Source organism: Sorangium sp. So ce295, from assembly GCF_051527405.1.
GTDB lineage: Bacteria > Myxococcota_A > Polyangia > Polyangiales > Polyangiaceae > Sorangium > Sorangium cellulosum_B.
In genome coordinates this window covers 1,613,505-1,728,223 of the sequence record NZ_CP150324.1, presented here as the reverse complement: position 1 = coordinate 1,728,223, position 114,719 = coordinate 1,613,505, and the positions used below count along the sequence as shown (strand labels likewise).

90 protein-coding genes, 1 tRNA gene and 1 pseudogene (1 of these 92 only partly in view) are annotated in these 114,719 nt (G+C 72.0%); 46 read left to right on the top strand and 46 right to left on the bottom strand.

Annotated features, from left to right (window positions below; all coding sequences use genetic code 11):
• Positions 1-348: 348 nt before the first annotated feature.
• Positions 349-1,431 carry an NAD(P)-dependent alcohol dehydrogenase gene (locus WMF11_RS06495; protein WP_437976811.1) on the bottom strand — a complete coding sequence of 361 codons (1,083 nt, stop codon included), beginning with the start codon at positions 1,429-1,431 and terminating at the stop codon, positions 349-351.
• A gap of 174 nt (positions 1,432-1,605) precedes the next feature.
• Between WMF11_RS06495 and WMF11_RS06490 the strand changes: the two genes are divergently transcribed.
• Positions 1,606-2,505, top strand: coding sequence for an AraC family transcriptional regulator N-terminal domain-containing protein (locus WMF11_RS06490; protein WP_437976810.1), 900 nt, complete (start codon positions 1,606-1,608; stop codon positions 2,503-2,505).
• Between the two features lie 142 nt (positions 2,506-2,647).
• On the opposite strand, the gene WMF11_RS06485 is transcribed toward WMF11_RS06490, so the two are convergent.
• Genes WMF11_RS06485 through WMF11_RS06475 form a run of 3 tightly spaced genes read right to left on the bottom strand, consistent with a single transcriptional unit; the run spans position 2,648 to position 5,757 of the window.
• Positions 2,648-3,334 carry an ABC transporter ATP-binding protein gene (locus tag WMF11_RS06485; RefSeq protein ID WP_437976809.1) on the bottom strand — a complete coding sequence of 229 codons (687 nt, stop codon included), beginning with the start codon at positions 3,332-3,334 and terminating at the stop codon, positions 2,648-2,650.
• Positions 3,327-4,547: an ABC transporter permease gene (locus tag WMF11_RS06480; protein WP_437976808.1), complete on the bottom strand. Its 1,221-nt coding sequence runs from the start codon at positions 4,545-4,547 to the stop codon at positions 3,327-3,329. Before WMF11_RS06480 ends, WMF11_RS06485 begins: the two co-directional genes overlap by 8 nt.
• 1 nt (position 4,548) lies before the next feature.
• The gene (locus tag WMF11_RS06475; RefSeq protein WP_437976807.1) at positions 4,549-5,757 is read right to left on the bottom strand and encodes an efflux RND transporter periplasmic adaptor subunit; all 1,209 of its coding nucleotides are present in this window, start codon (positions 5,755-5,757) and stop codon (positions 4,549-4,551) included.
• A 133-nt stretch (positions 5,758-5,890) separates the two neighbouring features.
• Here WMF11_RS06475 and WMF11_RS06470 point away from each other — a divergent pair, with 133 nt between their 5' ends.
• The 7 genes from WMF11_RS06470 to WMF11_RS06440 all read left to right on the top strand — a co-directional run bounded on the left by WMF11_RS06470 (position 5,891) and on the right by WMF11_RS06440 (position 15,857).
• Positions 5,891-6,349, top strand: coding sequence for an Rrf2 family transcriptional regulator (locus WMF11_RS06470; protein WP_437907543.1), 459 nt, complete (start codon positions 5,891-5,893; stop codon positions 6,347-6,349).
• Positions 6,342-7,541, top strand: coding sequence for an FAD-dependent oxidoreductase (locus WMF11_RS06465; RefSeq protein ID WP_437976806.1), 1,200 nt, complete (start codon positions 6,342-6,344; stop codon positions 7,539-7,541). The genes WMF11_RS06470 and WMF11_RS06465 overlap by 8 nt, the downstream gene beginning before the upstream one ends.
• Positions 7,542-7,588: 47 nt before the next feature.
• On the top strand, positions 7,589-9,178 hold the full coding sequence (locus WMF11_RS06460) for an MFS transporter (protein WP_437976805.1): 1,590 nt from the start codon (positions 7,589-7,591) through the stop codon (positions 9,176-9,178).
• Positions 9,179-9,197: 19 nt separating this feature from the next.
• Positions 9,198-10,022 (top strand): class I SAM-dependent methyltransferase, encoded by an 825-nt coding sequence (locus WMF11_RS06455; RefSeq protein WP_437976804.1) that lies wholly within the window; start codon positions 9,198-9,200, stop codon positions 10,020-10,022.
• 31 nt (positions 10,023-10,053) lie between these two features.
• On the top strand, positions 10,054-11,385 hold the full coding sequence (locus WMF11_RS06450) for a methyltransferase domain-containing protein (RefSeq protein ID WP_437976803.1): 1,332 nt from the start codon (positions 10,054-10,056) through the stop codon (positions 11,383-11,385).
• 149 nt (positions 11,386-11,534) lie between these two features.
• A complete protein-coding gene (locus WMF11_RS06445) occupies positions 11,535-12,671 on the top strand; it encodes an efflux RND transporter periplasmic adaptor subunit (RefSeq protein WP_437976802.1) in 1,137 nt (378 codons plus the stop codon).
• Positions 12,672-12,683: 12 nt separating this feature from the next.
• A complete protein-coding gene (locus WMF11_RS06440; protein ID WP_437976801.1) occupies positions 12,684-15,857 on the top strand; it encodes an efflux RND transporter permease subunit in 3,174 nt (1,057 codons plus the stop codon).
• A 134-nt stretch (positions 15,858-15,991) separates the two neighbouring features.
• Here WMF11_RS06440 and WMF11_RS06435 read toward each other — a convergent pair.
• Positions 15,992-16,243, bottom strand: a pseudogene (locus tag WMF11_RS06435) (chromate transporter); the annotation flags it as partial.
• Positions 16,242-17,153: a LysR family transcriptional regulator gene (locus WMF11_RS06430; RefSeq protein WP_437976800.1), complete on the bottom strand. Its 912-nt coding sequence runs from the start codon at positions 17,151-17,153 to the stop codon at positions 16,242-16,244. The pseudogene WMF11_RS06435 and the gene WMF11_RS06430, both read right to left, overlap by 2 nt.
• Positions 17,154-17,252: 99 nt before the next feature.
• Here WMF11_RS06430 and WMF11_RS06425 point away from each other — a divergent pair, with 99 nt between their 5' ends.
• Together WMF11_RS06425 and WMF11_RS06420 are read left to right on the top strand one after the other, a co-directional pair.
• Entirely contained in the window at positions 17,253-17,582 is a 330-nt protein-coding gene (locus tag WMF11_RS06425; protein ID WP_437976799.1) for a nuclear transport factor 2 family protein, read from the top strand.
• The gene (locus WMF11_RS06420; RefSeq protein WP_437976798.1) at positions 17,579-18,367 is read left to right on the top strand and encodes an SDR family oxidoreductase; all 789 of its coding nucleotides are present in this window, start codon (positions 17,579-17,581) and stop codon (positions 18,365-18,367) included. The genes WMF11_RS06425 and WMF11_RS06420 overlap by 4 nt, the downstream gene beginning before the upstream one ends.
• A gap of 465 nt (positions 18,368-18,832) precedes the next feature.
• On the opposite strand, the gene WMF11_RS06415 is transcribed toward WMF11_RS06420, so the two are convergent.
• Positions 18,833-18,908, bottom strand: a tRNA-Asn gene (locus tag WMF11_RS06415).
• Positions 18,909-19,055: 147 nt separating this feature from the next.
• On the opposite strand from WMF11_RS06415, the gene WMF11_RS06410 reads away from it, so the two are divergent.
• The 3 genes from WMF11_RS06410 to WMF11_RS06400 all read left to right on the top strand — a co-directional run bounded on the left by WMF11_RS06410 (position 19,056) and on the right by WMF11_RS06400 (position 27,158).
• Positions 19,056-20,648: a lipopolysaccharide biosynthesis protein gene (locus WMF11_RS06410; RefSeq protein WP_437976797.1), complete on the top strand. Its 1,593-nt coding sequence runs from the start codon at positions 19,056-19,058 to the stop codon at positions 20,646-20,648.
• A 190-nt stretch (positions 20,649-20,838) separates the two neighbouring features.
• The gene (gene ettA / locus WMF11_RS06405; protein ID WP_437976796.1) at positions 20,839-22,512 is read left to right on the top strand and encodes an energy-dependent translational throttle protein EttA; all 1,674 of its coding nucleotides are present in this window, start codon (positions 20,839-20,841) and stop codon (positions 22,510-22,512) included.
• Between the two features lie 218 nt (positions 22,513-22,730).
• On the top strand, positions 22,731-27,158 hold the full coding sequence (locus WMF11_RS06400; protein WP_437979282.1) for a translocation/assembly module TamB domain-containing protein: 4,428 nt from the start codon (positions 22,731-22,733) through the stop codon (positions 27,156-27,158).
• A 57-nt stretch (positions 27,159-27,215) separates the two neighbouring features.
• Here WMF11_RS06400 and WMF11_RS06395 read toward each other — a convergent pair whose 3' ends face one another.
• Positions 27,216-28,019 (bottom strand): phosphate/phosphite/phosphonate ABC transporter substrate-binding protein, encoded by an 804-nt coding sequence (locus WMF11_RS06395; protein ID WP_437976795.1) that lies wholly within the window; start codon positions 28,017-28,019, stop codon positions 27,216-27,218.
• 182 nt (positions 28,020-28,201) lie between these two features.
• Between WMF11_RS06395 and WMF11_RS06390 the strand changes: the two genes are divergently transcribed.
• Entirely contained in the window at positions 28,202-31,630 is a 3,429-nt protein-coding gene (locus WMF11_RS06390) for a POTRA domain-containing protein (protein ID WP_437976794.1), read from the top strand.
• 57 nt (positions 31,631-31,687) lie between these two features.
• Positions 31,688-32,794, top strand: a complete 1,107-nt coding sequence (locus WMF11_RS06385; protein ID WP_437976793.1) for a hypothetical protein — start codon at positions 31,688-31,690, stop codon at positions 32,792-32,794.
• A 129-nt stretch (positions 32,795-32,923) separates the two neighbouring features.
• Here the strand turns inward: WMF11_RS06385 and trpA are convergent, their stop codons facing one another.
• From trpA to WMF11_RS06350, 7 genes are all read right to left on the bottom strand, one after another.
• Complete coding sequence (trpA, locus tag WMF11_RS06380; protein WP_437550169.1) at positions 32,924-33,748, bottom strand: tryptophan synthase subunit alpha; 825 nt, start codon at positions 33,746-33,748, stop codon at positions 32,924-32,926.
• Positions 33,745-34,938 (bottom strand): tryptophan synthase subunit beta, encoded by a 1,194-nt coding sequence (gene trpB, locus WMF11_RS06375; protein WP_044964109.1) that lies wholly within the window; start codon positions 34,936-34,938, stop codon positions 33,745-33,747. The genes trpA and trpB overlap by 4 nt, the downstream gene beginning before the upstream one ends.
• A gap of 56 nt (positions 34,939-34,994) precedes the next feature.
• Complete coding sequence (trpCF, locus tag WMF11_RS06370; RefSeq protein WP_437976792.1) at positions 34,995-36,467, bottom strand: bifunctional indole-3-glycerol-phosphate synthase TrpC/phosphoribosylanthranilate isomerase TrpF; 1,473 nt, start codon at positions 36,465-36,467, stop codon at positions 34,995-34,997.
• A complete protein-coding gene (gene trpD, locus WMF11_RS06365) occupies positions 36,460-37,503 on the bottom strand; it encodes an anthranilate phosphoribosyltransferase (protein ID WP_437555326.1) in 1,044 nt (347 codons plus the stop codon). The genes trpCF and trpD overlap by 8 nt, the downstream gene beginning before the upstream one ends.
• A gap of 167 nt (positions 37,504-37,670) precedes the next feature.
• Positions 37,671-37,826, bottom strand: coding sequence for a hypothetical protein (locus WMF11_RS06360; RefSeq protein WP_437550163.1), 156 nt, complete (start codon positions 37,824-37,826; stop codon positions 37,671-37,673).
• 251 nt (positions 37,827-38,077) lie between these two features.
• A complete protein-coding gene (locus tag WMF11_RS06355) occupies positions 38,078-39,475 on the bottom strand; it encodes a sensor histidine kinase (RefSeq protein WP_437976791.1) in 1,398 nt (465 codons plus the stop codon).
• Positions 39,472-40,155 (bottom strand): response regulator transcription factor, encoded by a 684-nt coding sequence (locus tag WMF11_RS06350; protein WP_437907525.1) that lies wholly within the window; start codon positions 40,153-40,155, stop codon positions 39,472-39,474. Before WMF11_RS06350 ends, WMF11_RS06355 begins: the two co-directional genes overlap by 4 nt.
• Positions 40,156-40,256: 101 nt before the next feature.
• Between WMF11_RS06350 and WMF11_RS06345 the strand changes: the two genes are divergently transcribed.
• A complete protein-coding gene (locus WMF11_RS06345) occupies positions 40,257-41,615 on the top strand; it encodes a monooxygenase (RefSeq protein ID WP_437976790.1) in 1,359 nt (452 codons plus the stop codon).
• Positions 41,616-41,733: 118 nt separating this feature from the next.
• On the opposite strand, the gene WMF11_RS06340 is transcribed toward WMF11_RS06345, so the two are convergent.
• Both WMF11_RS06340 and WMF11_RS06335 read right to left on the bottom strand, forming a co-directional pair.
• Positions 41,734-42,642 (bottom strand): hypothetical protein, encoded by a 909-nt coding sequence (locus tag WMF11_RS06340; protein ID WP_437976789.1) that lies wholly within the window; start codon positions 42,640-42,642, stop codon positions 41,734-41,736.
• A complete protein-coding gene (locus tag WMF11_RS06335; RefSeq protein WP_437976788.1) occupies positions 42,639-44,666 on the bottom strand; it encodes a redoxin domain-containing protein in 2,028 nt (675 codons plus the stop codon). The genes WMF11_RS06340 and WMF11_RS06335 overlap by 4 nt, the downstream gene beginning before the upstream one ends.
• Before the next feature lie 371 nt (positions 44,667-45,037).
• Here WMF11_RS06335 and WMF11_RS06330 point away from each other — a divergent pair, with 371 nt between their 5' ends.
• On the top strand, positions 45,038-45,727 hold the full coding sequence (locus WMF11_RS06330) for an FAD-dependent monooxygenase (protein WP_437976787.1): 690 nt from the start codon (positions 45,038-45,040) through the stop codon (positions 45,725-45,727).
• A 61-nt stretch (positions 45,728-45,788) separates the two neighbouring features.
• On the opposite strand, the gene WMF11_RS06325 is transcribed toward WMF11_RS06330, so the two are convergent.
• Positions 45,789-46,385 carry a Uma2 family endonuclease gene (locus WMF11_RS06325; protein ID WP_437907520.1) on the bottom strand — a complete coding sequence of 199 codons (597 nt, stop codon included), beginning with the start codon at positions 46,383-46,385 and terminating at the stop codon, positions 45,789-45,791.
• Positions 46,386-46,677: 292 nt separating this feature from the next.
• On the opposite strand from WMF11_RS06325, the gene WMF11_RS06320 reads away from it, so the two are divergent.
• From WMF11_RS06320 to WMF11_RS06305, 4 genes are all read left to right on the top strand, one after another.
• Positions 46,678-49,140 carry a sulfatase-like hydrolase/transferase gene (locus WMF11_RS06320; RefSeq protein ID WP_437976786.1) on the top strand — a complete coding sequence of 821 codons (2,463 nt, stop codon included), beginning with the start codon at positions 46,678-46,680 and terminating at the stop codon, positions 49,138-49,140.
• An 18-nt stretch (positions 49,141-49,158) separates the two neighbouring features.
• Positions 49,159-50,250 carry a formylglycine-generating enzyme family protein gene (locus tag WMF11_RS06315; RefSeq protein ID WP_437550149.1) on the top strand — a complete coding sequence of 364 codons (1,092 nt, stop codon included), beginning with the start codon at positions 49,159-49,161 and terminating at the stop codon, positions 50,248-50,250.
• Between the two features lie 100 nt (positions 50,251-50,350).
• Positions 50,351-50,959, top strand: coding sequence for an SH3 domain-containing protein (locus tag WMF11_RS06310; RefSeq protein WP_437907518.1), 609 nt, complete (start codon positions 50,351-50,353; stop codon positions 50,957-50,959).
• Positions 50,956-52,233 carry a guanine deaminase gene (locus WMF11_RS06305; RefSeq protein ID WP_437907517.1) on the top strand — a complete coding sequence of 426 codons (1,278 nt, stop codon included), beginning with the start codon at positions 50,956-50,958 and terminating at the stop codon, positions 52,231-52,233. Before WMF11_RS06310 ends, WMF11_RS06305 begins: the two co-directional genes overlap by 4 nt.
• Here the strand turns inward: WMF11_RS06305 and WMF11_RS06300 are convergent.
• The 4 genes from WMF11_RS06300 to WMF11_RS06285 all read right to left on the bottom strand — a co-directional run bounded on the left by WMF11_RS06300 (position 52,224) and on the right by WMF11_RS06285 (position 57,680).
• Positions 52,224-52,472: a hypothetical protein gene (locus WMF11_RS06300; protein ID WP_437550143.1), complete on the bottom strand. Its 249-nt coding sequence runs from the start codon at positions 52,470-52,472 to the stop codon at positions 52,224-52,226. The genes WMF11_RS06305 and WMF11_RS06300 overlap by 10 nt on opposite strands.
• 130 nt (positions 52,473-52,602) lie before the next feature.
• The gene (locus WMF11_RS06295) at positions 52,603-53,988 is read right to left on the bottom strand and encodes a hypothetical protein (protein WP_437550141.1); all 1,386 of its coding nucleotides are present in this window, start codon (positions 53,986-53,988) and stop codon (positions 52,603-52,605) included.
• Positions 53,989-54,346: 358 nt separating this feature from the next.
• Positions 54,347-55,729 carry a CCA tRNA nucleotidyltransferase gene (locus WMF11_RS06290; protein WP_437550139.1) on the bottom strand — a complete coding sequence of 461 codons (1,383 nt, stop codon included), beginning with the start codon at positions 55,727-55,729 and terminating at the stop codon, positions 54,347-54,349.
• 52 nt (positions 55,730-55,781) lie between these two features.
• Positions 55,782-57,680 (bottom strand): protein kinase domain-containing protein, encoded by a 1,899-nt coding sequence (locus WMF11_RS06285; RefSeq protein WP_437976785.1) that lies wholly within the window; start codon positions 57,678-57,680, stop codon positions 55,782-55,784.
• Between the two features lie 219 nt (positions 57,681-57,899).
• On the opposite strand from WMF11_RS06285, the gene WMF11_RS06280 reads away from it, so the two are divergent.
• Positions 57,900-59,537 (top strand): ABC transporter permease, encoded by a 1,638-nt coding sequence (locus WMF11_RS06280; protein ID WP_437550136.1) that lies wholly within the window; start codon positions 57,900-57,902, stop codon positions 59,535-59,537.
• A 55-nt stretch (positions 59,538-59,592) separates the two neighbouring features.
• On the opposite strand, the gene WMF11_RS06275 is transcribed toward WMF11_RS06280, so the two are convergent.
• The 4 genes from WMF11_RS06275 to WMF11_RS06260 form a co-directional block, all read right to left on the bottom strand.
• Entirely contained in the window at positions 59,593-60,750 is a 1,158-nt protein-coding gene (locus WMF11_RS06275) for a hypothetical protein (RefSeq protein ID WP_437976784.1), read from the bottom strand.
• Positions 60,751-60,799: 49 nt separating this feature from the next.
• Positions 60,800-62,728 carry a 4Fe-4S binding protein gene (locus tag WMF11_RS06270; protein WP_437976783.1) on the bottom strand — a complete coding sequence of 643 codons (1,929 nt, stop codon included), beginning with the start codon at positions 62,726-62,728 and terminating at the stop codon, positions 60,800-60,802.
• A gap of 5 nt (positions 62,729-62,733) precedes the next feature.
• A complete protein-coding gene (locus WMF11_RS06265; RefSeq protein WP_437976782.1) occupies positions 62,734-63,726 on the bottom strand; it encodes a DUF362 domain-containing protein in 993 nt (330 codons plus the stop codon).
• A 111-nt stretch (positions 63,727-63,837) separates the two neighbouring features.
• Positions 63,838-65,649: a protein kinase domain-containing protein gene (locus WMF11_RS06260; RefSeq protein ID WP_437976781.1), complete on the bottom strand. Its 1,812-nt coding sequence runs from the start codon at positions 65,647-65,649 to the stop codon at positions 63,838-63,840.
• Between the two features lie 932 nt (positions 65,650-66,581).
• Between WMF11_RS06260 and WMF11_RS06255 the strand changes: the two genes are divergently transcribed.
• From WMF11_RS06255 to WMF11_RS06210, 10 genes are all read left to right on the top strand, one after another.
• A complete protein-coding gene (locus WMF11_RS06255; RefSeq protein ID WP_437550124.1) occupies positions 66,582-66,938 on the top strand; it encodes a DUF4398 domain-containing protein in 357 nt (118 codons plus the stop codon).
• Positions 66,939-66,945: 7 nt separating this feature from the next.
• Positions 66,946-67,395 carry a hypothetical protein gene (locus tag WMF11_RS06250; protein WP_437907509.1) on the top strand — a complete coding sequence of 150 codons (450 nt, stop codon included), beginning with the start codon at positions 66,946-66,948 and terminating at the stop codon, positions 67,393-67,395.
• Positions 67,396-67,687: 292 nt separating this feature from the next.
• Positions 67,688-68,122 (top strand): universal stress protein, encoded by a 435-nt coding sequence (locus WMF11_RS06245; RefSeq protein WP_437907508.1) that lies wholly within the window; start codon positions 67,688-67,690, stop codon positions 68,120-68,122.
• A gap of 157 nt (positions 68,123-68,279) precedes the next feature.
• Positions 68,280-68,831, top strand: coding sequence for a CDP-alcohol phosphatidyltransferase family protein (locus WMF11_RS06240; protein ID WP_437550118.1), 552 nt, complete (start codon positions 68,280-68,282; stop codon positions 68,829-68,831).
• An 84-nt stretch (positions 68,832-68,915) separates the two neighbouring features.
• A complete protein-coding gene (locus WMF11_RS06235) occupies positions 68,916-69,824 on the top strand; it encodes a DUF4349 domain-containing protein (RefSeq protein ID WP_437976780.1) in 909 nt (302 codons plus the stop codon).
• 14 nt (positions 69,825-69,838) lie between these two features.
• Entirely contained in the window at positions 69,839-70,321 is a 483-nt protein-coding gene (locus WMF11_RS06230) for a serine/threonine protein kinase (protein WP_437907506.1), read from the top strand.
• Positions 70,322-70,412: 91 nt separating this feature from the next.
• Positions 70,413-71,246, top strand: coding sequence for a hypothetical protein (locus WMF11_RS06225; RefSeq protein ID WP_437976779.1), 834 nt, complete (start codon positions 70,413-70,415; stop codon positions 71,244-71,246).
• Positions 71,243-72,466, top strand: a complete 1,224-nt coding sequence (locus tag WMF11_RS06220; RefSeq protein ID WP_437976778.1) for a hypothetical protein — start codon at positions 71,243-71,245, stop codon at positions 72,464-72,466. Before WMF11_RS06225 ends, WMF11_RS06220 begins: the two co-directional genes overlap by 4 nt.
• A 53-nt stretch (positions 72,467-72,519) precedes the next feature.
• Positions 72,520-73,401 (top strand): hypothetical protein, encoded by an 882-nt coding sequence (locus tag WMF11_RS06215; RefSeq protein WP_437976777.1) that lies wholly within the window; start codon positions 72,520-72,522, stop codon positions 73,399-73,401.
• Between the two features lie 125 nt (positions 73,402-73,526).
• On the top strand, positions 73,527-73,790 hold the full coding sequence (locus tag WMF11_RS06210; protein ID WP_012233706.1) for a NifU family protein: 264 nt from the start codon (positions 73,527-73,529) through the stop codon (positions 73,788-73,790).
• Between the two features lie 213 nt (positions 73,791-74,003).
• Here the strand turns inward: WMF11_RS06210 and WMF11_RS06205 are convergent, their stop codons facing one another.
• Positions 74,004-74,858 carry a hypothetical protein gene (locus WMF11_RS06205; RefSeq protein ID WP_437907503.1) on the bottom strand — a complete coding sequence of 285 codons (855 nt, stop codon included), beginning with the start codon at positions 74,856-74,858 and terminating at the stop codon, positions 74,004-74,006.
• Between the two features lie 318 nt (positions 74,859-75,176).
• On the opposite strand from WMF11_RS06205, the gene WMF11_RS06200 reads away from it, so the two are divergent.
• The 3 genes from WMF11_RS06200 to WMF11_RS06190 all read left to right on the top strand — a co-directional run bounded on the left by WMF11_RS06200 (position 75,177) and on the right by WMF11_RS06190 (position 78,290).
• Entirely contained in the window at positions 75,177-75,743 is a 567-nt protein-coding gene (locus WMF11_RS06200) for a cobalamin ABC transporter substrate-binding protein (RefSeq protein WP_437976776.1), read from the top strand.
• Complete coding sequence (gene map / locus WMF11_RS06195) at positions 75,740-76,558, top strand: type I methionyl aminopeptidase (RefSeq protein ID WP_437976775.1); 819 nt, start codon at positions 75,740-75,742, stop codon at positions 76,556-76,558. The genes WMF11_RS06200 and map overlap by 4 nt, the downstream gene beginning before the upstream one ends.
• A gap of 199 nt (positions 76,559-76,757) precedes the next feature.
• Positions 76,758-78,290 carry an FAD-dependent thymidylate synthase gene (locus WMF11_RS06190; protein WP_437976774.1) on the top strand — a complete coding sequence of 511 codons (1,533 nt, stop codon included), beginning with the start codon at positions 76,758-76,760 and terminating at the stop codon, positions 78,288-78,290.
• Positions 78,291-78,361: 71 nt separating this feature from the next.
• Here WMF11_RS06190 and recN read toward each other — a convergent pair whose 3' ends face one another.
• The 3 genes from recN to WMF11_RS06175 form a co-directional block, all read right to left on the bottom strand.
• Positions 78,362-80,059, bottom strand: coding sequence for a DNA repair protein RecN (gene recN, locus WMF11_RS06185; RefSeq protein ID WP_012233701.1), 1,698 nt, complete (start codon positions 80,057-80,059; stop codon positions 78,362-78,364).
• Positions 80,060-80,093: 34 nt separating this feature from the next.
• Entirely contained in the window at positions 80,094-82,379 is a 2,286-nt protein-coding gene (locus WMF11_RS06180; RefSeq protein WP_437976773.1) for a hypothetical protein, read from the bottom strand.
• Positions 82,380-82,775: 396 nt separating this feature from the next.
• Positions 82,776-83,588: a hypothetical protein gene (locus tag WMF11_RS06175; protein WP_437976772.1), complete on the bottom strand. Its 813-nt coding sequence runs from the start codon at positions 83,586-83,588 to the stop codon at positions 82,776-82,778.
• Between the two features lie 223 nt (positions 83,589-83,811).
• Between WMF11_RS06175 and WMF11_RS06170 the strand changes: the two genes are divergently transcribed.
• On the top strand, positions 83,812-85,062 hold the full coding sequence (locus tag WMF11_RS06170; RefSeq protein ID WP_437907498.1) for a DUF3829 domain-containing protein: 1,251 nt from the start codon (positions 83,812-83,814) through the stop codon (positions 85,060-85,062).
• 84 nt (positions 85,063-85,146) lie between these two features.
• Here WMF11_RS06170 and WMF11_RS06165 read toward each other — a convergent pair whose 3' ends face one another.
• Both WMF11_RS06165 and WMF11_RS06160 read right to left on the bottom strand, forming a co-directional pair.
• Entirely contained in the window at positions 85,147-86,841 is a 1,695-nt protein-coding gene (locus WMF11_RS06165; RefSeq protein WP_437979281.1) for a glycogen synthase, read from the bottom strand.
• Positions 86,842-86,874: 33 nt separating this feature from the next.
• A complete protein-coding gene (locus tag WMF11_RS06160) occupies positions 86,875-87,774 on the bottom strand; it encodes a shikimate kinase (protein WP_437976771.1) in 900 nt (299 codons plus the stop codon).
• An 89-nt stretch (positions 87,775-87,863) separates the two neighbouring features.
• Between WMF11_RS06160 and boxC the strand changes: the two genes are divergently transcribed.
• Together boxC and boxB are read left to right on the top strand one after the other, a co-directional pair.
• Entirely contained in the window at positions 87,864-89,624 is a 1,761-nt protein-coding gene (boxC, locus tag WMF11_RS06155) for a 2,3-epoxybenzoyl-CoA dihydrolase (RefSeq protein ID WP_437907495.1), read from the top strand.
• Positions 89,621-91,063, top strand: coding sequence for a benzoyl-CoA 2,3-epoxidase subunit BoxB (gene boxB / locus WMF11_RS06150; protein ID WP_437976770.1), 1,443 nt, complete (start codon positions 89,621-89,623; stop codon positions 91,061-91,063). The genes boxC and boxB overlap by 4 nt, the downstream gene beginning before the upstream one ends.
• On the opposite strand, the gene WMF11_RS06145 is transcribed toward boxB, so the two are convergent.
• The gene (locus tag WMF11_RS06145) at positions 91,060-91,521 is read right to left on the bottom strand and encodes a hypothetical protein (RefSeq protein ID WP_437976769.1); all 462 of its coding nucleotides are present in this window, start codon (positions 91,519-91,521) and stop codon (positions 91,060-91,062) included. The genes boxB and WMF11_RS06145 overlap by 4 nt on opposite strands.
• 79 nt (positions 91,522-91,600) lie before the next feature.
• Here WMF11_RS06145 and WMF11_RS06140 point away from each other — a divergent pair, with 79 nt between their 5' ends.
• On the top strand, positions 91,601-92,677 hold the full coding sequence (locus WMF11_RS06140) for an AAA family ATPase (RefSeq protein ID WP_437550085.1): 1,077 nt from the start codon (positions 91,601-91,603) through the stop codon (positions 92,675-92,677).
• The gene (locus WMF11_RS06135) at positions 92,677-93,309 is read left to right on the top strand and encodes a hypothetical protein (protein ID WP_437907491.1); all 633 of its coding nucleotides are present in this window, start codon (positions 92,677-92,679) and stop codon (positions 93,307-93,309) included. The genes WMF11_RS06140 and WMF11_RS06135 overlap by 1 nt, the downstream gene beginning before the upstream one ends.
• A 42-nt stretch (positions 93,310-93,351) precedes the next feature.
• Here WMF11_RS06135 and WMF11_RS06130 read toward each other — a convergent pair whose 3' ends face one another.
• The 3 genes from WMF11_RS06130 to WMF11_RS06120 form a co-directional block, all read right to left on the bottom strand.
• Positions 93,352-93,741, bottom strand: coding sequence for a hypothetical protein (locus tag WMF11_RS06130; RefSeq protein ID WP_437976768.1), 390 nt, complete (start codon positions 93,739-93,741; stop codon positions 93,352-93,354).
• 85 nt (positions 93,742-93,826) lie between these two features.
• The gene (locus WMF11_RS06125) at positions 93,827-96,499 is read right to left on the bottom strand and encodes a HEAT repeat domain-containing protein (RefSeq protein ID WP_437976767.1); all 2,673 of its coding nucleotides are present in this window, start codon (positions 96,497-96,499) and stop codon (positions 93,827-93,829) included.
• A gap of 149 nt (positions 96,500-96,648) precedes the next feature.
• Positions 96,649-97,749, bottom strand: a complete 1,101-nt coding sequence (locus WMF11_RS06120) for a hypothetical protein (protein WP_437907488.1) — start codon at positions 97,747-97,749, stop codon at positions 96,649-96,651.
• 307 nt (positions 97,750-98,056) lie between these two features.
• Here WMF11_RS06120 and WMF11_RS06115 point away from each other — a divergent pair, with 307 nt between their 5' ends.
• Positions 98,057-98,971: a hypothetical protein gene (locus WMF11_RS06115; RefSeq protein WP_437907487.1), complete on the top strand. Its 915-nt coding sequence runs from the start codon at positions 98,057-98,059 to the stop codon at positions 98,969-98,971.
• A gap of 142 nt (positions 98,972-99,113) precedes the next feature.
• Positions 99,114-100,037 (top strand): hypothetical protein, encoded by a 924-nt coding sequence (locus tag WMF11_RS06110; protein WP_437907486.1) that lies wholly within the window; start codon positions 99,114-99,116, stop codon positions 100,035-100,037.
• A gap of 104 nt (positions 100,038-100,141) precedes the next feature.
• Here the strand turns inward: WMF11_RS06110 and WMF11_RS06105 are convergent, their stop codons facing one another.
• On the bottom strand, positions 100,142-101,104 hold the full coding sequence (locus WMF11_RS06105; RefSeq protein ID WP_437976766.1) for a phosphoribosylaminoimidazolesuccinocarboxamide synthase: 963 nt from the start codon (positions 101,102-101,104) through the stop codon (positions 100,142-100,144).
• Between the two features lie 128 nt (positions 101,105-101,232).
• Between WMF11_RS06105 and mdh the strand changes: the two genes are divergently transcribed.
• Positions 101,233-102,174, top strand: coding sequence for a malate dehydrogenase (mdh, locus tag WMF11_RS06100; protein WP_012233684.1), 942 nt, complete (start codon positions 101,233-101,235; stop codon positions 102,172-102,174).
• Between the two features lie 105 nt (positions 102,175-102,279).
• Here mdh and WMF11_RS06095 read toward each other — a convergent pair whose 3' ends face one another.
• On the bottom strand, positions 102,280-103,455 hold the full coding sequence (locus WMF11_RS06095; protein WP_437976765.1) for a hypothetical protein: 1,176 nt from the start codon (positions 103,453-103,455) through the stop codon (positions 102,280-102,282).
• Between the two features lie 289 nt (positions 103,456-103,744).
• On the opposite strand from WMF11_RS06095, the gene WMF11_RS06090 reads away from it, so the two are divergent.
• Complete coding sequence (locus WMF11_RS06090) at positions 103,745-104,218, top strand: N-acetyltransferase family protein (RefSeq protein WP_437976764.1); 474 nt, start codon at positions 103,745-103,747, stop codon at positions 104,216-104,218.
• Between the two features lie 52 nt (positions 104,219-104,270).
• Here WMF11_RS06090 and WMF11_RS06085 read toward each other — a convergent pair whose 3' ends face one another.
• From WMF11_RS06085 to WMF11_RS06070, 4 genes are all read right to left on the bottom strand, one after another.
• Positions 104,271-104,741 (bottom strand): NUDIX domain-containing protein, encoded by a 471-nt coding sequence (locus WMF11_RS06085; RefSeq protein ID WP_437907482.1) that lies wholly within the window; start codon positions 104,739-104,741, stop codon positions 104,271-104,273.
• Between the two features lie 59 nt (positions 104,742-104,800).
• Positions 104,801-105,763, bottom strand: a complete 963-nt coding sequence (locus WMF11_RS06080) for a hypothetical protein (protein ID WP_437976763.1) — start codon at positions 105,761-105,763, stop codon at positions 104,801-104,803.
• Positions 105,760-106,308, bottom strand: a complete 549-nt coding sequence (locus tag WMF11_RS06075; RefSeq protein WP_437976762.1) for a hypothetical protein — start codon at positions 106,306-106,308, stop codon at positions 105,760-105,762. Before WMF11_RS06075 ends, WMF11_RS06080 begins: the two co-directional genes overlap by 4 nt.
• A 751-nt stretch (positions 106,309-107,059) precedes the next feature.
• Positions 107,060-107,626 carry a Uma2 family endonuclease gene (locus tag WMF11_RS06070; RefSeq protein WP_437550064.1) on the bottom strand — a complete coding sequence of 189 codons (567 nt, stop codon included), beginning with the start codon at positions 107,624-107,626 and terminating at the stop codon, positions 107,060-107,062.
• Positions 107,627-107,728: 102 nt separating this feature from the next.
• Here WMF11_RS06070 and gpmI point away from each other — a divergent pair, with 102 nt between their 5' ends.
• On the top strand, positions 107,729-109,360 hold the full coding sequence (gene gpmI, locus WMF11_RS06065; RefSeq protein WP_437550062.1) for a 2,3-bisphosphoglycerate-independent phosphoglycerate mutase: 1,632 nt from the start codon (positions 107,729-107,731) through the stop codon (positions 109,358-109,360).
• Complete coding sequence (locus tag WMF11_RS06060; RefSeq protein ID WP_437976761.1) at positions 109,361-110,854, top strand: serine/threonine protein kinase; 1,494 nt, start codon at positions 109,361-109,363, stop codon at positions 110,852-110,854.
• An 18-nt stretch (positions 110,855-110,872) separates the two neighbouring features.
• On the opposite strand, the gene WMF11_RS06055 is transcribed toward WMF11_RS06060, so the two are convergent.
• From WMF11_RS06055 to WMF11_RS06040, 4 genes are all read right to left on the bottom strand, one after another.
• Positions 110,873-111,388: a YkgJ family cysteine cluster protein gene (locus tag WMF11_RS06055; RefSeq protein WP_437907477.1), complete on the bottom strand. Its 516-nt coding sequence runs from the start codon at positions 111,386-111,388 to the stop codon at positions 110,873-110,875.
• Positions 111,340-112,356, bottom strand: a complete 1,017-nt coding sequence (locus tag WMF11_RS06050) for a peptidylprolyl isomerase (protein WP_437550058.1) — start codon at positions 112,354-112,356, stop codon at positions 111,340-111,342. The genes WMF11_RS06055 and WMF11_RS06050 overlap by 49 nt, the downstream gene beginning before the upstream one ends.
• Positions 112,357-112,429: 73 nt before the next feature.
• The gene (locus WMF11_RS06045) at positions 112,430-113,182 is read right to left on the bottom strand and encodes a ribonuclease HI (RefSeq protein ID WP_437907476.1); all 753 of its coding nucleotides are present in this window, start codon (positions 113,180-113,182) and stop codon (positions 112,430-112,432) included.
• 167 nt (positions 113,183-113,349) lie between these two features.
• Positions 113,350-114,719: the 3' portion of a DUF4215 domain-containing protein gene (locus tag WMF11_RS06040; protein ID WP_437976760.1), read on the bottom strand. It continues 724 nt past the right edge of the window; the window shows 1,370 of its 2,094 coding nt (coding positions 725-2,094); the start codon falls outside the window, past its right edge; the stop codon is at positions 113,350-113,352.

Here is a 114,719-nt window from a genome sequence, read left to right as displayed (position 1 = left end):
GAGCCCCCGACCCGGAGCCATCGGAAGCGCACGAGCCCTTCAAGATTTTGCTCCTAAAATCAAGCAACCGCACCTTTTCGGCCCAAGCCCGGCGCCGTCTGGCAGCCCCGCCTTGAGCCCCTCCCACCGCCGCCGCTGCTCCTGCCAGTCGACCGTCCCGAGCACCGCCTCGCGCAGGCCGCGCTCGCTGACCGGCTGGACGCCCCCGTCATCACGCCTGATCCGCCTCGACGATGGTGTTCTCCGGTAGGTCGAGCGCCCCGCCATCAAAGAGCTGGATCCACACGCGCACCATCGGCATCAACGACGGTGCTCGGTAACACTTGCACAGAGGGCCTGCCAGCTCCTTCAGGATGCACGTCCTTCCTTGTCGAGCGACGCGAGGTCGATGACGAAGCGGTAGCGAACGTCGCTCTTCGCCACGCGCGCGAATGCGGTGTTGATGTCCTGGATCGCGATGATCTCGATGTCGGCCGTGACGCCGTGGCGGGCGCAGAAGTCCAGCATCTCCTGCGTCTCCTTGATGGATCCCATGTACGAGCCCGCGAGCCGGCGTCGGCCGACGATGAGCGGGAACGCGCTGACTGGCACCGGTCCGTCAGGGACCCCGACGGTGATGAAGGTGCCGTCGAGCCTGATGAGCCCGAGGTAAGCGTTCCAGTCCACGTCGCCGCTCACGGTGGAGAGCACGAGGTCGAAGGCGCTCGCGAGGTCGGCGAAGGTGGCCGGGCTCTCCGTCGCGAAGACGGCCTTGGCCCCGAGCTTCAGGGCGTCGTCGCGTTTCTTGAGCGTGCGGGAGAGGACCGTGACCTCGGCCCCCATCGCGCGAGCCATCTTCACGGCCACGTGACCGAGCCCGCCGAGCCCGACGATGGCGACCTTCGCGCCCGGACCGACCTGCCATTTGCGCAGCGGCGAGTACACCGTGACGCCCGCACAGAGGAGCGGAGCGGCGGCGTCGAGCGGCAGCGCCTCCGGCACCGACAGCACATAGCCTTCCTTGACCACGATCGAGTCGGAGTAGCCGCCGAGGGTCGGCGCCTTCGAGCCGGGCTCGAAGCCGTTGTAGGTGAGCACGAGGCCAGGCAGGTAGTGCTCGTGATCTCGGTCGCGGTGGCCCTGCGTCGTGCACGAGTCGATGAAGCAGCCGATTCCGACACGATCACCCTTCTTGAAGCGGGCGACCGCCTTGCCGACCTCGCGTACGACGCCGGTGATCTCGTGCCCCGGGACCATCGGGTAGTGGGACATGCCCCAGGCGTTGTGCGCGGCGTGGACGTCGGAGTGGCAGACGCCGCAGTACGCGATGTCGATGACGACGTCCTCGTCGTTCGGGGAGCGGCGCTCGAAGGTGAACGGGCGCAGCGGCTGGTCTGCCCCGGCGGTCGCGTAGCCGCGCGCCATGCGCGGGTTCGATGCGGTGGTCTTCATGCGGCTCAGCATGCCGGCGACGACCCCTCGTCGCTGCCTCATTCCTCCAGAGTTTTTGCCCGATCCTGCAAGGCCAACTCAGGCTCCTGCGCACAGGCGACGCCGCAGGGCTTGACCGTCCCGAGAGGGAGTGCAGCATGCGCGCAAGGCGACGCGCCCGACCAGAGGAGCTACATGCACGATTCTTCCATCCTGCTCGGCGAGATCGCGAAGGCCGTCGCGAGCCAAACGCCGAGCGACGGCGAGTTCACGACGGTGCTCCCGAACCTCCACATCAGCCGGAAGTCGCGCCCGTCAGAGCCGTACTTCACGGTTCAGTGGCCGTGCTTCGCGCTCGTGGCGCAAGGAGCGAAGAGCCTCTTGCTCGCCTCGGACACCTACCGCTACGGCGTCGGTGACTACCTCGTCGTCTCGGCCGACTTGCCCGTGCACTCCTCGGTCACGACGGCGAGCCGAGACCGTCCGAACCTCGGCATCGGGCTCGCCCTCGATCCGCGACGGATCGGCGCTCTGCTGGACCGGATCGACGTGCAGCGGGTCGTGAAGACCAGCAGCGCTGTGCGCGGCGTCGCGGTCGACCGAGCGCCCCCCGAGCTGCTCGACGCGACGCTCCGCCTCGTGCGCTTGCTCGATCGTCCAAGGGATGCTCCCGCGCTTGGACCCCTGTTCGAGGAGGAGATCGCCTACCACCTGCTTCGAGGCCCATGCGGCCAGCGCATGCTGCATCTGGTCGCCGGCAAGAGCGGCGAGGCGAAGGCGCACACAGCGGCTCGCTGGCTGCGCGAGAACTTCGCAGAGCCGCTCCGGCTCGACGAGCTCGCGCGCGTGAGCGGGATGAGCGTGTCGTCGTTGCACCACCATTTCAAGGCGCTCACCGGGATATCGCCGCTCCAGTACCAGAAGCAGCTTCGGCTCCAGGAGGCGCGGCGGGCGCTCGTGGTCGAAGGCCTCGATGTGACGACCGCAGGCATGCGCGTCGGCTACTCGAGCCTGTCGCAGTTCAGCCGGGAGTACACGCGGCAGTTCGGGACTTCACCGCGCAACGATCTCCGCAAGGCTTCACGCGCGTCGTGAGCGCGGTATCCGTTCGGCCGCCGAGCAGGGGTGCTGGCCTAATTTGAACATGAAGGCGGGAAGGCGGGAAGAAAAGAACAATAATCTTCCCGCCTTTTCGCCTTCATGTGAGTCACTCCGGGGCAAATCAGGCCACCACGCGTCACGCGCGGTCGCTGGCGATGCGCCCATCGACGATCTCGATCACCCGTTCGCACTGCTCGGCGATGCGCGGATCGTGCGTGACGACGAGGAACGTCGTGCCGAGCTCGCGGTTGAACCGGCGCATCAACGCGAAGACCTCGGCCGACGACTCGGTGTCGAGGTTCCCTGTCGGCTCGTCGGCGAGGACGAGCGGCGGCCTTCGCGACAGCGCGCGCGCGATGGCCACGCGTTGCTGCTGGCCGCCCGAGAGCGCGGTCGCCCTGAAGTTCATCCGATCGGCGAGCCCCACCGCTCCGAGCAGCTCGGCCGCGCGCGCCTTCATGGTCGACGAAGGGAATCCCTCGTCGCCCCAGGCGGGCAGCATCACGTTCTCGAGCGCGGTGAACATCGGCAAGAGGTGATGGAACTGGAACACGAAGCCGAGCGTCCGCGCGCGAAGCCGGGTGAGGCTCGCCTCGTCGAGCCCCGTCGTGTCCTTGCCGTCGACCACCACGCGCCCGCGCGTCGGCCGGTCGAGCAGGCCGATGATGTTGAGCAGCGTGCTCTTGCCGGAGCCGGACGGGCCGATCAGCGCGGCGAACTCGCCCTTCTCGAGCCGGAGATCGACGCCGTCGAGCGCGCGCGAGACGACGGCCTGGCCGTATTCCTTCACCACGCCTTCGACGACGAGCAGCGGATCAGCCATTGCGGATCGCCGACGCCGGATCGAGCCTCGAGGCGCGCCGCGCCGGCAGCACGGCGGCGAGGAGCCCCACGCCGACCGCGAGGGCGGTCGCGAGCACGAAGAGCTCGAGATCGAGCTGCACGGGGAACTTCGGGGCGCCGTCGGGCCCGCGCACGAGGCCCTCGAAGAGCTTCGACAGGAGCGCCCCGAGCGCCGATCCGACGAACGACCCGAGGAGCCCGAGGACCGCGCCCTGGATCAGGAAGACGCGCAGGACGCGGCCCCGCGACGTGCCGACCGCGCGGAGGACGCCGATCTCGCGCGACTTCTGGACGACCGACACGATGAGCACGCTCGCGATCCCCAGCGCGACCGCGAGGACGACGAAGAACTGGATCATGCTCTTCGAGCTGCTCTGCGCCGAGAGGCCGGTGAGCAGCTCGGCGTTGATCTTCATCCAGCTGTCCGCCTTCAGCCCCGTCCTCCCGCGCAGCTCGCCCGCGACGGTCTCGGCGGCGAACACGTCGGCGACCTTGAGCTCGATCGAGGTCGCGCCGCCGGGGAGCGCATAGAGCGTCTGCGCCCTGCGGAGCGACGTGATCACCCACGTCCTGTCGACCGCCTCGTTGCCGAGCGAGAAGACGCCCGTGATCGCGACGACATCGTCGATCCCTTCGGTCGTCGTGATCCGGATCTTGTCGCCGACGCCGACGCCGAGCTCGCCCGCGAGCACGGCGCCGATGACCACGTCGCCCCCGGCGACGTCGAACCGGCCCGCGCGCATGCGCCTCCGGACGTCGATGATCGCGAGGAAGCGCTCGGGATCGACGCCGCGCACGACGACGGCGTTCTTCGCCTCGGCGCGGACGGCGAAGCCGGCGCCCACGATCGCCGGCGACGCGGCGACGACGCCGGCGGTGCGCTCCGCGTCGGCCATGACGAGCGGCCACTGGTCGATGGAGCGAAGGCGCTGCGGCGCGGGCTGCACGGAGCGCGCGACGGCGAGATCGTTCGAGGGGTCGACGAGCGGGCGCGCCGCTTCGCGCTGCACCTGCAACGTGATGTGCGGCTGCGAGCCGAGCGTCTTGTCGATGAGCGACACCTGGAGGCCGTTGATCAGCGCGGAGAGGAAGACAATCACGCTCACGCCCACCGACACCGCCGCGAGGATCAGCGCGGTCTGCCCCTTCGCGTCGCGCAGGTAACGGAGCGCCACGAACCACTCGAACGGCATCTCAATCGAGCTCCGCGCGCACGCGCTGGCCCGGCGCATGGATCCGCCCGTCCGGCAGCACGACGACGCTCCCCTCGCCGAGGCCCTCGACGACCTCGACGGCGCCCTCTCCGCGAATGCCCAGCTTCACGTCCTTGCGCACGAGGCGATCGCCCTCGACGGCGAACAGCCAGGGCGCCGGCGTCGCCGCGTCGCGCACGGCGTCGCTCGGAACGACGAGCGCGCTCTCGCGCCGAGCGACCGAGAGATCGATGGAGACGGTCATGTCCGGCAAGAGGAAGGCCGGCGCGCGCGGCACCGCGAGGCGCACCTCGACACTGCCTCTCTGCGGATCGATGGAAGGCGCGATGTAGCTCACCTCGGCGTCGAACACCTGTTGCGGATAGGCGTCCGCGGACGCGCGCGCCCTCTGCCCCAGCGCGATCCACGCGAGGTTCCGCTCATCGGGCTGAAAGACGAGCTGCGGGCTCCCGTCCGCGGCGAGCACAATCAACGTCCGCGCCGGCTGCACGACGTCGCCGGGCTCCACGGAGCGCGTGAGCACGACGCCGTCCTGATGCGCCACGATCCGCGTCTGCGCGAGGCGAACGGTCGCGCCGACGTGCTGCGCCTGCGCCTGGAGGAGCGCGGTCAGCGCGACGCGGGAGTCCGCGCCCATCGGGGTCGACGCGATACGTTGCGCCTCCGCCGCGACCTTTTGCGCGCGCGCGAGCTCGACGCTGTGCTGGGCGTTGTCGAGCTCGGCTTGAGCGACCGCCCCCGACGCCGAGAGCTCTCGCACCCGCGCGAGCTCGACCTCGGCGCGCTCGAGGTTCGTCTCCGCCTGACGGAGCGCCTCCGTCGCGACGATCGCGCCGACGCGGCGGAGCTGCTCGACCCGCGCGCTCGCCTGGTCGACGGCGGCCTTCGCCTGCGACACCGCCGCGCGCGCCTCGGCGTCGTCGATCTGCACGAGGAGATCGCCCGCCTTCACGCGTTGCCCCTCGATCGCGCCGACCGCGACGACGAGGCCCGGGACCTGCGCCGCGACCTGGACGCGCGTCGGCACCCTCACCCGTCCGCTCGCGACGACGCGCTGCTCGAGGTTCCTTCGAGCGGCCACGGCGACCTTCACCTTGGGTCCACGCGCACGCACCGCCATCACGATCGTGGAGACCGCGAGCAACGCGATCAGGATCCAGAGCCCAGGGCGCCGAAGGAGCGTCCTCATCTGCCGAACCGTCTATCACCGAACCGGCGCGGCCAGCGAGGCCCGTCATGCGGACTCGAGGTCGTCGGTCGCTCGACGGGCAGCCCTGCTCCTCCCCTTGACGACGGCCCACTCATGCAACATAGTAAGTTACATGAGACGAGACAGCCGACTTTCGGGCGTGCTTCACGTCCTGCTGCACATGGCGCAGCACAAGGGCCCCCTGACGTCCGAGCACATGGCGAAGGCCATGGACACCAACCCGGTGGTGATCCGGCGCGTCATGGGCGGTCTCCGTGACCGCGGCTACGTCCAGTCGGAGAAGGGACATGGCGGGGGATGGGTCCTGTCCTGCGATCTGGCGAAGGTGACTCTGCGCGACATCTACGACGCGCTTGGCTCGCCATCGCTGCTCGCAATCGGGAACCGAACGGAGGCCCCCGGGTGCGTCGTTGAACAGGCGGTCAACGCGGCGCTTGGCAAGTCCTTTGATGCTGCGGAGGCGCTCCTTCTCGAGCGCCTCGGCGAGGTGACGCTCGCGACGCTGGGCGAGGACGTGCGGAATCGGGTCGCTCTCCGTGGCGCCTGCAGCGGCGGGAGGAAGCATGAATAGCGGCAAGGTGGACGACGAGAGCCTCGTCGAGAGCGCCGTTCCTGCGGGAGTCACAAGGAGCGGCACGGGCGAGGCCGGCAACGGGGACGTCTCACGGCGTGACTTCCTCCAGGCGGGCGCTCTTCTCGGGGCTGCGATCGTCGCTCCCGGCTGCGCGACAGCGTCAGGGGTTGCAGTCCGCCCGACGAACACATCCGAACGATCGGCACCGCCGTACGACGTCGTCATCGTCGGAGGCGGACCTGGTGGCCTCGCCGCTGCGCTGACCCTCGGGCGTTCGCGTAAGCGCGTTCTGCTCTGTGATTCTGGCTCGCGACGAAACGCAGCAGCAGAACACATCCACAACTTCGTCACGCGAGACGGGACATCCCCCGAGGAGTTCCGGCGGATCGGTCGTGAGCAGCTCGCTGCTTACCCGAGCGTGGACGTCCAGGAGGTCCGGGTCGTGTCCGTCTCGGGGGCACGTGACGCGTTCCAGATCGGTCTGACGTCGGGCGTCGCCCGATCGCGGCGCGTTCTGCTGTGCACCGGGATGCTCGACGAGCGACTTCCGATCCAAGGGTTCGACGAGCTCTGGGGGCACGCCATCTTTCAGTGCCCCTACTGCCACGGCTGGGAGGTGCAGGACCAGCGGTGGGGATACTTGGTCACCGCGTCGGACGCGCAGATGCTCCTTCCGTTTGCCCTGCAGGCGCGCGGATGGACGCGCGACGTCGTCGTGTTCACAAGCGGGACCTTCGACGTTCCGGCGGAGACCCGCGCGCGGCTCCGAGCCGCAGGAATCAGCATCGAGACCGATCCGGTGCGGCGATTCATCACCCGGGAGCGTCGCCTCGAAGCGGTGGAGTTGTCGACCGGATCCATCGTGCGCTGTGCTGTCATCTTCACGCATCCCGCGCAGCGCCAGGTGGAGCTGGTTGGCTCCTTGGGCCTGACCCTCGACGAGCACGGCTACGTTCGCGCTGACCCGATGAGAGGCGAGACGTCCATGCCGGGAGTCTACGCTGCAGGCGACCTCACCACGCGGATGCAGGGCGCGATCTGGGCAGCGGCTGCCGGCGCTCGCGCCGCGGCGATGATCAACGTCGATCTCGCGATGAGCGCGGCCTCCGGAGAATTCGGCGAGGACGCGGAGCCCGTCGGGCGCGGCGCTGGCGACACCTCGCCCAGTGTCCCTTCCTCTGACCGGTAATCGCGATACCCGATTCCCGTGCACTCCCAAGTGCCGTGAGACAAACGATGAAGACGAATCCGACCGCACAGTCTGGCACTGCCGATCCACTCATCCACACCCCCGCTCAGCGTCGCGCGATCTTGGCCGGTGTGTGTGTCGCCCTCATGGCAGTGATTGCGTCCGTCTCGGGGCTCAACGTCGCGCAACAGCAGCTCGCCGTGGCGCTCGACGCTTCACAGAGCGACGTCATTTGGATGATCAACATCTACGCGGTCACGCTGGCCGCGCTGCTGCTGCCGCTCGGCGCCATCGGCGACCGCTGGGGCCGCAAACCAGTCCTGATCGCCGGCCTCGTGGTTTTCGGCCTCGCGAACGCCGCTGCGGGGCTTGCTCCCTCTTCCGGCGTGATGCTCGTGGCGCGATTTCTCAGCGGCGTCGGCGCGGCCATGATCATGCCCGTAACGCTCGCGGTCATCACATCCACGTTTCCGGCGGAAGAGCGATCCAAGGCGATCGGCGTCTGGTCTGCTGTCGCGGGCGGAGGCGGCATCCTCGGCATGTTCCTGTCGGCGCTGCTGGTCGACGTCGCGAACTGGCGATGGCTCTTCGTCCTGCCCGTCGTGCTCGTGCTGGCCGCTGCCATCATGGTCACGCGCTCCGTTCCCAACTCGCGCGATGCCCCTCGAGGCACCTTTGATGTCCTCGGCGCCATGACTTCCGTCGTCGCGGTGGTCGGGTTCATCTTCCTCCTGCACGAGGGGCCGGAGCGCGGATGGTCGTCGCCCAGTACTCTGCTGACCCTCGTCGTCGGCTCCGCGGGCGCCCTCGGCTTCGTGGTGTGGGAGCTACGCCGAGAGGCGCCGCTGCTCGACCTCAGGCTCTTTCGGAAGCGGGGCCTGACCAGCGGCTCCTTGTCCCTGCTCGCGGTGTTCGGCGTGCAAGCTGGCATCTTCATCGCGCTTTACCCGTACTTTCAGGCGGTACTCGGGTGGTCGGGGCTTCGCTCCACCGTCGCGCTCATGCCGATGGCTGTCCTCAGCATGGCCTCCTCTGGACTTGCGCCGCGCATGGCCGCGCGGGTCGGCGCGCGCCTGACGATGGTGTCCGGGATTCTCCTTGGAGCTGCTGGCCTCGGGATGATGGCGGCGCTGGTCTCCGTGGACGGCGGCTACCTCTCGGTTCTGCCTGGCATGCTCGCGGTGGGGCTCGGCATGGGTTTGTCGATGACCCCCTCGACCGAGGCGATCACCGTGTCACTGCCACGTGAGAGGCAAGGCGTCGCGTCCGCGCTCAACGACATCACGAGGGAGTTCGGCACCGCGCTCGGCGTCGCGCTCCTCGGCGCGATCCTCACGGCAGGGTACCGGAGCGCCATCGACTCCAGGTTGCCCGCGGTCCCAACCGCAGCCGCCGAGGCCGCCCGCCGAGGCATCGCCAACGCGCTCGCCGCGGCGGAGGGAGCAGCGCCTCACTCGCCATCGCTTGTCCGCGCGGCGCAGGAAGCATTCGTCGAAGGCTGGCGGCAGGCAATGTGGGTCGGGGTCATCGTGATGGCCGTCCTGTTCATCTACGTGCTGATACGCGGTCCTGAAGCAGCAACCACCGCAGTGGAGAGTCCGCCGACAGCAGCGAGCGCGCCGATGGGCGAGGCCTGACCCCAGCGACGCCACCGAGATGAACCGCGACCACGCCGAGGACCGAAGGCGCGATGAACCCCGACACGAGCACCAAACCGAGCCGCCTGAAGAGCGCTCAGAAAGCGAGAAGCCGATGCGGCATCTGAATACAACCCTCATTGCGGCTGCCCTCGCTGCTGGGTGCAGCTCGGCGGCGAATCGAGCCCCGACGCCGACCACGGCCCAAGACGCGCGACGTCACGCAGATGCTGCGCATCCCCACGAGAGTCGCTCGACGGGAGGGCATCACCACGTCTTCGCTGACGCCGACGTTTGGACCAAGGTGCTCGACGATCCTGCACGTGACGACTGGCAGCGCCCCGGCGAGGTGCTGCGCGCCATGGAGCTCGAGTCCGCGATGACGGTCGCCGACGTCGGGGCAGGTACGGGGTACTTCTCCGTGCGGCTCTCGCGGCTGGTCCCCCGGGGCGAGGTGATCGCGACGGACATCGAACCCGACATGGTGCGGTTCCTGAGTGAGCGCGCGCGCCGCGAAGGCCTCACAAACCTGCGCGCCATCCAAGGCACGCCCGAGGCCTCGGGCCTTGCGGCCCGCAGCGTTGACCGCATCCTCGTCGTGCACGTCTGGCACCACCTCGGCGACCGCGATGCGTACGCACGCGACCTCGCGGCTGCGCTCAAGCCCGGTGGTCGGCTGTTCGTCGTGGACTTCCAGCTCTCTGCTCACCGCGGTCCGCCGGAGGAGATGCGCGTCGCGCCTGGAGCGGTCATCGCGGCGCTCGAGAGCGCGGGCCTCTCAGCCGGCGTCTCGCCGGTCGTCCTGCCCGACCAATACATCGTGGAGGCGCACCAAAGACCATGAGCGCTTCAGCACGAAGAAGGAGTGAGACATCGTGACCGAATTCTGGGAAAGTGCGTTCAACAAGAAGCAACTGATGTGGGGTCTCGCGCCGACGACGTCGGCCTCGGCGGCGCGCGACATATTCAACCACTCTGGCGCAAAGAGCGTCCTGATACCTGGCATCGGCTACGGGAGAAATGCCAGACCGTTCCTCGAACGCGGGATGTCTGTGGCGGGGATTGAAATCTCGGAGACGGCGATCGAGCTCGCTCGCTCGCGCCTCGGGCTCGAGATCCCGATTGTCCACGGCTCGGTCGCGGACATGCCCTTCGACCGCCGAAAGTACGACGGCGTCTTCTGCCATGGGCTCGTCTACCTTCTGGACGCGCGCGGCCGCCGGAAGCTCATTCGTGACTGCTACCGCCAGCTCGCGCCCGGTGGACACATGGTCTTCACGGTCATCTCGAAGAAGGCCCCGATGTACGGACAGGGGCCAAGACTCGGTGACGACTGGTACGAGCGCCTGCCTGGGCTTCCGATGTACTTCTACGACGCTGAGTCGGTGAAGCGAGAGTTCGGCCCGTACGGATTGGTTGAGCTCTCCGAGTTCGACGAGCCCGCGGGTGACGGCGCGACCCTGCCATTCATCAAGGTCGTCTGCAGGCGGGACGCCGTGACGGTGAGCGCAGCGGAGGCGGTGGACCGGCTCCACGCGGGGCAGGTCGAGGTGACGGTCGCTGGCGCACTCCAGCAGAGCGAGGTGGCGGCGATCGCTGGAGCGCTCGAGACCAGCACGACCTCCATCCTGACGATGGGCGGATGCCAGATCACAGACATGGGCGGCGTGGCGATCGCAAATGCTCTGCTCACCAACAGCGCGCTCAGAGAGCTATGGCTGTTCAACAACGAGATCAACGATGCTGGTGGGAAGGCGTTCGGCGACGCCTTGAGGTCGAACGCATCCCTGACGACGCTGTGCCTCAACGAGAACCGGGTCGGCGACGTTGGCGCTGCGGCGATCGGAGAGGCGCTTCGCTCATCCCAGTCGCTGGTCGAGCTGGGGCTGGGTCGCAACCAGATCGGTGACATCGGCGGCGCTGCGATCGGGGGAGCACTTGCGTTCAACAGCTCCGTCATCGCGCTGAGCCTCAACCACAACCACATCGGTGATGCCGGCGCGGCCAGCATCGGCGGTGCGCTTCGCAACAACGCATCACTCAGGATCCTGCGCCTGAGCCACAACGAGATCGGCGACTCCGGTGCGGAGGCGGTGCGAGCCGGCGTCGCTCATAACTCCGTCTTGAGGACTGTCAGCTTCGAAGAGAACCCCGCGTCGGCCTCCCTTCACCAGGAAATCAAAACCGCGCTGGAGCGTGACCCATGAGCATCCTCTCTGATGCAAGGCGGTGTGCAGCAAACCCGGGCTGGAAGCGGTCTCCATCCCCGCTTTCCCCGCTTTCGCGCGCCCGATCACGCAACAATCTAAGTTGCGAGTTGCGTCCGCCGACCTCGCCGGAAGGACGTTCGCCGGCGGTGTCCACGGGACACCCTTCGCAGGGCGAGGCGCTGTGGCGACGAACCAACCTCGCGAGCCTGGGGCGCTCATGGCTTGGGCGCGCCGCCCTCGCCGTCGCGATGGCGGCCTGGCTGGCCACGAGCGGCTGCCAGCAAGAGAGGACCGAGGTGCACGCGTCGGCGCCGAAGCGGCTGAAGGTCGACACGGTCGGCGCCGTCACCAAGCCGATCCCGGACACGTTGTTGGTCACTGGCGCGCTCGAGGCGACGACCGTCAACGACATCGCAGCCAATGCGACGGGCCGCGTGGTTGCCGTCCACGGAGAACGGGGCGATCCGGTCGAGAAGCACGCCGCGCTGGCCAAGCTCGATGTGCGCCTCGTCGCCTTGCAAGCAGGCGTCGCGAACGCCCAAGCCAAGGTGGCCAGCGACCAGGCGGAGCTCCAGGCGCAAGAGTGCGCCCGCACGGAGACGCTCGCGGCGTCGGGCGCAGTTCCGATGGCAGAGTGGGAGAGGCAAAGCTGGCAGTGCAAGATCGCCAAGGGCACCATGGTCGCCTCCCAGGTCCAGGCTACCATGGCGGCGCAGTACGTGTCAGACGGCACCATCCGCGCGCCGATGGATGGTCACCTCGTCGAGCGCTTCGTCGAGGTGGGGCAGTTCGTCACGCCGACGACGAGGATCGCGACGCTCGTCTCGCTCGACGAGCTCCGGCTCCGCATCTCCGTCCCTGAGATCCATCTGGGCGGTCTGAAGAGAGGCGCGGCGCTTACGTTTCGTGTCGCCACCTACGGGACTCGGACCTTCTCCGGAACGCTTGCCCGAGTATCGCCCGTAGTTCGGTCAGAGACTCGGGACGTGATCGCCGAGGCGACCGTGCTCAACGACGGCCACCTGTTGCGCCCCGGAATGTTCGCGACGGTAGAGTTCCAGTTGGGAACAAAATCGGCGTCCGTCGTGCCTTCGTCGGCGGTGGTTGTTCGCGAGGGCGCCAGTCGCGTCTTCGTCGTGCGCGATGGCCGGATCGAGGAGCGGGCCGTGCAGCTCGGGCCGAAGGTCGGTGACGAAGTCGCTGTGCTGAAGGGGGTCTCCCGCGACGAGCGAATCGTGCGTGAGCCTGGTGAAGAAGTGAAGAACGGGCTGTTCGCCGAGTGAGGAACAACGACGATGCAATGGCTTGCGCTGATCTCCGTTCGTCGGCCTGTATTCGCGGCCGTGCTCATGCTCCTCGTCGTCGTTCTCGGTGCCTCGGGCTATCGCGGGCTCGGAGTTGATGAGTTCCCGTCGGTCGATATCCCAATCGTGATCGTCACCGCGCGACTGCCGGGCGCGGCGCCCCAGGAGGTCGAGACTGAGGTGAGCGACAAGCTCGAGGCGGCTCTGAACACGATCGCGGGCGTGGATGAGCTTCGCTCTACATCGGCCGAGGGCGTCAGCATGGTCGTCGTCACCTTCGACCTCAGCAAGAGCGCGGACGGTGCGGCACAGGAGGTACGTGACAAGGTCCAGGGAGTCCTGGGAGACCTCCCGAAGGGCATCGAGCCGCCGGTCGTGGCAAAGGTTGACCCGACGGCGGCGCCAGTCGCGCTCCTCGCGGTACGATCGAATCGACCGATTCGCGAGACCACCGAGCTCGCGGACAAGGTCGTCCGCCGACGCCTGGAGACCATCGCGGGCGTCGGGCAAGTCAACATGATCGGCGGCCGGAAGCGCCAACTTCGTGTGTGGCTCGATCCAGTTGCCTTGCGCGCACGCGGCGTCACCGCAACGGAGGTGTTCAACGCGATCGGCCTTCAAAGCCAAGCAGCGCCGGGAGGTAATCTCGTCGCTGGACCGTTCTCGGCGACGCTCCGCGTCGACGGCCGGGTCGCCTCACCGAGGGAGCTTGCTCGAATCGTCGTTCGGCAGGTGAACGACGGCACGGTTCGCGTCGAGGATGTCGCTCGCGTCGAGGATGCAGAGGAGGACGCGCGCTCCTTCGCGCAGCTCGACTCGGAGCGAACGGTGGTCTTCTCGGTCGTGAAGCAGGCGGGGCAGAACACCGTCGCGGTGACCGATGCCGTGAAGGCCCAGCTGGACGACATTCGAGGTTCCCTCCCATCCGACGTAGCTGTCGAGCTGATTCGTGACAACTCGACGATCATCCGCAATGGCACGCGCGCGCTCCTGGAGCACCTGATCGTCGGTGGCCTCCTCGCGGCCCTCGTCGTGTTGGTGTTCCTGGGCGACGCGCGGAGCACGCTGATCGCGGCGATCTCCATCCCAATCTCGGTGATCGGCACGTTCGCTGTCATGGAGGCCTTGGGCCTGACGCTCAACTTCTTGACGCTGCTCGCGCTCGCGCTGGCGGTCGGCATCGTGATCGATGACGCGATCGTCGTCCTGGAGAACATCGTTGGCTGGATCAAGGAGAAGAATCGCAAGCCCTTCATGGCGGCGGTCCTGGCCACCAGGGAGATCGGTCTCGCCGTCCTCGCGACGACGTTCTCGCTCCTGGCCGTGTTCGTTCCGGTCGCGATGATGAGCGGAATCATCGGGCGTTTCCTTAGCAGCTTTGGCATCACGATGGCGATCAGCATCGCGGTCTCGATGCTCGTCAGCTTCACGCTCACGCCCGCGATGGCTTCGCGCATGCTCACGAGCGATCGCGGAACGCCGCTGCTCGCACGGGTCGTCGACACGGTCTACGTGCCGATGGAACGCGTGTACCTGCGGGCTCTCAGGTGGGTGATGACGCATCGATGGGTGATGGTGCTGACCATGGTCGCCACCCTTGGGTCGTGTGGCCCGATGATGCGCGGCCTCCCTGCCGGCTTCATGCCGCCTCAGGACCGAGGGGAGTTCGAAGTTTCGATTCGCGCCCCCGAGGGGAGCTCTCTGGAGGAAACGCAGCTGATCGCGGAGCGGATCGCGCTCGACGTTCGTAGCCTTCCGGGCGTGGAGCACACGCTCACAACGGTCGCCGAGGATCCGCAGCAGACGGCGAACCTCGCGAAGGTCAGGGCGTTCCTCTCGGACCCGTCGCGGCGCGAGCACAGCCAGATGGCGCTGATGGATACGGTGCGCACGAGGCTCCTCCCGAGCTACCCGAAGGAGCTGCGCCTGGGCGTGGCTGAGGTCCAAGCGTTCAGCACGGGTTCGTCCACAGCGCGCGTCAGCTATGCGATCACCGGCTCCAATCTCGAGGAGCTCACGGCCAAGAGCGAGCGAATCGTCGCAGAGCTGCGGAGGTCCCCAACGGCGGTCGACGTCGACAGCTCGCTCGTTCTCGGGAAGCCTGAGGTCCGGGCGCGAGTCGATCGAGACCGTGCGGGAGATCTCGGGGTTCGCGTCGCGGACATCTCGGAGACGCTCCGTCTGTTCGTCGCGGGGCTCAAGGCTTCCACGTACGCGGAATCTGGTGAGCAGTACGACGTGCAGGTGCGCGGCGAAGCCGCGTGGAGAGCGAGCCCAGAGGCGCTCGCCGCCGTGGATGTTCCGTCGTCGAAGCGCGGCTCGGTACCACTGTCGAGCGTGGTCGCGCTGAGCGAGGCCGAGGGTCCTGCCGTCATCGACCGCCTTTCGCGCCAGCGTCAAGTGACGATCACCGCGAACCCGGCCGCGGGCTATAGCGACAGCGACACGATGGCAACGATCACCAGGCTCGTCGCCGCCGAGGGGCTCCCGGAGGGCGGCCGGCTGATGCCGCTCGGGCAGACCAAAGAGCAGCTACGCAGCGGCCCGGCGTTCCTGCTTGTCTTCGTCCTCGGCTTCATCTTCATGTACCTCGTCCTCGCGGCTCAGTTCGACTCGTGGGTGCTCCCCATTTCGATCCTCGTGACGTTGCCGCTGACGGTGCCGTTCGCGCTGCTCTCCCTGCTGATATTCCAGCAGTCGCTCAATCTCTTCTCTGGGCTGGGGCTGCTCGTCCTCTTCGGCGTCGTGAAGAAGAACGCGATCCTGCAAGTCTCACAGACGAACGTACTCCGCGCTCGAGGCATGACGCGGCTCGACGCCATCATGGAGGCGAACCGCGAGAGGCTGCGCCCGATCCTCATGACGACCCTCGCGTTCGTAGCGGGGATGATCCCGCTGATGCTCGCGAAGGGCATCGGCTCGGAGGTCAATCATGCTACCGCGGGCATCGTCCTCGGCGGTCAGACGCTCTCGTTGGTCCTGACGCTCCTCGCTGCTCCCGTCACATACTCCATCCTCGACGACGTGTCGGCGTGGTTCGCACGCCGAAGACGCGAGCCGCATGAAGATCGCGGAGAGCAGGAGCTGACGGAGTTCCTCCGCGAAGGGACAGGCAGGGGCGAGGTGGCCGCCGACGTCGCGAACGCGGTGGAGGTCGTCCGATGAGAGCGTGGTGGGCGTGGCCGTTTGGAATCCTGGTCTCGTCTTCACCGTGGGCGCAGCCGATCACGCTGAAGGACCTCCTTGAGGCGGCCGGCACGAGCTACCCGCCGACGCGCTTCTTCTGGTTCTCGGGCCCCCTGCGCGACGACCGCGACGGCCGCGAGCTTCAGCCCGTGCAGCCAGCCGGCGTCGTGCAGGGCGGAGGCGCGAGCGACGCCCTGGGCGAAGCCGATCATGAGCAGCGCCGACGGGAGCGTGAAGCACGTCGAGGCGACGACCGCGCCGAGCAGGCCGGCACGCTGTATCCCGAGCGCGAACACGACCTGACTGCTCGCGGGGCCGGGGAGGAACTGGCAGAGCGCGCCCAGGTCGCCGTAGTGCGCGTCGTCATCCGCGCGCGCCTCGCCGGCCCAGGACGCCTTTCTTCAGAAAGTCGATCAGCACCTCGAGCTTGGGGGCGAGGTTCGCCCGGCTCGGATAGTAGAGAAAGTAGCCCGGGATCTTCGGGCAATACCTGTCGAGCACCCGCACGAGTCGCTTCTCGGACACCAGCGCGCTCACCATGTCTTCGAAGACGTACGCGAGCCCGACGCCCTCGACGGCAGCGTCCACCAACACCGATCCGTCGTTGGTCACCACGCGACCGTCGATGGCCAGCTCCAGCTCCTTGTCGCCCTCGACGAACTTCCACCGGGCGACCGCGCCCGTCGACATGCGCAGGCCGATGCACTCGTGCTCGTGGAGCTCGCGCGGGTGAGTGGGCTTGCCCCGGCGCGCGAAGTAGTCCCGCGAGCCGACGACCACGAGGCGCTGGTCCGGGCTCACGCGAACGGCGATCATCTCGCGATCGAGGCTCTGGCCGAGGCGTATCCCCGCGTCGAAACCTTCGGCGACGATGTTCGACAGCGCCTCCTCGAGGCAGATGTAGATGCGGATGTCGGGGTACGCGGCGAGAAAGGCCGCGAGCTTGGGCTTGATGACGTCGTTGTACCCGGTCCGGAGCATCGTGAGGCGGAGCAGTCCCGACGGCCTCCCGTTCCTGGCCATGAGCGACTCGAACGCGACGTCGATCCCGTCGAAGGCGGGCTTGAGCTGCGCGATGAAGTGCTCGCCGGCCTCGGTCAGCCCGACGTTGCGCGTGGTTCGCTGGAGCAGCCGCACGCCGACGCGCTCTTCGAGGGCGCGCACGATCTGACTCACCGCCGAGGGCGTCACCCCCAGCTCGGCAGCTGCCGCCCGAAAACTGCGCTTTTCGGCGACGCAGAGGAACGCTCGAAGCCCGGATAGTTCGTCACGCATTGTTTAGCTTCGCTACCCATAGCATGCACGATTCCTCGTATTTTTATTTCGTTCGGCGAGGCTAATCTCTTCGAAGAAAGCAACGCAGAGGAGACCGCCATGACGCCATCGCTACCCATGCCCATCGCTGCCTACGTCGAAGCCAACGCGCGCCTCGACGTCGACGGAATGCTCGCCCCCTTCGCCGCCGACGCCGTCCTCATCGACAACGGGAGGCGTCACCAGGGCCACGCCGAGCTGCGGAGCTTGCTCGAGGAAGCCGTGATCCCCGCCAAGGCGATCTTCACGCCGGATACGGCTCGCCACGAGAACGGTCAGGTCGTGGTCGAAGGCCCCGCCCACGGCGACTTCAAGGGCAGCCCGATCCGCTTCACCTATCGGTTCACGCTCGAAAAGGGCGCCATCAAAGCCCTGGAGATCACGGCGTGAACATCAAAGCCGATCCCACCGAGTTCGCGGGAAAGCGCGTCCTCGTCAGCGGCGGCACCAAGGGTGCGGGCCGCGCCACCGTCGACCGCTTCCGGGCCGGCGGCGCGCGAGTGATCACCGCCGCGCGCGGGACCCCGGAGCCCATCGCCGGCGTCGAGTTCGTCCAAGCGGACCTGGCGACGCCCGAGGGCGGGCAAACGCTGGCCAAGGCGGCGCTCGAGCGCATGGGCGGCGTCGACATCCTCGCCCACGTGATCGGCGGCTCGGCGTCGCCGGGCGGCGGCTTCGTCGCCCTGACCGACGAACACTGGCTCGCCGAGCTGAACCTGAACCTCCTCGCCACGGTCCGTCTTGATCGCCTCCTCGTTCCGCAGATGATCGAGCGAGGCGCCGGCGCGGTGGTGCACGTCACCTCCATCCAGTCGGTCCTGCCTCTGCCCGAGTCGACCACGGCCTACGCCGCCGCCAAGGCCGCGCTCAGGACCTACAGCAAGTCGCTCTCCAAGGAGCTCGGACCGAAGGGCGTGCGGGTCAACGTCGTCTCCCCCGGCTGGATCATGACCGAGTCGTCCGCCGAACTGCTGAAGCGTCTGCAGGCCGCGCATGGCGGAACGATCGAAGATGCGAGGCAGCTCGTGCTCGACAGCCTGGGCGGGATCCCGATCGGGCGCCCCGCCGAGCCGGCCGAGGTCGCCGACCTCATCGCCTACCTCGCCTCCGACCGCGCTGCCGCGATCCACGGCGCCGAGTTCGTCATCGACGGCGGCACCGTTCGGACCGTCTGAGTGCAGGAGATGCCTCCCGGAGCCGCGCGACTCCTAGCGTTCGCTGTCGAGGCTCGCCATCTGCGCCTCGGGGTGCCGGCTCCCGCGGAACGCGCCTTTCGGCAGGAGCGCTTCGAGCGCCGACTTCTCGCTGACGTGCCCAGTCTGTGGACGAGTGGCGTGACGGCAAAGCTCTCGTCCCCAGGGCGTGGATGCCCGACGGCACGGCGTGAACCCTTTCGCGCCGTCAAGGGTTCGAGCCCCGTGCGGGACCACGCCCCGGCGTTCAACTGTCCCGCGCGCGCTCGACGCGGCCGTCTTTGCGCTCGCGGCGCTCTCAGCGCGTCCGCGAACCCGGCGCACACGACGCTCGCCGACGCGCAAACCCTCGGGGAATCAGGGGGAGAAAAGGCAACGGCCCCGGAGATCGCTCTCAGGGGCCGCTGTCTACTGACGCCTCTCGCGATGTTCGCGAGGAGGAAGAAATGGCTCCAGCTGCTGGACTCGAACCAGCGACCCGGCGGTTAACAGCCGCCTGCTCTACCAACTGAGCTAAGCTGGAATGCGTTGGAGACGGGCGCGAGGATAGTCAGCGAGGCCTTCCCGTCAAGCGAATCCGCACCGCCGCTGAAGTTTGCGTGACGCCCCGGTGTGCTCGCCCGCTCCGCGCGAGATTGCCCGCCCGGCGTGCTTCTGCGACAACGCCGCCGTGCAGCACGCCGCCGTGCCTTTCCCGCCGCAGCCGCCGGACGCCCCGGCGCCCTCTCCGGCCCCCTCCCCCTCCGCCGCCCGCTCCGCCGGCCGCGGCGGCCTCGCCATCGCCGGCGCCAAGGTCTCCTTCATCCTCTTCGGCTTCGTCCAGCAGCTCATCCTCCCCCGCCTGCTCGGCACCGACGGCTACGGCGCTGTCTCCGTCGTCCTCGCGGGCGTGGGCGTCGTCAACAACGTCATCGTCGCGACCGGCATCCAGGGCGTCTCGCGCGCCGTCTCCAGCGTCGCGGAAGAGGACGTCGCGGCCGCCTTCCGCCGCACGCTCGCCCTCCACGCCCTCCTCGCCGTGGTCGTCTCCGCCGGCTTCGCGCTCCTCGCCGGCGCCATCGCCGACTTCTCCGAGGCCCCGCACGTCGCGGGCCCGCTGCGGCTCGCCGCCGCCGTCGTGCTCCTCTACGGCCTCTACGCCCCGCTGGTCGGCGCGCTCAACGGCCAGCGGCGCTTCGTCACGCAGGCCGCCTTCGACGTCGGCTACGGCGCGCTCCGCACCGCGAGCATCGCCGCCTTCGCCTTGCTCTTCCTCCGCGCCGGCCAGAGCGGCGTCCTCGGCGCGATCGCCGGCTTCGTCGCCGCGGCCGCCGTCATCGTCCCGCTCGCGCTCACCAGGACCGGCCTTGGCCGCCCCGGCAGCGCCGGCCCCTCGATCCGCGAGCACGCCGCCTTCCTCCTGCCGCTCGCCGTCTCGCAGACGTTCCTGAACCTCCTGCTCCAGACCGACTTCTTCCTCCTCCGCCGCTTCCTCGGGCAAGCCACGAGCGGGCTCGCGCTCGGCGCGAAGGCTGCGGACGACCTCATCGGCGTCTACCGCGGCGCGCAGCTCTTCGCGTTCCTGCCGTACCAGCTGCTGCTCTCGGTCACGTTCATCCTCTTCCCGATGCTCGCCCGCGCGCACGCCGAGAACGACCGCGCCGCGGTCCGCCGCTACGCCATGACGGGCGTCCGCCTCTCGTTCCTGCTCACCGGGCTCCTCTGCGCCCCGATCTCGGGCCTCGCCCCGCACGTCCTGCGCTTCGCCTTCCCTGTCGAGATCTGGAGCCGCGGCGGCGACACGCTCCGCGTCCTCTCCCTCGGCATGGGCGCGTTCGCCGTCCTCGGCGTCGCCTCGGCCGCGCTCACCAGCCTGCACCGGGAGCGCGCGGCCGCCGCCCTCACCGCCACCACCGTCCTGCTCGTCGCCACCGGCTGCTCGATCGCCGTCCCGCGCGCCGCGTTCGGCCCCGACATGCTCGTGCGCTCCGCCGTCGCCACCTCGCTCGCGCTGGCCACCGCCGCGGTCGCCGGCGGCGTCCTGCTCCACCGCGCCGCCGGCGGCTTCGTCCCCGCCCGGACGGCGCTCCGCGTCGGCGCCGCGCTGCTCGCCGGGATCGCCGTGGGCGCGCAGCTCCCGTGGCTCGGCAAGATCGCCGTGCTCGGCGAGGCGATCCTGGTCGCCCTCGTGTACCTCGCCGTGCTCATCGCCACGCGCGAGGTCGGCCGCGAGGACCTCGCCGCCCTCAAGCAGGCGTTCGGGCGCGGCGCGCGCCGCGCCTAGCTCCGCGCGCACGCCCGCGTCCGTCCCGGCGCGCGCCCTGAGCGCCCGCCTACAGCCGCCTCCGCGCCCTCTTGACCGTCAGCCGGCGATCTCGCATACGGCCTCTCCCCCCAGCCCGGCCAGCGCCGCGCCCGCTCGAAGGCCGAGCGGGGCCCCACGGCGCGCCGGGCACGCACAGACAGGCGAAGACGTGGCCCCTCAATTCATCTTCACGATGCAGGATGTCCGGAAGGTGCACCCCCCGAACAAGGAGGTGCTGAAGGGCCTGTGGCTCTCCTTCTACCCGGGCGCGAAGATCGGCGTCCTCGGCTCGAACGGCGCCGGCAAGAGCACCCTGCTGCGCATCATGGCGGGCGTCGACAAGGAGTACCTCGGCGAGGCGAAGCCCGCCGACGGCATCCGCATCGGCTACCTCGCCCAGGAGCCGCAGCTCGAGGCCGGCAAGACCGTGCAGGAGCACGTCGAGATGGCGGTCCACGACGTCCGCTCCCTCGTCCAGCGCTTCGAGGAGATCGGCGCGAAGCTCGGCGAGTCGCCCCCCGACATGGAGGCGCTCCTCGAGGAGTACGCCGCGCTCCAGGACAAGATCGAGGCCGCGAACGGCTGGGAGATCGACCGCGTCGTCGAGCGCGCCATGGACGCCCTCCGGCTGCCGCCGCCCGACGCCGACGTCACCAAGCTCTCCGGCGGCGAGCGCCGCCGCGTCGCCCTCTGCAGGCTCCTCCTCGAGAAGCCGGACATCCTGCTGCTCGACGAGCCGACCAACCACCTCGACGCCGAGAGCGTCGCCTGGCTCGAGCGCTTCCTCCACGACTACCCCGGCACCGTCGTCGCGGTCACCCACGACCGGTACTTCCTCGACAACGTCGCCGGCTGGATCCTCGAGCTCGACCGCGGCGCCGGCATCCCGTACGAGGGCAACTACACAGGCTGGCTCGAGCAGAAGAAGAAGCGCCTCGAGCTCGAGCAGAAGCAGGAGAGCGCGCGCAAGCGCACCCTGGAGCGCGAGCTCGAGTGGGTGCGCCTGGCCCCGCGCGCCCGCCAGGCCAAGAGCAAGGCCCGCCTCGCCGCCTACGAGACGCTGCTCGCCGAGGACAAGTCGAAGAAGGTCGAGGAGAACGAGATCCACATCCCCGCCGGCCAGCGGCTCGGGAACGTGGTCGTCGAGGCCGAACACCTCCGCAAGGGCTTCGGCGACCGCGTCCTCATCGACGACCTCAGCTTCTCGCTCCCGCGCGGCGGCATCGTCGGCATCATCGGGCCGAACGGCGCCGGCAAGACCACGCTCTTCCGCATGATCATGGGCCTCGAGAAGCCCGACGGCGGCGCGCTCAAGCTCGGCGAGACCGTGGAGCTCGCGTACGTCGACCAGTCGCGCGACGCGCTCAACCCGACCAACAACGTCTGGCAGGAGATCTCCGGCGGCGAGGATCGCCTCCTCGTCGGCAAGCGCGAGGTCAACTCGCGCGCGTACGTCGCGAGCTTCAACTTCGCCGGCAGCGACCAGCAGAAGAAGGTCCGCGATCTCTCCGGCGGCGAGCGCAACCGCCTCCACCTCGCCAAGCTGCTCCGCCGCGGCGGCAACGTCCTCCTGCTCGACGAGCCCACCAACGACCTCGACGTCGACACGCTCCGCTCGCTCGAGGAGGCGCTGCTCAACTTCGCCGGCTGCGCCGTGGTCATCAGCCACGATCGCTGGTTCCTCGACCGGATCGCGACCCACATCCTCGCCTTCGAGGGCGACAGCAAGGTCGTCTGGTTCGAGGGCAACTACGCCGACTACGAGGCCGACCTGAAGCGCCGCCTCGGCGCCGACGCGGCCGAGCCCCGCAAGCTCCGCTACCGCAAGCTCACCGCGGGCTGACCCGGGGCCCGGCGCGCCTCGCACGGCGCCCCCGCGGCATTCCACCCCGGAGCACGTTTCCGGTCGGGTGCGACGCGCACGCACCGGTATTTTCTGGTCACAGGATCACCCCGCCCACGTAAGCGTCCGACCGCTCTTCAGCTAAGCTGCGCCCGATGCACGGCACGAGGAGAAAGGGCTCCCCGCCGAGCGCCCGCAGGGACTGGGGGCGCCTCGCCGTGCGCGTTTTGTGCGTCTTATTCGCGCTGATCGGCGCGATCCCGCTCGCGCTCGGCTTCCTCGTGCGCACCGAGACGGTGCGGGCCTGGGCGGCGCGCGAGACGGCGGCGCTGCTCCAGCGCGAGCTCGGCATCACGGCCCGCTACGACGTGCGCGTCCAGGCCTGGCCCCTCATGGTCGGCCTGAACCGGCTCGTCGTCGACTCCTCGGACGGCGGCGCGCCGTTCCTCGAGCTCGAGCGCGTGGCCATCCGCCCGCGCCTGTTCTCGCTGCTCGCGGGGCACATCGACGCCGGGGACGTCGAGATCATCGGCCCCCGCGTCCGCGCGGTGCTGAAGGACGGGGAGCTCCGCAACCTCACCCTCCCGAGCACCGGCGAGGGCGGCGGGGGCGGCCTCGACCGCGCGCCGCTCTCCTCGGTGGCCATCACCGACGCGCGGGTCGACCTGACGATCGACAATATCCGCGTCCAGGCCACCGAGGTCGACGTCGACGTCTCCGCCGAGCCGTCGGACGCGTTCGAGATCGCGATGCGCTCCGGCCTCGTCTCGGTCGTCCACACGCACCCCGCGCCCGGCCACGAGGCCGAGGAGGACAGCGTCGACGAGGACGTCGTCTGCCGCTTCGACACGCGCGTCCGCGTCGAGCCGGGCCGCGCGCTCGTCCGCCGGCTGATCCTCGAGGGCGCCGCCGACTTCGACCCGGATCCCGGCACCGCGCCGCCCTGCGCGCTCCAGGACGGCGACTGGCGCCGGGTGGAGCTCGAGCTCGGCGCCCTCCGCGCCGTCGGCCTCGGCGGCGGCATGCCCCACCGGATCGAGGGCCGCGTGCGGGCGCGCCTCCCCGTGCCGATCGTGCACCGCTTCCTGGCCCTGCCGCCCGCGTCCGGCTCGGTCTCGCTCGACGTCGACGCGGAGTACGACGCGGCGTCCGCGCCGCTCGGCCTGGCGCTCCCCCGCCTCAAGGGCACGCTCCTGCTCGACCGGCCGGGCCTCGACGGCAGGGTCTTCGCCACGCGCCTCGCGGGCAAGGTCTCGACGACGCCGGACGCCGTGCAGCTCTCCGACACCGACGTCGCCTGGGCCGACGGCACGCTGAAGATCTCGAGCGCGGAGATCAAGCCGTTCGAGAAGGGCGTGCCGCTCCAGGCCGGGCCGATCGACCTCGCCAACGTCGAGCTGCCCGGCCTGCTCCGCGACCTCGCGGTCCACCCGCAGGCGCACGTCGCGTGGACGCTGCGCGAGGGGAGGTTCGATCGCTTCGGCGGCACGCTGTCCCCGCTCTCCCTCGAGGGCCCCCTCGCCGTGCAGACGCACGGCTTCGACATCTTCGATCACCCGACGAAGGACCCTGCCCGCAAGCGCCTGATGGGCGTCAAGGAGGCCACGGTCCGAGGCTCGTTCCAGGTGCGGCCGAACGCCGTCGTGCTCTCGGGCTTCTCGGTCGACACGCCGAGCTCGCACCTCAGGACCACCGTCTCGCTCGGCTTCAACGACCAGCTCGGGGTCGAGGTCCACCCGGGCTCGCGCGTGGACCTCGCGGAGGTCTCGCCGCTCGCGGCGCTCGAGCTCGCCGGCGTCGCCACGCTGAAGGCCGCGATGCACGGCTCGTACGAGCACCCGAAGCTCACAGGCGAGGTCGGCATCGAGAAGTTCGTGTTCGGCGGCTTCCCCATCGGCGACCTCGAGCCCTCGCCGGTCGCGTTCGAGCCGCTCGCCCTGACGCTCGAGAACGCGCGGGTCCGGCACGGGGCGAGCCGCGTCCGGGTCCCGTCGATCAAGGTCGATTTCGACCCGGCCGGCAACCTGCCCAAGGGCCGCCCGCTCGACAGCTCGGCGGGGATCGTCGTCGTGGACGCGACCGTCGACACGCGCGAGGCGCCGCACCTCGCCGCGCGCGACCTGCTCGAGGTGCTCCGCCTCGACAAGGATCCGCGGTTCGCCGACTACAAGGCGACCGCGAGCGGGACGGCCCGCGCCCACTTCGCGCTCGGCGGCCCCGAGGACCGCTGCGGCGGCGGCTACCTCGCCGTGAACGCGGGCATGCGGCTCACCGGCGTCGAGCTGCTCGACGAGCGCTTCGACGAGGGCGAGGTCGACCTCGACATGATCTGGGACGATCAGGCCGCCGGCGCCGACGGCATGCGGCTCGACGTCCGCTCGGCGTCGCTGCGCAAGGGCACGGGCTCCGTGCTGGCGAGCGCCTCCGTCGCGCACGGCGGCGCGCTGAAGGGGAGCGTCATCGCGAGCGGCCTCCCGCTCTCGCGGATCGACGGGCTCGGGGCGGCGGCCTCGCAGTTCGACGGCTCGGTGTCGGTCGTCGCCAGCCTGGGCGGCACCGTGAGCAGGCTCGCCGGCTTCGCGGACGTGCACGTCTCGCGCGTCGGCATCCGCCGCGCGCACGCGAGCCTGCCGCCCTCGCGGGTCGAGCTCACGATCCTGCCGAACGACAAGCCGCCGAAGATCATCGGCAGGACGCCGATCTGCGGCAACCCCCAGGGCGCGCCGTTCGATCCGGCGGAGTACGAGCGCGACCTCCCCGACGGTTCCCTCGTCGCGAACGGCTCGCTGTTCGGCGGGCAGGTCGCGCTGAAGGGGCTCCGCGTCACGCGCCAGCGGCGCAAGATCGTGGACGGGGACGTGCGCATGGACGCGCTCGACCTGGGCACGCTCGCGAACCTGATCCCGGGCGCCGCGCTCGCGGCGGCGCCGAAGGGCACGATGACCGGGTCGCTCGACATCGAGCGGCTCCCCCTCACGGATTTCCGGCAGTCGGCGCTCACGCTCACGGTCGACGCGCTCAAGCTCGATCGGGAGGGCCAGGGGGTCCACCTCACGCGCCCGAGCGGCCCGATCCGCCTCGCGGGCAACACGCTGAAGGTGCCGGAGCTCCACCTCGAGGCGCACACCGCCTCGCGCCTGTCCGCCGCGTTCACGGCGTCCGGCGAGGTCAAGCGGGTGTTCACGGCGCCGGACCTCGACGTGGCGATCCGGGTGAGCCCGACGAGCCTCTCGCGGCTCAGCGCCGACATCCCGCAGATCCGGCACGCGCGGGGCACGGTGCAGGCCGAGGTCCAGGTGGCCGGGCCGCTCCAGGGGCTGCGCTACACGGGCTCGGCGACGCTCAAGGAGGGCGAGCTCGACGTGGTCGGCCTGCCGGTCTCGCTCGACGACATCGACGTGGAGTTCGCGATCGGCGGCGACCAGGTGCGCCTCACGAAGGCGAGCGCGCGGGTCGGCACGGGCACGGTGACCGCGGTGGGGCACATGCCGGTGCGCGGCCTGACCCTCGGCACGGCGCAGGCATCCATCGTGGCGAACGGCGTGAAGCTGCCGGTCGCCGACGGGGTGAACCTCACCGCGAACGCCAACCTGACGGCGAGCTTCCGGCCCGGCGTCGAGGACGACGCGTCGGGGGAGAAGAACCTGCCGCGCGTCGAGGGGAAGATCACGCTCACGTCGTTCAGCTACACGCGCCCCATCCTGATGAGCATGGACCTCGGCGATCTCACGGGGCGCCAGCGGACGACGGTGCAGACCTACGACCCCGCCGCCGACGTGGTCCGGTTCGACGTCACCGTCGCCTCGCCGAACCCGCTCCGCTTCTCGAACGATCTGGCCGACATGCGGCTCGAGGTCTCGCAGCCCGGGCTCGCGCTCTCGGGCACGAACCAGCGCTTCGGCGCGCGCGGCACGCTGCGCATCCTGCCCGACTCGAAGCTCATGCTGCGCAGCACCGAGTTCGAGGTCCGGGACGGCTACGTCCGCTTCGACGATCCGTTCCGCATCGCGCCCAAGGTCGACGTGCGCGCCGAGAGCGAGTACCGCCGCTACACGTCGACGAGCACCGCCGCCGCGGCGGACGCGACGTCGGGCGCGGAGCCCACGGCGCCGACGGCCGCGGCCGCGGGCAGCAGCGCGAACTCCAGCGGGCTCTGGCGCATCAAGCTGCACGCCCAGGGCGACGCCGACAACCTCCAGCTCAACCTGACGAGCGATCCGCCGCTCAGCCAGGAGGACATCGTCCTGCTGCTGACGCTCGGCATGACGCGCGCCGAGCTCAACCAGGGCGTCGTGTCGTCGCTCGGCGAGACCATGGGCCTCGAGGCGCTCTCGTCGCTGACGGGCGCCGACAAGGCGGTGAAGACGATGGTCCCCCTCATCGACGAGTTCCGCTTCGGCACCGGCTACTCGTCCAAGAACGGCGCCCCGGAGCCGACGGTGACGATCGGCAAGCGCATCACGGACGCGGTGCGCGCCAACGTGACGACGGGGCTCTCGCAAGGCAGCCAGGTGCGCGCGGGCGTCGAGGTGAAGCTCAGCGACCGGATGAGCCTCCAGGGGTCGTACGACAACTCGAGCGACGCCTCGAGCTCGCCGCTCGGCAACGTGGGCGCCGACCTGAGGTGGCGGCTCGAGTTCGAGTGACGTTCGAGCCGCGGATGGCTCTCGAAGGACGCTCGCGTGGCGCTCGAGCCGCGGCCGTCAGGTGGCCGCGGCGAGCGCCGCGTCGAGGGCGCCATACCGGTCGTCGCGGCCCGAGACCCACTGCCTGTGGCCCATGAGCTCGAAGATGCGCCGGTGCTTCGGGTTCTTCCAGGTCATGCCGAGCAGCGCGCGCTGGAACGCCTCGGCCTTCGCCTCGGGCAGCGCCGGCAGCGCGTCGAACATCGCGAAATCGTAGGCCGGCGTGGTCCAGAGGACGTCGACCCGGCGGAGGTCGATGTGGCCGCTCGCCTGCTCGGCGAGCCACACCGCGTCCCCGACCGCCGCCGCCTGCGCCTTGCCCTCGTGCAGCGCCGCGAGCGCCTGGACCTCGCTCGTCGCGGTGTCCCCGTGCTTGCCGACGTCCACCTCGAACGGCATGAGCTGGATCTTCTCCACGGCCACGCCCGCCTGCCGGAGGAAGTGGAGCGGCAGGATGCGCGCGTGCGCCGAGTCGACGCTCCCGACGGCGAGCGCCTTGCCCTCCAGATCGCTGAGCGCCCCGACGGCGGCGTCGCGGCGGACGAGCAGCTTGCTGTGGAAGTCGCGATCGATCTCGCGCATCGCGAGCGAGCGGGACCGTCCCTCGGTCTGCCGCTTCACCCGCACGTGCGCGACGGCGCTGTTCCAGGCGACGTCGATGTGCCCGCGGATCAGCGACTCGACCTGGCGCTCGTACGTAGAGAACAGCGCGAAATCAATCAGGATTCCATGTTCGCGGAAGTGCTCGCGCAGGCTCTCCCACAACGTCACCACCTTGGCGTCATGCGCCACGGCGCCGACGAGCATCGCCAGGTCCTTCATCCGGTGCCTCGCACGGGCGCCGACGCTAGCACGAGCTCTGCCCGCCGAGAGCCCCGCGTCTCGCACATCGGGGCCACGCGGGCGGCCTCTTGCCCATCCAGCGCCCAACCGGGCTACGCTGCGTCCGTCGTGCACGCCGGCGCCGGTTCATTTCCGTTTCGTCCCCCGGCGCTCCGCGCCTGATGGCTCGCTTCCGTTCCACCCTCATTCCCTTTCTGCTCGGCTTTTTGCCGCTCGGCGCGATCGCCTTCCCGGCGCACGCCGACCCGACCCCGGCACGTCCGGCTCAAGCCAGCCCCAACCCCGGTCAGGCCAACCTCAACCCCGGTCAGGCCAGCCCCAACCCCGGTCAGGCCAGCCTCGACCCTGTCGACCCTCCGGCACGGGCCGTGCCTGCGGGCGAGGCCGGCACCCAGGCCACCGACGTGCCTTCGCTCGGCCAGCCGCTGGCCCTCGGGGAGCTCGTCGGCAAGCCGATCGTCCGCATCGACGTCACCGCGCAGGGCGACCGATGGCAGATCGTGTCGCCAGTCACGAGCGTCGACCTCGGCGAGCCGCTCAGCCCCGACGCCGCGCGCCGCGCCATGCGCGAGCTGCTCGCCTCGGGCAACTTCGCCCGCGCGTCGGCCGAGGCGTACCTCGTGCCGGACGGCGCCGCGCTCCGGATCTTCGTCGTCCCCCGCCGGAGCATCGCCACCGTCCAGATCAGCGGCGGCGCGCTCGACCGGCAGGACACCCTCGAGGCCGCCGGCATCGCCGAGGGCGGCGAGATCACCGCGGCCACGCTGGCCGAGATCAGCCCCCGCATCCGCGCGTTCTACGCGCTTCACGGCTACCCCGCGTCCGCCGTCACGGTCCGCGCCGTCGACACCGACGAGCCCTCCCAGGTCGTCCTCGCCCTCGACATCGAGGCCGGCGCTCCACGTGTTGTCTCCGAGCGCGTCTTCGTCGTGGCGCCGCGCGCGGACCGGGAGCTCGGCTCGCTCAAGCAGAGCTACGGCCTCGGCGTCGGCGCCCGCGTCGACGAGCCCGCCCTCGCCGAGGCCGACCGCGAGATGGCCGAGCTGCTCCGCCGCAGCGGCTTTCACGAGGCCGAGGTCTCCCACCGCGTGCTCGCGGTCGGCCCGCACAACTACCTCTACGTCTACCTCGAGCCCGGCGCGCGCATCGTCCCCGTCTTCGACGGCAACCGCGCCTTCGACGACGACGCCCTCGAGGCCGCGCTCGACCTCGGCGAGACGACCGAGACCAGGACGAACGATCTCACCGATCGGCTCCGCGCGTTCTACGTCGAGCGCGGCTTCCTCGACGCCGAGATCACCCCCTCGCTGGGCGGCAAGCCCGACGACGCGGTCCGTTACCTGACCTTCACCGTCCGCGAGCACGACCAGGTGCGCGTCACGAAGCGCGTCTTCCCCTGCCTCACGGGCGACCTCAGCCCCGACGACCTCGGCCGCGAGATCGAGAGCTTCCTCGAGGAGGACCTGCCCGGCGCCGACCCCTTCACGATGCCCGACCCGCGAGGCATCTCGGACCTCTTCGGCCCGACCCGCGGCGCCGGCGGCCGGGCCAGGCCGGTCGAGCTCATCCCCTCGATGACGTACGCGCAGGAGACCTACGATCGCGCCCTCAAGCACCTTCGCGATCTCTACTTCAGCAAGGGCTACCTGAACGCCGTCGTCGGCCCGGTCTCCGTGCTCCGCGCCACCTGCTCGCGCCGCTCCCCGCCGGGCGCCTGCGTCCCCGAGCCGGTCGCCGAGCGCGTCACGGCCCAGTGCCTCACCGACGCGCAAGGCATCCCCCTCCCCGAGCCGCCCGTCCCCGCCGCCCTCACGTGCCGCCCCGACGCCGCCCGGCACATCGCGTGCTCCCCCGAGGTGACGCTCCGCATTCCGGTCCATCCCGGCCCGCAGACCCAGCTCTATGATCTCGCCTTCGAGGGCAACAAGGGCTTCTGCCGCCAGGCCGGCCTGAGCGAGCGCGACCGCGCCCTCTGCGCCGACGAGCGGCCGTTCAGCGAGCGCTGGCTGAGCGACCTCGCCGATCTGAAGGTCGGACAGCCCCTCTCGACGCTCGCGCTCGACGCCGCGCGGCTGCGCATCATGGATGCTTATCGCGACCTGGGCTACGCGTTCGCCGAGGTCCGCACGGCCATCGAGCCCTCGCCCGACCGCACGCGCGCCCGCGCGCGGTTCATCGTCTCGGAGCGAGATCGGGTGTTCGTCACCGGCATCGTCGTCAAGGGCGCCGTCCGGACCGACGAGCAGCTGATCCTCCGCCGCGTGCTGCTCCGCGAGGGCGCGCCGTTCCGCCAGTCGCAGGCCCGCCTGAGCGAGGAGCGCATCGCCACGCTCGGCCCCTTCTCCAGCGTGTCGATCTCGCTCGAGGATCCCGACGTCCCGCAGAAGAACAAGCGGGTCGTCATCCACGTGGTCGAGCAGCTGCCGCAGTACCTCAACCCGCAGATCGGGTTCTCGACCGGCGAGGGCGCGCGCCTCGCCTTCGAGTACGGACACCGCAACATCGCCGGCCTCGCCATCGGCCTCACGATGGGCGTCCAGCTCAGCTACCTGTTCGAGTTCATGATCGTGGACAAGGCGGCGAGCCGCCACTACGAGGAGCTCCAGGTCGATGACCAGCTGGAGCGCCGCATCGCGGTCTCGGTCGCGCTCCCGGACATCGGCCTCGGCCCGCTCGTCAGCATGTCGCTCGCGGGCATCCACGTGCGCGACAACCAGCTGGATTTCGGCGTCACGAAGACGGCGATCATCCCCGCGCTCACCTACCGCCCGCGGCGCGCCGTGACGACGCAGCTCGCCCTGTCGACCGAGCTGAACAAAGTCGGATTCTTCCCGGGCGCCGTCGGCACCGACAAGCGGGATATCCTCGACCAGCTGCGCATGCCCGAGGGCGAGACGATCGCCCTGGCGCAGCGGATCGACGCGTCCTGGGACACGCGGGACACCCCCTTCGCCGCGACCCGGGGCTTCCTCCTCTCCGGCGGCGTCGAGCACGTCGACGCCTTCGACGCCTTCGCCTCGGTCCGGGCCCAATCGAGCTTTCCGGAGAGCCACTTCCTGCGATTCACGGGCCGCGTGTCGGGCTATATCCCCCTCGCGCCGCGGTCGCGGCTCACCCTCGCCCTGAGCCTGTCCGGAGGGTATATTCAGCCGCTCGTGGCCGAGAGCGGGACGTACCCGGATCGCCTGTTCTTCCTCGGCGGCGTCGACTCGCTCCGTTCCCATCTGGCCGAGTCGCTGTATCCTGAGGACGGGCTCGAGGAGGCGAGAAAGGCGCTGGGCGGGGACGCCGAGGTGTCGACCGACGATATCCCGCGCGGCGGGACGGTGATGGTGAACCCCCGCGCCGAGCTGCGCATTCCGCTGACGGATCTGCTCCAGCTCGGGCTCTTCCTCGACGCGGGCAACCTCTGGATCAGGGCGAGGAACGTCAACCTCGATCCGCGGCTCTTGCGTTACGGGCTCGGCGCCGGCCTGCGGGTGAACACGCCCATCGGCCCCCTCGCCTTCGACTACGGCTTCAACCTGGATCCGCGCGACGAGCTGGATGAGATCGACGGTGCACTCCACTTCTCCGTGGGGCTCTTTTGACAGGCGGCCTCGCGCGCGAGGCCGCTCCCAACGCATGATGATAACGAGGCTCCCCTGATGAACCGTTCACTCCGCATGTGTGCTTTGCTCGCCCTGACATCGACCCTCACGATCGCCGGCTGCGGCGACGACGAGAGCGCCGCGCCGAGCAGCGCGGCGAGCACGTCCGGCGCCGGCGGGTCCGGCGGGCAAGGCGGGCACGGTGGGGCCGGCGGAGCGGCGGGCAGCGGCGGAGAGGGCGGGCAAGGCGGCTCGACGAGTAGCGCCTCGGCGGGCGGCGGTGGCGAGGGCGGGCAAGGCGGCTCGGCGAGCAGCGCCTCGGCGGGCGGCGGTGGCGAGGGCGGGCAAGGCGGCTCGGCGAGCAGCGCCTCGGCGGGCGGCGGTGGCGAGGGCGGGCAAGGCGGCTCGACGAGCAGCGCCTCGGCGGGCGGCGGCGACGCCGCGAGCAGCTCTTCGGCGAGCAGCTCTTCGGCGAGCAGTTCCTCGGCGAGCAGCTCTTCGGCAAGCAGCTCCTCGGCGGGCGGCGGCGACGCCGCGAGCAGCTCTTCGGCGGGCGGCGGCGACGCCGCGGGCGGCGGCGACGCCACGGGCGGCGGCGGAGGGGGCGGGACGCCGGTGTGCGGCGATTTTCAGTGTGACGCCGGCGAGACGTGCGAGAGCTGCCCCGGCGACTGCGCGGGCTGCGCGCCCGTCTGCGGAGACACGCGCTGCGAAGCGCCGGAGACGTGCGGCTCGTGCGCCGCCGACTGCGGCGGGTGCCCGCCGGTCTGCGGTGACGGCACCTGCGAGCCCGAGAGGGAGAACTGCCAGGCGTGCGCCACCGACTGCGGCGTGTGCCCGCCGGCCGAGTGCAGCCACGACCTCTGCGAGGAAGGAGCGCCCCTCCTCATGGGCTGCGACCCGTGCGTGACCGCGCTGTGCGCGGACGACCCTGCGTGCTGCATGAGCAACTGGGACACCCACTGCGTCGCTGGCCTCACCGCCGCCTGCGGGCGGGCCTGCGGGTGCGCCCACAACCTCTGCGAGGAAGGCGCGCCCCTCGACCCGACCTGCAACAGCTGCGTCGAGACCGTGTGCGACGAAGACAGCTTGTGCTGCTGGCTCGGGTGGGACGAGAGCTGCGTCGCGCTCTCGCAGATACTGTGCGACGCCACGTGCCCGTGAGCCCGGCTCACCGCACGCCACGCAAACGGCCTCCGGCGGCCGACCACCGTTGTCCCCTCGGACGGCGGTCGGCCGACATCACCTCGGGCCGGCCGATGTCGCCCCCTCGAACCGGGCTCGCCGCCGCGCTCAGCGCGCCGTCGCCGCCTTCATCTCGCGCACGAAGCTCGCGACGGCGCGCGCGGCCGCCTCGGGATCACCGACGTTCGCCGCGACCCGCTGCACGACCGCGGACCCGCTGACCACGCCGAACGCCCCGGCGGCGAGGGCGTCGCGCACGTGCTCGGGCTTCGAGATGCCGAACCCGAGGATCGCGGGCGGCGCGCCGAACCGGCGCAGCGTCTCGAAGAGCGCCCCGTGGCCGAGGCGCAGCTGCTCGTCCGCCCCCGTCACGCCCTTGCGCGTCACGCAGTACGTGTACGCGCTGCACCGCTCCGCGAGCTGCTGCAGCGTGGCCTCCGAGGCGTTCAGCGGCGCGATCAGCACCGGCGCCACCCCCACGGCGCGCGCCGCCGCCACGTACGGATCCGACTCCCTCACCGGCACGTCGGCGACGAGCACGCTGTCGACCCCGGCCGCGGCCACCGACGCGTAGAAGCCCGCCAGATCGCGGTGCTTCACGAGGTTCGCGTACGTCAGGATGCCGATCGGCACCTCCGGCGCCTCCGCCCGGAACCGCGCCAGGAGCTCGATGCAGTCGCCCGGCCTCACGCCGGCCTCGAGCGCCCGCACGGCGGCGGCCTGGATCGTCGGGCCGTCCGCGATCGGATCCGAGAACGGGATCCCGACCTCGATCGCGTCCGCGCCGCCCTCCACGGCCGCGCGCAGCAGCCGCGCGCTCGTGGCGAGGTCGGGATCCCCCAGCATCAGGAAGGGGATGAACGCCCCCTCGCCGCGCTGCCGCAGCCGCTCGAATGCGCGATCGTAGCGCGTCGTCACCGTCTCCCGACTCATGTCGACCTCCCGGGATCGAGCAGCCTCTGCGCCTGCTCCATGTCCTTGTCTCCGCGGCCCGACAGGTTCACGACGAGCACCGTCTCGCGCCCTGCCTGCGCCGCCTCCGCCACCATCTTCAGCGCGTGCGCGATCGCGTGCGCCGACTCGAACGCCGGGATGATGCCCTCGCTGCGCGCGAGCCGCTGGAACGCGTCGAGCGCCTCGTCGTCCGTCGCCGCGACGTACGTCGCCCGGCCCGACGTCATGAGGTGCGCGTGCTCCGGCCCGACGCCGGGGTAGTCGAGCCCCGCCGAGACCGAGTGCGTCTCGGCGACCTGCCCGTGCTCGTCCTGGAGGATGTAGGTCTCCGACCCGTGCAGCACCCCCGGGCGGCCCTTGAGCAGCGTCGCCCCGTGCATGGCGGTCGACAGGCCGTGGCCGGCGGGCTCCACGCCGACGAGCGCCACGTCCTTGTCCGGGATGAACTCGGAGAAGATCCCCATGGCGTTGCTGCCGCCGCCCACGCACGCGACCACCGCGTCGGGCAAGCGCCCCTCGGCCTCCAGGATCTGGGCGCGCGCCTCGCGGCCGATCACCCACTGGAAATCGCGCACGATCGTGGGGAACGGGTGAGGCCCGGCGACCGTCCCGATCAGGTAATGCGTGTCCTCGTAGCTCTCGGTCCAGTAGCGCAGCGCCTCGTTGAGGGCGTCCTTCAGCGTCTGCGAGCCCGAGGTCACGGGCACCACCTCGGCCCCCATGAGGCGCATCCGGAAGACGTTGAGCCGCTGCCGCTCGACGTCCTTCGCGCCCATGTAGATGCGCGTGGGCATGCCGAGCAGGGCCCCGATCATGGCGGTCGCGACGCCGTGCTGGCCGGCCCCGGTCTCGGCGATGAGCCGCCGCTTGCCCATGCGCCGCGCGAGCAGCCCCTGGCCGAGCGCCTGGTTCGTCTTGTGCGCGCCGCCGTGGAGCAGGTCCTCGCGCTTGAGGTACAGCTTCACGCGCGGATCGCCGGTCAGGTTGCGGCACAGGGTGAGCGGCGTCGGTCGCCCCGCGTAGGTCGTCAGCAAGGCGTCGAACTCCGCCGCGAACGACGGATCGCCGCGCGCCTCCAGGTACGCGCGCTCGAGCTGCTCGAGCGCGGGCACGAGGATCTCCGGGACATAGGCGCCGCCAAAGGCGCCGAAGCGGCCGCTTTGCTGCATGTGATTGCCTCGATCGTCGGTGGTGCGTTGTGCGTTGTGCGTCGTGAGAGCTGCCGTCAGGGGGAGGCGCGGTCCGCCGGAGCCGCGGCGTCAGGGTCGTGGCGCGACGGGCCGCGCGCGCTGTCGAACAGGCGCACGAGCAGGTCGGCGCACTTCTCGCCGGGCGCGCGCTCGACGCCCGACGCCACGTCGAGCCCCCACGTCCCCACCCGGCGCGCCGCGGCGATGTTGTCCGGGTTCAGCCCGCCCGCGAGCAGGCTCCGGGCGCGCGCCGGGTGGCCGTCGATCGCGCTCCAGGCGAACGTCCGCCCCGTGCCTCCCCGCGCCTCCGCCGTGCGCGTGTCGAAGACCAGCCGATCGGCGCTGCGCTCGACCTCCGCGCCCGCGCCGTCGTCGCCCGCCTCGCCGGCCGCGCCCGCCGCGCCGGACGGCGCCATCGGGACCGCCTTCCAGACCTCGCACCCCTCGGGGAGCGCGCGCCGCAGCACCTCGATGAACGCGGCGTCCTCGTCGCCGTGGAGCTGCACGGCGCGCAGCCCGATCGCCCGCGCCGTATCCGCGACGAAGTCCACGGATTGATTGAGGAAAACGCCGACGAAGGGCAGCCCCGCGGCCGTGGCGGCCACGATCTCGGCCTGCTCGCGCGTCACCCGCCGCGGCGAGGCCTCGGCGAAGACGAGGCCGCCGAAGCGGGCCCCGAGCCGCTCCGCCTCGCGCGCGTCCCCGGGCCGGGTCAGGCCGCAGATCTTCACCCGGCCGGTCACCAGCGCGCGCGCGGCGTCCGCGATGTCGGGGCTGCGCATGAGCGACGTGCCGACGAGGAACCCGTCCACCGAGGGCGCGAGCCGCTCCACGTGGGCGCGCGACTCGACGCCCGACTCCGCGATGACGATCCGATCGCGCGGCACGCGCGGGGCGAGCCGCTCCGAGACGGCGAGATCGACCTTGAGCGTCTTGAGATCGCGGTTGTTGATGCCGATCACGGGCGCTGGCAGCGCGAGCGCCCGCTCGAGCTCCGCCTCGTCGTGGACCTCGACGAGGCAGTCCATGCCGAGCGCCTGGGCGGCGCCCAGGCACAGGAGCGCGGTCGCGTCGTCCAGCACCGACAGCATGAGCAGGATCGCGTCCGCGCCGTTCGCCCGCGCCTCGATCACCTGGTAGGGCGAAACGACGAAGTCCTTGCAGAGGATCGGGACGTCCACGACCGCGCGCACGGCCTGGAGGATCTCGAAGCTGCCCTGGAAGAAGGGCTCGTCGGTCAGCACGCTCACCGCGTCGGCGACGCCGTAGTACGCGGCGGCGACGGCGTGCGGGTCGAAATCCGGGCGGATGAGGCCCTCGGACGGAGAGGCCTTCTTGCACTCCAGGACGAACCGCGCGCCCGGCGCGGAGAGCGCGCGCCGGAGGCTCCGCGAGGTGGGCGGCGCGCTCGCCCGAAGGCTGGCGAGCGGGGTCCGCCGCTCGCGCTCCGCCACGTCCGCCCGCTTCCGCTCCACGATGCGCGCGAGCACATTGCCCTGCTCAGCCATGTTTCGCCTCCTTCCGCGCTTCCTGGGCCCCATCCCGGCTCAGCGCCACGAAGCGCGTGAGGCGCTCCGCCGCGCGCCCGGAGCCCAGCGCGTCGAGCGCCAGGGCCGTCCCCTCCCGCAGCCCCTCGGCGCGCCCGGCGACCCAGAGCAGCGCCCCGGCGTTGATCGCGACGGCGTCGCGGTGCGCGGGCGCGCCGCGCCCGGCGAGCAGATCGCGGAGCCACGCCGCGTTCGCCGCCGGGCCGGCGCCCCGGAGCGCCTCGATCGGCGCCGGCGAGACCCCCGCGTCCGCGGGGTCGATCAAGAGCTCCTCGACGATCCCATCGCGGAGCCGGGCCGCGCGCGTCGGGGCGTGCAGGGCGACCTCGTCGAGCCCCCCGCCGTGGACGACGAGCGCGGCCTGGCACCCGAGCATGCCGAGCGTGCGCGCGGCGTGGGTGACGAGCTCCGGATCGTAGATGCCCATCACCTGGATCGGCGGCGCGCTCGGGTTCACGAGGGGGCCGAGCAGGTTCATGATCGTGCGCACCTTGAGGGCGCGGCGCACGGGCATCGCGTGGCGGAGCCCGGCGTGGTACTGCGGCGCGAAGAGGAAGCAGAAGCCGACCTCATCGAGGGCGCGGCGCGAGACCTCGGCCGGCGGGTCGAGCCGGGCGCCGAGCGCCTCGAGCGCATCGGCGGAGCCGCACTGGGAGGAGACCGAGCGGTTGCCGTGCTTGGCGACCGGCAGGCCTGCTTCGGCCGCGACGAAGGCGACGGCCGTCGACACGTTCACGGTGGACTGCCCGTCTCCGCCGGTGCCGCAGCAGTCGGCATAGACATAAGCCGGCCGCGCGAACGGCGCCGACGCCCCCCTGAGCGCGCGCGCCGCGCCCGCGATCTCGGCGGGGGTCTCGCCCTTCGCCTTGAGCGCGACGAGCAGCGCGGAGAGCTCGATCTCGGTCAGCGCCCCTGCGACCACATCGCGGAACAGCGCCTCGGTCTGCTCCGCGGAGAGGTCGACGCCGGCGCAGAGCGCATCGATGACTGCATGCATCATGGTTCTCTCCTCATGTTCACGGCTGTTCCGGCAGACACGGATCCTCGGGACTCTGGCGTCGCGCCGCGGCGCCCTGCATAGCGGACAAAAGCGAAAAGGCCCACCGTTGTTCGGCGGGCCCTCTTCTTCTTTCCTTCAGGTCGTCCTCCCCGCAGGGAGGCGCGTTACCCGTGGTAAGGGCCCGCCTTGGTAGAGCACCAGCGCCACCAGCGCAGCCCTGCCACGCACGAACCCACCTCGGCGGCCGAGCACGACGCGCCGCCGAGGACGAAGGCCTCGGAGCGGCGGCGAGCGCAGGACGCGGGGAGCGCGCGGGGCATGCGGGGAACATAGCTTGCGGGCGCGACGAGCGTCAAGCGGGTTCGCGGCGGTTCGCGCTTCGCTCGTCCTGCCGGTCTTGTTGATTCTTCGACTACCGGCTCTTCGACCACCGGCTCTTCACTCGGGAGAGCGGAGGGCAACAGCGCCGGGATTCTCATCGTCCTCGCAGAGATATCCAGATCACCCGGATCGAGCGCCGCCTCGACACGTGAGGAGGCGATCGCTGAGCTTCCGCCGGCGAGATCTCCCGTTATGCGCCGCGCGCGCGGGACGCCTCTTTCCGGGCGCCCCTCATCCTCACCCGGAGCCCCCGCGGCGCCTCCGCGGCAAAGGAGAGCTCGAACCCGCAGCGCCGGCAGACCTCGCCCGTGATCGCGAGCCCGAGCCCCGAGCCGCGCGGATCGCGCCGACGCGCCTCGTCGGAGCGAAACGTGCGCTCCCCGAGCCGCGGTATCTCGGCGGGAAGCACGCCGGGGCCATCGTCGGCGACCGTCAGGCAAAAGCCGCCCTCCGGCTCGAGCTTCAGCACGACCGCCACGTGCCCGCCGCGATCGCCGTACGACACCGCGTTCTCCACGACATTGCCGACGGCCTGCTCGCACGCCACCGGGTGGCAGCGGATGAGCACCGCCTCGTCCGGCACCGCGTGCGCGAGCGCGATCCCCCGCCGGCGCGCGAGCGCCGCGAGCCGCGCGACGACGCGCTCGACAGCGTCGCTCAGATCCGTCCCGCCCTCGTTCGCGGCCGGGTCCAGGCCCTCCTCGAGCTCGGCCGCGAGCCGCAGGTTGCTCACCAGCCCGGCCAGGTACACGCAATCGCGCAACGCGCCCGCGAACAGCTCCACCTGCGCGGGATCCCGCGCGACGTCGGCTGCCTGCTCGATCGCGAGCTGCAGCGAGGCGAGGGGCGTCCGGAGATCGTGCGCGACGTCCGACAGGTGCAGCTCGAGATCGCGCCGCCGCCGCTCCAGCCGCGCCGCGTCCTCGCGGATGCGCGCGTGCGCCCGGTCGAGCGCCGCGCCCACCCGGTCGAGCTCGTCGTCGTCCGCGCGCCGCGCGGGCGTGTATCCGCGTGGATCGCCCACGCGCGCCGCCGCGCCGTGGAGCCGCCGCACGCGGTCCGACAGGGGCCGCACGACCAGGAAGACCCCGAGCGCGGCCGCCGCCAGGGCCGCCCCGAGGACCCCGGCCAATCCGACGAGCAGGACGCCGCTCTCCGGAGAGCGCGCCGGCCAGACCGCCTGCAGCACCGCGCACGGGCCGCTCTCCGCCGCGCGGATCTGCGCGAGCCCCCCGCCCCCGAGCAGCAGCGCCCGGAAATCTGCGACCGCGGGCCCGTCCACCGCGCCCAGGCGCGCGTGGAGCGCGCGGTCGAGCGGCGGCGCCGCGCCGTTGGCCGAGGCGAGCGTCCCTGCGTCGTAGGCGAAGATCTGCGGCCCATCGAGCAGGCCCGCCGACCACTGCTCGGGCTGCGCCTCGCAGCGCTCCCGGTGCCGCGCCGACGAGCGCCGGAGCCAGCTGCCCATCACCTTCGTGGCCATGCGCTCCGACGCGTACCGCGCCGAGAGCGCCGCGCTCGTCAGGCCGACCCCGCCGCTCAGCACCGACACGAGGAGCACCCGGATCGACAGGCTCCGGAGGAGCTTCATGCGCTCTCCTCCGGAGGCTCGAAGCGATACCCGATCCCCCACACGGTCACGATCGCGGCGGCCGCGCCCGCTCCGAGCTTCTTGCGGATGCGCGCCACGTGCGAGTCGATCGTGCGCGCGTCGCGCGGCTCGAGCGCGGAGAGGGCCCGCTCGGCGAGCTGCTCGCGGGAGATCGCGCGGCTCGGCCGCTCGATCAGGTACGCGAGGAGATCGAGCTCAGCCCGCGTGAGCGGCAGGACCGCCTCGCCTCGCCGCGCGGCGCGCGCGTCGAGGTCCACCGTCACCCCGGCCCAGCCGATCACCCGCCGCGGCGCGCCCGCGCGCACGCCGAGGTGAGCGCGGACGCGCGCGACGAGCTCCTCCATGAAGAAGGGCTTGGGCACGTAATCGACCGCCCCGAGCTCGAACGATCGAAGCCGATCCGGCAGATCCGTGCGCGCGGTCAGCACGATCACAGGGACACGCCGCCGGCCGCTCAGATCGCGCAGGATCTCGAGGCCGGAGCGCTCGGGCAGCATGAGATCGAGCACCACGACGTCGAAGGCGCCGCGGAGGGCGCATTCGAGCCCGGCGCGGCCGTTCGTGGCGAGCTCCACCTCGAACCCGGCGGCCGTGAGCCCGCGCACGAGCCCGGCGGCGACACCGGGGTCGTCCTCGACCACGAGCGCGCGTGTCGTCATGAGGCACCGATACCAGCTGGCGCGGGGGCGCGAAAGCGGCCGATCCGGCGATCTGGCGCGGCTCCACAGCCCTTCAACATCTCGCGGGCAGGATGGATCGCATGAATCGATATCACGGCACCTGCTCGGCGCTGCTCGCCCTGATGGGCGCGGGGGCGATCGGCTGCTCGAGCACGGCCAGCAGCGACAACGATGGATCTCCTCCCAGCGCCACGCCCACCTATCACCGGGACGTCAGGCCCATCCTCGAGGCGAAATGCACCGGCTGCCACGCGCCGGGTGGGATCGCGCCGTTCGCGTTCACGACAGCCGATGTCGCGATCCAGCTCAAGGACGCGATCGCGGACGCGGTGACCAGCCGGCGCATGCCTCCCTGGCCTCCCGCGCCGGGCTGCGCGGAGCTGCTCGACGATCGCTCGCTCACGGACGACCAGATCGACGCCATCGCGCGCTGGGCCGAGGCGGGCGCGCCCCCCGGCGATCCGGCCGAGTTCGTCGCGTCGCCGGACATGCCTGGCGGCCTGTCGCGCGTCGACCTCGATCTGTCGATGCCCGAGCCCTACACGCCGGCGACAGCGCCCGACGAATACCGGTGCTTCTTGATCGACTGGCCGTACGAGGCGACCCGCTTCGTCACGGGCCTCGGCGTCACGCCGGGCGCGCCGTCGATCGTGCACCACGTCGTCGTCTTCTTCGCGAAGCCGGGCGCCGTGGAGACCTACGAGGCGTGGGACGCGGCGGATCCGGGCCCGGGCTACTCCTGCTTCGGCGGCCCGACCGGCGACGACGCCGCGATCCAGGGCCCTTCGGCGTACGGCATCCTCGGCGGATGGGCGCCCGGGTCGTTCGGGCGCGACGCCCCTCGGGGCACGGGGATCGAGGTCCCGCCGGGGGTGAAGATCGTGATGCAGGTCCATTACAACATCGCGCACGGCATGCCGGCCCCGGACCAGACCCGCGTCGCGCTCCGGATCGACGACGCGGTGGAGCGGCCGGCGTACACGATGCCGTGGCTCGACCCCGCGTGGGTGAAGGGCGGGATGCGGATCCCGGCCGGCGATCCCGACGTGATGTACGACTTCGAGGAGGACGCGGCGACCGCTGTATCGCTCTTCACGAAGGGCGCCCTCCCGGCGGATCAGCCATTCACGCTGTACACGGTCGGCCTGCACCAGCACCTGCGCGGCAAGAGCATCTCCCTGTCCACGCGCCGGGGGGACGGCGAGCGAGAGTGCCTGGTCGACATCCCGCGCTGGGACTTCCACTGGCAATCTCCCTACGGCCTCGCCGAGCCGAGGCGGCTCGCGCCGGGCGACCGGCTTCGCGTCGAGTGCCACTGGGACAACAGCGCCGAGAACCAGCCGTTCATGAGCGGGGTCAGGATGCCGCCGGAGGACCTCGCCTGGGGTGAAGGCACGAACGACGAGATGTGCCTCGCGTGGCTCTATGTGACGCCGTGAGCGGCGCTCCAGCGGGCGGACTGCGGTCGTCGACCGACGCCGCCGCGGCGTCGCCAGAGCGGGAATCCGGCGCCTCTTCGCCTTGCGGAGGGTCGGGCCGACGGCGGTGCGATGATCGCTACCTGGAGATCACGATCCAGGTGAGCTCGTCGATCCCGGAGAGCGGCGCCGTCTTGACGACCGCGCCGTCGGCCTCCCCTGCGGCCGGCGCCGAGAGCTTGCCGTCGTACTCGCTCATCGTCCGGAACCTCACGGGCGTCCCTGGCGCCAGGTCCGAGGGGGCCTGGACCCCGATGGGCGAGTCGCTGGTCGTCGCGAACGGGTAGAGCGCGTAGACCGCCACGATCTCCTCCCCGCCGAGATCGGGGAGCGGTGGCACGCGCTCGGGCGGGATCCTCCGGGCCGCGATGTCGTGGAGGGCCTCGCCGAGCGGCGTCGCGAGCGCGGCGCGGCTCACGGTGAGCTGGAGGCCATCGCCGACCTCCAGGACCTGCGGATCATCGCTGTTCGGACCAAGGACGGCGCCCGCGGGCAGGTGCGGCACGAAGAGCGATCCCGCATCGACGGTGACCGCGTCGGTGAAGCGCAGCGGGAACAGGGTCGTTCCCCGGCGCGGCGTCGTCCCCGCGTCCTCCATCGACTTCACAACGAAGTCGACAGGCGGCTCCGCGTCGCAGAGGAAGGTGAAGCGACCATCCGCCCTCGATCGGTCCGAGTAGCAGACCGCGGTGTTGCAAAACAGCACGGTGGCTCCGCCGATGGGCTGTCCCGCCTCGTCCGCGAGCACGCCGGTCACGCCTGGACCCGCCGGCGCGCCGCCTGCGCCGGAGCCGCCCGTCGCGCCGCCGCCTCCCGCCGCGCCGCCAGCGTCGCCACCACCGCTGACCGCTGCGCTGCCGCCGCCTCCGGCGCCGCCGCCCGTCGCTGCGCCGCCGCCGGCGTCCCCCGCCCCGCTGGTCGAGCCGCCGCCTCCGTCGCAACCGGACGCGATCAGCACGACCATCAGGAGCAGGGCGCGCCTCATCATTCGGCCAGCGCCTGCTCGATGACCGCCGTCATCGCATCCGGATCGTACTCATGCGTGACATACCGGACGATGCCGTCCTTCCCGACGATCACGTCGACCGGAAACGGATTGGGGCCGGGGAAATTGGACGTCACGGCGGCGTAGGTGCTCGCGGTCTCCTCGAGCCCGACCGGAAAGCTGACCTTGATGTTGTCGCAATACGTCTGTACCTGGCCGATCTGATCGACCGGCTCCCTCGGGTTGAGGGCGACGATCTGCAGGCCTTGGTCCTTGTACTTCAGCCAGAACCGCTCCTCGGTGTCCGGCAGGTGGTTGGCGCAGACCGGACAGAAGGTGGCAAAGTAGGTGAGCAGAAGCACGCCCCCCGCCGACTCCTCCGAGGTCCATGTCGTGCCGTCCAGCATCGTGCCCGTGGTCGCGGGCAGGGGCGCCCCGACGCTCACGCCGGGCGCGTTGCCGACGAGATAGCTCTTCCGCACCGGGGCCGCGGGGTCGTCCGAGGTGATGTGGAGATAGCCGATCTCCTGGTCCGTCGCCGAGGCCAGGTAGGTCACGTCGAGCTCGATCGTCTCGCCGGGCGCGATCCGGGCCTGGCGCGGCTCGACGCTGAACGCGGAGCCGCTGACCCAGTTGTCCACCAGCGTGAGCGGCGCCGTCCCCTGGTTCGTGACCTCGAGCGGGAGCGTCTTCCTGTCCCCGGCCGCGACCGGGCCGAAATCGATCCGCGCGGCGGATTCCGGGAGACGGATGTTGGGGGCGAGGCGGTCCGGCTCGAGGCGGTAGGAATACGGGTTCTCCCAGGTGCCGATGAACACGTCCTGACCCCGGGCGGCGACGCCGAAGGTGCGCATCGTGGGGAGCTCGCGATCCGGATCGTCGTACTCGAACGCCCTCGGGATGCGCACGGCCGCGATGAAGGTCGGGGCGGCGGGCGTGGACACGTCGTACACGCGCACGTCGTTCCACGCGGCGACGAAGAGGCGGCGCTCGGAGGTTGCCAGGCGGAGCGGGGTCCCGGGCATCTCGGCGCGCCCGACGACGACCGGGCGCGCGAGGTCGGAGATGTCGACGACGGCGACGCCCGCAGAGCCCGCCGCCACATACGCGAAGTCGCCGTCCACGACGACGCCCTTCGCCTGGCCGCCAGTCGCCACGCGCCCGAGCTCCACCGGCGCCGTCGGGTCCGTCGCGTCGACCGTGACGAGCCCGTCCACGCCGTCGGCGACGAAGACATGGTTGTCGCGCGCCGCGACCCCCCACGCATTGGTGAATCCACCCAGGCTGCCGACCCGCGTGAACCCGACCGCGCTGTCGTAGCGGTAGACGCCGAGGCCATCTCCGTGCAGCCCCACGAAGATGTTGTGGTTCGCGACGTCGACTCCCTCGTAGCTGATCCCCTCCTCCTGCAGGACAGGGAGCTGCACCGGGGCCTCGGGATCGCTGATGTCCCAGCCGCTCAGGAAGGCCGGGTTCCGGATGTTGCCGAGGTGCGTGGTGAAGACGAGATCATCGTCCCACGCGAGGTGCTTGCAGCCGGGCGTGCGGGTATCGCCGGGGATTGTGTGCTTGAGCCCCCCCGCGAGCACCTCCATGTCGGCGGGGTCCTCCGCATCGATGACGTTGAATGTGTAGCTGCAATTGAGGAGCAAGTCATCGTCGCGGACGCGGACCTCATCCGTGTGGCTCCCGACTTCGTGCAAGCTCTGGAGCTGCACAAGCGGGCTCAGGAAATGCCCGGGCTGGAGCGCGGTCGGGACGCATTCCCCGCCGACGTCCTCGGTGCCCTCGCCGCAGACGACACCGGGGCTCGTCGCCGAAGGCACGCACGCGCCGTCGACGTCCTCGGTGCCCTCGCCGCAGACGACGCCGGGGCTCGTCGCCGAAGGCACACACACGCCGCCTTCGGCCTTCGTGCCTGGACCGCACGACAGCCCGGTCTCGCTCACCGCATCGTCGTCTCCGCAGGCGGACAAGGCGAGCAAGATCAGCGCGGAGGCGGAAGCGCGACGTCGCAGCAGCGTCATGAAGAGCTCCTTGGAGGGGATGAAGGACAGGGCGGCTGATGAAGCAAGGGCAGCGTCTTTGCGACGATACAAGTCGCCAGGGGGGCCTGGGCAAGGAGAACCGGGGTCGCGGCGGCGCCGGCGCACATCTCCGACGGTGTCCCCCGTTGCGCCGTCCGGACCAGGTGGGGTCCAGGTCGGAGGCGGAGATTCGGAGGGGGGGCGGCCTCCGCGGCTCGATGGCCTGGGGGGCCGAACATGACGCGTCACCGAGGACGCAGGCCTCGGAGCGGTCCCGCGTGCAGCGCGCGGGGCATGTGGTAGGGACCCCCCGGCAGCGTCGTTAGAAGGGTCGTGGTCGCAGGAGACCACGAGAGAACACGGGAAGGTTCATGTTGAGGAGTGGCTTCGTCAACTGGCTTGGCACGTTCGAGAGCGATCGCGCGGTGTTCTCGGAATCGCAGATCGAGGTGATGGACTGCTGGGGTGTCGGCGTGCGCTTCGGCGTCGTGCCCGTATCTCGATCGAAGGCGTACTGGGCCGGCGCCGCGGCCTGCCCTGAAGCTCGGGGCAAGGAGCCGGCAGATCATCGGGCCGAGCTCCGCGCCCTCTTCCGCGGGTGGCCGAGCCCGATACCGCGATTGATAGAGGAGACGCCCATCGAGCGCATGAACAAGATCTACGTCCACGATCACGATCCCATCGACACGTGGCATCGAGGCAACGTCTTGCTGATCGGCGACGCCGCGCACGCGGCGCTGCCCACGTCGGGCCAAGGCGCCAGTCAGGCCCTCGAAGACGCGTGGCACCTGGCCGACTGCCTGGGCAGCGCGGCCTCCCTCGAGGAGGCGTTCACCGCCTTCACGAAGCGCCGCCACGCCAAGAACGCCGCGATCAACGCGGGCGCCCGCGACCTCGCGCGCTCGCTGTTCGCGACCGATCGTGCGCTCTGCGAGGCGAGGGATCGCAGGAGCAAGGCGACCGACTACGAGGCCATGGTGCAGGGCATGGCGAGGGGCTGGTCCAGCGGACTGCCGATGAGCGGGCGTCCGGGCGCCCCGGCGGCTCGGCCTCAGGCGTGACGAGCCCGGGAGGGGCGCTCCTGCGCGACCGCGCGCAGCCCCGTCTCGGCGAGTCGCTGCTCTACTCCTCGTCCGGATCGTCTCCGAAGAGCGCCCCGACGGACCACGTGATCGCGTCGAACGGCTCTGCCCTGACGCGCTCGCCCCGCTCTGCCGTGAGCACGTTCAGATACCCGTCATCCATCCAGCGATGCACGGTGAGCACCTCGTTCATTGGATCCACGATCCAGTAATGGGGCACCTTGCACCGGTGGTAGGTGCGCATCTTCTTCACGAGATCGTTGCGCGTGTTGCGCGTGTTCGAGACGCTCAGCACCTCGCAAACCCAGTCGGGCCGCACGAGGATCGGCGTCTTTTCGGGCAGCTCCGGTAGGCGCTCACGCCGCCAGCCCGCCACGTCGGGGCGGTAGATCTCGTGCTCCTCGAGCTGCACCTCGACCTCGGTGGCGAACCACCACCCTCCTGGCCAGCGACCGCCAGGCCGCCGGTTGTAGGGGCGGAACACGATCCCGGCGAGCGATGCCTGGGCGCCGCCGTGCTTCGGCGAAGGCATCGCCTTCGGGACGAGCTCGCCGTCGATGATCTCGTGGAAGCGCTGCGCCTCGGGGACGGCCAGCAGATCCGCGATCGTGGCGAGCTTGCGCGCGGGGAGCGACACGGCTCCACCATCGTGCCGTACCCGCGCGGAGCCCGCCAGCGGGCACGTGCCAGGCGCCGCTCGGGCCCGCACCCGTGCAGCCGTCTTGCCGGCTTCGCGTGGCGCAGCCTCGACTCCGAGCGCGGCGCTTCCGGATTGCCCGCCGCCGGCGCCCCCGGCTCGTCCGCTCCCGCAGGATACTTTGCGGCCCGGTAGACCGATGGTAGGCCCCGTTCTCCAGGGCGCACGACCTCGCGGCCAGGCGCGACAGGCCCTCGCGAGGCGCCCACGCGGCCCTCCCCCCTGTGTGCCCATGATCACCGCCGAACCAGGTCCCCCGCCGCCGCCGAGCGCCGCCGGCTCTCATGACAGCGTCCCGCCGCGATCGCCGAGCGGCCCGCCCGCCCGGCAGAGCGCGCCGCCGGGGCGGTCCGTCCCCCCGCCGGGGCGGTCGGCCGCCCCTCCCCCGCCGCGCCGCAGCGCCTGGACGACCCGCCTCGGCGAGGCCTGCGTGCTCGGCCTCGGCGTCGCCTCGCTCTCCGCCGTGCCGACAGCGCTCCGCACCGCCCGCGCCGGCGCGTCTTTCCTCGACGGGCTCCTCGTCGGGACCGCCGTCCTGCTCCCGCTCGTCACGCTCGCGCTCATCCTCTCGCGCGCGGCCGGCCGCGGCTTCCGCGGCATCGTCGGCGCGGGCGGCGAGCGGCTCGCCGTCCTCCGCGTCGCGCTCTGGATCGGCGTCGCCTTCCCGGTGCTCGCCGCGCTCGCCGCCCTCCTCAAGGCGACGACGCACCACCGAGGCCTCGCCGGCGCGACCTTCGGCGTCCTCGGCCTCGCCGGCGTCGTGGCAGCGGCGCTCGTCACCCAGCGCCTCGTCGCGCTCGGCGATCGCCTCGCCGCCCGCGGCGTGAAGCCGTGGCTCCTCGCCGTCGCCGGCACGGCGATCGGCGTCGTGCCCCTCGTCGCCGCCTTCGCTCCGCTCGCCGCCCACGCGGCCAGCACGACCGGCGACGCCGGGGCCGCCGTGCGCGCCGCCATCGTCGACGGCGCCATCGCGCTCGTGGCGACCGCGCTCGTCTCGAGCGTCGACCTCAGCGCGGCCGTCGGCCGCATCGCCGGCGTCGCGGGCGTCCCCCTCGCCGCCCTGGTCCTCATGACCGCGACCGCCCGGATCGAGTCGTTCCCCCCGCTCGGCCAGGCCGTGCGCGCCGGCGGCGGGCTCGCGGCCACGCTCTTCAGCGCGCTCGAGCAGTGGACCGACCGCGACGGCGACGGGATGGGCTCGCACTTCGGCGGCCTCGACTGCGACGAGGGCGATCCCACCCGGTATCACGGCGCACCGGAAACGCCGGGCGACGGCATCGATCAGGACTGCAGCGACGGGGCCCACGAGGGCGCCGCCTCCCTGCCCGCCAGGGCCGTCGCGGGCTCGCCTGCCGGCGCGCTGACGACCGCGGCCGCCGGCGCCCCGCCTGCCGCCGCTTCCGGCGCCCCGCCGGCCGCTCCTGCCGGCGCCACGACGGCCGCTCCTGCCGGCGCCACGACGGCCGCGCCCGTGCGCGCCGCCTCCGCGCCCGCCGCGCGCGACGAGGGCGGCGCGGTCATCCCGGCCGTCCTGACGAAGACCATCTCCCCCGCCGGGACCACGCCCGCGCCCGCCGCGCCCGCCGCCGCGCCGATGCGCCCCGACGTCCTCCTCGTCACGCTCGACACGGTCCGCGCCGACCACACGTCGGCCTACGGCTATGGCCGCGACACCAGCCCGCGGCTCGCCGAGCTCGCGGCCCGCGGCGTGCTGTTCGAGCGCGCCTACGCCGCCTCGAGCGAGACGCAGCGGGCCATCTCGCCGCTCGTCACCGGCCGCCGCCTCAACCGAGCGGCGCGCGACCGCCGCGAGTGGCCCACGCTGCTACCCGAGAACGACACCCTCGCGGAGCGCATGAAGCGCGCCGGCTACCTCACCGCCGCGGTCAGCTCGTTCACGTGGATCAGCCAGGAGCGCGGCTTCGATCAAGGGTTCGACCGCTTCGAGACCGTCTACGGCGACGCCCACCCGGAGCGCGAGGCGACAGGCCACCTCGCGGTCGAGAAGGCCATCGCGCTCCTCGAGGGGGTTGCCCAGCGCACCCAGCCGATCTTCCTCTGGCTCCACCTCTTCGACGCCCACGAGCGCTACGTCGCCCACCCCGGCATCCGCTTCGGCGCCGGCAGGACCGCCGCCTACGACGGCGAGATCGCCTACGTCGACCGGCAGCTCGGCGCCCTGCTCGACGCCGTGGCGAGGGGCCCCCGCGCCGGCCGCACGGCGGTCATCGTCCACGGCTCGCAGGGCGAGGGGCTCGGCGAGCACGGCCCCGTGGGGCACGGCGTCGAGCTCTACGAGGAGGCGATCCGCGTCCCCCTCGTCATCGCCCTCCCCGGCGCCGCGCCGGGCCGTTACCCGCATCCCGTGAGCACGGTCGACATCGCGCCCACCGTCCTCGACGTCGGCGGCGCGGAGGCGACGGCCGTCGAAGGCGCCTCCCTGGCCGCGATCGCCACCGGCGCCGAGCGCGCTCCCCGAGGGCCGGTGTTCGCCCGCACCGCCCGCCGCGCCGCGGTCGTCGACGGGCAGCTCAAGCTCCTCGTGATCGAGCGGAAGAAGCGTGACCGGCTGCTCCTGTTCGATCTCGGGAGCGATCCGCGGGAGACCCGCGACCTGTCCGGCGAGCGGCGCTTCGAGGCCGACCTCGGGCGGCTCCGCGAAAAGTTGTCTGCCTTCGAGTCTCCCTCGCAGTAGAGTTTACTGCGAGGGATCATGCACCGACTCGCCCCTTCGACGCGGAAGCCCGCGCCCCCCCGCGCGAGGGCGCTGCGCGCCGCCGTCGCCGTCGGCTTCGCGCTGGGCCTCGCCTCGCTCGCGCTGCTCGTCGTGCGGCTCGCGCAGGCGCCGTCCGTGCCGCTCACGCTCGGCGCGGGCGCCATCACCGGCTCGCTGCCGCGGCGCCTCCGGTTCGAGTGGCGCCTCGTGCGCGATCGTCACTGGCAGATCGCCTCGTCGCCCGCCGAGTCGCGCGAGGCCACCGACCAGATCGAGGGCACCCGCGGCACCTGCCCGACGGGCATGGTCGAGGTCTCCGGCCTCATGAAGCTCGACCCCGCCCCGAAGGCCCAGGGCGACCTGCGCTCCATCGACGAGATGCAGCGGACCACCTGCAAGCACTGGATCAGCAGGGACTACCCCGAGCGGTGCGCGGAGTTCGATCGCGAGAAGTGGCTCTCGATGTCGAAGGATCTCGACACGAAGCCGATGCACTTCTGCATGGATCGCTACGAGTACCCCAACCAGAAGGGCGTCTATCCGTTCATCCTCGTCTCGTTCTACGAGGCGAACGAGCTCTGCGCCGAGGAGGGCAAGCGCCTCTGCGACGAGGCCGAGTGGACCTTCGCCTGCGAGGGCGAGGAGGCGCGCCCCTACCCCTACGGTTACGTCCGCGAGCCTGAAGCGTGCGTCGTCGATCAGGGTTGGCGCCCGTACATCGAGACCGCGCTGCGCCCCCGTGGCGGCCCCGCGGCCATGGCCGAGATGGACCGGCTCTGGCAGGGCATGGCGTCGGGCGTCCAGCCCCGCTGCCGGAGCCCCTTCGGCGTCTACGACATGACCGGCAACATCGATGAGTGGACCCGTTCCGTCCGTGAGGGCGAGCGCCCCTCCATCCTGAAGGGCGGCTACTGGGGTCCTGTCCGCACGCGCTGCCGCCCCTCGACCCGCTCGCACGACGAGAACCACATGTTCTACCAGCAGGGCTTCCGCTGCTGCGCGGACCACGGCGCCACGATCGGCGTCCCCGCGGAGCGCGCCGTCTCCGGCGATCCTGCCGCCGCCCCGCTGCCGCGCGAGCTCCGCTGACGCGCTCGCTGGCGTGCAGACAAGCGCGCGGCGCGCGTCATCGGAGCTCACGCCGCCGCGCAGTCGACCGCGCTCGCCGCAGCGCGTATCCTCTGCGCTGATGGACCACCCCCCCGCCGGACAGGGCGCCTCGCCTGGCCCCCGCGACGTGCGCGCCGAGCACGCCGGCACGCGCCTCGCTGCGCGGGCGGAGCCGCCGGGCGCCGCGCCAGCCCCGCCGCGCGCGCGCCAGCTCGATCGGCTGACCGGGCTCGTGCTCCTCGCCGCCGCCGCCGCCGTGCTGCTCCCGACGGCGCCCGTCGTGTTCCGGGCGGTCGCCGGCGATCGCTCGCCGGCGCAGAGCGCTGGCCGCTTCGCGCACCTCCTCGACGGGCGTTCCCCGGCGGACCGGCGCGCGCAGGTCCACCCTCGTTTCCCGTTCGACGACGATCCAGGCTCCGACGAGGGGCCATCCCCTCACGACGACGGCCCTGCCTTCGACGACGAGGAGGACCCGGGCGGGCCTGCGCGCCTCCAGGCGGGCATCGCCTCGCGCGGCATCACGCTGCTCGACGAGCCGCGGGCGGACGGCACCCGGGTCGGCGCCATCGCCGCGGGCGAGATCGTGATGATCGTGCGCGAGTCGGGCGCGTGGGCCCTCGTCATGAAGAACGGCGGGGGCGAGCTGCTCATGGGCTGGGCCCGCCGGAGCGAGATCGCCATCCGATGAGCGCGCGCTCGCCGGAGTCGCCGCGCGCCTACCGCGCTCGCCTGCTCACCCCGATCCCCGCGTCGCCGGACGGCGCTCAGGTCCGATTCATCGACGACGCGCTGCTCGTGGTCGGCGGCGACGGTCGAATCGCCCAGGCAGCGCCGTTCGCCCCGGGCGCGTTCCGCGGGCCGGTGCTGGACCTGCGGCCTGCGGTGTTGATGCCGGGCTTCATCGACGCGCACGTCCATTTCCCGCAGACGCGCATCATCGGCAGCGCCAGCGGCCCGCTGCTCGACTGGCTCGATCGGTCGGTCTTCCCCGAGGAGGCCCGCTTCCGCGACGAGGCCTATGCCACGCTCGTCGCGGGCGAGTTCACAAACCGGCTGCTCGCGTCGGGCACGACCACCTGCGTCGTCTTCTCCAGCTCGTGCGCCGGCGCGACCGACCGGCTGTTCCGCGCCCTGCTGGCCGCCGGCTTGCGCGGCATCGCCGGCCTCACGCTCATGGACCAGAGCTGCCCGGAGGCGCTCCGCGTCCCTCGCGACGAGGCCATCCCCGCCGCCCGCGATCTCGTGCAGCGCTGGCACGGCGAGGGCGGCGGCCTCCTCGAGTTCGCGATCACCCCCCGCTTTGCCCCGAGCTGCTCCCGTCCCTTGATGGAGGCGGCCGCGCGGCTCGCCCGCGATCACGGCCTCCTCGTGCAAACGCACGTCGCCGAGAACCCGGCCGAGGGCGAGGCCACCTTGCGCGCGCACCCCTGGGCGCGCGACTACGTCGACGTCTACGACCGCGTCGGCCTGCTCACCGGGCGCGCCCTGCTCGCGCATGCGATTCACCTCTCGCCGCGCGAGTGGGACCGCCTCGCGGAGACGGGCTCCTCGGTCGTCCACTGCCCCGACTCGAACTTCTTCCTGGGCAGCGGCCGCATGCGCCTCTCCGACCCGCGCGCGCGCGGGGTCCTGGTCGGGCTGGGCAGCGACGTCGGCGCTGGCCGCAGCTTCGACATGCGTCGCAGCATGTCGAGCGCCTTCGACAACGCCCTCTGCCTCGGCGACCGCCTGACCCCGGCGGATCTCTTCGTCATGGCCACGCAGGGCACCGCCGACGCCATCGGCCTGGGCCGCGTCGTCGGCAGCCTCGACGTCGGCAAGGAGGCGGACTTCATCGCCGTGCGTTTCCCCGAGCACGTGCTCGGCGAGGCCGAGACGCTGAACCACCTCGTCTTCGCGTCCGACGCGACCGTCGCGACCGTCCAACGCGCGTTCGTGCGCGGCCGGCCAGTCTACCCCTGACCGCTCCCCCTCTCGTCCTCGGCGGCCTCATAGACCTCGAGCTCCCAGACGAGGATCTCGAAGTCTCGCCGCAGGATGTACCGTGCGCCGTCGTCCCCGCGCACCTTGAAGTAGTGGTGATCGCCCCCGGGCCACCGGTCGAGGATCTCCGTCACCCGCACGCGGCGCTCCCCCAGGGTGACCGTCTCGGGCTCTTCGCTCCCGCCGTGGCCGGCACGGCACGCCACATCGACCCGCATCTGCCTCTCGCGCAGGGTAGCAGGCGCGGGCGCCTGGCTCCCGCGATCCCTCCAGGGAGAGGGCTCGTTCGGCCGGACGCCCCGCAATGGCGGCGCTCCCGGGGTGTCGCGCCCGGGAGCGCCTCCTCGCTCAGTTCGGGTTGACCGAACAGCCGTAGAGCAGCTCCATGCCCGCGGTGTTGTCCTGCGCCGCCATGGCGCACGTGTCCTCGCACAGCTTGATCTGCCCCTCCTCGATGTAGAAGGACGAGGTCGCCCCGGCGCACTCCTCGAGGCTCTTCACCTGGGAGAAGGTCTTCTTCTGCCCGCCGTCGCTCGGCGTGAACTCGATCTGCACCGTCTTCAGGTCGATCGAGTGTCCATCCGGCGCCTTGGGCACCTCGATCTCGCACGACAGCTTGGCGCCCGAGATCACGCTGTCTGCGATGGCCTGGAACACCGCATCGTAGGTGGCGTGCTGCTGGATCGGGTACCTCAGCCCGCCGGTCATGACGCTGAGGACCTGATAGGTCGTCCCGGGATCGACCGAGTCTGGCCGGCACTGCTCCCAGGTGGCTGGCGCCTCCGGCGGCCAGGGGGCGGTGATTGGGTCGTTCTCCTTGATGCCCACGAAGCTGAAGAACTTGTAGTTGCGCGCGTCCTTCGAGCCGAAGAACTCCGGCGCGACCGCCATGAGGGCGGCGTCGAAGGTCTCTGCCGAGAGGGTGCCGCCGGCGACGTTCTCGTTCTCGGGCAGATCGTCGTCGAGGTCGTAAAGTTTGATGTCAGCCCCCTCGTCGACGGCCGTCTTGCTCGCGCCGAGCGACTTCGTCGTGCAGTCGACGCCGTCATCGGTGATCTCGACGAACACCTTGAGCGAGTCCTCCCGCAGCCACTGCGACCACCCGGGTGACGCGGTCTCTCCCCTGGGCTGGATCGCGCCCTTCAGCGTGTCGATCGCCATGCAGAGCGAGTCGAGGCTGCTGATATCCAGGTTGTACTGGTAGAAGTGCGGTGGATTGGTGTTCGGGATCGACGGGACCGGCGAACAGCTCCCGCTGCCGAGCGGCGCCTCGATGCAGACCGATTGCTCCAGGTCCGAGCTGCCGTGCCTCGATAGCATGATGACGCGGAAATCGATCTTGCTCGCCGCGATGATCGAGGCGAAGTTCTGGTTGATGTTCCGCTGGACGCTGTTGATCTCGTCCTTCATGCTCTCCGAGTTGTCGATGATGAAGATGATGTCGGCCGGGCGCTGCTCGTAATCGGCCTGCAATCGGGTCGCGACGCACGCCGTATCGCCGTTGAGCGACGCGTCCTTGTCCCCGGCCCCTGCGTCGACATCGAACTCACCGCCGTCCCCGAGCCCGCTCCCGGACGTCTCGCCGCTGCTGCCGCTGCCGCCGCTGCCGCTTCCAGAGCCGCTGTTGCCGGGGTTCGCCTCACCACCCCCGCCGGAGCACCCACCGATGGCTGCCGCCGCCGCAAGCAAACCCAGACCAACCAGCCCAACAAGCGTCTTCGTCGAGAGCTTCAAAATGACCTCCAAATTGGGGAACGCGACAATGCGCAGCGACCGAGGTTACCAGACTCACGTCCCAGTGGACGCGATCGTCATGAAATAATCCAGACCGACATGAGGTAGACAACCGACCACCGTTGTCGGTCCAGGTACCTTGTCCACGACCGGTCGACTCGCCCTCTGGGACAGGCTCACCAAAGGAGCGAGGACATGGCCGAGGGCGGGTGAACCGGAGCGCCGCACGACGCGGCGGCCCCAGGGCAGCCCGGCGAGACCACCCTCGGGTACACACAGCGAGCGCGGCGCACAGCCATCCTGACCGCTCTCCTCGGCCGCTCGGCGGCGGGAGTCGCAACTTTGCGATGGGGAGGGGCTAGACTGCGCTCTTCGAGGCGACGAGTTCGCGCGCCGCCGCGAGCAGGCGCTCGGGCGTGTTCGCCTCGGGCTCTTCGGTGACGAGCTCGACGAGGCGCTCCAGGAGCTCGCCGACGAGCCGGCTCGGCGGAATGCCGAGCTCCTTCATCAATCGATTGCCGTTCACGGCGAGATCCTTGGCCGAGAGCGCCGCGCCCGCGGCGAGCAGCGCGTCCACGCGCTCCCGGAGCCGCCCGATCGTGGCGATGTCCTCGGTCGCCTCGCGCCCCTTGCCGAGCGCGTCGGCGAAGCCGATCTCGTAGAGATCCGGCGCCAGCGCCGGCGTCACCCGGCGGAGCCAGCGGCGCACCGCTGCGTCCGTCCAGGTGTCGTCGTAGCAGATCAGGTGGTGTCGGATGAGCGCCACGATCCGCGCCCGCTCGTCGTTCGAGAAGCGGAGCCGCGTGAGGATCGGGTCGGCCATCTCGGCCCCGACCCGCTCGTGCTCGTAGAACGTGTAGTCCTTCGTCTTGTCGGAGAACTCGCGCGTCCTCGGCTTCCCGATGTCGTGCATCAGCGCCGCCACGCGGAGGATCGGCTCGGGCTTGCACGCGTCGAGGCAGGCCATCGCGTGCCCCCACACGTCGTAGGCGTGCCATCGGTTCTGCTCGCACCCGACCGACTCGATCATCTCCGGGCAGGTGATCGCCAGCAGCTCCGTCCGGCGCATGATCTCGAACGCCACGCTCGGGCGGCGCGCGCGCATCGCCTTCAGCCACTCGTCGCGCACCCGCTCCGCGCTCACGCAGCGGAACGTCTGGTGCGACCGCGCTGTGCCCATCGCGCGCTCGGTCTCTGGGTCCAGCGTGCCCTCCAGCGTCGCGGCGAAGCGCGCCGCGCGCAGCACCCGCAGCCCGTCCTCGGCGAACCGCTCGCCCGGATCCCCGACCGCGCGGATGACCTTCGCCTCGAGATCGCTCCTCCCGCCGAACGGATCGATGAGGTGCCCGTCCACCGGATCGATCGCGATGGCGTTCATGGTGAAGTCCCGCCGCGCGAGATCGGCGGTGATGTCGTCCACGAACTCGACCCGGTCCGGCCGCCTGCCGTCGCTGTAGGTCCCGTCGCCGCGCAGGGTCGTGACCTCGTACGGCACGCCGCGCACGAGGACGGTCACCGTCCCGTGCTGGATCCCGGTCGGGATCACCTTCCGGAACGCGGCCACGACCTCCTCCGGCCGCGCGTCGGTCGCGACGTCCCAGTCCTTGGCGTCCTGCCCGCGGAGCAGGTCGCGCACGCAGCCGCCCACGATCCAGCCGCGCTTGCCGCGCTCGCGGAGGCGGCGACAGATGCCGAGCACGTCCTCGGGGACGGCCTCGATGAGGTGATCGATCCGGGTCACGCCTGCGGCTTATCACGGGGCACGGCGAGCAGGGCCCCCGCCGAGCGCACGCTCACTTCTTCGGGTGAGCCCAGGGGTCCCGGACATCCGGGTTCTTGGGGGTCCGGGTCGTCGGCACCGCCGGCGGCCGTCCCGTCCCGGGCCTCGCCTTCGGACCGCTCTTCTCGTCGGCCTCGAGCTTCACGAGCTTGCTCGGCTCGGTGCCGTCGAGCACCACCGTGCTGGGCTGGTACCCCTCGGCCCGGATGTCGATCGTGACCGTCTGCCCCTGCTCCACGTCGATGCTCGCCGGCAGCTTCAGCTCCACGCCGTTGCGGTAGCCGACCGCCGTCTCCGGCACCGCGGCCAGCGCCACCACCGTCTTCTGGACCGGCGGCGGCTCGGGGGGCGCCGGCTTGGCGGGCGCCTCGACCGGCGGCTTCTGCGCCTTCTGGGCGTTGTCCCTGGCCGACCCGCTCGCGCCGATCACGAAGATCGCCGTCACGATCCCCACCGCGGCCGCCGCCCCGGCGACCCACACGTAGCGGGGCCAAGGCGAGCGCGGGGGCGACGGCGGCGTCGCGGGGACGATCACCTTCGAGGTCTTGAAGTAATCGTGCGGCACGTTGAAGCCGCCCGAGCGCGCCATCATCTCCGCGACCGCGCCCGGCACGCCCCCGCACCTCACCTGCTCGAGGTCGGCGTGGAGATCGCTCATGGTCTGGTAGCGCGACTCCGGCTTCTTGGAGAGGCACTTCAGGATCACCGCCTCGAGCCCGGGCGGGCAGTCCGGGCCGCCGACGAGCGCGCGGATGGGGACCGGCGCCTTGTACATGTGCTGCGTCAGGATCCCCATGAAGTTGTCGGCGTTGAACGGGAGCTGGCGGCTCACGAGCTCGTAGAGCATCACGCCGAGCGAGTAGATGTCGGTCCGGTGATCGATGGGCGCCCCCGCGGCCTGCTCCGGGGACATGTAGTGCGGCGTCCCGAACACCGCGCCGGCGCGCGTCAGCTTGGTCGTCGTGCTCGTCGACACCTTCGCGATCCCGAAGTCGAGGATCTTCACGAAGTTCGGATCGCTGCCGCGGGCGACCACGAAGACGTTGTCCGGCTTGAGATCGCGGTGGATGATGCCGGCGTCGTGCGCGGCCGCGAGCCCCGCGGACAGCTGCAGCGCGATGTGACAGATGCGATCCATCGGCAGCTCGTTCGGCGAGTCGATGAGCTGCGCCAGGCTCACGCCTTCCAGGTACTCCATGACGAAGTACGTGGAGCCGTCCGGCAGGTCGCCGAAATCGGAGATGTCCACGATGTGCGGGTTGCCGATGCTCGACGCGGAGCGGGCCTCCTGCACGAAGCGCTCGAAGATCTCGCGGTCCCTGGCGAGCTCCGCGCGGAGCACCTTCACCGCGACGCGCTTGTCGATGACCTTGTGGCGGGCGAGGTAGACGAACCCCATCCCGCCCTCGCCGAGCAGCCGCTCGATCTTGTACCGGTGATCGAAGGTCGTCCCGATGTAAGGGTCCTTGGCGCCCGGCGGCCGCCGCTCGCGCGGCTCGACCTCGTCCGGCGGCGGGATCTCCAGGGAAGGCTCCCCCTCGCTGATCGGCACCGGGCTCGTTCGCCCGCTGATCTCGTCATTGTCGGGCTCGCTCTGCCGCCCGAACCGCGGGGCCATCTGGCGCAGCGGCGGCGGCGCCCGGAAGCTCGGCGGCACCTCGCTCGCGGGCCCCTCGACCCACCCTGCCCTGGAGGGCCTCGACGAAGGGCGCAGCTCGACCTCCACCGGCACGTCGTCGTCGGCGCCGCTCGGCTCGATGGAGGACGGCGCGAACGCGGCCGCGACACCGGACGAGCGGGGACCGCCCGCCGCGCTCTTGGGGCGCGACGGGGGCGGCTCCTCGAGCGCGCCTTCCTCGGCGTTGAAGACCCTGCTGCGCGCGGTGTGGTGCTCGTTTTTGGTGGCGCTCATGAAAGGCTCGCGGGCAGAAGTGCACGCCACATGCCGGCAGCTGCGACAGGGTTGGATTCTAGCAGGCGTTCGGTCCGGGAAGCGAGATCATGCGGACCCCGCGCGCGAAAGGGCGCGGCGAGCGCGGCGAGTGCGGCGAGTCGACGGCGTGTCGGCCCACCGCCGACGATGGCGGCCCAGCGTGCCGCGCGCGCCGCGTTCTGCTAGGAGGGCACCGCGATGAGCTACCCTATCGAGGTCGCGCTGCGATATCTCGGCTCCAAGAAGCGGGCGTTCATCTCGGTCGGCACCACGTTCGCGATCCTCGGGGTCGCGCTCGGGGTCGCGGCGCTCGCGACCGTGATGAGCGTGACCGGGGGCTTTCAGGCGGAGTTCCGCGAGAAGGTCCTGGGCGTCAACGCGCACGTCCTGGTGATCAAGTACTCGACGGACTTCCGTGAGTACCGCTCGATCATGGAGCAGGTCTCCAAGGTTCCCGGCGTCGTCGGCGTCGCGCCGTTCAGCATCAACCCCATGATGCTGACGCACGGCGACGCGACGGCGACCGGCGTCCTGGTCAAGGGGGTCGACCCGGCCAGGAGCCTCGGCGTGGGGGCCGAGGGCGCCTCCACGGCCGTGCTCGACCTGCCCCGTCACATCCTCCCGGGCGGCGATCTCGCCGGGCTGCGGCGCCCTGGCTCGAAGCCCGCCGAGCGCGCCGTGCCGTCGTTGCCCGAGGTCCCCCTCCTGGAGCCGGACGCTGGCGCGCGGGGCGCGCTCGCGCCGGACGCGGGCGCCGAGATCGATCTGCTGAAGGCCTACGAGGCCCGGATCCTCGAGGACGAGCGCGCCGCGGCCGCGCGCGACGCCGCGCTCGCGCCCCCGACGGCGCGCGCGGCCGAGGCGGAAGGCGCGCCCGGCGCCGGGGCCGAGGAGGCGGAGGTCGCGCTCGACGAGGGCGCCCCGCGGGGCGCGATCGAGCCGCAGGGCGGCTATGGCAGCGTTCTCCCGGACGACGACGAGCTGCCGCCCGAGGTCGATCCGGACCCCTGCGCCGACAAGGAGCAGATCGCCAGGATGCCGGGCATCGTGATCGGCGCCGCACTGGCGAAGAACCTGTCGCTCGACCTCGGCCAGTGCGTCACTGTCACCTCGCCCACGATCGGCTTCTCGTTCGCGAACGGCGCCATCAAGCCGCCGGTCGCCAAGCGATTCCGGGTCATCGCGATCTTCGAGGCCGGCTTCGAGCAGTACGACACCAAGCTGGCGTACGCCGATCTCTACGAGACGCAGGCGTTCTACGACCAGGGCGACACGGTGACCGGCGTCGAGATGAAGGTCGACGACATCGACAGCGCGAGCGGCATCGCGCGCGAGATCAGCAAGCTCCTCGGCAGCGGGCTCTATTACACGATGGACTGGGAGGAGCTGAACCACGGGCTCTTCACGGCGCTGCGCATCCAGCAGATCGGCATGAGCGCGGTGCTGGCGCTCATCATCGTGGTCGCCGCGTTCACGGTGATCGCGACGCTGATCATGGTGGTGCTCGACAAGAAGAAGGAGATCGCGGTCCTCAAGGCGATGGGCGCGACGGACGGCGCCGTCCTGCGCATCTTCCTCTACCAGGGCGGGATCATCGGCGTCGCGGGCACCACGCTGGGCCTCTTGCTCGGCGTGGCGGTGTGCAAGGGGCTCCTGGTGTACGGCTTCCCGCTCGACCCGAAGGTCTATTTCATCTCCCGCCTCCCCGTCCAGGCGCGCCCGCAGGAGTTCATCATCACGGGCTGCATCGCCATCCTCATCTGCCTCGCCGCCACGATCGTGCCCAGCCTCTACGCCGCGCGCCTCCGCCCCGCCGAGGGCTTCCGCGCGCAGTGAGCCCCTGCCTCCCCGCGCGGCTGCAGGCCCGAGGTGGGCCTGCTCGCCGCGCGGCCTACCGCCGAGAGGCGGCGTAGAGCTTCTGCTGCCCGTTTTTGTCGGACGCCAGGTAGAGCGTGCACTCGTCCGGGGACAGCGACGGCGTCATGACGGCGACGCTCGGGTCCAGGTTGGGCAGCAGCATCCTCGCCGGCTGCTCGTCCAGGGGCAGCCCGTCGTCCCCGAGCGCCACGTAGAAGCTCCGCAGCACCGACGCCTCCTCGCACTCGCCGCGCGCGCTGTAGGGCGCCTGGAAGAAGAGCAGGCGGCCGTCGGGCGTCACCCACGGGGCGAGGTCGTCTCCCTGCGCGGGGCAGTCGCCTGGCAGGTGGATGTCGAGCACCTGCACCTCCGCGTCCTCCGCGCGCTTCGTGACGAGCCGGCTCGTGTTCCCGCCGCCGTCCTGGTGCGTGTTCATGAACCAGTACCGGTACGAGGGCCGTTGCCCGTGGGCGACCGCCACCGAGCGGCTCCCCCCGTCTGGGTTGAGCGCGGAGAGCGTGTCCGCCTGGGTCGCGCCCAGCCCATCCGCGACGTGCAGCAGCGGGAGGCTGCCCGGCGCGGGGGGGAGGCGGTCGAAGAGCAGCGAGCCCGCAGGGAAGCCGTCATGCGGCGAGGGCGCGTCCAGGGGCAGGAGGAGCGGGCCCGACTCCTGGCCTTCGGCGTCGACGAGGAAGCTGGAGACGACCTCGCCGGCCGTCCAGGGCCGCCCGGTGGCCGTGGCGATCTTCGTGTCGTCCGATCCGAACTTCGCCGTGTAGACGAGCCGGAGCGTCGCCTCGCCCTCTCCGGTCTCCGCGCGCACGCGCGGGAACGCGGGCATCGCCCCCGCCACCTCGACCTCCGAGAGCGCGCCGAACGACAGCACGCCGCCGCGGGCCGCGCAGGAGACGCACGTCTCGCTGGCCGTGCAGAACTCCCCGTCCTTGCACGCGCCGCAGCCGCCCTCGCCGCCCCCGCCCGACGCGGCCGACGACGAGGCCGAGCCACCGCCTCCCCCGCCTCCCCCGCTGCCCCCGCCCCCGTCGCCGCCGGCGCCGCCCTCGCCGCCGCTCGATGACGTGGACGTGGCGCTCGCGCCGGCCGCCGTGAACCGCTCGCCGCAGCCGGCGAGCGCCGCGAGCGCCAGCTGCGCGGCGAGCGAGAAGGTTCCGTAGAAGCGAAGCGTGCGCACCCGAGCTGCCTCCTGTCGTGGTCCCGCCGCGCGGAGCCGGCGTGCGCGGTCAAGACGCCTTGTTGTAGTCCGTGTCCTCGAGAAGGATGACGTTCGTCTTCGAGCGGGTCTCGCCGACGCTGGTCACGTAGACCGCGGGCTTGTCCTGCACCGGACACACCTTCTCGCACGCGCCGCAGCCGATGCACAGCGACGGATCGACGTGCGGACGCTGCACGTGGACCATCTTCATCGGCGGCTCCTTGCCGTGCTCGGCCGCCACCGGCTCGCGCTTCGGGATGTCGACCTCCTCGACCCAGATCGCCTTGGGCGACGTCGGGCAGAACTCCTCGCAGACGATGCACGGCACGCTCATCGACCACGGCAGGCAGCGCCCTTGATCGTAGAACGCGGTGCCGATCGAGATCGGCTTCTGGCCGATGCCCATCTTCTGCTCCTCGGTGATCTTCTGGATCGCGCCGGTCGGGCAGACGTCGCCGCAGAGGACGCAGGAGTGCTCGCAGTACCCGATGCGCGGGATGACGATCGGCGTCCAGAGCCCCTCGATGCCCGCCTCGAAGAACGCGGGGTGGATCGCGTTGTTGGGGCAGACCTTCATGCACTCCGCGCACCGGATGCAGCGCTCCAGGAACTCGCGCTCCTCGACCGAGCCCGGCGGCCGGATCACGCGGTGGTCGTAGTTCGCGTCGAGCACGTCGGCGATGCGCGCCGTCGGGATGATCACCGCGCCGGCGGCGGCGGTCGCGAGGGCGGTGCGGCGGCCCGTGTCGGGCGTCACGAGGGCGCTCTTCCGGTTCGGCAGGAAGCGGAACTTGATGACGTCCTCGGGGCAGGCGCTCTCGCAGTTGAGGCACATGTGGCACTCGTCCTGCCGCCACTTCACCCCGCCCTGGGGCGAGTCGGCGCCCTGGCAGTGCACGAGGCACAGGTTGCAGTCGGTGCACTTCGCGTGATCCTTCTGCATCCCGAAGAGCGCGAAGCGCGCGAACACGCCGAGGAACGCGCCGAGCGGGCAGAGCACGCGGCACCAGAACCGCGGGATGAACCGGTTCATGAAGAGGATCGCGACGAACAGGATCCCGACGAACCACGTGTGGTGGAAGTAGAACTGCTTCGTCTGCCACACGCTCGCGGCCAGGAAATCCTGCGCGTGATCCGCGGCGAGCTGCACCGGCCGGCTCCCGGTCGTGGCCGCGGAGCCGGTCACCACGGCGGCGACGTACTGCGCGGCCGGGATGACGGCGAGGCCGATGGCCCGGACCGCCACGCAGATCGGATCGAACAGCCCGCCGATCACGCTGCCGGTCGCGCTCGCCGCGAGGAAGGCGTACATCAGGTAGTACTTCACCCGCTGCCGCGTGTACGTCTTGTTCGCCTCGACGCGCTTGCCGCCCTTGCCGTAGCGCGACGGGAAGATCCACCCGAAGAAATGGTGGAGGGTGCCGAAGGGGCAGATCCAGCCGCAGAACACGCGCCCGAAGACGAGCGTCAGCGCGAGGATCCCGAGCGACCAGAGCAGGCCGCGGTAGACGGTGTGCGTCGAGAGCAGGGTCATCGCGCCGACGAACGGGTCGGCGAGGAGGAAGCCCTCGACGGGGAGCGGCAGGCGCACCCGCGCCTCGGCGGAGGCGAACGAGCCGCGGAAGCCCGTCTGGAACAGGAAGTAGAGGAACAGCCCGAGGCAGCCGGCCTGCACGGCGCGGCGCACCCAGACGAGCACCTGGATCACCTTGCGCGCCGGCAGCCCCGAGCCGGACCGGCGCTTCGGGGCGGGCCGGACGATCGCGCCGGCCTTGCGCAACGTGCGCAACAGCGCGCCCCAGGGGGCCTCCTTCGCGAATGCGGCGGGCGGCGTCGCGCTCGGCGCGGCGGGCGGCGCCGCGCTCGGCGCCGCGCTCGCCTTCGCGGGCTCCACGGCCGCTCCTGCCGCCGGTTCACGGTGCGCCGGCGCGGCCGGTGTCGGATCGAGGTTTGCCATGACTACTACACCTCGGCGAGCCGCAGGTTCTGCCAGTGCATCGTGCCCAGGCCCCGGTCGTGGCCCATCTTCAGGTACGGGATCTCCTCCGGCTTGCGGCCGATGAGCTGGCAGCCGTACGCGTCGGCGGCGACCTGGTCGGTCGTCGCGATCACGGTGTGCATGTCCTTCGCGTCGGCGACGTTCCCGCCCTGCGGCCCGTTGCGCATGAGGACGCGGACGGCGTCCACGATCGTGAGCGTCGGCTGGATGAACGTGGCGAGATCGGCGATCGACACGTCGATGTTCTGGTGGAGGCGGTTGCGCCGGCCGCCGAGCGCCCCGTACCAGTTCTTCATCGCGCCGGTGTACTTGGACAGGTTGTGGTGCTTCGCGATGGGGACGTTGATGACCTTGTCCGCGTTGACGAGCGGCGTATAGACGGGCCAGTCGTCGAGCACCTCGCCCTTCAGGCGCATGCCGCGGAAGCGGTGCGCCGCGGGGATGACGACCTCCCCGCCGACGTCGTAGGCGGCCTTCCAGATGCCGGAGCGCTGGAAGCAGCGGTTCGGCTCGTTGCACGAGGCGTCCGTCACGATGACGGTCTTGGCGCCGGCGTCGTAGGCGAGGCGCACCACCTCGGCCACGACCTTGGGGTTCGTGTTGGCCGCGTGGATCGGCGTGCGATCCCAGCCGATGTTCGGCTTCACGACCACGACGTCGCCGCGCGAGATGAAGCGGCGCATCCCGCCGAGCGCGTCGACCGCCTTCCGGACCAGGGCGGCCGGGTCCGGGGCGCCCGCGGCGAGCGCCTCGGCGCCGGCGCGGGCGACGACGAGCTCCGGCACCCCTGCGGGCGCGTCGCGGAGCCGGTAGTCCCGCGTCTGCTGGCGCTCGGCGGCGACGGCGGCGCTGCCGCCGCGGTCCCACAGGACCGCCGCGAGCCCCCCCGCGCCCCCGAGGACGAGGCCCGCCGCACTCAGCCGACGCAGCATTTCACGTCGAGAAATGTCACTCATGGCCCTCGCCTTCCCTGGACCTACGGATAGCCTCCCCGGGCGGTCGCCACAAGCAGAGGTGGCCTGGCGGCAGCGATGGGCGCCGCCTCCCGGCGCTTCCAGCAACGGCGCTCAAGGAGGAGCCGCAGTGGACGTCGCCGGGGTCGCCGGGGCCGCTGGGGCCGCTGGGGCCGCTGGCGTCGCCGGAGCGCCTGCGGCGGGGGAAGCCCCCGTGCTCGCCGGCTGCGGCGCCTGCGGCGCCTGCGGCGGCGCGCCGCTCGCGGCGGGCGGCGCGTGCGCAGGCGGCGAGGGCGGCGGGGTGGCGGGCTCGTCCGGCTCGTACGGGTCGGCCTTCAGGCGATCGCGCTCTGCAAAACAGCTGGCGCGCTCCGCGTCGCACGCGGCCCGCAGCTGCGCCGCGTTGGCGAGGTCCGCCGAGCGCTGGTCGGCGAGCGCCCTGGCCTCGTCGCGCTCGGCGGTGACGGCGGCGCGCGCCTTCTCGACCTCGGCGAGCCGCGCGCGCTCGTCCATGGCCGCCTTCTGCGCGGCCGCTGCGCTGTCCTCGCAGGTCTTGAGGCGCGCGGCCTGGGTCGCGTGCAGCACCTGGATCTCGCGGGCGTGCTCGGCCTCCGACGTGGAGCCGCTCTTCTGGAGGGTGGCCAGCGTCGCGTTGAAATCCGCGCGATCCTGATCGCGGGCGCCGCGGCACGCGATCGCCTCGGACTGGGCGATCTGGTGGCTGGCGACGCAGGTGTCGAGCTTGTCGAACGACTCGGCGCCCCGCTGGCGGGCCTGCTCGAGCTCGTTCGCGAGCCGCAGGGTCTCGCGCTTCGAGAAGCCGAGCAGCACGACCGCGCAGCCCACGAGGGTCAGCGCGCCGGCCGCGATCCGCGCGCGCAGGTAGGACGTCTTCTGCTTGATCCGCAGCCGCTCCGCCTCGCGCTCCGCCTCGCGCTCCGGCTCGAGCAGCACGTCGAGCTCCTCGGCGAGCTGGGTCATCGTCGGGCGCTCGTTCGGATCGATCGCGAGCCATCGCCTGAGCGCGGCCTGGAACATCTCGCGCGGGCGCCCGGTGAGGTCTGGCAGCGCGTTGTCGGCGAGCGGCTTGTCGGCGCGGACGTCGTGCGACTCGGCGAGCTCGGTGCGGCTCTGCGCGGACTCGCCCGGGAAGTCCCTGGGGTTCACGAGCGAGTAGAGCAGGGTCGTGGCGAGCCCGTACGTGTCCATCTTCTCGGAGAGCGGCACGGCGCCGGGGAACCCGTTCAGCGCCCGGAGCTGCTCGGGCGAGGCATAGAGCGCGGTGCCGGCGCAGAAGGAGGCCTCTCGCTCCGCGGCCACGCCCAGGTCGAGCAGGATGGGGTGGACGCGGCCGGCGAACCTGGCGAGGAAGATGTTGTCGGGCTTGACGTCCTGGTGCCGGAGCCCGGCGGCGTGGAGCGCCTCGAGCCCGCGCGCGACGGCGAGGAAGATGTCGTGCGCCTCGCGCAGGGCGAGGGGGCTGCGCTCGAGGCGCTGGGCGAGGGTCTCGCCCTCGTAGACCGGCATGGTGAGCCACACGTAGTCGGCGTTCATGCCGTGGTCCTTCAGCTGGACGACGTGCGGGTGCCCGACGGTCGCGAGCATGACGAGCTCTCGCTCGACGTTCCGCATCGCGTACAGCGAGCGGGGCATGAGCTTGAGGGCGACCTGGTGCTCGGGGACGTCGATCCGCTGGGCGACGTACACCTTGCCGAACATGCCCTGCCCAAGCAGGCGCCCCAGGCGGTAGAGCCCGCCGACGATCTGGCCGACCTCGGGGAGGATCGAGGGGCCGCGGCTGCTGCTCCTCGCGGGGTCGTCGCTCCCGCCGCGCGACGTGGTGCGCACCAGGCTGGACGGATCCGCCACCGTGACGGCGAACGCGTGGACGATCGTGGTGCGGAGGTTGGGGTCGACGGGCGGCACAGCGATTGCCAGAGTAGCGGAAGCAGCGAGCGCTGAGAAAGAAGCCGGCGGACGGAAGACGGCCGGCGCGGGGCGTTTATTCGAGGGGGGCTGGCGGAGGCGCCGGGGGGCTCACCCGTTCGCGCCGTTGCGCCGCCGGTGTGTGGATTGTGCCCCGGCCTCGCGCTCTGGATCGCTTGCCGCGACGAGGCGAGCCCCTCGCCTGCCGCTCAGCCCTCCAGCGGCATCGCCGGCGCCGCTGGCGAAGGCGCCGCCGGCGCTGGCGTTTCGACCTCCCCTGGGTTGTGGCGCCGGACACCCCGTCCGGAGCGGCAATCCGGGGCATCCATTCCGGAGAGCCCTGGCTCGGACTCCCCTCCACAAGGACCTGAGCCCGAGACGCCCGCCCTCTCGCACCACGAGCCGCCGAGAGCGGGTCATGAAGCGCGCGAGATGCGGGAGCTTCGCGGCAGGGCGACAGGGGTCCACGTCCCGTACCTGGACGACACGGCGCCAGGGACACGTGAAGACGCTCCGGGGTGTCCCTGGCGCCGCTCGACGAACAGCGGCATGACCATCGCTGCCGACTCGCTCGGATGATCCTTGTGGATCATTGCAATGAGGGCTGTCGATTCCGGGGCGTCGCTCGCGACAAGAGGTCACACGCGGGGGGCTCGGGCGCCGTCATCGGATGCGCAACAGCGCAATCCATTGCGCAATGGGCAGAGGCGACAGCAGCGGACCAGCAGCGGACGACCAGGACCTTGTCATCGGCGAGGAGCACGGCGCTCGGGGCCATGGTCCAGGTCAGCCCGGCTCGTCCGCGGGCAGCGAGCAGCCCGCGCGCACGGATCCCGTCGGCCAGGCTGGCCTGCCCGATGCACAGCGCGATCCCAGGCGCGCCGCCGGGAGCGACGGTTTCACCGGCGCCGCGAGATCGGGAATCCACGCAAATGCTCGCCAGAACCGCGCTCGTGATCGCCTGTCTGGAGCTCGCCGGGTGCGCCGCGTTCAGGCCGCCGGCGTCGCCGCCCGAGCTCGCCCGCTCCAGGGCGGCGATCCGCGCGGCCGAGCGGGAGGGCGCGAGCGCCGACCGGCGCGCGGCCATGCACCTCGCGCTGGCGAGGAGCGAGCTCGCGCGGGCGCGGCGGCGGATCTCGGTGGGCGACGTGGAGGGCGCGCGCTGGCTGCTGCGGCGGGCCGAGGTCGACGCGGAGCTCGCGGCGCTCGTCGTGAGGGAAGCAGGCCTGCGCGACGCCGCGGGCCGCACGCTGGACCAGGCGAGCGCGCTCGCCGAGGGGAAGGAGTAAGGCCCGCGTGCGCGCCGGAGCCCCGCTCGCCATGGCGCTCGCGCTCGCGGGCTGCGCGACGCGCGCGGCCGCGCCGCCGCCCGAGCTGCTGACGGCGCGCGCCGCCGTCGTACAGGCGCAGGACAACCCGCTCTCGCCGCTCGCGATCGCCGAGCTGAGGCAGGCGGAGGAGGCGCTCGCGATCGCCGAGCGCGTGGAGCGCGAGCGCCCGCGCTCGACGATCGCGCGCGACGCGGCCTACGTCGCCCGGCGGAGGGCGCAGTGCTCGCTGCTGTCCTCGCTCGTGCGCGCGAACCAGAGCGCGCTCGAGCGCGCGCGGCGGAGCCAGCGCGCCGCGGCGCCGCGCGCACCCCCCGGCGGCGAGCCTGAGCCCGCGTCGCCCGACCCTGCCGTCGATGTCGGTCGCGGCGTCGCGCTCGACGGCGCGCGCACGCGGCCCCGGCAGTCCGCCAGGTGATCGCGGCCGCGCTCCTGCGCTGCCGCGCCGTCGCGCTCACCGCTGCGCGCCCGCGCGACGCCTGATTTGCCGCCGGGATCCGGGCGGATCGGCCCGAGCGCCCCCGCGCGCCGCGTACCGCCCAGGGCGTCGGCGCGGCTTCCAGGGAACAGTTTCTCCTGGGAGTGGCCGATTTTTGGATCCAAGATGCGCGCGACGCGCCTCCGCCGGCATCGAAGGCGTCCCGGAGGCCAGCGTCGGTCGAAGTTCGAAGTTCGACGGGACACCCGGTCCCGCGTGCGAGGAGAGCGCGATGAAGGAAGGCGCGAACGTGATACTGGTGCCCGTCGACTTCGAGGCCGCCTCGATGAAGGCGATCGAGCTCGCGAAGGATCTCGGCGCGAGGCTCGGGCACCGGGTCGTGCTGCTGCACGTCTACCAGCTCCCGGTCTACACGTACCCCGGGCTCGAGCCGGCGCTGATGCCCGGGTTCCACGCCGAGGTGAGCGCCGCCGCGTCGCGCGCGGTCCAGCAGCTCTCGGCGCAGACAGGGGGACTCTCGACGGCGCTGCGCGAGGGCGACCCTGCGACCGAGATCCTCGCCGCCGCCGACGAGCAGGGGGCGGCGATGATCGTCATGGGCACGCACGGCCGCCGGGGGCTCACGCACCTCTTCCTCGGGAGCGTCGCCGAGCAGGTGATCCGGAAGAGCAACGTCCCCGTGCTCACGGTGCGCGTGGCCAGCTGATCCTCCGCGGCGCCTCGCGGTGGGCGGGCCGGCGCGGCTGCCGGCCGGGGCGCGGCGGGCAGGGCCGCGCTCGACTGGGTTAGGGCGGGCTCGGCCGCGCTCGACGTGGGTCAGGGCCCCGGCTTCTGCGTCGCATGCGACGCGTGGAGTTCCTCGCATGTCGCCCCTGTGTCCGCGCGATCTCGCGCTTCCGCCGAACCTCGTGAGCCTGGCCCGGCTGCCGCTGGCGGCCCTGTTCCCGATCGTCGCCACGCGGCCTGCGCTCGCCCTCGCCGTCCTCTGCTGCGCAGGCCTGACGGACGTGCTGGACGGCTGGCTGGCCCGCCGCTCCGGTCAGGTGACGCCCACCGGGGCGATCGTCGACCCGATCGCGGACAAGGTGTTCGCGCTCGCGGTGGTGGGCACGCTCCTCGAGAGCGGCGCGCTCCCCCTCTGGGGCATCCCGGCGCTGCTGGCCCGCGAGCTCCTCGAGCTGCCGCTCGCGCTCTGGATCGCGGTGAGCCGCCGCTTCCAGGGCGCGCGCCTGTCGACGGCGAGCGCCAACATCCCTGGCAAGCTCGCGACGGTGGTGCAGTTCGCGGCGGTCTTCACCGCGATCGCGCTCCCCTCGGCGCTGCCCGCGATGCTCGCCGCGTCGGCGATCGCGGGCGCGGCCGCGGGCGTCTCGTACTGGGCGCGCCAACTCCGCCGCGTGCCCGGGGCGGCGTAGGTGCCGCCTGGGGGCGCTCCTGGTGTAAGGTCGGCCCAGGCGGCGCGTTGAGCGCCTGCCACCGGCTCCATGCTCCGAGGAACCATGCGAAGAACGCTGCCCGTCTGGGCTCTCCTTGCCTCGCTCGCCGGCCCTGCCGCCTGCAGCTCCGCCCCGTCGGCCGCGCGCGACGCCTCCAGCTCGCCGGCGTACGGCGCGGCGCCGGCCCCGATGGCAGGGATGCCTCCTCGAGTCATGCAGACGGCCGGCGAGTCGGTGCGCGAGGAGTCGTACGATGCCGAGGTGTCGGTGGCGGCGGAGTTCGCCAAGGCTGCGCCGCCGCCGGCGCCCGGCGGCGGCGCTCAGCCCCCGGCGGCGAGGCCGGCGCCGACCGCCGCCACCCCGCAGCCGGCGCCGACCTCGTCCGGCGCCGCGCCGCAAGGAACGCCGCAGGCCGCCGCCCAGGTGAGCGAGGCGCCGGCGCCCCTCCTCGTCTACACGGCAGAGATCGCGATGGCCGTGTTCGAGGTGGGCGCGTCGCTCGGCAAGGTCGAGGCGCTCGCGCGGGATCTCGGCGGCTTCCTCGCCCGCCGCGACGATCGGACGATCACGATCCGCGTCCCCGCCGCCCGGTTCGACGAGGCGCTGAAGCGCCTGGCGGACCTCGGCGACATCCTCCAGCGCAACGTCGTCGCCCAGGACGTCACCGAGGAGTTCTTCGACCTCGCGATCCGCATCCGGAACGCGCGGGCGGTCCGGGATCGCCTGGAGAAGCTGCTCGAGAAGGCCGCGAAGGTCGAGGAGTCGATCCAGCTGGAGCGCGAGCTCGCGCGCGTGTCCAGCGAGCTCGAGCGCCTCGAGGGACGGCTCAAGTTCCTGCGCGATCGGATCGCGTTCTCGACCCTCACCGTGTCCTTCCAGCCGCGCTCGACGGAGACCCTCGCCCCGTCGGGACCGCGGCTCCCCATCGACTGGCTCAACGAGCTCGGCCTCTCGCGGCTCCTCAACCTGTGAACCGGGCGCCTCCGATGAACCACTCCCTTCGCCACGCCTTCGCCCTCGTCGCCACGCTCACCGGCGCGGCGGCGCTGCTCGCCTGCGGCCGGCCCTTCACCCCCGCGACCCCGCCGGGGTTCGTCGATCTCGAAGACCGCTACGGCGACGACGAGTACCGCGCGACCACCGCCGAGGGGCTGGTGATCGGGATCCGCGCGTTCGAGAACGATCCGAAGGGCGACCTCGCCTTCTGGTCCCGCGTGATCGAGAAGCGGCTGCGCGAGGGCGGCGGCTACGCGCTGCTCGGCAAGACCGACGTGAAGGCCCGGAACGGCCTGCCGGGCGTCCAGCTGCGCTTCGGGCACGACGAGGGGAAGGAAGCGCACCTTTATTACCTCACCGTCTTCGTCAACGACGATCGTGTCTTCCTCCACGAGGCGGGCGGCGCGAAGGCGCTGGTCGAGCGGCATCAGCAGCAGATCGACTGGGCCATCCGCAACTTCCTGCCGGAGTGACCCGCGCCGCCCGCGTCGGCCGCGCGCGCGCCCCTACAGCCGCTGCGCCGCTGCGCTTGCTCGCGGAAGCCCTGTTTGCTACCTGGCGGACGTGCGTTCCCGCCCCCTTCCCTGTGACGCGCGGCAGCGCCGGTCGAGCCAGGCGCTGCTCCTCGCCCTCGCGGCCACGCTCGGCAGCGCCGACGCCCTGGCGCACGGCGGAGGAGAGAAGCCGCTCGCCACGTTGCCCGCGCCGCCCCCCGGCGACGGCGCCAAGGCGGCGCAGATCCTCCGCGAGATCGAGGGCCGCGTCGCGCCCCCGCCCGCAGCCGTCGTCGGCGAGAAGGCCGCCGGCGGCGAGAAGGCCGCCGGCGGCGAGAAGGCCGCCGGCGGCGAGCAGACCGCTGTCGGGGCGCCGATCGCGGCGAGCGGGCCTTCGCCGAGCGCCGCGAAGGTCGTGGCCGAGCCGATGGCGCACGCGAAGCGCGCGCTCCAGCGCGCGCACGGCGCGCGCGCGGCGGGCGACCCGACGAACGCGCGGCGGCTCGACGCGGTGGCCCTCGAGTGGGCGGAGGCGGCGAGGACGCTGCTGCGCGCCGCCGCGGCGGAGGCGGCGGCCGTGGAGGCCGCGAAGCGCGCGCGCGAGGTCGAGACGAAGCTCGAGCGGGCGCGCGCGCTGCTCGAAGAGACGCAGGCGCGGCGAGGCCGCGCCGCGGCGGAGCTCGAGCGGATCGAGGCCGAGGCGCGCGAGGCGACCAGGGCAGCGGCGAACGTCGAAGCGCAGCGGATAGAAGCCGGCAAGAGAGGGGCGGCGCCCAAGGCGGCGGCGCCGGCGACACGGGGGGCGCGAGGGGCCGAACACGCGCCCACCGCGGCGCCAGGCGCCGGGCCCAAGGGCGGCGCCGGCAAGGCGACGGCTCCGGTGGGCCAGGAGGGCACGCTTTGAGCGCGCGTCGCCTCGCAGGGGTCGCCGTCGCGGGGGTGCTCCTCGGCTCGTGCGCGCCGATCCCGCGGCCAGCGGTGCTCGATGAGCTCGATCACGTCCGCGCGGGGGCGGTCGCCGCCGAGTCGAAGCGGCACGCGCCGGGCGCGTTCGCGCGGGCGGAGAAGCTGCGCGGCGACGCGCTCGCCGCGCTCGAGAGCGAGGATCGATCCGGGGCGCAGATCCTGGGCGAGCAGGCCATCGCGGCGCACGCGCACGCGCACGCGCTGTCGCGGGTTGCTCGGGCCGAGGCGGCCGAGACCGAGGCGAAGGCCCAGCGTTCCGCGGGCGAGGCGTCGCTCGCGGGCCTCGAGGCCGAGCAGTCGCGCGTCGCTGCCGAGGTCGACGCCCTCGACATGCGGACCAAGGTCGCCCGGGACGCGCAGCCCGTGGTCCCATCGGGCAAGGCCGATGCGGATCGCGAGAAGGCGCGCCTCGCCGCCGCGCGCTCGCTCGCGCTCCAGGCCCGCTTGCTGTGCGGCGCGGCGCGCCTCCTGATCGCACCGGCGCCGCAGGACAGCGCGCAGCCCGCAGGCGCCAGCCCCACCGGTGCGCAGCCCGGCAGCGCCGAGCTCGCGACGCAGCTCGAGGGGGCGACCGCCGCGATCAAGAAGCTCGACGCGGAGCTCGCCGAGGCGAGCGGCTCCACCCGCGCCATCCCGGCGCCCATCGATCAGGCTTCCCGCGCCCGGGCGGGCTGCCTCGCCGCGCTGACGGCCGCGCGCCGCGCCGCCACGCCGGTGACCCGCGCGCCTGGCGCTGGTGACGGGCTCCTCGCAGAGCTCTCGGCCGCAGGGACCTGGTCGCCCGTCCGCGACGATCGCGGCATCGTGGTCACGCTCCGCGGGCTCTTTGCCGGCAACGCCCTCACGAAGGCCGGCGAGGCGCGCCTCCGCGACCTCGCGCTGGTCGCCACGGCGCACCCCTCCTTTCCCGTGGCCGTGGTCGTGCACACGGACCGGGAGATCCGCGCCAGCGAAGAGCCCGCGTGGGCGGCGCGGGCCGATGCCGTCGTCCGCGCCCTCGGTCCTGCGCAAGGTGCGACCGCCGCGGGGGCGCCCGCGGGCCCGTCCATCGCGCCGTTCCTCGCGGGATCCGCGTCCCCGGTCGTCGATCCGGGGGGCAGCGAGCGCGCCCGCAACGCCCGGGTCGAGATCATTTTTGTAACCCCGGAAACCCTGTGAGGCGTGATGGTCCCGGCCGTCGGAACTCCGCTCGCCTCGGAGAGTCGTTCTCGATGATGCGCTCTTCCACCTTCGCCCGAAGCGAAAGCAAGCCTGCCGTGCTCGCCTGTGCGCTGGCCGCCGCCCTCGGGAGCGCGTGTCAGGAGGACGGCAAGACCTCCCAGAAGCATGCGGCGGAGCTCTGCGCCAAGCTCGCGCCGGTCGTCGCGGAGGACGTTGGCCAGGTGCGGACGGGCCTCCCCGCGGGCTCGCAGAAGCTCGCGGCGCTGGTGGACACCGACCCGGGCGCGAACCTGCTCGGGCTCCAGAAGGCGATCGCGGGAGCGCGCGCCTCGGTGAAGGAGCTCGGGTTCGCGAAGAGCACCTTCTTCTCTTTCGCCGATCCGAGCGGCACGGTGCTGCGCAGCGAGGCCGATCCGGACATGCTCGCCAACAGGTCCGTCCTGGCCTCGTTCCCCGAGCTCAGGAAGGTGCTGACCCCGGGCAGCGGCGTCGTCGAGGCGTTCGGGGAAATGCAGGAGATGCGCGGGGTCAGGAACGGCCCCGATCTCCAGTGGGTCGCCGTGCACCCGGTCACACGGAGCGGCGGCGAGCTCCAGGGCCTCTTCGTCACGGGCTGGTCGTTCCGCGCCTACGCGTACCGGCTGCAGGAGGCGGCCAAGCGCGACATCGCCGAGATCGCCAAGCGGGACGGGCTGAAGTCGACGCCGCTGCTCTACGTCTTCGCGTGGAAGGGCACGAAGGCGTACGGCGGACCGGTGACGCCCGACGTCAACACCGAGGCGCTCGAGAAGCTGGACCTGCCGGCGAAGACGGCCTCGGGCCCCTGGAGCGGCACGGTGGAGATCGCCGGCCGCACCTTCGGCGCTGCGGGGCAGCGCGTTCCGGAGCTCGCCGCGGACGCCGGCGTCGCGGCGCTCGTCTCGACGCTCTGAGCGCCGGTCCCCCTGGCTACGGCCCCGGGTGCTGTGACGGCGCGCGGCGGGCCTGGGGAGATCTCCTTATCGAGCGCTACCGTGCTAGGCTGTGGCGACTGGCTCGCGCTGCCGAGCTCACCCCCATGCCGGCTTCCATCGATCAGCTTCTCAAGGTTTGCCGCGAGGTGATCGCACCGCTCGTCCGAGCCGACGGCGGTGAGCTCTACATCGTGGCCGTCGAGCCCGATCACCTGACGCTCCACCTCGCCGGCGCGTGCTCGGGCTGCCCCGGGGCCATGCTCACCGCGCGCGCGGTGATCGAGCCAGCGGTGCTCGCCGTCGCGCCGTCCGCGCGGGTCATCGTGACGAACGGCATGCGTGTCCCCGACGGCGCCTCGCTCGCGTGAGGCAGCCACCCGCTGCGGAGACGGGCCCATCTCGACGTTTTCGGTGCTCAGCGTACAAGAGTACGCTTCCGCGCCGAAAACGCCGATCTGGACCCGTCTCCTGTGCGGGTGGCCGCCTCACGTGACTACCGGTGGCTGCCTCAGCTTCAGCTGGGTTGCCGGGACGCGGAGGGAGCGCCTCGGTCGGGCTACCGAGGCGGGGCGGGAGAAGGGCTACTTCTTTTTGCCGGGCTTGTCGGCGGAGGGGGGCGGGCCGGGAGGGGGCTCTTCCTTGCGGACGGCGGAGGCGACGGCGGGGTCGATGGCGTTCGCGTCGACCGGCTTGTTGGGGCGGAGCGAATCGAGGCTGCCCAGCGTGACCAGGTCCTCGTAGGCGAACGCGATCTCGGAGTCGTTCCGCTCGATCGCGCGGAAGTGCGTGGCCGCGTCCTTCCAGTCGACCTCGTTGACGTAGCGGCCCTTGTCCGGAGCAGGGGGCGTCACGCGGCCAGGCACCCCGAACGCCGTCGCGAGCTTGACCACGGCGGACGCATAGTCCTTCCCCCGGGCGGCCTTCTCGCCCAGCGGGTGCTCGTCGATGATCTTCCAGAGCTTGTCCTGGATGAAGAAGAAGTACCGCTTCCCGCTCTCGCGGGTCAGCGTCATCATCGATTCCTTGTTGAGGTAGGTGTACTCGCCCTTGAGCGGCGTCGCGTCGATGCCGGTCGGCAACCCGCCGAAGTCGATGCGGCTGCGGCGGAACGCGCTCTTCTCCTCGGCGAGCTCCGCGTCGAGCGCCCTCATCTTCACGCCGGGCGAGATCGCCTTGTAACGCGGCACGTACGCCTCATCGAGCATCTTGTCGATGACCGCCGCCACCTGCTTGGTGGTCATCCCCCAGGCGATGCCCGGAGGCGTGAGCGCGATCGTCTTCTTCGTCGCCGGCGTATCGGCAGGCTTGGCAGGAGCCGCGGCAGGCGCTCCGCTCGTCCCCCGCTTCTGCTGGGCAGCCGCCACGGTCGCACTCGTGATCGCCGCAAGGCCCAGCCCCAGAGCCAGCGCCGCTCCCAGGAGCCTCTTCGCTTTCATGTTCCTCCTCCAGCCGGCGCAGGCCCTGTCCCTGCGCTCTGTGCAATCGCAAAAGCCAGGAAACCCAGCCCGGCAAGCCGGAGAACGCTAGCACCTGCGGTAGGACAGGAGAATAGGTTCTCCGCACCGAGCCGGGTCGACCGCTGTTGGACGATCGCTCGGCCGGATCGATGGAGAGCGAGCGCGAGGCGGATCGCGACGAGGGCAAAACAGCCTCGACAGCGCATGTAGCCGGTGTGTGCCGGGTCCTGACAGGGACCGGCCGACGTGCTACGAGCTCTGGCCCCAAGGATGATGCCTGCCGCCGGTGCTGCACCTTTGCGCCTTGCGCTCGCCGCGCTGGCGACCGTTGGCCCCGCCGGCGGCTGCGTCGCCGATCACGAGCGCCCCGCGGCGTTCGCCGATGCACAGGCTGGCCTGCCCCCATGGGAGGGGCGCGCGCGCGAGGTCTTCGACGACAACATCGAGCCTGCCGCCGTGGGCTTCTCGCTGGACGGCCCCTCGCCCAGATCCGACCCGTTCCTCCGCGAGCGGGCGCAGACGGGAGACGTGGTCGCGCGGGTCCGCGTCAACACGGTGACCGTCGACTCGATCGGCGAACAGAGCACCTACCACCTCGGGATCCAGGTCGGCTACCCTCCGCTGACCGCACCCCGGGCGCCGGACCGGGCGTTCGAGCTCCACATCCGGCCGCAGAGCCGCGCGTTCGGCGTCGCGAAGGCGATCGACGCGCGGCTCCGCGGGCTCACCTTCATCGCCTTCATCCGGCGCTTCGCCGGCGAGGCCGGCGAGCCGGAGATCCACTGGCACCTTTCACCTGATACAGCGGAGGTCGCCGCGGCCGTCAAAGAGGCCGTCGTCCTCGGGGAGCTGTCTGCGCCGTGAGCAACGTGAGCATCAAGACGGTCAAAGAAGTCGACGCCCTCCGCACGGCCTCACAGATGGCTGCGGAGACGCTCCTCGGCGTCGGCGAGATGATCCGCGCCGGCATCACCACCGAGGACATCAACACCTTCGTCCACGAGGACACGATCCGCCGCGGCGGCTACCCCGCGCCGCTGAACTACCACGGGTTCCCGAAGAGCGTCTGCACCTCGATCAACGAGGTGGTCTGCCACGGCATCCCGTGCGAACGCGTGCTCGTTCCGGGCGACATCATCAACGTGGACGTCACCACGATCTACAACGGCTTCTACGGCGACACGTCCGCGACCTTCTACATCGGCAAGCCCTCGGCCGAGGCGAAGCACGTGACCGAGGTGTCCCGGCGCAGCCTGCAGCTCGGCATCGCCCAGGTCCGGGACGGGGCGCGCCTTGGCGACATCGGGGCCGCCATTCAAGAGTTCGCCGAGGGCGAGGGCTGCTCGGTGGTGCGGGCCTTCGTCGGGCACGGCATCGGGCGGCGCTTCCACGAGGCGCCGCAGGTCTCGCACGTCGGCAAGTACGGCAGCGGCGCCCGCCTCCGCGCCGGCATGTGCTTCACGATCGAGCCGATGATCAACCTCGGCACCTACGAGGTCGAGATCCAGGAAGACAAGTGGACCGCGCTGACGGCCGATCGCTCGCTGTCGGCGCAGTTCGAGCACACCATCGTCGTGACGAGGAACGGCTGCGAGGTGCTGACCCGTCGCAACCGGCCGCTCGCGAACAGCGAGATTTTCCCCGATCCCTTCGTCGTCTCCGCGGCGCGAGCGCTCTGACGCAGAGCGCGCTCGACGACGCGCACAACGCCGACGACGCTCACCACGCCGACGACGCTCACCACGCCCGGGCAGCGCGCGCCGGCCAGCCCCGGCCGCGAGGGCCGGCGCGTCGGTGCGCCGACGTGGCCCGGATCTGTCGATCGGAAACCGAGTTTTGTCGACCGTCCGGCCTGCGATTGGGAGTAGAAGCAGGGGCATGGCCTTGGACGAAGCGTCGCGTGCCCGAATCGCGCCGTATGTGTCGAGCCCGACGGCCGACGTCTTCTCGCTGTCGGGTCTGCCGGAAGAAGTCATCGCCGTCCTGTTCGCGTACTACTCGCGCAGCCGGGACGATCTGCGCACCAACCTGGCGCGCCTGCTCGGCGACGAGGAGCTCGACGTCGCCCCGGAGGCCGATGGCCGGCCGCGCCGGGGCCTCGCGTTCGCGTCGGACAAGGCGCGGAGCTTCCACGAGAAATGGGTCGTGGGCTACGGCCACGCGTCGGTCGCCGAGCACGCCGTGGTGCACCTCGCGATCGAGAACGTCAGCATCGTCGCGTCCAAGGTGATCGAGGACCTGCGGCTCGGCTCGTACACGGAGAAGAGCACGCGCTACGTGGTCTTCGATCAGCACTCGTTCGTCGACCTGCCGGAGCTCGACGCCGAGCACGCCGCCAAATACAAGGCCTCGAGCGAGCGGCTCTTCGCGACCTACCTCGACCTCGTCCCCAGGGTGACCGAGCAGCTCGGCGCGCGCTCGCCGAAGCCCGAGAAGATGTCGGACGCCGCCTACAAGGGGGCGCTGCGCGCGCAGGCGTGCGATCTCCTGCGCGGCCTCCTGCCGGCGGGGACGCGGACGAACATCGGCCTCACCGCGAACGCGAGGGCGCTCGAGGTCCTGCTCACGAAGATGCTGTCGCATCCGCTCGAGGAGGTGCGCAGGGTCGCCCGCGACATGCACACGGCGGCGCTGGCCGTGACCCCGACGCTCGTGAAGTACGCCGCGCCGAACGAGCTCCGGCAGACGCTGCAGGCCTCCGTCGCCGCGGCGATGAAGCGGGTCTACACGCCGCCGGAGGAGGGCGTGAGCGCGACGATGGTGATCAACCAGCCTGTCCGGCTGGTGCGCTACGACAAGGACGCGCTGGAGCGCGTCGCGCTCGCGCTCGCGTACGACGGCAGCGATCCGGGCGTGCACGCCTACAACCTGGGCGACGCGCTCCACCGCGCGACGTTGCCGGAGCTCATCGGGATCGCGAAGGCCGCGTGCGAGAAGCGCGGCCCGTACGACGCGCCGCCGCGCGCGTTCGAGGCGTCGACGATGACCTTCGAGCTGATGCTCGACTATGGCGCCTACCGCGACCTGCAGCGCCACAGGATGCTGACGCCGGCGACGCAGCGGCTCACGTGCCGGCTCGGCTTCGAGACGCCGCAGGCCCTCTCGGATCTCGGCCACGCCGAGACGTATCAGGACGCGATGCTCGCCGCGCGCGACGTGTGGAACGCGATGGAGGAGCGCTACCCCCTCGAGGGGCAGTACGCGGTGCCCCTCGGCTTCCGCGTGAGGACCCTCTGGACGCTGAACCTGCGCGAGCTCTTCCACGTCATCGAGCTCCGCTCGGCGAAGCAGGGGCACACGAGCTACCGGCGCATGGCCCAGGGGCTCTACCGCACCGCGATCACGGTGCACCCCTGGCTGAAGGACCTGATCCGCGTCGATCTGAACGACTACGCGCTCGCGCGGAGCTGATCCGCCCCACGCGCCCCGCCTCGGCTACGCCGTCACCTCGGCTACGCCGTCGCCCTGGGTGCGCCGTCGATCTATAGGCGTGCCGCTTCGATGAGCTCTGTCGCGGCCCTGAGCGACGCGCCGGTGACCTTCGCCCCCGACAGCATCCGCGCCACCTCGGCGATGCGGTCCTTCTTGTCAACGCGCGTGACCGAGCTCTTGGCGATGCCGCCCGCGTTCTCCTTGGCGACGACGAAGTGAGCGCCGGCGAACGCCGCGATGGGCGCGAGGTGGGTGATGCAGAGCACCTGGTGGTGGCGCGCCACGTCGCCGATCGCGCGCCCGATCTTGTCGGCGACGGCGCCGCCGACGCCGCTGTCGACCTCGTCGAAGACGTAGAGCCCGGCGGGCCCGCACTCCGCGAGCACCCGCTTCAGGGCGAGCAGGGCGCGCGAGAGCTCGCCGCCCGAGGCGATGCGGCGCAGGGGGCGAGGCTCGATGCCCTTGTTGGGCGAGATGAGGAACTCGACGCGGTCGATCCCGTCCTGGCCGAGGCGGGCGCCGTCGACGACCAGCTCGGCGCGGTCGCCGCCGTGCGGCTCGATGTCCACGACGACCCGCGCCCCGCCCATGCCGAGATCGGCGAGCTCCGAGGAGATCGCGGCGCCGAGCTTCTCGCCGGCCTTCCGCCGCTTCGCCGAGAGCTTGCGGGCGCGCTCGGCGGCGACGGCGAGCAAGGCGTCGCGCCGCCGCTCGAGCTCCGCGACGTGGCTCTCGACCCCCGAGAGGCGCTCCAGCTCGGCCGCGAGGCGCGCCCGCGCGGCGAGCACGTCGTCGAGCGTCGGGCCGTGCTGCCGCAGCAGGCCCTCGAGGCGGTACATGCGATCCTCGATCTCGGAGAGGCGATCCGGGTCGGCCTCCGCGCGCTCGGCGTAACGGGCGATCTGGCGGGCCGCCTCGCTGAGCTCCGTCCAGCAGCCGTCGACCGCGCGGGCGACATCGTCGAGCGCGGGATCGATCTCCGCCGCCGCCCGGAGCTCCGAGGCGAGGCGCGCGAGCTCGTCGCACATCGCGTCGTCCCCTTGATCGAGGCGGGACGCGGCGCGCCGCGTGATGTCGTGCAGGCGGCCCGCGTGGCGGAGCCGGTTGCGCTCGGCCGCGAGATCGGCGAGCTCGCCGGGGCGCGGCGACAGCGCGTCGATGGCCTGGAGCTGGAAGGAGAGGAACGCCTCGCGCTCGCCGCGGCCGCGCTCGAGCTCGCGGGCGGCCCTGAGCTCGGCGGTGAGCGCCTCGAGCGCGCTGACGTCCGCCGCGAGCTCGCTGCGCGCAGGCACGAGGCGGCCGAAGCGATCGAGGTAGCCGAGGTGCGTCGACGGATCGGTCAGCGCGACGCTCTCGTGCTGCGAGGCGACGTCGGCGAGCTCCGGGGCGAGCGCCTGGAGCTCGCCCGCGGTGCAGAGACGGCCGTTCAGATAGGCGCGCGAGCGGCCTGTCGCCTGGACCACGCGGCGGACCACGAGCTCGCCCTCGCTCGCGATGCCGGCGGCGTCGAGCATCGCCATCGCGCGATCGGAGCCGCGCACGTCGAAGAGCGCCTCGATCTCGGCCTCGTCCGCGCCGGGGCGGACCTGCTCGGCGCTCGCGCGGCCGCCGAGGACCAGCGAGAGCGCGCCCACGACGATGGACTTGCCCGCGCCCGTCTCGCCGGTGAGCACGTTGAACCCAGGCTCGAGCCGGAGCTCGAGGGCGTCCATCAGGATGAAGTTCTTGACCCGAAGCGCGACCAGCACAGCGGCGGGAGGATAGAAAGCTTTCGACCCGTCGTCAGCGGATCTTCACCTGCTTCATGACGGTGACCGGAATTCCCTCGAAAGGCGGCACCGCGACGTCGCGGAATGCACCGGCGATGCACCCGGCGGTGGCGGTCCCGACCAGGTCGCCCCCCTCCACGCGTGCCGACATGGCCTTCCCCGTGGGGGCGAAGGTGACGGCCACGCGGGCCGTGCCGGTGAGGCCCTCGCCGGTGCACCCGGCGGCGGCCGCCGCCGCGGACGCGAGGACGGCGGACGCGGCGCTCTGATCGAAGCGCGCTGGCTCGTCCTTCGCCGGAAGGAGCGGCGCCGGCGGCGGCTGCTTGCCCGCTGGCTTGGCGCGCTCGGGCTCGCTCGGCGCCGCGGCCCGGGCAGGGCGCTCGGGTACATCAGGCTTCTGGCTGGCCTGCGGCGCGGCGGTCGCCGCCGGCGCGGCGGTGGCCGCCGGCGCGACGGGCGCCGCTGCCGCGGGGCTCACCGCCGGCGCGGCGGTCGCTGCTGGCGCGGCGCTCGACGCCGGCGCGGCGGTCGGCTCGGGTGCGGCCCCAGGAGCAGCCCCTGTCTGCGCGGGCTGCGGCGGTGCCGCTGGCTCGCCGGCAGGGCTGGCGGAGGCGGCCAGCGCCTGCTCCGCAGGGCCGGGAGCGGCGGCCGGCGGCTCCGCGACCGGCTCGTCGTCCAGGGACGGCTCCCGGTCGGCGGTCTGGCCAGCGGGCGCCGCCGCGGCGGACGACGGAGGCGGCACCTCGGGCGGCGCCGCAACGAGCGCGCCGCTGCCTGCGGGCGCGCTCTGGGTCGCCACGGCGCTGGACGAGCGGCCGTGAGCCTGCGCGAGGTAGAGCGCAGCGCCGAACACGATGAAGACGACGGTCACCCAGCCGGCGAGCGCCATGTTCTGCCGCGACGCCGGCGTCGAGAGGGAGCGCAGCTTCTCGGACACGAGGGAGCCGGCCGTGATCGAGGTGCGCACCGGCGTCTCTTCCCCGGAGGACGTGTGTCCCTCGACGGCCAGGAGCTCGGGCTCGACGGGCTGCGAGGGGAACGAGGAGTCCGAGCTCCGCCCAGCGGCGGCGTCATCGAACAGCCCGCTGTTGATGCTCAGGATCTCGTGATCGGCCCGGTCCTCGTTGCGGCGCGCCTCGCCCTCCTCGCCGGGCGGCGGCGCCATGCTGCGCAGGTCGATCAGGCCCGAGGTCTCCTTGCGCTCGGCGCGCCCGCGAGGCTCGGTCTGGCCGGGCCCGCCGCCCGCCGCGTGGGGGGTCGAGCGCGGGGAGAGGTTCGTGAGCGCGAGCGGCTCGTGCGACGGCCGCTCGTCGCTCCCCTGATCCCGCGGCTCTCCCGCGGCGCCCTGCGCCTCGGCCGCCTTGGACCTGGCGCGGTCTCGCTGCTGCTCCTCGGCGACGCGCGGCGGGCCCGCGGCCGGCGACGGGGCGAGCGAACCCAGCAAGGCGAGGCCCGCCGGAGAGGCATCGGCGTGCTGCGCGGCGCTCGGACCGGACCGGGCGCGCCGCGCGGACGGCATGGGCTGCGGGGCGAGCGCCGCCATCGCCTGCACGTCCTGGAGCCGGAGCTCGGGCGACGAGCGGTGCGACGACGGCCGGCCCTCGTCGATGGACAGCGGCGCCGACGGTATCTCGGAGAGCGGCGCCGGCGGCATCTCCGACGGCGGCGCGACAGGCCGCGCGGAGCCGCCTGCGCGCGGGACAGCAGCGGCCCGGGGCCGCGCCACCGGCGCCGTGGTGCGCTGCTCGCGCCGCGCCGGCGGTCGCGCCGGGACCGGCGTGCGCGGGGTCGCGCGGGGCACGACCGCGGGTTCGAGCGCGGGCGCGGGCTGGCTCGCGCGCTCCTCCTCGACGGCGTGCGAGCCGAACGAGAGCGAGGGCGGCTCGACGCCCGGGGAGAGCATCTGCGCGAGGTCCTGGATCGAGACGGGATCCGAGTCGGCGGGAGGGAGCGCGGACGGGCTCCGAGCGGCCGGCGCCGCGCCGCCGCGGGGCGCGTCGTCCCAGGAGAGGCCGGCGAACGTCCGATGCCGCGCCGGGACCTCGCGCCGCCCCAGCCCGCCGTCCGGCGTCACGACGGCGTGCTCGATCGAGGCCTCGGCCGCCGCGTAGAACGCATCCAGCGCCCTCGGGCTGGACTCAGGCGCGGCGTCCAGCTCCTGCTGCGCGATCCGCTCCGCGAGCGTGAGCCCTCGCCTGGTTCCGGCCGCCGCCGGCGCCGCGCGCCGCTCCGTGTCGCCTGCGGGCTCAAGCCGGTGCTGGATGCCAGCGCCCGGGAGCGTCGTCTCGGCGTCCAGCACATCGCTCGACAGCCCGGCCCCCCTCTCCGAGCGGCGCCCGGAGGAAGGCTTCGCGCGCTCCGGCTCGCTCGACGGCTCCCGCCGGTCGCGTCCGCTCGCGGAGCTCGGAACGCCCGAGGGGGAAGACCGTGGCTCACCCCTCTCGGAAGCGGACTGCTTGCTCTTCATGCGACACGTCTTGCAGACAAACGGCAAGGACGGACGCATCTCGCGTCCTACACCGATCTCCACGTAGGTCCTGCAGAGAGAGCAGGCGAGTTGCACCTTGAGAAGAGAATCGCGCAGCTCGCCAGCACGCGCAATCTTCTTCACAGGTGACCAGGGCGGTCGTCCTCGGGCTCGCCCGCTCCGCCCGGCTCCGGGCTGCGGGATTCCGCCGGATCCCGCTGGATTCGCCTAGGCGGAGGGCTCGCCGGCGGGCGCCGGCAGGGGCGCGGGCGGGCGCACCCAGCGTTGCTCCAACCAGTCCAGCGACACCGGCGCGCTCCGCAGCGCCGTGTCGACGGCGCGCGCGACCGGATCGGGGACGGGGGCTGACCCGGAAGCGCGGGTCGACAGGATCCAGTTCGACAGCTCGTAGTGGTGGAGGAGCGGCGCGAACCGGTGGGCGTCGAAGCCGGCGAGGATCTCCGCGGCGCGGCTCAGGCGATCGCAGCGCACGAGCGCCGTCGTGACGTCGAAGAGCAGGGCGCGGAGGTCCTCGAAGGCGCGCTCCGGGTTCCCGGCCACGCTCTCCAGGAGCGCCTCGAACCCGGCGTCGGAGAGGCCAGCCGCCTCGGCCGCCTCGGCCATCGCGGGCACCTGCGTGGCCAGGAAGTCGGAGCTGGGGGCATGCCCAAGGAGGCGCCCGACGAGGTACAGATCGAACGCGCTGGCGATGGCCTCGGCGAGCAGGAGCGACTCAGCGCTGGGCGGAGCGCCGGCGCCCGCGGCCGTGAGCGCGCGGTGGGCGAGGTGGTGCCACGCGACGTGCGCGACGACGTCGGCGGCGAGGTGGTCGCCGGCGATCAGGTCGCCTTGCTCGCTCTGGCTCCAGAACGTCAGGTTCAAGAAGACGACGCGATCCCAGCTCGTATCGCCCTCGGGCACGCGAAAGCGGTACCCGTCGCGCCGGAGTGCCTGCTTCAGATCGTCGTAGAGCGCGACGTGCCGGAAGGAGCGCTCGTCGTCGATGGTCAGCTCGTCCAGGGTCAAGGTTCGCAGCTTCACGCGGCGGACATTAGACCCGGAACGTTTCGTCAGCCACAGCGGAGGCCGGGGAAGGACAGCCCCGGCGGAGGCCTGGAAGAACCGGGCGGCGTCACGTGTTTTGTGCCGAGGGCGGGGTTTTCCCGACCAGGGCCGCAAGTTCTCGCCCCTGGCCGGGTGTTGCAAGCGCCGCCGGCTTAGGCATGATGCGCCCGTTCCTGCGCCAGCCGAGGAGGCACACCGAATGATTTCCGTCAGGTCTCTCTGTTCTATCGCGCTCGTGCTCGTCGCCAGCGGTGCCGCCGGCTGCAAGGAGGACCCGCCCCCTCCCCAGCCGGAGCCGGCAAGCTCCGCGGCGGCGAACACGAACAAGGGAAAGGCGAGCCTGCGGACGCCCGTGTCGCCGATGGCGAAGGTCGACCCGCAGTCGATGAAGGAGTACCGCGTCGACGTCTGCTACTTCGGGACGCTCTCGCTGAAGCAGGCCCGCGACGCGTACCTCGCGAGCCTCGGCAAGGATGAGCCCAGCGAGAAGAAGATCCCGAGCTTCGGCAACGACGATCAGGCGAAGGCCGGAGACGCCGCGAAGGGCGCGCTCCCCGCGAAGCCGCCCGCGCCCGGCGCCGCCGCCGCGCCGAAGACGGCCGGCCTGCCCGGCGCCGCCGCCGCGCCGGGCGGCACCAGCGCCCCCGCCGCCAAGGGCGCGCCGACCCCTCCTGGCAAGCCGGACGAGCGCCGGCCGATCAACTTCAGCGCGCGCGCGCCGCACGAGCGCAACGCGCGCGCCTGCACCGTCGCCCTCAGCCTCAAGGAGCCGGCCATGGCGGACGTCGACGGCGCGCTCGCCGAGTACGCGCCGTTCGCGACCGAGCTGGCGAAGAACATCGCCGCGGCGGCCAACTACTACCAGCGCGAGGAGTACAAGAAGGACAGCTTCGCGAAGGGCAAGGAGCTCCACGCGAAGCTCCTCGCCGACTTCCAGAAGCTCGACGCGCACTCCGACAAGCTCGGCCTCGCGGTGTCCGCGTGGCACTCATCGCACCTGCCCGACCTCGCGAAGGCGGAAGCGGGCCAGAAGGAGGCGATCACGGCCCTCGAGGACGCGCGCGCGCTCATGCTGATCCTCGCCAGCAAGAACGTCGATCCGGCGGCGGAGAAGGCCGCGCTCCAGAAGCTGGAGACGTCCGCGGCCGCGCTCAAGGCGTACGGCTCGACCCACCAGACCGACCCGTGGGCCAAGATCATGGAGCCCGCGCTCGCCGGCTTCATCCGCGACGTGAAGGCGGCCGAGCCCAAGCTGACGGACAAGGGGATCACCTCCCCTGCCCTGTTCCTGCCGGTCGTCACGAGCTTCGTGTCGGTGATCGAGGGGAAGCACCGCGCGCTCTCCCGCTCGCTCATGGCGAAGAGCCAGGCGGCGACGCGCGAGGCCGCCGGGACCGCGCAGCCGGCCGCGCCGGCCGCGCCGGCCGCCCCCGAGCCCGAGAAGGAGTGACCGCCCGGGCGCGCTCCCCGCGAGGGAGGCGCGCGCCGCCCACGTGCCGATCGCGCCGCGCCTCCGCCGGGGGCGCGGGCGCGGTCAGAACGGGCGGCCGGTCCGGCGGGCGATCGCGAGGCGGTAGAGGGCCTCGTACTGCCGCGCGGCTTGCGCCCAGCCGAAGTTCTTCTTCATCGCCCGCAGCTGCATCGACCGGAAGTAGGCCGGGTCGGCGCGGTAGAGGTGCACCGCCCACGCGACGGTGTTCCCGAGCGCGCTCGACGACATCTCCTCGAACTTGAAGCCCGTGACGTTGTTCTCGACCGTGTCGTCGAGGCCGCCGACGGCGCGCACGACCGGCAGCGTCCCGTAGCGCTGGCTGTACATCTGGTTCAACCCGCAGGGCTCGTAGCGCGACGGCATCAGGAAGAGGTCGGCGCCCGCCTCGATGCGGTGGGCGAGCCCCTCGTTCATGCCGACGTAGACGCGGAAGCGGTCGCTCGCGCCGGAGATCCGCGAGAAGAGGTCCTCGGCCCAGCGCTCGCCGGAGCCCAGGACGATGAGCTGGACGTCGAGCGAGAGGATGTGGTCGAGCGCGCCCGCGAGGATGTCGATCCCCTTCTGGGTCGCCAGGCGGCTGATGAGCCCGAGGAGCGGGACGTCGGGGCGCTCCTCGAGCCCCATCTCTCGCTGGAGCGCCGCCTTGCAGAGGCGCTTGCCGCCAAGATCCTCGGCGGAGAACGGCGCCGCGATGTGGGGATCGGTCGCGGGGTTCCAGATGGAATCGTCGATGCCGTTGAGGATCCCGATCACGTCGGTGCCGCGATCCCGCAGCACGCCGTCGAGCCCCTCGCCGCCCTCCCACGTCTGGATCTCCTGCGCGTACCTGGGGGAGACCGTGGAGACGAGCGTGGCGTTGTAGATGCCGCCCTTGAGCAGGTTGATGCTGTCGTACGCCTCGAGGCAGAACCTGTGGAACTGATCCCACCCGAGCCCGGTCGTGGGGAGCTGTCCCTTGTTGAACCAGCCCTGGTAGCCGAGGTTGTGGATCGTCAGCACGGACGCGGCGCGGGCGAGCGGCGACCGGTGCTCGAGGACGTTGAGGTAGAGCGGGACGAGCGCCGACTGCCAGTCGTGGACGTGGACGATGTCCGGCCAGAACTCGAGCGCGTGGCAGAGCTGCAGCGCGCCGCGAGACAGGAGCGCGTAGCGGGCGAGGTTGTCGCCGAACTCGCCGTGCGCGTCGCCGTAGATGCCGTCGCGATCGTAGAGCACGTCGTGCTCGAGCAGGTACACGCGGGGCGCAGGTGTGCCGGGCGCCCCGGGATCGAGGCGCGTCTCCCAGACGGCGGTCCACGCCTCGCCGCCGCCGAGGGGCACGCCGAGCGAGAGCGGCAGCCGGTGCGGCACGAAGCGCTCCGCCGGGGGCTCGCCGTCTCCGGCTTGGGTCGCGTCGGCCGACGGGGCGGCATCGGTCGCCGGGGCAGCGCCAGCCGACGGGGCGGTGTCGGCCGACGGGGCGGTGTCGGCCGCCGAGGCGGCGAGCCCGCTGCCGGCGGCCGCCGCAGCGACGGCCGGCGCGGCGACGGCCTCGCTGCCCGCGGGCTGCTGCTCGGTGAGCGCGATCTGGCGGGCGAGGTAGCGCTTGGCGACACGGTAGGCCGGCATCACGACGCGCACGTCGTGACCGGCCGCGGCGAGCGCGATCGGCAGCGCGCCCGCCACGTCGGCTAGACCACCTGTCTTGCTGAAGGGGACGCACTCGGACACCACGAAGAGAATTTTGAGGCGCGGCATGGACATGGGAAGGAGGGGGAGCGCGCCCCCGACTCAAGGCGAGCGCGTCGCGTTCCTTCTACCAGCTTCACGCGCGATCTTGACCACGCGATCGACAGAGCGCGCGAGACCGAGCGCCGACGTGTCCACCGCGAAGTCGGCCTGCTCATAGAGCGCGCGCCGCGCCTGGAAGAGCGCCCTGAGCTCCTTCATGGCGTCGGCCCGGTTGGCCATGGGCCGCGCGTCCCCCTGCTCGACCACGCGGCGCCAGTGGTCCTCGGGCGTCGCCCGGAGCCACACCGTCACCGCGCAGCGCCTCAGTCGCTCGAAGGTCGCCGGATCGGTCACCAGGCCGCCGCCCGTGGCCACGATCCCGTGGGCGCGCGCGCCTTCGAGCCGCGCGAGCTCCTCGCGCTCCAGCCGCCGGTAGTAGGCGTTTCCATGGATCTCGAACAGGGCGGCGAGGCTCATCCCCGCGCGCGCGGCCACGAGGGCGTCGAGCTCGAGGAAGGGCACGCCGAGCCGCGCCGCGGCGCGGCCGCCGATCGTTGTCTTGCCGGCCCCGCGCAGGCCGAGCAGCGCGACGAGGGGCTCGCCCGCCCCTCCCCCGTCCTCGCCGGCCGACCGGCCGCGCAGAGGCGCCTCCTCGCCGAGCTCGCCCGCCGAGAGCAGCGCGGCGGCCGAGGTGCCCAGCGCGCGGCCGATGTCCTCGAGCCGCACCACGGAGACGTTCGCCCGCCCGCTCTCGAGCAGCACAAGGAAGCGCTCGCTCACGCCGGCGAGCTCGGCGAGCTCCCGCAAGGTGAGCGCGAGCTCCGTCCGCCGCTGCCGGAGCCGACCGCCGAGGTGCGCGAGGATCGGCGGCGCGCCGTCCGCGACGCCCGCCGCGCCCCCCGCGCCGGCCTCCGGCCCCTGGCCTGCGCGCGCCCTGCGCGATGTCTGACGGGACGCCATCTCGCCGATGCACTATATTTCATGAAAGCCGGTCCAACAAGAACTATACTGCTTGACTGAACCCCGGCGCGGTGGTGGGCTCGTCGGGTATGGAAGCGACCACCTCTCCTCCTTCCGCGGCGCCGGCGCCGCAGACCAGGGCCCGGGAAGACGGCGCGTCCGGCGAGGACGCGCCCCTCCGCTTCGAGACGGAGCCGGGCCGCTACAGGCACTGGAAGCTCTCGTTCGAGGGGGCGATCGCGCGCGTGGCGATGGACGTCGACGAGGACGCGGCGGCGCGGCCCGGCTACCAGCTGAAGCTCAACAGCTACGACATCGCGGTCGACATCGAGCTCGCCGACATCGTGCAGCGGCTGCGCTTCGAGCACCCCGAGGTGAAGGCGGTCGTCGTGACGAGCGCGCAGCCGCGGATCTTCTGCGCCGGCGCGAACATCTACATGCTCGGGTCGTCGACGCACGCGTTCAAGGTCAACTTCTGCAAGTTCACGAACGAGACGCGCCTCGCGCTCGAGGAGGCGTGCTCCGAGAGCGGGCAGCGCTACCTCGCGGCGCTGAACGGCGTCGCCTCGGGCGGCGGCTACGAGCTCGCGCTCGCGTGCGAGGAGATCCTCCTCGCCGACGACGGGAGCAGCGCCGTCTCGTTCCCGGAGACGCCGCTGCTCGCCGTGCTCCCGGGGACCGGGGGGCTCACGCGGCTCGTGGACAAACGCAAGGTGCGGCGCGATCTCGCGGACGTGTTCTCGACGCTGGCCGAGGGGGTGCGCGGCAAGCGCGCGGAGCAGTGGGGCCTCGTCGATCGATCGATCCCGAAGAGCCGCTTCGAGCAGGCGGTGGCCCAGCGCGCCGCCGAGCTCGCGGCGGCGACGCCGGACAGGGCGGGGCCCGGGGTGAGGCTCTCGCCGCTCGAGGCGCGGCGCGCCACGGCGGGCGACGTGTCGACCTGCGACTACCGCCACGTGTCGATGAAGGTGGACCGCGCCGCGAGGACCGCGGAGATCCGCGTGCTCGGGCCGGAAGGCGAAGTGTCGACCGACGCCGCCGGGATGCGCCGGGCGGGCGCGGACCTGTGGGCGCTCCGCGCGTTCCGCGAGCTGGACGACGCGCTGCTCGACCTCCGCTTCAACCACCCGACGGTGGGCCTCGTGCTCCTGCGGACGTACGGCTCTCCCGCCGCGGTGCGGGCCGCGGACGAGGCGCTGTGGGCGAGCCGCGACGACTGGTTCGTGAAGGAGGTGCTGCTCCACATGCGGCGCGTGCTCAAGCGGCTCGACCTCACGGCGCGCAGCGTGTTCGCGCTGATCGAGCCGGGCTCCTGCTTCGCGGGGAGCCTGTTCGAGCTCGCCCTCGCGGCGGACCGCTCCTACATGCTGGACGGCGGAGGGGACGAGGGGCAGGCAGGGGCGCCCGCGTCGCCCGCGTCGCCCGCGTCCATTGCGCTGAGCTCGCTGAACTTCGGTCCGCTCGTCATGTCGAACGGCCTGACGCGGCTCGCGTCACGCTTCCTCGGCGCGCCGGAGCGCGTGGCCGCGCTGAAGGAGAAGACGGGCCTCCTGTCCGCCGAGGAGGCGCTGGACGAGGGCCTCTGCACCTTCGCGCCGGACGCGATGGACTGGGACGACGAGGTGCGGCTCGCGATCGAGGAGCGGGTGAGCCTGTCGCCCGACGCGCTCACCGGGATGGAGGCGAGCCTGCGCTTCTGCGGGCCCGAGACGATGGAGACGAAGATCTTTTCGCGGCTGTCGGCCTGGCAGAACTGGATCTTCCAGCGCCCCAACGCGGTGGGCCAGCGGGGCGCGCTGACGGTGTACGGGCGGCCGGAGCGGCCCGAATTCGACTGGAGGCGGACATGAGCGCGGTCGTCAACTCGGAGAGGATCCCGAACAACGTCGATCTCGCGTCGGACAGGAAGCTGCAGCGCGCCCTCGAGGCGTGGCAGCCAAAGTTCCTGGACTGGTGGCGGGAGACGGGGCCCGAGGGCTTCCAGGCGGACGACATCTACCTCCGCACCGCGATCAGCGTCGATCACGAGGGGTGGGCGCATTTCGACTACGTGAAGATGCCCGAGTACCGCTGGGGCATCTTCCTCGCGGATCGGGTGGCGGACCGGACGATCGGCTTCGGCGACCACCTGGGCGAGCCGGCGTGGCAAGAGGTGCCGGGGGAGCTCCGGAACATGCTGCGGCGGCTGGTGGTGACGCAGGGAGACACCGAGCCCGCGAGCGTGGAGCAGCAGCGGCTGCTCGGCCAGAGCTGCCCGAGCGTCTACGACCTGCGGAACCTGTTCCAGGTGAACGTCGAGGAGGGGCGGCACCTCTGGGCGATGGTGTACCTCCTGCACAGCCACTTCGGCCGCGACGGCCGGGAGGAGGCGGAGGGGCTCCTGGAGCGGCGCAGCGGCGACCCGGACAAGCCGCGGATCCTGGGCGCCTTCAACGAGCCGTGCACGAACTGGCTCTCGTTCTTCATGTTCACCTACTTCACGGATCGCGACGGCAAGTACCAGCTGCTCGCGCTCGCGGAGAGCGGCTTCGATCCGCTGTCGCGCACGACGCGGTTCATGCTGACCGAGGAGGCGCACCACATGTTCGTCGGCGAGACGGGCCTGCTCCGCATCGTCGAGCGCACGTGCGAGCTGATGAAGCGCAACGCGAACGAGGACGCGCGCGCCGAGGGCGGCGTCGATCTACTGACGATGCAGAAGTACCTGAACCTCTGGTACTCGCTGTCGCTGGACCTCTTCGGCGGGGAGATCTCGTCGAACGCGGCGTCGTTCTTCGCCTCGAGCGTGAAGGGCCGCGCGAAGGAGGCGTCGTACGACGACCACCGGGCGCTCGACGGCGTCTACGTGATCGATGTACCGCACGTGCCCGCCGCCGGGGGCGGCGCGGTGACCGGCTGGCGGCGCGAGGAGGTGCCGCTCAGGAACGCGATGAACGAGGTGCTGCGCGACGAGTACGTGGCCGACTCGCAGCGCGGGATCGACAAGATGAACCGGGTGATCGAGGCGTCCGGCGTGTCGTTCAAGCTGAGCCTGCCGAGCCGGCGCTTCCACCGGAGCTCGGGGATCTACGCGGGGCTCCACTTCGACGTCGACGGCAATCCCCTCTCGAAGGAGGCGTGGGAGCGCCGGCGCGACGCGTGGCTGCCGACCGCGAGCGACGAGGCCTACGTGCGGAGCCTGATGGAGAAGCCGGTGTTCGATCCGAAGCAGATGGCGAACTGGATCGCTGCGCCGACGAAGGGGCTCAAGGGCAAGCCCGTCGACTTCGAGTACGTGCGGCGCGGCTAGGGCGCGCCCGCGTCGGGCAAGGGCGCGCCCGCGTCAGGGGGAGGTGCGCCCCCGCCCGCGGGCGCCTTCTTCGGCGGGTCGCCGTGCTCGTCGGTGAGCTTCTTCACGAGCCCGTCGAGGAGCACCTGCTCGTGGTACTGCGGCATCGCCGGGAGCTGCACGGCGACGTGCACCCCGGCGCGGCCGTCCACGACCTCGATCGCCCCCTGCGTCACCCTGCCGCCGCTCTCCGGGCTCCGGTACTCGAAGAGCAGATAGCCATTGGAGACGTCCTTCTCGACGATCTTGAAGCCGAGATCGACGCGCACGAGGCGCAGCGCCGTGCCGAAGGTCTGCTCGAAGGTGTAAGGCGACTCATAGGCGACGCTGGCGCTGGCGTGCCGCTCGCCGAGGCCGCTCGCCACGGGGACGGCGAGCGCGATGAGGGCGACGAGCGCGATCGACGGGAGGCGGCGCATGACCGCGGCGTAGAGGGGCTGGCGAGGACGGGCCAAGTTCCTTGCTGCCGAGCGAGCGGCTATGCTGGCGTCAACCTCGATGGACCGACCCTACGTCGAGCAGCTCCGCATCCAGGGCTACGGCTGCGTCCAGGACGCGACCCTGGAGCTGACGCCGCTGCATGCGCTCATCGGGCCCAACGACAGCGGCAAGAGCACGGTGCTGCGGGCGCTCCGCACGCTCTCCTCCGTCCTCGAGCGGGCGCTCGGGGCGCCGTCGCTGGACACGCTCGGGCGCGCCGGCCCCACGAGCAGGGCCCCGGACGGCGCCGTGTTCGAGGTGTCGGCGGCGAGCACGACGTGGCGCGTGGAGCTCGACGCCGGGGGGCGAGTCCGGTCCATGTCGTTCCCCAGGGATCTCGAGCCCCCTTCCCTGCTCGACGACGCAGACGGGGACGACGACGCGGGCGGCGCGCCCAGCCCGGAGCGCCCTGCGCTGGACATCGTCCAGGCGCTGCGCGGGGCCCAGATGCTCCGCCTCGATCCCGACGCGCTGAGGGCCCCGCACCCGCTCATCCCCGACGGGCACCCGCTCTGCTTCGCCGACGAGCGCGGCACGGGCCTGCCGGCCGTCTACGACGCCGTCATCAGCCGCGACCTGTCGGCGTACGTCGATCTGAACCAGGAGCTCACCCGCCTGTTCCCCAGCGTGAAGAGCCTCCACCTCGCCAACCCGAGCTCCACGACGAAGGCCATCGGCGTGAAGCTCGAGGGCGGCGCCGTGGTGCCGGCGTCGCTGATGAGCGAGGGCATGCTGTACTACCTCGCCTTCGCGGCGCTGCCGCACCTCGATCCGACGCCCCTGCTCCTCGTCGAGGAGCCCGAGCACGGGCTGCACCCCTCGCGCATCGCCGATGTGATGCGCGCGCTGCGCCTCGTCTCCGAGAAGACCCAGGTCCTCCTCGCGACGCACAGCCCGCTCGTGGTGAACGAGCTGCAGCCGGAGGAGGTCACGGTCGTCACCCGCGCGGGCGAGCGGGGGATGAGGGCCACGCGCATCCTGGACACGCCGGGCTTCGAGGATCGGGCGAGGGTGTACGCGCTGGGGGAGCTCTGGCTGAGCTACGCCAACGGCGGGGACGAGGCGCCGCTCCTCGGCGGAGGGCCGCGGCCGTGATGAAGGCGCCCGATCGGATCCGGGTCTTCCTTGTCGGCGAGGGCGAGGGCGAGCTGGGCAGCCGCGCCGGGGCGCCCGCCTACCAGTCGGACAAGCACCCCGGCGTGCTCGTCACGCTGCTCTCCCGCGTCCAGCCGAGCGGATGGGTCGTCGGCGGCGCCCGCGAGTGGAAGAGCATCCGGAAGTACCAGGCGCGCGGCGCGGCCCACGAGGACACGCACCACGTGCTTGGCGCGGCGCTCGACGCGCAGGAGGCCGGGTGCGAGATCCTCGCGTTCGCCCGCGACATCGACCGCGATCCGGCGCGCCGCGAGGCGATCGCGGAGGGCATCCGGCGCGTCTCGTCGGCCCTGTCCTCGCCGCCCGACGTGATCGGCGGCGTGGCCGCGCCGGCGCTCGGAGGCTGGATCCTCGCGCTGCTCGGCGAGAAGGCGACCGAGGAGATGTCGCCCCTCAGGGCGCAGGCGATGCTCGCTGCGAAGGGCATGATGCCGGGCGACGGCGCCGCCATGGTGCGCGTCGCGGAGGACGCCGACCTCGACGCCGTCCCCCCGGACGCCACGTCGCTCGTCGAGTGGCTCTCTCGCGCGCGCGCGGTGCTGCCGCGGCGGGCAGGACGCGTCGTGAGGTGAGCGCTGACGCCCTCACGATGAAACAGCCATGGTCGGAAGGGGCTATCCCAGAAGTCGAAGCGCGCGAGCTGCTTCGGCGGCGACCCTTGCGCGTTTGTCCTTCACGAACGTCTCGATGAGAGGTCGATCCTGTTCGCGGCCGAACTCTGACAGGACCGCGAGCGCGCCGATGAGCTGCGCGGTTTGGCCGGCGGAGCTCGTGAGGAGACAAACCAGGAGCGGGGTCGACAGACTGGAGATATCGAAGGGGAGCAGCGAAGAGAACTCGGTGAGATCGAGACCGACGCTGGCGTAGGCTTCACGACTGCGCAGGATCCGGTCGAAGTAGCGAAAGGCGCGCGCCCCGTCCCGCTCGAGGCAGGCTCGCAGGGTCCGGGAGTGCGTGGCGTCGTCCAGAAGCGCATCCCGAACCAGCTTGTGAAGGTTGAGCATGCGTTTCGTTGGCCAATGAAGGAGAGCGGAGAGCGAGGGGCATCGCTGGCGGCCTGCCGCCCCCCTGCTGGCCTTCAATTCTCGGTCAGCGGCGGCGGCACTGCGGCGCCGCGGAGAGCGCTGCCCTCGCCGCCTCGCGCAGGCCGTGCGGCGTGTCCTTGTCGAGCAGCGGCTTGAGGCGCGCGGGCAGATCCGCCGGGTGCACCGATCCGAGCGCCGCGAGCGCCGCCGAGCCGAGCCGCTGATCGTGCTCGCCGATCGGCGCCTTCGCGCGGAGCGCGAGCCGCGTCCACAGATCGACCGAGCTCGCGTCGCACATCGCCCCGAGCGCGAGGATCGCCCGCGCGCGCACCTCGAGGTCCTCCTCCTTGTCCTCCGCCCGGTCGCGCACGGCCTCGATGTGCGCGGTCGCGCGGTGCGCGCCGAGGCCGTCGAGCGCGTGCCGGCGCACCTCGGGCGAGCTGTCGGCGAGCGCCCCGACGAGCGCCCGGTCGCCCGCCGCCGTCGCCGGCATCGCGCCGATCGCCAGCGCAGCGCCGCCCCGGATGAACGTCCACGGGTCCGAGGCGAGCCGCGCCGCGAGCGCCTCGGCCGCGCCGGCGGGCAGCTTCGCGCCGGCAGCGGCCGCGCGCGCGAGCGCCACGATCGCCGCCTCGCGCACGCGCGCGTCCGGATCGGAGGCCGCCGCGAGCAGGTCCTGCGCGAGCGACGGCACGTCGGCCGCGACCTCGGCCGCGCGGAGGCGCACGTGCGCGTCTGCGTCCTTCCGGAGCGACGCCCGGAGGTACGCCTCCGCCGGCGCCTCGCCCCCGCGCGCGAGCGCAGCGGCCGGCGCTTGCAGCAGGTAACGCCGCTCGAAGGGCGCGCCGCCCGCCGAAGCGAGCGCCTGGAACGCCGCCCCGCCGCCCTTCACCCGCCCAAGCGCCGGCCCGAGCGCGCGCAGCAGATCGAGCTGCGCGTCCTCCGGCCGGGCGCGGAGCCGCTCGATCTGCACCTCTTCCTCGACCACGGAAGCGGCCCGCTCGCTCCGCGCCGCCAGCGCGAGCGCGGCCCGGAGCTCCCTCCGCGCCGCGCCGCGCGCCCCGGCGAGGGCGTCGAGCAGCGCCGGGATCGCCTCGGCCGGCGCGACGAGCGCGAGCTCCCGGGCCGCCGCGACCCTGGCCGCGGCCGCGCCCGCCTTCACGATCTCCGCGAGCGCCGGCGCGGCCGCGCGCCCGCAACGGCGGATGCGATCGCGCGCGTGGTGGAGCTCCGGATCGAGCTCGGGCGGCGCAGCGCGAGCGGCGCGCCCCGGCGCGGCCGATGCAACCCCGGACGCGCGCCCCGCGGATGCCGCGCCGGGCGCGGGCTGCGCAGCCGATGCCGCGCCGGACGCCAGCCGCGCGGTGAGGAACGGGATCTGCATCGCGCAGGGCGCCGTGTCGATCACGCCCCGGGCGAGCTGCCTGCCCGCGAAATCGAGCCTGTCATAGCCGGCGATCGCCGCCTCGACCGCCTCCGGTCCGCCGCGCGCGAGCAGCGCCGCCGCCGCCCTGGATCGCTCGCCGCCGCCCGCGAGCGCGCCCACGAGCGCCGCCGGGCCCTGCCCGTCGAACGCCGTGCGCGCCGTGACCTCGGCGATCGTGACCCGCACCTCCGGCGCCGAGGGCGCGCCGCGGCCCCCCCCGGCCCCCGCCGGCGCGTACGCATCGTCGAGCACGACGGCGATGCACGAGGCCTTGATCTCCTCGGGGAGCTTCACCTCGTAGCCGGCGGACTCCTTGAGCCACGCGTCCTCGGGCAGGCTCACCTGGAAGAGCCGGTCGGGCGTCGCCACGAAGAGCGTGCGCGGCGCGGCGCCGCCCTCGACGCCGTCGGGCGGCTTGATGCGCAGACCCAGGCCCGTGATCCCGACCTCGTCCGCCGACGAGAACGACACGAACTCGCCCCGGCCCGCGCCCGCCTTGCCCTCGGACCACGCGGTCTTCGGGTCGCCGTCGGCGATCTCCGCGAAGCGCTTGCCGACCGCGCTCGACGCGGCGGTCGGGCGCAGCAGCCGGAAGGCGGCCGCCGCCGCGTCGGCGTCACGGCGCTCGGCGACCACCTTGCCTGCGGCGCGCCGCTCCTCCGCCGAGAGGTTCTGGAAGCTGGCCCCTTTCAGGAGCGTCATGGTCCGGGGATCGACCTCGCTCGCGCCGACCAGCGCCGGCCGCCCGCAGAGGGTCACGTCGTCTCGCAGCTGCCCGACGAGCACACGGCTGCCGCTGCCGCCGAGCGGCTCCACGACCACGGCGTCGCTCCGGCCCTCGCCGTGCTCCCCTGTGGCGACGCCGGTCCAGCCGCTCCAGAGCACGAGCGGCTCCGCCCCCTTCCCCGCGAGCGGCGCCGCGAGCAGCATCACCCAGCTGCCGCTCGCGCCTTCCGGCGCGCCGGCGCCCGCCGGCTTTCCCCCGGCCGATACCTCGATCTTGGCGAGGCGCTTGCCGTCCGCCAGGGTGACCGGCACGACGCGCGCGCCGCCGAGCAGCGGCGCCACCTCGGACGGCACGGCGAGGACCTTGCCGCCGTCGGGCGCGCACGCAGCCGCAGCAGGACAGGCGCGGGCAGTGACCCCGCCCGGATCGATGCGGACAGCGAGCGCCTGCTGGCCCGCCGCGTGAGGGAGCACCACGGGCGCGGCCTGCGCGGCGGCGCTGCCACCGACGGCCGCGGAGGCTGCGATCACCCCGGCCGCCGCGCCAAGGCGAGGCCGCCGGAAACGAAACGGCGAGCTGGACATGCGCGCCATCCTAGTCGCCCGGCGCGGCGAAACCGCTCGAGAGTTGATCGAGAGTTGGCGCCTCGAGCACAGCGCCGATCCCCCCGGACCGGCGCTGCGGCGCGTCGTCCAGGCGGGCCCGCCGCGCACAGCGGGCCCGCGCGCCCTCGCTACTTCGGCGTCTCCGTGGCGGGGATCCAGAAGCCGCCCTCGTCCGGCGGCGTCATCCCGAGCGCCTTCGGGAGCACGTTGGTCCAGCCCGCCACCGTCTCGAGCAGGTAGATCTCCGCGCCGGCCTCGATCTCGCCGATCGGCTTCTCCTTCTCGTCGCGCCGCGCGCGGACCGGGATGGCCCTCGTCGCCTTCACGATCGGCGGCGCCTTGTCGAGCGCGAGCTGCGCGCCGGCCACCGCGGTCGTCGGCGGGATGTACTGGTCCATCATCTCGCCCTTCTTCAGCGGCTCGAGATCCTTGAGGCGCGCCCAGGCGTCGATCGTGAGGTCGCCCCGAGACATCAGGTGGACGAAGCCGGACTTCGCCTCGGTGCTCCAGAAGAGCTGGGCCGTCCCCTCCAGCATCCTCAGCGTGAAGATCACGTCGCCGTCCGGACGATCGAAGAGCTCGATCGTCGACGTCTTCATCAGGTACCCGCGGGCGCTGCCGGGGATCTCCATCTTCGTGGAGACGCCGCGCTGCAGCGCGAAGGCGTCGCAGGGGGCCGAGGCCTTCGCTGTCTGCCTTTCGGACCCGGAGATCGAGAGCTCCGCGCGCAGCGAGTCGCCCGTGGCCGCGACGAGCTTCACCTTCTGCGCGCTCGAGATCCACACGTGCCCGGCGATGACCGGGATGTCGCGCGTCGTGAACACCGCGACGTCCGAGGGCGCGATGTAGCCGTCGATCCGCAGCGCGGGCGAGCTGTCCGACGTGCTCAGCCGCGCGCGGCCCGCCGCCGGATCCGCCGGGATCGCGCTCAGCGTCATCGGGACCAGCGCGCCGGTGAAGCTCGCGACCGTCCTGCCGCCGCTCGGCGCGTCATGCAGCCGGGCGCCCTTGGGCACCGGCGCCGTCCCCTTCAGCTTGCACGCCGGCCCCGACACCGCCTGGCCGACCGTCGCGGTCGCCTGCGCGGCCGCCCCCGTCACCTGCGCGGCCGACACCACCACCTGGGCGGGCTCTGCCTTCGCCTCGGAGACGGCCGGCGTGCCCGGGAGCCCCACGCAGAGCACCCCCCCAAGAGCCAGAAGACCGAGTCCCAGAACGTCGCTTCTCATCCACTTCCTCCGACACAGGCCGGCAGCCCCGCTCGCGCGGCGAGCCCGAGCGCGGTCCCCAGCTGTCGAGTCTCCCTGGAACCGCCGGCCTGCTCTGCGCGGCGGCGCACTCACTGCGGGGCCGCCCGGCACGCCGAGCCGCCCCTGCCGTTGGTCGGATCATCCTAGCGGAACATTCAGGCCTCGCCCGAGAAAGGTCCTCCACCGCAGCGCTTCGACCGTTTCGGGTGTATGGAGCAGGGCGCCCGCCGCGGCACGCGCCGGGTCGCCCGGCTGGACGGTACCTGCCTCTCCGGGAAGCCACGCCATGCACGGATTCGATCTCGCCTTCGCCTCCCCTCGCAAGCTCCCCCGCGCCCGCGATCTGCGCGGCAACGTCGCCGTTCTCGACATCGCCTTCGCCTCGGAGGCGGGGGGCAAGAGCTTCGAGACGGTCACGCTCCCCCTCATCCAGGACCTCGGGCCGCGGCTCGCCGCCTGGGTCGACCACCACGACAGCGCCCACCACGCGCGCTTCGCCGGCGACCCCCGCTTCGTCCTGTCGACCAAGGCCGAGCACGGCGCCTGCCCCGAGATGATCACGCCGGAGCTCGTCGCCCGCGCCGGGCGCGTCGACACCCTCGTCTGCCACGTCGACTTCGACGGCCTCGCCAGCGGCGCGAAGTGGATGCGCGGCGGCGTCGAGCCCTACCCCGGCTGCGACGACGACGCCCGCGCCATCGACACCCGCATCGGCGTCCCGGGCCCGGCCGCCACCCGCATGGACCGCGCGCTCCGCGCCCGCCCCCGCGATCAGGCCCTCTTCGGCCTCATCGTCCGGCACCTCGCGTCAGGCCTCTCCGATCCGTCGCTCTGGACTCCCATCGACCAGGCCGGCGCCGAGCTCGCCACCATGGAAGCCGAGACCCGCCGGATCGCGCTCCGCTACGAGCGCGTCGAGCCGGGCCTCGTCCTCGTCGACGCCTCCCAGCGGGGCGGGGCCTACGACAAGACCCTGCTCCTCCTCATCGGGCAGGAGCGCGCGCCCATCTCCGTCGTCGTCGACAACGACAGCATCACCTTCGCTGCCCGGTTCGACAGCGGGGTGAACTTCCTCGAGACGTTCAAGATCTCCGGAGGGATGCCGACCCGCATCTCCCTCCAGCGCTCCCGGCTCCAGGAGGCGCTCGTGGCCCTCGGGGTCAAGTCGACCGACGCGAGCCGGCTCGCCGCGACCCCCTGAGCCCCCTCCTCACCGCGATCCCACCGACATCGTTGACGCTGTAGGCCTCGACTGCTAGGGGGGGCATTGCAGATCTGCAATTTGCAATTCTGCAATAGACATCTGATCCGAGGCTTCACGCCTGCGTCGAGCGCGAGGGGGTATGGCAGCGACAAACTTGTCTTCGACGGCGAGCAGCGGTGTCGACGAGCTCCTGTTCCGGAACGACTCCGTCTCGCTCTGTCTCCTGGTCAATCGGCGGCACCGGACGCTCCGCATCGTCGACTTCCGCGCGGGACCCACGCCGTCCAAGCGGAGCTTCGTCCTGTCGACCGCCAAGCGCGAGGGGGTCGAGAAGATCTTCACGCTCGTCGAGCGCGACGAGGTGCCGACGTGGACCCGCCTCGGGTTCACGCGGGAGGGGTCGATCCCCGGCTTTTACAAGCGCAGCGACGCCTGGATCCTCGGGGCGGTCGTGTCCGAGATGACGTCGCGGCTGCGCACGAGCGGCGACGGCGAGGAGGGCGGCGAGGGCGACGACGTCGCGGCCTCTCCGGCGGTCCTGCTCGCGGAGCGCACGATCGCCCGCGCGAGGCGGCTGCTCCGGGAGGCCGAGGGGCGGCCGCTGCCCGCGATCAAGATCGCGCCCGCGAGCGGCGTCGAGCTGCGACGCGCGGTCGCGGCCGCGCAGCGGGCGGGGCGGGCGCTGACGGGCTTCGAGCCGTTCGGGCGCGACGCGGTGCGGACAGGCTACGTGCTGTCCGCGCGGGGCGGCTTCACGCTGCACGCCGCGTGGGAGATGCAGTCGTGCTTCGGCAACTCGTTCCTGGAGCTCCTGTGCCCGCCGCGCCACGAGGCGGAGCGGCTCGCGACGACGGCCGCGATCGGCGCGCTCTGCGAGCGCCTCGTCGAGGAGAAGGCCGTGAGCACGTTCACCTTCGCCCCCGCGGACGACCAGGAGCTCTGCGCCGCCCTCCTCGCGAACGGCTTCCGCCGCTCGGCGGTGCTGGCGCGGCACCTCGTCGTCGGCCGCGCCCGCAAGGACGCCATCCTCTGGGCGAAGAAGCTCGTCGCGCCCGAGGCCTGAGCCGCCGGCCCGCGAGGGCAGGGGCGAGGGTCACGGCGCGATCTTCTGCAACGGCGGTGCGCACCTGCGCCCCGCGACGATTCATGGGCGCGGCCGCGCCCGCCTCACACCCCGAGGTTGCGCGGGATGCGCACCGCCGGGTCCTCGAGGTCGGGGACGAACGCCGCCCCGGTGATCCGCTCGAACGCCTCGATGTAGCGGCGGGACGCCTCGATCCGGACCTCGTCCGGGATCGCGGGGATCGGCCCGTCGCCCTGGAAGCCGCGCGCGGCGAGCCAGCGGCGCACGTACTCCTTGTCGAACGACTCCGGGTCCTCGCCGGCCGCGAAGCGCTCGCCGTAGGACGAGGCGAACCAGAAGCGGGACGAGTCGGGGGTGTGGATCTCGTCGATGACGACGATGTTGCCGTCCCGGTCCTTGCCGAACTCGTACTTGGTGTCGACGAGGATGAGCCCCTGCTCCGCGCACGTGCGGGCGCCGTGCTCGAAGAGCGCGAGGGCCATCTCGGCGGCGGCGTCGAAGTCGCGCGGCGCGATCGTGCCGAGGGCGAGGATCTCCTCGCGCGAGGCGGAGAGATCGTGCCCGCCCTTCGGCGCCTTGGTGCTCGGCGTCAGGATGGGCCGCGGCAGGCGCTCGTTCTTGCGGAGGCCCTCGGGGAGCCGGTGGCCGCAGAAGACGCGCTCGCCGCGCGCGTAGTGCGTCCAGATGCTGGTCGAGGTCACGCCCGTCACGTAGGCGCGCACGACCATCTCGACCGGCAGGGGCGTGCACTCGATCGCCTCGAGGACGTTCGGGTCGGGCTGGGAGATCATGTGGTTCGGGGCGACGCTCCGCGTGCGCTCGAACCAGAAGGCGGACAGGCGGTTCAGCACCTGGCCCTTCAGCGGCAGCGTGCCGAGCACGCGATCGAAGGCGCTGATGCGGTCGGTGACGACGAGCAGGCGGCGGCCGTCCGGCGTCGTGTAGCAGTCCCGCACCTTGCCCTCGTAGCGGGCGAAGGGGCCCGCGAGCGAGGTGCGCTCGAGCACCCTGCCGAGCGCGGTGCGCAGATCGTCCTCGGTGACCATGGGGCGCGGCTTACCCGGGCTCGCGGGCCGAGTCGACAGGTTTCGAAGGCGCCGGCCGAGTTCCCTCCCCCGCGCCCGCCCTGGAGCCCCGTTGGTCTCCGGCCGGGGGGGTGGTAATAGGGCCGCCCATGGCAAACCGAAGAAAGATCGCCCTAATCGGCGCCGGCAACATCGGCGGGGAGCTCGCGGCCCTCATCGCGCGCAAGGAGCTCGGGGACGTCGTGCTGTTCGACATCCCCCAGAAGACGGACTTCGCGAAAGGCAAGGCGCTCGACCTCGAGCAGAACGGCGCCGTGCTGGGCTACGACGCCTCGATCAAGGGCACCTCGAGCTGGGCCGACTGTGCAGGGGCCGACGTCCTCATCGTCACGGCCGGCATCCCGCGCAAGCCGGGCCAGAGCCGTGACGACCTGGTCGCGACGAACCTGCCGATCATCCGCAGCGTGGCCGACGGCGCGAAGGAGCACTGCCCGAACGCGCTGGTGATCGTCATCTCGAACCCGATCGACGCCATGGTCTACGAGTTCAAGCGCCGCACCGGCTTCCCGCGCGAGCGCGTGCTCGGCATGGCGGGCGTGCTCGACAGCGCGCGCTTCCAGCTGTTCCTGGCGCGCGAGGCGAACGTGTCCGTGAAGGACGTGCGCGCGATGGTCCTCGGCGGCCACGGCGATGACATGGTGCCCATCCCGTCGGCGTGCACGATCAACGGCGTGCGCGCGACCGAGCTCATCAGCAAGGAGAAGCTCGACGCGCTCATCGCGAGGACCCGCAAGGGCGGCGGCGAGATCGTCCAGCTCATGGGGACGAGCGCCTACTACGCGCCCGCCTCGAGCGCCGTCGCGATGGCCGAGAGCTACCTGCTCGACCAGAAGCGGCTGCTCCCCGTCGCGGCCTACCTGGACGGCGAGTACGGCTACAAGGACATCTTCATGGGCGTGCCGGTCATCCTCGGCGGCAAGGGCATCGAGAAGATCGTCGAGCTGCCGCTGACCGCAGAAGAGAAGGAGATGCTCGCGAAGAGCGCGAAGAGCGTGCAGGGCATCACCGACGTGGTGAAGGCCTCGAGCTAGCGCCGGTCGCGCGGCGCGCCGCGCGTCACGAAGAGCACGCGCGCCAGGAGCGGGAGGGAGAGGAGAGAGCGAAGGGCTCTCCCTATCCCTCGGCGCTCCAGCGGTTCACATCGCACCGCCGTAGAGGCCATCCAGCACGGCCGTCAGCTCGCGCCGGGAATCGCGGGCGAGCTCGCCTGCGCTCGCGCCGCCCGCCGGCATCTCGGTGGGCGCGACGCCTTCCCCTGCGGCGATGTCGCTGATGCGCTGGCAGATCAGGTTCATCATCTGCCAGCCCTCGGTGAGCGCGCCCCGCAGCGGGCCGAGGTCCAGGCCGGGGAAGCCCTTCAGAAGGCTGTGCCCGAGCTTGAAGTGCTCGGCGTCCACCTCGGCGTGCGTCGCGAAGTAGTCCGAGTCGGGGAAGATCTGCTGGGCCGCCGTGAGGAGGATGTCGGCGCAGCGCTCGATGACGAAGTGGACGAGGACCGTCCGCTCCTCGGTGGACGCCGAGCCCATCCGCTCGATGAACCACGACGACGCCGCGGCGATGCCGCGGTCCCAGGACGGCGAGCTCCGCGGGTCGTGCATCCTGGAGAGCCTCCGGTTGTGCCCGACCTCGTCGGCGAGGTGGCGCTCGGCGATCGCGATGGCCCCGGGGTGCGACTCGAAGACGACCCTGGCGCACAGGACCTTCTGGAACGCGTTCGACCAGATCTGGAGCGCTCCGAGCATCCGCCGCTTCACGTCGTCCCGGAGGGCGCGCTCGGACCGGATGAGCTGCATCAAGGGGCTGCCCGCGAACTCCCGCGCGTGGACCTCGTTCTCCTCGACGAGGAGATCCACGGGGGACACGGCGCGATCCGGGGACGCCTCGTCCGCGCTGTCCTCCCGCCCGAGCGCCGCGCACAGACACGGCGTGTCCCAGCGAGGCTCGCTTTCGTCGAGCTCCTCGAGATGGATGGATATCGCGGAGAGCCCGCCCGGCGCGCCGCCCACGAGCCCCTGCAGCCCGCCGGGAGGGACCATCACGACGTCTCCCGCCTGGACGCTGCATGGCGAGTCCCCGATGACCTCGCCCGAGCCTTCGGTCACGACGATCATGCCTTTGCCGAGGAGCGCACGAGGCCTGAGCGGCTGACCTTCGAGCAGGCGTACCCATCGCAAGGACAGGTGGCAGACTTCAGGCAGGTAAGCCGAGAGCTCCGAATGTTTCCGGAGTTCCTTGAACAGCCCCAGCAGGGTGCGCTCATCCGCCTTGAGAGACTCGATCGCGAGGATGTCGGCTGTGTTGACTACGCGCATCTACACGGTCCTCCGGGTCGACATGATGGTGCGTCGACTCTGCACGGCTTGATCGCCTGTGTCTAGATCACACTCGGGCATGAAGGCGAATCGTACGGGCCTAAAAAGGAAGGACTCCCGCGGTTCTTTTCATTCACGCTTCCCGCTCCCTGCGCCGCTGATTCTCAGCATCTCTATTTTTCTGCTCGTCTGTTGTTCTGCCCCTCTGCTCCCCTGCCCCGCTCCTGCCGTGATTCCGTGATTCCTTGATTCCGTGCGAGACCGCCGTGTGTTGTGGCAGGATGCGTGCATGAGCCAGCCGCTGCTCGTACCCGCCATCCGCCGCGCCGCCGAGGCGGACCTGCCGGCGATCGTCCATCTCTTCTCGATCCCGGACGAGGGCAACGCGAAGACGGACCACCCCGGCCCGCCGCTCGATCCGCGCTACCGCGAGGCGCTCGCCGCCATCGCGGAAGATCCGAACAACGCGCTGCTCGTCGCGGAGGTCGAGGGGCGCGTCGCCGGCGCGTTCCACCTGACCATCATCCAGTACGTGGCGAACCGCGGAGCACGGGTGGCGCAGATCGAGAACGTCATCGTGGACCCGAGCCTGCGAGGCCGCGGGGTCGGCGAGGCGATGATGCGATGGGCCATCGACGAGGCGCGGCGGCGGGGGTGTTTCCGGGTGCAGCTCACCTCGAACAAGGCGCGGCTGCGGGCGCACCGCTTCTACGAGCGGCTCGGCTTCGTGGCGAGCCACGAGGGGATGAAGCTGAAGCTGTAGACACGAGCAGCCGCGCGGCCAGCGGGATCGCCACGGCGCGGGAAGCGCCGCCTCAGCGGCCGCTCACGAGGAGCGGCTCCCCCTCGGCCCCGAGCAGCGACAGCGGGAAGACCTGCGCTCCGGCCAGCACGTCGCGGCAATAGAGCTCCACGTCGGGGCCGCGCAGCGGCAAGGCCGCGAGCTCCTCCAGCGTGACCCAGCGCGCCTCGAGCGAGTGCTCGTCCGGCTGGCTCTTCGGGGGCGTGGCGTCCCGAGGGCGCGCGAGGAAGATCACCCGGAAGCGCGCCTGCCAGGGGCCCGGGCTGTGCTCGATGCGCAGGATGCCCTCCAGCTCCACCGGGACGCCGGTCTCCTCGAGCGCCTCGCGCCGTGCCCCCTCCGCGAACGTCTCCCCGGGTTCGACGCGGCCCGCCGGCAGATACCAGCGCTGGTCGTGCTTGCGCTCGTGCACGAGGAGGAACCGGTTCCGGTGCCTCACCAGCACCACGGCGATGCACCAGGTCGGGATGGCCGTGCGCGACATGATCGAACCTGCGACAGCTTATCCGGGGGCGCCGCTCGCCAGAAGGGAGAACGCGAGGATCACCCCGGCGCCGCGCCAGCCGGAGCCGCAGGCGCCGCGGGCTCGCTCGGCACCGCGAACGCGGCGATGGTGAGCACCGCCATGAGGGCGCCGAACACGAGGAGCCCCATGAACAAGGCGATCCCGGCGTGCAGCGCCACGGTGGCGACGACCCAGGGCAGCCGCGTGCAGCGCGGCCAGATCAGGAAGCCATAGCCGATCTCCACGAGCAGCACCGTCCACCCGGCGACCGCCGCGAGCCAGGGGGCACCGGCGAGCCACGAGAGGTCGAACTGCCGGTATTCGGGCAACATGACCGAACGCCAGATCGCCTCGCCGTCCCACCACGGCTCGCCCGCTGCCTTTCCCAGCCCGCTGACGAGGTAGGCGAACGAGAGGTGCAGCTGCACAACGCGCAACCCGAGCCGGGCTGCCGGCGTGGGCCCTCCCCGCGCGCGCCCGAGCCGGCGATCCATGGAGAAGGCGGCCTCCGAAGGCATCCAGAGGAGATAGAAGAGAAAGATGCTGGCGAAGCTGTCCACGCCATAGACGGTGGAGCTCGCGGTCGTCACCAGCATCAGGTGGGTGAGCCACGCCAGGAAGGCCGCGGCCCTCGTGCACCAACCGACCAGGAGCGCGGCGAGGGCAACCACGTAGATCACCCCCGTGCCCAGGATGACCGGATCCTCCCCGATCCCGAGCGGGGCAAGGAGCTCCACCGCCCAGCCGATGCGTGGAAGATCGGTCCTCGCGAACACGTCGCGCAGAGGCCCCTGGAGGATCCCGGACCGGCCGTAGAGCTCGAAGAGCGCGGGCGCGACGAGCGCCGCTTGAAGCAAGAGCACGGCCGCGAGCCCGATGCGGAGGGCCGCGAGCGGCGCCGCGGAGGCCGGCGCCAGCGCGAAGCGCTCGATCGCGCCGAGGACCCGCGCGGGCTCGCCGCCCGCGGCCACCCCGCGGAGGCCGATCGAAGGGTCCTTCACCGCGCACCCCCGCTCGCCTCTCGAGAGGTCCGGAGCTTCGAGCGGATCATGAACTTCGCCTCGTACTGCAGGTTCCAGCCGGACCGCTTCCCCTCCCGGTACTCCCGCATCGACGGCAGATCGCACGTCTCCAGTCGGACGAGGATGCTCTCGGCCGCGGGGTGCCTCGCCAGCACCTTGCCCGCCCACGAGGCGGCGATCGAGCGCTGGATCGTCGGATCCTCCACGCTCAAGAAAGGCGTGATGAGGTTCAGTATCCGGATCTCCGTCTCGCGGCTGGCGCCCGACTCGAGCGCGTCGGTGAGGGTCGCGCCGCCGACACCCGAGACGTGAAATCTGGCCCTGGGCAGCGGGGTGATGCTGTCCGCGAAGAAGGCATAGCCGCTCTCGGCCCCGGAGAGCGCGCCGTAAACCGCGAGCGCCCGCGCAAGCCGACCGTCTCCCTCGGGATGGATCTGGAGAGCCCCCATGACGACGAGGCCCAGATGGCCCACGACGGCGACCAGGGCTGCGGCGTGACTCCGGCTGTTCCGCTTTCCCTCCATGCAGCTCCCTCCGGGTGTGCCCGCCTGCGAGCGCCCGCGAACCTGACTGACGAGAGCGAGACGGGGAGAGGGCCGCCCGTCCCGCTCTCCTGCCGCGGCGCCGGCGCCCTCAGCGATCCGTCCTGTCCCCTCTCGGGCGTCCGCCGGCCGAGGGTGCGAAGCCCCCCATCGGACCGCCGCCGGTCATGTCACCGCCAGTGCCCGTACCAGAGACCATGCCAATGACCGTGCCAGTGACCATGCCAATGACCATGCCCGTGCCAATGACCGTGCCCGTGCCAATGACCGTGCCAGTACCCATGCCAGGGCCTGTACCAATGACCATACCAGGACCCGTACCAGGGACCGTACCAGGGCCACTGGCGTGCAGGACGAGCGTCGGCTGCATCCGCGGCGACGGGAGCTCGTGTTTCCGCGATGAGGACGAGCTCCTCGACGGGCGTCGTGGGTGAGGCCGAGGCGAGCTGCGCTGCCCCGAGGCATGCGAGCGGCGCGGCCAGCAGGCCGATGATGTTGATGCGCTTCATGTCCATCCCCCCGTGTGACGGCTGCTCATGACGAGCGCGAACGGCCGAGTGTCCTCAACACCCATGCAAGCCGCACGCCCCGGCTGCATCCGGCGAACGGTCGTCGCTTCCCCGATCTCGGGGTGACAATCACGATAAAGCGGAGCTCACGCACCTCGCCCGGCGCGCGGCTCGACGCCGACCGGTGACGGCAGATTCGGCGCTATTGCTGCGCTATTCCTGCGCTATTCCTGCCAGAGAACCCCGAGCTCGATCTCCACGGCGTCGAACGGCGCCGCGCGCAGGGTGACGTCACCCTCCCACGCGCCCACGCGCGCGAACCGCCCACCGTCGATGCGGTAGACCTCCAGGAGCCGGAGCCGTGGGTCGATCAGCCAGTAGTGGGCCACGAGCTCGCGCGCGTAGATCTCCATCTTGTCGCGGCGATCGAGCGCCTCGGTGGACGGCGAGATCACCTCGCACACCCAGTCGGGCGCGAGGAAGATCGCCGCGTTCCGCATCGGGATCTGCGGCATCCGGTCGCGGCGCCACGCGGCGATGTCAGGGATCACGATGTCCGGATCGGTGCCGAGGTGCAGCTCGGGCTCGACCAGCAGCGCCCACCGGCCAGGCCCCTTGATGCCCCGACGAAATGGCAGGTACAGCTCGCCCGCGAGCACCGACGTCACGTTGCGGGAGGACACGGAGGGCCGCGGCGTCGCGTGGAGGACGCCGTTCAGGACCTCCGCCACCTGATTCGGCGGCGTGTCAAGCACATCCTGGTACGTGGCGCGACGGGCGCAGTCAGACATGGTCGGATGTTAGCATGCACGCCGCGCGCGGCGGCTCGCCCGGCGAAAATCCGTGAGCAGCCCCCCTCCGATCGCCGCGGGTTCGTTGTAGATTCCGCCGCCATGAGCGAAGCAGCCCCCTCCCCCACGCAACGCCCCCGTCCGCTCGTCCTCTGCATCCTCGATGGATTCGGCGAGCGCGAAGAAAAGGACCAGAACGCGATCGCCCTCGCCGCGATGCCGAACCTCGACGCGATCAAGCGCGACTCCGAGAAGACGCTGATCGGGACGAGCGGCCCGGACGTCGGGCTCCCGGTGGGGCAGATGGGCAACAGCGAGGTCGGCCACCTGAACTTCGGCGCGGGGAGGATCGCGCTGATGGACATCTCGCGCATCGACGTCGCGATCGCCGAGAACAAGCTCGGCTCGAACGAGATCATCGACCGGACGTTCCGGATCGCGCAGGACCGCAAGTGCCGGGTGCACCTCTTCGGGCTCGTCTCCGACGGCGGCGTCCACTCGTCGCTCGACCACTTCCTCGCGCTGATCAAGCTCGCGAAGTTCCACGAGGTGCCCCTCGTGCTGCACGCGTTCCTCGACGGCCGCGACACGCCGCCGAAGAGCGCGTGGGGCTACGTCGAGAAGATCGAGGAGGCGCTCCAGGGCATCGGCGTCATCGGCACCATCTCGGGCCGGTACTACGCCATGGACCGCGACAAGCGCTGGGACCGCGTCATGAAGGCCTACACCGCGATCGTGCGCGGCGACGCGCCGCGGGCCGACACGGCGTTCGACGCGATCCAGCAGTCGTACGCGGCCGGGAAGACGGACGAGTTCGTCGAGCCCATCCGCATCGGCGACTACAGCGGCATCAAGGGCGACTTCGTGGCCGACTTCGCCTCGCAAGAGCCCCGCTGGGAGTGGCAGGGAGAAGAGGTCGGCCTCTCCGTCAACTTCAGGCCTGACCGGATGCGCGAGATCTCGGCGATGCTCACGCGGCGGAACCTGCCGGACGAGGTGCTGGAGCTCCTCTCGGACCGGGGCAAGCCGGTCTTCGCCTTCCAGGAGCACTGTTACAGCGGCATGACCGAGTACGACGCGGCGCTGAAGCTGCCGGTCGCGTTCCCGAAGGACGAGGTGACCGAGTCGTTCCCCGAGGTGATCGCCCGCGCCGGGCTCACGCAGCTCCGGTGCGCGGAGACCGAGAAGTACGCGCACGTCACGTACTTCTTCAACGGCGGCCGCGAGGAGACGTTCCCGGGCGAGGACAGGAAGCTCGTGCCCTCGCCGCGCGACGTCGCCACCTACGACAAGAAGCCGGAGATGAGCGCGGCGGGCGTCGCGAACGAGGTCGTGACCGCGATCAAGAGCGGCAAGTACGACTTCATCCTGGTGAACTTCGCGAACCCGGACATGGTCGGGCACACCGGCATCCTCGAGGCCGCCATCCACGCCAACGAGGCGGTCGACAAGGGGCTCGGCGCCATCGGGGACGCCGTGCGCGAGGCCGGCGGCGCGCTGATCATCACCGCGGACCACGGCAACTGCGAGCAGATGAAGGACGAGCACGGCAACCCGCACACCGCCCACACGCTCAACCCGGTGCCGCTCTACTACCTGAACCAGAACGACCCCGGCATCGTGCTCCGGTCCGGCGGCCGCATCTGCGACGTGGCGCCGACGATGCTCGAGATCCTCGGCCTCCCGCAGCCCGCGGCGATGACGGGGCGCACGCTCCGCGTCCGACAGCGGTAAGTGGGCGCCGACCAGAGGCAGCTCGGCCCGTACATCCTGCGCGAGGCCGTCTCGTCGCGGGCGCTCACCGTGACGTACCGGGCCGAGCACGCGGGGCTCGGTCGGGCGGCGCTGATCAAGACGCTCAAGCCCACGGTGTCGGCCGCGAGCGCGTTCGCGGCCGGCCTCGAGCGCGAGGCGAAGATCCTCGCGCGCATCCGGCACCCCAACATCATCGACATCCACGACTTCCAGCGCGACGAGGACCGGATATGGCTCGTGCTGGAGCCGCTCTCGGGGCCGACGCTCGCGGCCCTGTGCGCGCGCGCTGGCCGCCTCGACGAGGGCGCCGCGGCGGCCATCGCGCTGGAGATCGCGCGCGGCCTCGGGCACGCGCACGAGCGGGGCGTCGTGCACCGCGAGCTGCGCCCCGAGCGCGTCATCGTCACGCCCGCGGGCGGCGTGAAGATCCTGGAGTTCGCGGCGGCGTCCGACGGCCGGCAACCCTCGCTGCCGGAGCCGTTCGAGGGCAGCGACACGTTCGCGCGGCCCGACTACATGGCGCCGGAGCAGATCCTCGGGGCGGAGCCCGGGCCTCAGGCGGACGTGTTCGCGCTCGGCGTTGTGCTGTTCGAGATGCTCACCGGCGTGCGCCCGTTCGACGAGCCGAAGGCGGGGCCGGAGGATGCCAATCGTACGTCGAACCACGCGTCGAACCGCGCCTCCAACCGCGCGTCGAACCGCGCGTCGGGCGCCCCCGGCGCGCCGCGCGAGCGCGACGAGGACCGGTGGGCCGAGGGCAGGGCCGTCGCGCACCGGATCCGCAACGCGCCGCCGCAGCCGCTGCGAGGGCTCGTGCCCGACGTGTCGCGCGGCCTGGAGCGCGTGGTGCTCCGGTGCCTCGAGAAAGAGCCGGAGCAGCGCTACGACAGCGGCCGCGCCGTCGCGGACGCCCTGGCCGAGGAGCTCGCGGAGCGCGGCCAACCGCAGCCGCGCGCGCTCATCACGAGGGCCCTCGCGGCGGCCAAGCTCGGCGGCGACGAGCTGCCGCCCGCGCAGGCGCCCTCCGCGCGCCCCGCCGCCGAGCAGCGCAGCGCGCCGTCGCTCGCGCCCGACGTGGGCCGGCTCGTCGGCATCTTCGCCCTGGTCGTCGCGGGCGGCGCGCTCATCGAGCTCAGCCTCCGCCCGCACGACGCCGCGGAGCCGCCCAGCGCCGAGGTCAGGCAGCCCGGCGGGCGCTCGGAGGAGCGCGGCTACCTGAAGGTCCTCGCCAGGCCGTGGGCGGAGGTCGTCATCGATGGGGAGCTCATCGACGTGACGCCGATGGCGCGGGCGATCCCGCTCCAGGCCGGGCGGCACTACGTCACGTTCCGGCACCCGAACGCGCCCGAGGAGAAGCGCACGATCACCGTCTCCGAGGGGCAGACGGTCACGCTCGACGTGAGCATGCGGATCGATCGCGGCGCGATCGACGCGGGCGCGCCGCCGGTTCCGGACAGGGACGCGTCGCCCTGACGGCGACGCCGGCCGCACCTACACGGCGCCGCCCGCCTCCCCCGCGCCGTTTGCGCCCCCCGCGTCTCCCTCGCCGCTCGCGCCGCCCGCGCGGCGGCGGAGCGCCTCGAGCGCGAGGAGCGGCCGCTCCCGCTTCTCGTGCAGCTCGCCGAGGCACTGGCCGCTGCCGCGCTCGAGCGCGCGGCAGCAGTCGGGCCGCACCTCGTAGATCGAGCACAGGAAGCGGCCGTGCTCCGCGTCCAGCGTGAGCGCGGCGCAGCGGCCGTCCTCGATGCGCATGTAGCAGCGGTTGCCGATGAAGCGCGTGAACCCCCGCGCGCGATCGTCCATGCGATCGTGGTCGCAGCCGAAGACCCGGACGTACTCCGGCAGGGCCGAGAAGCAGCAGGTGCCGCACGCGGTGCACTCGGGGACGACCGCATCTCCCCCGCCGCGCGCGCCGCCTGCGCGCGGCGCGCCCGTCGCGCCCCGCTCGCCCTTGCGCGTCAGAGCCGGACCTCCACGTGCGTCCCGCGCTTCAGGTCGTCGAGCCACTTCTGCTTGGCCTTCGTCATGATCTCCGCCTGCAGCCGCTGGAGGACCTCCGGGCGAGCCGCCTCGAGCGTCGTGAAGCGGGACGGCTGGCGGCTCAGGAGCTTCATGACCACGAACGCATCGCCCGCGCGCATCGGCCCGGTCACGCCGCCCGGCTCGATCGCCATCAGCGCGGCCTCGAGCTCCGGGGCCATCACCTGGCGCTGGCCGGTCACCGCGGCCTGCGTCCCCTGCGGCGCGCGGACCCCGAGGTCGCCGCCCTCCTCGCGGGTCGCGGTGTCGTCCGAGAACTGCCCCGCGAGCGCCGCGAAATCCTCCCCGCCGCGCGCGCGCTCCGCGAGCGCCGCGGCGAGCGCGCGGCGCTCCTCGACCGCCTCGGCGCTCGAGCCGGGCAGGACGCGCAGGACGATCCACGCCGGGTGGTAGTCGCGCCGCCGGCGCTCCTCGCGCACCAGCCGATCGAAGGCCGACCGCACGTCCTGCTCGGTGATGCGCACGCGGCCCTTCACCCGGAGCTGCAGCATCTTGCCCTCGAGGATCTGCCGGCGGATCTCGTCGCGGTACTCCTGCTCGGTGAGCCCCGAGCTCGCCCGCGCCGTCCGGAACAGCTCCTCGACCGTCATCTGCTCCGCGGCAGCGATGTTCCGGAACGCGTTCTCGATCTCCTCGGAGGTCACGCGGACATTGGCCTTCTCGGCGGCCTGGCCCTCGAGCTCCTCGTCCACCATCTTCTGGAGGAGATCGCGGAAGACCTGCGATTCGGCCGCCGCCTGCTGCGCGCCCGGCGGGACCCTGGCCTGGATCTGAAGCAGGAAGGGGCGAGCCCGCTGCCGCAGATCCGAGAGCAGGATGGCGCGATCGCCGACGACGGCGACGATCCGCTCGCTCACGACCGCGTGGGCGAGCGGCGAGGCGAAGGCGGCGGCGGCGACGAGCCCGGCGAGGGCGAGGCGGAGCGGAACACGCATCGCGCGGCTCTACCACCGGGCCCCAGGCGGTTCCACGCGTTTCCGGCCCTGCGCGGCCCGGGTTGCCCCGGACTCAGCCGGAGCCGGGGTACACCGTCCGACGGGAGGCGCGCTCGCGGACGGCCTCGCGCGCGAGCGCGTCGGCGCGCTCGTTGAGCAGCACGCCGGCGTGCCCCGGCACATACACGAGGCGCGCGCGCGGCCGCGCGGCGAGCGCGCCGCGCAGCGAGGCGATGAGCTCGGCGTTCGCCTTCGCCTTCCACCCCTTCTGGAGCACGCCGATCGAGTACTGACTGTCCGTGTGGATGACGATGGGCCGCCCCGGCTCGTCCACCTCCTCGAGCGAGCGGAGGATGGCCGTCAGCTCGGCGATGTTGTTGGTCGCGGTGCCGAGGAACTCGCTGCGCTCGATCCGCCGGCCGCCGTCGATGACCACCACGCCGAGCCCCGCGGGCCCCGGGTTCCCCGAGCACGCGCCGTCCGCGTAGACGATGACAGCCCCTTCCGGGACGGGCGCCGCACCGGCCTCCCCCCGCGCCGGCGCCTTGCGCTGCGCGCGCCCGGCCGGCGCCGGGGCGGCCGCGCCCCCCTCGGGCTGCTCGCCGGCGCGCGCCTTCACGACCGCCTCCGCGGGCCCACAGGTGTCGTCGGGCAACACCTTCGGGTCGACCACGGTCAGGTTGTCGGCGCGCGCCTTGTACCTGCGGCCGTCGTGCGGCTTGTAGCGGATCTCGACGCCGCCGCCCTCCTCCGCGACCAGGGCGCCGGCGGCGTCGGCGCGAGCATAGACGGTTTGACCTCGAAGCGATGCGCGGACCCAGGGCACGAGCGCACACTGGCATGGATCGAAGGCCGCCGGTACGGGAGACCACGCCAGGCGAGCCCGGCCTATCGCGCCGGCCGGGCGCGGCCGCGCCTGCCCTCGTCGCAGCCCTCGCGGCGCGCAAGGCGGACAGCGACGCTGGCGGCGCGCGCGGCCGCGCCGCCCTGCGATCACGGGTCGATGCAGAGCGCGAGCGACCACGCGGTCAGCGTGCCGGAGTCGGACCCGGCGTCGTCCCCGACCCGGAGCGTCCACGTGCCGTTCGCCGGCCCCGAGAGGAAGGCCGCGAACGACGACTCCGGGCGGAAGCAGCCGCGGAACGGCGCCATCGCCCCCGTGACCGCGCTCGCGCAGCCCATGTCGAAGACGGTCCTCCGGTAGTTGTCGCCGGAGCCGCCGTTGTCGCTCGACACATCGACCGTCGCGCCAGCCGGAGAGGTGAGCGAGATATCGAGATCTCCGTCGAACGAATGCGCGATGTCGAGCTCGAGCGTCACGCGCCCGATCGCGCCCCTCGAGACGACAGGGAGGACGCTGGCAGCGACCGCGCGATCCGTGACGGTCTTGGGGATGTCCGTGGACGACTGCACCCACAGCACCTGCCCGGGCGAGCACGCGCCGACGGCAGCGTCGCAGCCGAGCGCGCAGTCCGGGTCGGCGCAGTCCGTCTCGCCGTCGAGGTCATCGTCCGCCGCGTCGCCGCAGTTGCGCTCCTTGGCGTACGTGCACACGCTCGGCGTGCCCCGGCAGGTGTACCGCGCTTCGACCATGCAGCCCGCGCTGCAGCCGTCGCCGCTCGACGTGTTGGCGTCGTCGCAGCCCTCGACGCCGTCCCGCACGAAGCCGTCGCCGCACCTCGCGGCGCGGCAGGTGATAGGGCAGCCGTCGGCGCTGTCGGCGTCGCCGTCGTCGCACTCCTCGCCGGCCTGGATCGCGCCGTCGCCGCAGCCGTCGAGCAGGCACCCTGGGCTGCACCCGTCGCCCGCGCTCCGGTTCCCGTCGTCGCACGCCTCGACGCCGGCGCGGACGAACCCGTCCCCGCACACGGCGCGCGCGCAGCCCGTCGGGCAGGCGTCGGTGTTGCTCGCGTTTCCGTCGTCGCACGCCTCGACGCCGGCGCGGACGAACCCGTCCCCGCACGAGGCGGCGACGCACGTGGTGAGGCACGCGTCCGTGGTGCTCGTATTGCCGTCATCACACGCCTCCGCGGCGGCGTTGACCACGCCGTCGCCGCAGACCGGCGCGGCGCAGGTGCCTGCCGCGCTGCACACGTGGCTCAGGCAATCGCGCCCGGCGGCGCAGCGCATTCCGGCGGCGCACCCGACGCACGCGGGGCCGCCGCAGTCGATATCGGTCTCCGCCCCGTTCCGGGCGATGTCGGTGCACGACGGGAGGCACGTCGTCCCTGAACAGCGGCCGCCCAGGCAATCGCCGTCCGCGGCGCACGCCTTGCCGGTGGCGCAAGGCGAGCACGCCGGTCCGCCGCAGTCGACGTCGGTCTCCGCCCCGTTCGTCGCGCCGTCGGCGCACGACGACGCGC

Excerpts from the sequence above, each read along its gene's own strand:
- WMF11_RS06310 (WP_437907518.1), top strand. The coding sequence starts at position 50,351 with ATGGACCACCCCCCCGCCGGACAGGGCGCCTCGCCTGGCCCCCGCGAC.
- WMF11_RS06395 (WP_437976795.1), bottom strand. The coding sequence starts at position 28,019 with ATGAAGGACCTGGCGATGCTCGTCGGCGCCGTGGCGCATGACGCCAAG.
- WMF11_RS06050 (WP_437550058.1), bottom strand. The coding sequence starts at position 112,356 with ATGCGTGTTCCGCTCCGCCTCGCCCTCGCCGGGCTCGTCGCCGCCGCC.
- WMF11_RS06235 (WP_437976780.1), top strand. The coding sequence starts at position 68,916 with ATGCGAAGAACGCTGCCCGTCTGGGCTCTCCTTGCCTCGCTCGCCGGC.
- WMF11_RS06335 (WP_437976788.1), bottom strand. The coding sequence starts at position 44,666 with ATGACGCTGCTGCGACGTCGCGCTTCCGCCTCCGCGCTGATCTTGCTC.
- WMF11_RS06070 (WP_437550064.1), bottom strand. The coding sequence starts at position 107,626 with ATGTCTGACTGCGCCCGTCGCGCCACGTACCAGGATGTGCTTGACACG.
- WMF11_RS06480 (WP_437976808.1), bottom strand. The coding sequence starts at position 4,547 with ATGCCGTTCGAGTGGTTCGTGGCGCTCCGTTACCTGCGCGACGCGAAG.
- WMF11_RS06285 (WP_437976785.1), bottom strand. The coding sequence starts at position 57,680 with ATGAGCGCCACCAAAAACGAGCACCACACCGCGCGCAGCAGGGTCTTC.
- WMF11_RS06105 (WP_437976766.1), bottom strand. The coding sequence starts at position 101,104 with ATGGTCACCGAGGACGATCTGCGCACCGCGCTCGGCAGGGTGCTCGAG.
- WMF11_RS06345 (WP_437976790.1), top strand. The coding sequence starts at position 40,257 with ATGAATCGATATCACGGCACCTGCTCGGCGCTGCTCGCCCTGATGGGC.
- WMF11_RS06095 (WP_437976765.1), bottom strand. The coding sequence starts at position 103,455 with ATGCGCGTAGTCAACACAGCCGACATCCTCGCGATCGAGTCTCTCAAG.
- WMF11_RS06305 (WP_437907517.1), top strand. The coding sequence starts at position 50,956 with ATGAGCGCGCGCTCGCCGGAGTCGCCGCGCGCCTACCGCGCTCGCCTG.
- trpCF (WP_437976792.1), bottom strand. The coding sequence starts at position 36,467 with ATGGCTGAGCAGGGCAATGTGCTCGCGCGCATCGTGGAGCGGAAGCGG.
- WMF11_RS06170 (WP_437907498.1), top strand. The coding sequence starts at position 83,812 with ATGATTTCCGTCAGGTCTCTCTGTTCTATCGCGCTCGTGCTCGTCGCC.
- WMF11_RS06210 (WP_012233706.1), top strand. The coding sequence starts at position 73,527 with ATGCCGGCTTCCATCGATCAGCTTCTCAAGGTTTGCCGCGAGGTGATC.
- WMF11_RS06245 (WP_437907508.1), top strand. The coding sequence starts at position 67,688 with ATGAAGGAAGGCGCGAACGTGATACTGGTGCCCGTCGACTTCGAGGCC.
- WMF11_RS06320 (WP_437976786.1), top strand. The coding sequence starts at position 46,678 with ATGATCACCGCCGAACCAGGTCCCCCGCCGCCGCCGAGCGCCGCCGGC.
- WMF11_RS06085 (WP_437907482.1), bottom strand. The coding sequence starts at position 104,741 with ATGTCGCGCACGGCCATCCCGACCTGGTGCATCGCCGTGGTGCTGGTG.
- WMF11_RS06425 (WP_437976799.1), top strand. The coding sequence starts at position 17,253 with ATGACGCCATCGCTACCCATGCCCATCGCTGCCTACGTCGAAGCCAAC.
- mdh (WP_012233684.1), top strand. The coding sequence starts at position 101,233 with ATGGCAAACCGAAGAAAGATCGCCCTAATCGGCGCCGGCAACATCGGC.
- WMF11_RS06145 (WP_437976769.1), bottom strand. The coding sequence starts at position 91,521 with ATGCGCCGCCTCCCGTCGATCGCGCTCGTCGCCCTCATCGCGCTCGCC.
- boxB (WP_437976770.1), top strand. The coding sequence starts at position 89,621 with ATGAGCGCGGTCGTCAACTCGGAGAGGATCCCGAACAACGTCGATCTC.
- WMF11_RS06230 (WP_437907506.1), top strand. The coding sequence starts at position 69,839 with ATGAACCACTCCCTTCGCCACGCCTTCGCCCTCGTCGCCACGCTCACC.
- WMF11_RS06455 (WP_437976804.1), top strand. The coding sequence starts at position 9,198 with ATGAACCGCGACCACGCCGAGGACCGAAGGCGCGATGAACCCCGACAC.
- WMF11_RS06110 (WP_437907486.1), top strand. The coding sequence starts at position 99,114 with ATGGCAGCGACAAACTTGTCTTCGACGGCGAGCAGCGGTGTCGACGAG.
- WMF11_RS06465 (WP_437976806.1), top strand. The coding sequence starts at position 6,342 with ATGAATAGCGGCAAGGTGGACGACGAGAGCCTCGTCGAGAGCGCCGTT.
- WMF11_RS06190 (WP_437976774.1), top strand. The coding sequence starts at position 76,758 with ATGGCCTTGGACGAAGCGTCGCGTGCCCGAATCGCGCCGTATGTGTCG.
- WMF11_RS06385 (WP_437976793.1), top strand. The coding sequence starts at position 31,688 with ATGAACCGTTCACTCCGCATGTGTGCTTTGCTCGCCCTGACATCGACC.
- boxC (WP_437907495.1), top strand. The coding sequence starts at position 87,864 with ATGGAAGCGACCACCTCTCCTCCTTCCGCGGCGCCGGCGCCGCAGACC.
- WMF11_RS06350 (WP_437907525.1), bottom strand. The coding sequence starts at position 40,155 with ATGACGACACGCGCGCTCGTGGTCGAGGACGACCCCGGTGTCGCCGCC.
- WMF11_RS06390 (WP_437976794.1), top strand. The coding sequence starts at position 28,202 with ATGGCTCGCTTCCGTTCCACCCTCATTCCCTTTCTGCTCGGCTTTTTG.
- WMF11_RS06240 (WP_437550118.1), top strand. The coding sequence starts at position 68,280 with ATGTCGCCCCTGTGTCCGCGCGATCTCGCGCTTCCGCCGAACCTCGTG.
- WMF11_RS06340 (WP_437976789.1), bottom strand. The coding sequence starts at position 42,642 with ATGATGAGGCGCGCCCTGCTCCTGATGGTCGTGCTGATCGCGTCCGGT.
- WMF11_RS06130 (WP_437976768.1), bottom strand. The coding sequence starts at position 93,741 with ATGCTCAACCTTCACAAGCTGGTTCGGGATGCGCTTCTGGACGACGCC.
- WMF11_RS06355 (WP_437976791.1), bottom strand. The coding sequence starts at position 39,475 with ATGAAGCTCCTCCGGAGCCTGTCGATCCGGGTGCTCCTCGTGTCGGTG.
- WMF11_RS06430 (WP_437976800.1), bottom strand. The coding sequence starts at position 17,153 with ATGCGTGACGAACTATCCGGGCTTCGAGCGTTCCTCTGCGTCGCCGAA.
- WMF11_RS06280 (WP_437550136.1), top strand. The coding sequence starts at position 57,900 with ATGAGCTACCCTATCGAGGTCGCGCTGCGATATCTCGGCTCCAAGAAG.
- WMF11_RS06485 (WP_437976809.1), bottom strand. The coding sequence starts at position 3,334 with ATGGCTGATCCGCTGCTCGTCGTCGAAGGCGTGGTGAAGGAATACGGC.
- WMF11_RS06115 (WP_437907487.1), top strand. The coding sequence starts at position 98,057 with ATGCACGGATTCGATCTCGCCTTCGCCTCCCCTCGCAAGCTCCCCCGC.
- WMF11_RS06140 (WP_437550085.1), top strand. The coding sequence starts at position 91,601 with ATGGACCGACCCTACGTCGAGCAGCTCCGCATCCAGGGCTACGGCTGC.
- WMF11_RS06120 (WP_437907488.1), bottom strand. The coding sequence starts at position 97,749 with ATGAGAAGCGACGTTCTGGGACTCGGTCTTCTGGCTCTTGGGGGGGTG.
- WMF11_RS06330 (WP_437976787.1), top strand. The coding sequence starts at position 45,038 with ATGTTGAGGAGTGGCTTCGTCAACTGGCTTGGCACGTTCGAGAGCGAT.
- WMF11_RS06360 (WP_437550163.1), bottom strand. The coding sequence starts at position 37,826 with ATGCCCCGCGCGCTCCCCGCGTCCTGCGCTCGCCGCCGCTCCGAGGCC.
- WMF11_RS06300 (WP_437550143.1), bottom strand. The coding sequence starts at position 52,472 with ATGCGGGTCGATGTGGCGTGCCGTGCCGGCCACGGCGGGAGCGAAGAG.
- WMF11_RS06135 (WP_437907491.1), top strand. The coding sequence starts at position 92,677 with ATGAAGGCGCCCGATCGGATCCGGGTCTTCCTTGTCGGCGAGGGCGAG.
- WMF11_RS06495 (WP_437976811.1), bottom strand. The coding sequence starts at position 1,431 with ATGAAGACCACCGCATCGAACCCGCGCATGGCGCGCGGCTACGCGACC.
- trpA (WP_437550169.1), bottom strand. The coding sequence starts at position 33,748 with ATGAGTCGGGAGACGGTGACGACGCGCTACGATCGCGCATTCGAGCGG.
- WMF11_RS06440 (WP_437976801.1), top strand. The coding sequence starts at position 12,684 with ATGCAATGGCTTGCGCTGATCTCCGTTCGTCGGCCTGTATTCGCGGCC.
- WMF11_RS06490 (WP_437976810.1), top strand. The coding sequence starts at position 1,606 with ATGCACGATTCTTCCATCCTGCTCGGCGAGATCGCGAAGGCCGTCGCG.
- WMF11_RS06265 (WP_437976782.1), bottom strand. The coding sequence starts at position 63,726 with ATGAGTGACATTTCTCGACGTGAAATGCTGCGTCGGCTGAGTGCGGCG.
- WMF11_RS06255 (WP_437550124.1), top strand. The coding sequence starts at position 66,582 with ATGCTCGCCAGAACCGCGCTCGTGATCGCCTGTCTGGAGCTCGCCGGG.
- WMF11_RS06475 (WP_437976807.1), bottom strand. The coding sequence starts at position 5,757 with ATGAGGACGCTCCTTCGGCGCCCTGGGCTCTGGATCCTGATCGCGTTG.
- WMF11_RS06215 (WP_437976777.1), top strand. The coding sequence starts at position 72,520 with ATGATGCGCTCTTCCACCTTCGCCCGAAGCGAAAGCAAGCCTGCCGTG.
- gpmI (WP_437550062.1), top strand. The coding sequence starts at position 107,729 with ATGAGCGAAGCAGCCCCCTCCCCCACGCAACGCCCCCGTCCGCTCGTC.
- WMF11_RS06270 (WP_437976783.1), bottom strand. The coding sequence starts at position 62,728 with ATGGCAAACCTCGATCCGACACCGGCCGCGCCGGCGCACCGTGAACCG.
- WMF11_RS06460 (WP_437976805.1), top strand. The coding sequence starts at position 7,589 with ATGAAGACGAATCCGACCGCACAGTCTGGCACTGCCGATCCACTCATC.
- WMF11_RS06315 (WP_437550149.1), top strand. The coding sequence starts at position 49,159 with ATGCACCGACTCGCCCCTTCGACGCGGAAGCCCGCGCCCCCCCGCGCG.
- trpD (WP_437555326.1), bottom strand. The coding sequence starts at position 37,503 with ATGCATGCAGTCATCGATGCGCTCTGCGCCGGCGTCGACCTCTCCGCG.
- WMF11_RS06090 (WP_437976764.1), top strand. The coding sequence starts at position 103,745 with ATGAGCCAGCCGCTGCTCGTACCCGCCATCCGCCGCGCCGCCGAGGCG.
- WMF11_RS06125 (WP_437976767.1), bottom strand. The coding sequence starts at position 96,499 with ATGTCCAGCTCGCCGTTTCGTTTCCGGCGGCCTCGCCTTGGCGCGGCG.
- WMF11_RS06160 (WP_437976771.1), bottom strand. The coding sequence starts at position 87,774 with ATGGCGTCCCGTCAGACATCGCGCAGGGCGCGCGCAGGCCAGGGGCCG.
- WMF11_RS06470 (WP_437907543.1), top strand. The coding sequence starts at position 5,891 with ATGAGACGAGACAGCCGACTTTCGGGCGTGCTTCACGTCCTGCTGCAC.
- WMF11_RS06165 (WP_437979281.1), bottom strand. The coding sequence starts at position 86,841 with ATGCCGCGCCTCAAAATTCTCTTCGTGGTGTCCGAGTGCGTCCCCTTC.
- WMF11_RS06205 (WP_437907503.1), bottom strand. The coding sequence starts at position 74,858 with ATGAAAGCGAAGAGGCTCCTGGGAGCGGCGCTGGCTCTGGGGCTGGGC.
- trpB (WP_044964109.1), bottom strand. The coding sequence starts at position 34,938 with ATGCAGCAAAGCGGCCGCTTCGGCGCCTTTGGCGGCGCCTATGTCCCG.
- WMF11_RS06075 (WP_437976762.1), bottom strand. The coding sequence starts at position 106,308 with ATGGAGGGAAAGCGGAACAGCCGGAGTCACGCCGCAGCCCTGGTCGCC.